Here is a 115343-nt window from a genome sequence, read left to right on the forward strand (position 1 = left end):
TTGTTGACGATCTCGCAGCTCAGCCCCTCACCGAAGCCAGCGGTTGGCAGCCGCGCGCCTGAGAACCCACTACCCTCAGCTCCCTCCAAGGACGGCTTAACGGCGCGTCCCGCAAGCTGCGAGGACACCGCGCCCTCGACCAACGCGGCCTGGATCATCCAGATGACGCCAGCTGCGGCCTACAAAAGGTAGAGAGAACGCCGAGCCCGCAGCTCAGCCAGTGACTGTCGCCGGCTCGCAATGTTCGACGATCAACTGCACCGCGGTGCCGCCGCGATAATCGTCGCTGACCAGGCGGTACGCCAGCCGCACCATGCGTGGCGGTTCGCTGCCGCGCCAGCCATTGAAGTGGATGGCGTTGAGCGGTTCGGCGCGACCGGCACAGCGCAGGGTGAGCTTGAGATGGCGCTCCTTGAGCACGCGGCACTGCAACACTTCGAATCGGCCATCGAACAGCGGCTCGGGAAAGCCCTGCCCCCACGGCCCGGCCACGCGCAGTGCCTCGGCATGCAGGTGATCGAGTTCGTGCGCGGCCAGTTCGCCGTCGCTCTGCAATTCGGCATGCAGCAACGAGGCATCCACCATCGTCTGCACCTGCGCCCGAAACGCCTGCTCGAAGGTCGGCAGTACGGCAAGCTCGATGCTCAAGCCGGCCGCCATCGCATGGCCGCCGAATTTCTGGATCAGGCCCGGGTGGCGCGCGTCCACCGCCGCCAGCACATCGCGGATATGCAGGCCGGGAATCGAACGCGCCGAGCCACGCAACTGGCTGCTGCCCGGCTCGGCCGGCGCCAATGCAATCACCGGGCGATGCAGCCGGTCCTTGAGCTTGGAGGCGACCAGGCCGATGACACCGGGGTGCCAGTCGGCGTCGAACAGGCACGCGGCGATCGGCAATTCGCCATCGGCATCCAGCACCACCTTGGTGACCGCCTGCTCGGCATCGTCGGTCATCAACTGCTGTACCGCGCGACGCTCGGCGTTGATCTCTTCCAGGGTGCCGGCAATCTCGCGCGCCCGACTCCAGTCCTCGCTGAGCAGCAGTTCGATGCCCAGCGCCATGTCTTCCAGCCGGCCGGCGGCGTTGAGCCGTGGCCCCAATGCAAAGCCGATATCGCTGGCGCTCAGGCGCGCCACGTCGCGGCCGCTGGCATCGATCAGCGCGCGCAGACCGATGCAGCCCTTGCCCTCGCGCAGGCGGCGCAGGCCGGCCGACACCAGCGCACGGTTGTTGGTGTCCAGCGGCACCAGATCGGCGACCGTGCCGACTGCCACCAGGTCCAGCAATACCGACAGATCCGGCTCGGCGCGTTCGGCGAAGGCGCCGCGCGCGCGCAGCACACCGCGCAAGGCCATCAGCACATAGAAGATCACCCCGACCCCGGCCAGGGATTTGCTCGGGAAGCGGTCGTTGGCCAGATTCGGATCGACGATCGCATCGGCCGGCGGCAATACCTCGCCAGGCAGGTGATGGTCGGTGACCAGCACCGTCCAGCCACGCGCCTTGGCCGCGGCCACGCCGGCGTGGCAGGCGATGCCGTGATCGACCGTGACCAGCAGATCCGGCTGCAATGCGGCCAGTTCCTCCACCAGTGCCGGCGACAGGCCGTAGCCATGCACCATGCGGTTGGGCACGGCGTGGTGCACATCCAGTGCGCCGAGCATGCGCAAGCCACGCACGCCAACCGCACACGCAGTGGCGCCATCGCAGTCGAAATCGCCCACCACCAGGATGCGCCGCTGCTGTGCGATCGCATCGGCCAGCAGCTCGGCCGCGACGTCGCTGTTGTGCAGCAACTGCGGCGACAGCAACTGCCCCAGACGCGGCTGCGCGCCCTGCGGATCGGTCACGCCGCGCGCGGCATAGATGCGGCGCAGCAGCGGCAACATGGCATCGGGCCAACTGCCGGCCTGCCCTGGCGGGCGCCGGACGATCCGCGGGGTGGAGGTCATTGCGCCAGCTGTACGCGCGGCTTGCGCCAGAAACGCCAGCGTTGCGCATGCGTCAGCGACACGGTTTCGCCATCCTGGAAATCCAGCACCAGCCGATCCAGTTCGCCACGTGCCATCGCCGCCAGCAAGGGCGCCACCGCATCGTCGCTGAACTGCTGCAGCGAGCGCAGATGGCGCAGGTCCACCAACGCATCCACGCGTTGTTCACCCTGCGCATCGGCACCGGCCGCCAGCGCCAGCGCACGCAGCAGCGATTCGCGGCTGCGTACCTGACGGTGCGGCGAGCTCACCGCATGTGGCAGCACGCCGCCGCCCCAGAACCACAGCGAATTGATCGCCGGCTTGCCGCTGGCCACGCGGCCCTCGTTCCAGGGGTGCTGATGCAGCAGCACCTGCGCCTCGGTCAGCAAGGCGCGCCAGCGCCGGCCGATCTCGCCGGCCGGCAGATGCTCGAACAGGTCGTCGCCGATCGCCAGATCCGGTGGCGCGAAGTCCGGCAGCCTGGCATCCGGCGACAGCCGCAGATACCAGCGCGCAGGCGTGGGCGCATCCAGCAGGAAGCCGGCATCGCCGAACATCGGCTTGAGGATCGGCAACAACACCGCCAGGTCCTCGGCGGTGGGGCCGAGCGCCTCGCCGTAGCCCATCAAGCGCGCGCCCTGCATGTCCGGTACCACGTAGGCCGGATCGGCACGTACCCAGGTCGCACCGGCGGCATCGCCGGCATCGAGCTGGCGGGTCAGCGCGGCCACCGGCCAGTGCGCAGGCGTCAGCGTGAAGTGGCGCTGCAGCTGCGCCACTTCGCCGGGCTCGGCACCTTGCTGGTCGGCACGCGCCAGCGCACGCGCCACCGGCGTGTCACCCAGTTCACCGGGCAGGCGGCGTCTTTCCGGCAGCAGCAGCGTGGCAGTGGTCATCGGTCGGTGGCGTCGCTCGATCCCGGCCCGTCAGTCCAGATAGGCGACGCTGACCACTTCGTACTCGCGCTGGCCGGCCGGCGCATCGATGGTGACCGAGTCGCCTTCCAGCTTGCCGATCAGTGCGCGTGCCAGCGGCGAGGAGATCGCGATCATGCCCAGCTTGATGTCCGCCTCCAGATCGCCAACGATCTGGTAGCGCTTCTCTTCGTCGGTCTCGGTGTCGGCCAGCGTCACCGTGGCGCCGAACACGATCTTGTTGCCGGCCGACAGCTTGGTGATGTCGATGATCTCGGCATGCGAGAGCTCGCCTTCCAGCTGCTTGATGCGGCCTTCGATGAAGCTCTGCTGCTCGCGCGCGGCGTGGTATTCGGCGTTTTCCTTCAGATCGCCGTGCGCACGCGCTTCGGCGATCGCGTTGATCACCGCCGGACGCTTGACCGACTTCAGCTGCTCCAGCTCTTCGCGCAGGCGCTGCGCGCCCTTTGCGGTCATGGGTGCTCTCATGCTTCCAGTTCCTTGTGCAGTTCCTGCAGCGACCAGACAGGGCCGGTGCCGCGGAATTCCAGCGAATGCACCAGCGCCTTGGCGCCGGCGACAGTGGTCGAATAGGTCACGCGATGCTGCAACGCTTCACGCCGGATCGAAAACGAGTCGGAGATGGCGGCGCGGCCTTCGGTGGTGTTGACGATATACACGATCTCGCCGTTCTTGATCGAATCGACGATATGCGGGCGCCCTTCGGCGACCTTGTTGACGATCTCGCAGCTCAGCCCGTTCTGCTGCAGCCAGGCACCGGTGCCGCGCGTGGCGACCAGCGTATAGCCGCGCTCCACCAGCGCCTGCGCCACCGGCAACACGCGCTGCTTGTCCGGGTCGCGCACCGACACGAAGGCCTTGCCCACCGGCGGTGCCTTGATGCCGCCAGCCTCCTGCGCGCGCGCAAACGCGGCGCTGAAGCTGCGGCCCACGCCCATCACCTCGCCGGTGGAGCGCATCTCCGGCCCGAGGATCGGGTCCACGCCCTGGAACTTGGCGAACGGGAAGATCGCCTCCTTCACCGAGTAATAGCCCGGCACGATTTCCTTGGTGGCGCCCTGCTCGGCCAGCGTCTTGCCGGCCATGCAGCGCGCGGCGATCTTGGCCAGCGGCATGCCGATCGCCTTGGACACGAACGGCACGGTGCGCGAGGCGCGCGGGTTCACTTCCAGCAGGAACACCACGTCGTCGCCGGCCTCGTTCACCTGTACCGCGAACTGGGTGTTCATCAGGCCGACCACGTTCAAGCCTTCGGCCAGCATCACCACCTGGCGACGCAGCTCGGCCTGGGTCTTGGGCGAGAGCGAATACGGCGGCAGCGAGCAGGACGAATCGCCCGAATGCACGCCGGCTTCCTCGATGTGCTCCATCAACCCGCCGATCAGCACGTTGCCGTCCTTGTCGGCGATGATGTCCACGTCCACTTCCACCGCGTTATCCAGGAAGCGGTCCAGCAGCACCGGCGAATCGTTGGAGACCTTGACCGCGTCGCGCACATAGCGCGCCAGGTCGGATTCGCCGTAGACGATTTCCATCGCGCGGCCGCCGAGCACGTAGCTCGGGCGCACCACCAGCGGGTAGCCGATTTCGCGCGCCAGCACCAGGGCTTCCTCGGCATTGCGGGCAATGCGGTTCGGCGGCTGCTTCAGGCCCAGCTTGTCGACCAGCTGCTGGAAACGCTCGCGGTCTTCGGCCAGGTCGATCGAGTCGGGCGAGGTGCCGATCACCGGCACGCCATTGGCTTCCAGCGCGCGCGCCAGCTTCAGCGGGGTCTGGCCGCCGTACTGCACGATCACGCCCTTGGGTTTTTCCAGCTCGACGATTTCCAGCACGTCTTCCAGCGTCAGCGGCTCGAAGTACAGGCGGTCGGAGGTGTCGTAGTCGGTGGACACGGTCTCCGGGTTGCAGTTGACCATGATGGTTTCAAAGCCGTCATCGCGCAGCGCCAGCGCCGCGTGCACGCAGCAGTAATCGAACTCGATGCCCTGGCCGATGCGGTTGGGGCCACCGCCGAGGATCATGATCTTGTCGCGATCGGTCGGCAGCGCCTCGCACTCGTCCTCGTAGGTCGAATACAGGTACGCGGTGCTGGTGGCGAATTCGGCAGCGCAGGAATCCACGCGCTTGTAGACCGGGCGCACCTTGAGCGCGCGCCGCAGCGTGCGCACCGATTCCTCGTTGGTGCCGGTCAGCTCGGCCAGGCGCGCATCGGAGAAACCGGCGCGCTTGAGCGTGCGCAGACGCGCTGCATCCAGTGCCTGCATGCCGTCGTCGGCCAGCTGCTGTTCGTGGCTGATCAGTTCTTCGATCTGATCCAGGAACCAGGGGTCGATGAACGACAGCGCGTAGACATCGGCCACGCTCATGCCGGCGCGGAAGGCATCGGCGACATAGAACAGACGCTCCGGACCCGGCGCCTTGAGCTCGCGCTTGAGCGTGGCGATATCGTCTTCGCTGCCCAGGTCCAGGCCGGTCGGATCCAGCCCGATCTTGCCGGTTTCCAGCCCACGCAACGCCTTCTGCAGCGATTCCTGGAAGGTGCGGCCCATCGCCATCACCTCGCCCACCGACTTCATCTGGGTGGTCAGGCGCGCATCGGCCTGCGGGAACTTTTCAAACGCAAAGCGCGGGATCTTGGTGACCACGTAGTCGATCGACGGCTCGAACGAGGCCGGGGTCAGGCCACCGGTGATCTCGTTGCGCAATTCGTCCAGCGTGTAGCCCACCGCCAGCTTGGCGGCGACCTTGGCGATCGGGAAACCGGTGGCCTTGGACGCCAGCGCGGAGGACCGCGATACGCGCGGATTCATCTCGATCACCACCACCCGGCCGGTGGTCGGGCTGATGCCGAACTGCACGTTGGAGCCGCCGGTATCCACACCGATCTTGCGCAGCACCGCGATCGAGGCATCGCGCAGGCGCTGGTATTCCTTGTCGGTGAGCGTCTGCGCCGGTGCCACGGTGATCGAGTCGCCGGTATGCACGCCCATCGGGTCGAGGTTCTCGATCGCGCAGACGATGATGCAGTTGTCCGCGGTGTCGCGGACCACTTCCATCTCGAACTCCTTCCAGCCCAACACCGATTCTTCCACCAGCACTTCGGTGGTCGGCGACAGTTCCAGGCCACGGCCGACGATCTCGATCAGCTCCTCGCGGTTGTAGGCGATGCCGCCGCCGCTGCCGCCCAGGGTGAAGCTGGGGCGGATGATGGTCGGGTAGCCGACCCGGGTCTGGATATCCAGCGCCTCTTCCAGCGTGTGCGCCACTTCGGCGCGGGGGCAATCCAGGCCGATCTCGCCCATTGCCACGCGGAACAGCTCGCGGTCTTCGGCCATGCGGATGGCTTCGCGCTTGGCGCCGATCAGCTCGACGTTGTACTTCTCCAGCACGCCGTGGTCGGCCAGGTCCAGCGCGCAGTTCAGCGCGGTCTGCCCGCCCATGGTCGGCAGCAGGGCATCGGGCTGTTCCTTGGCGATGATCTTCTCGACCGTCTGCCAGTTGATCGGCTCGATGTACACCGCATCGGCCATGTCCGGGTCGGTCATGATCGTGGCCGGATTGCTGTTGACCAGCACCACGCGGTAGCCCTCGTCGCGCAGCGCCTTGCACGCCTGCGCGCCGGAGTAATCGAACTCGCAGGCCTGGCCGATGACGATCGGGCCGGCGCCGATGATCAGGATGGTTTTTAGGTCGGTGCGCTTTGGCATTTCTTTACTCGATTAGGAACATGCGGCGAGCCGCAGGTGCGGAAGAGTGGCCGCGGCGATCGCATCGCGACGCGGCATGATGTTGCATCGACTCCACGGAGCCGAAAGCCGGGTTCATCCGGCGTATCCATAGCCCAGGGCGCGCAGGGTGTTCTGCATCCACTGATGCAGCGCGAACGCAGCGGCGAAGCTGACCAGGAGCAACAGCCAGCCGGTCCCGGAGGTCTTGCCCCAGCGACGCGCCTTGTCCGGATCGGTGTTCTGCATGCGCTGATGGAAGGATCCTCCTCCAACCACATAGCCGACGCCGAAAACGACACACATCGGCACCAGCAAGGCCAGTTTGATGCCTCCGGGCAGCGTGATCGACGCCACGCCCGCCTGCGCCTGCTGCAGCGGCATCCAGACGCCCCAATAGGCCACGGCGGCGCCCACCAGCAGGATCAGCACACCCATCAACCGAGCGCTCATGCGCGCTTGGCATCCTTGGCCATCAACGCCACGAACCGGTCGAACAGCGGCCCCACGTCGCGCGGGCCCGGCGAGGCTTCCGGGTGGCCCTGGAACGAGAACGCCGGTGCGTCGGTCAGCGCGATGCCCTGGTTGGTGCCATCGAACAGCGAACGATGGGTCACCCGCACATTGGCCGGCAGCGTGCTTTCGTCCACTGCAAAGCCATGGTTCTGCGAGGTGATCATCACCCGCCCGCCGTCCAGATCCTGCACCGGATGGTTGGCACCATGGTGGCCGGTGGCCATCTTCACCGTCTTGGCGCCGGCGGCCAGCGCCAGCAGCTGATGGCCCAGGCAGATGCCGAAGGTCGGCACCTTCTGCGCGACCAGCTCCTTGATCGCGGCGATCGCGTAATCGCAAGGCTCCGGGTCGCCCGGGCCATTGGACAGGAACACACCGTCGGGCTGCATCGCCAGCACCTCGGCCACCGGCGTGCGTGCCGGCACCACGGTGACGTCGCACCCACGGTCGGCCAGCATGCGCAGGATGTTGAGCTTGATGCCGTAGTCATAGGCCACGACTTTGTGCTTCAGCTCGGTGCGCACGAACGTGTCCGAATTCAGATCCAGCGAGCCTTCCTGCCAGCTGTAGCTGGTCTCGGTGGAAACCACCTTGGCCAGGTCCATGCCCTTCAGGCCGGGGAAGCTGCGCGCGGCTTCCAGTGCCTTGTCGACATCGATCTCGCCGGCCATCAGTGCGCCGTTCTGCGCACCCTTCTCGCGCAACAGACGGGTCAGCTTGCGTGTGTCGATGCCGGAAATGGCCACCACGCCGCGCGCCTGCAGCCATTCCGGCAGGGCCATCTGGCTGCGCCAGCTGCTGGGGCGACGCGGCACATCGCGCACGATCAGGCCGGCGGCCCAGATCTTGTTGGCCTCGTCATCCTGATCGGTAAAGCCGGTGTTGCCGATATGCGGATAGGTCAGCGTGACCATCTGGCGGGCGTAGGAGGGATCGGTCAGGACTTCCTGGTAACCGGTCATGGCGGTGTTGAACACCACTTCGCCGACGGAAAGCCCGTTGGCGCCTACGGATTCGCCCTCGAACACGGTGCCGTCTTCGAGGACAAGGATTGCGGGTTGGGTCACGTGGGGGTCTCGCTCTGGCTGCCTGGGACTCCGATGCGCTTCCGGCCAAATTCCGGTTGCAGCAAAGCGCGGACGCGGTGCTGGGGACCGGTCCGACGCTGGTTCGGGCAAGCGAGAATTGTAAAGGCAAGTGCCCCGGCATGCCAGCCTGAAGAACGCCGGCTGCCGTGCCGGCATCGCAGTGGCGGGATGAATGCGCCACTGCGATCACTCGCCATTCATGCGCAGCGACGCGCCGGGTTACAGCACCAGGTCACGCACCCGATAGCTGCCGGCCGGCTTGCCGAGCAGCCGCTTGGCCGCATGCAGGGCGCCGCGCGCGAAGATGTCGCGGTTGGTCGCGCGGTGCACCAGTTCCACCCGCTCGCCCAGCCCGGTGAACTGCACCGTGTGCTCGCCGACGATGTCGCCGGCGCGCAGGCTGGCAAAGCGCGGCTGCGCGCCGCTGCCGGTGGCCGCCTCCCCCAGCGTCAGTGCAGTCCCGGAGGGTGCGTCCTGCTTGTGCACGTGGTGGGCTTCGACGATGTCGCAATCCCAGCCCGGCAGGCTGCCGGCGGCACGCTCCACCAGCTCGGTCAGCACCGCAACGCCCAGGCTGAAATTTGATGCCCACACCAGTGGAATCTGCTGCGCGGCCTCCAGCAATGCGGCGCGCTGCGCCTCATCCAGGCCGGTGGTGCCGGACACCAGCGGTTTGCCGCGCTGCGCGCACAACGCCAGGATCGGCGCGAAGCCCTGCGGCAGGCTGAAGTCGATTGCCACGTCGAAGCTCGGCGCACCGCCGAGCTCGCTGGCGGCGAAATACGGCACGCCGTCCACCACGCGCTGCGAGGGCGCACGCCCCACCACCGCACCGACGACGTGCAAGGCCTCGTCTTCGGCAGCCAGACGCAGCAATGCCTTGCCCATCCGCCCGGAGGCGCCGTGGATCAGAACTTTCACAGGAGACGTTGTCATGGCGGCAGGCTAGCTAGGCGCGGCGGGTTGTACAAGATAGCCGGGATTCGGGATTCGGGAATCGTCAAAGCTGGGAATGGGGAGTCGGGATCGGGGATTCGTCAAAGCTGGGAATGGGGAATGGGGAATGGAGATTGGGGAATCGTGAGAGCGGGTGCGGGTGTGCGCGTTTTCCGTGCTGTGCCGCGTTGGCTTGGTGGCGTCCGCGGGTGCGCGTGGTGGCTGGCACGCAACGTAGCGAGCCGTTGGGCGTTGGTGGGGCTGCGCGCTGGAGGTTGGCAAGGACATTGACGAGGACGTATGGCCTAGGCTGCACCTGGTGCGGCCGCGGGCTTTGATCGCGCGCGAAGGTGTTGGCGGCTCTCAGTCGCTTGCGCCATGCAGGCGCTTGTTCCAGCTCTCTATTTCGCGGCGTTGCAGGCGGCGCTCGAACAGCGCCCTCCATGACGGCACCAGCGGCAGCTGCAACACCTCGGCGATGGCGGCGGCATCGACATCGCGCGCGTACAACAGCTGTTGCAGGCGCGACAGCGTCCATTGCGGATGCGGCCGCTGCTGCAGCGTCAGCGTGTTGCCGGCTGCCACGTGACCGGGCTGCAGCACGCGGTAATACCAGCCGGTGCGGCCGGTGTCCTGCACGCGGCGCGCCATGTCGCGCAGGCCGAAACGGTCGGACAGCTTCCAGCATGGCTGACGCAGTTGCGACACTTCCACCACCGCCGTACCCAATGCAAAGCGATCGCCCAGACAGACCTCGGCCTCGGTAAGGCCGACGCTGCTCAGGTTCTCGCCGAAGGCGCCGGCCGTCTCCAGCAGCGCGTGCGCACCGAGCTCGGCCTGCCAGGCGGCGTAGTGATCGCGCGGATAGTGATGGATCGCCTTGTCCGGCCCGCCATGCACACGCAGGTCGCCCTGCTCGTCGCCGTGCAGCCCGTCCGGACCGACGCGCACAGGCCCGCTCACCGCACGCTTGTCGATGGCGCTGCGGCTACCGGGGCGGGTGAAATCGCGTGCGACCCCGATCGCCACGCGGTCGATGCTGACCGCCAGCGCCGGTGCCTGCGCGCCACTGGCCTGCGTGGTCACGCACCCTGCCCGGGCAACTCGGCCAGCGCCTCGCGCAACACCTCGCCCAGGACCTGGATGCCGGCATCGATCCTGTCGCCGGGCACGGTGACGAACGACAACCGCAAGGTATTGACCTGCGGCAAGGTGGCGTAGAACGGCGCGCCCGGCACGAACGCCACGTTGCGCGCGATCGCACGCGCCAGCAGCGCGGTGCCGTCCAGCCCGGGCGGCAGGCTCACCCACAGGAACATGCCGCCTTCGGGGCGATTCCAGTGCACCTGGGGCGGAAAATGCCGATCCAGTGCCTCCAGCATCAAGTTGCACTGACGCGCATACAGCGCGCGGATCTGCGGGATATGCGTGTCCAGGAAATCGTCCTGCAGCGTCTGGTGGACCACGCGCTGGGTGAACGACGGCGTATGCAGATCGGCCGCCTGTTTGGCCTGGATCAGCTTGCCCAGCACCGCCTCGGGCGCAACCACATAGCCCAGCCGCAAGCCGGGCGCGAGCACCTTGGAGAACGAGCCCATGTAGATCACGCCCTCCGGATTGAGCGACAACAGGCTCGGCAGCGGCCGGCCGCTGTAATACAGCTCGCCATACGGATCGTCTTCGACGATCGGCACGCCCGCTGCCGCTGCGCGCTCCACCAGGGCCTGGCGCCGCGCCAGCGGCAGCCGGCGACCGGTGGGGTTCTGGAAATTCGGCAGGCAGTACAGAAAGCGCGCATCGGCCAGCAATGCAGGGTCCAGCGCGTCCACCACCACCCCGTCCTCGTCCGAGGGCATGCCGACAAAGCGCGGCTGGAACAGCGAAAACGCCTGCAACGCACCCAGGTAGCTCGGCGTTTCCACCAGCACCTTGCTGCCCTCATCGATGAAGACCTTGCCGAGCAGGTCCAGCCCCTGCTGCGAGCCGGTGGTGATCAATACCTGGCTGGGCCGGATGCTGGCGCCGTCGCGGCTCAGGCGTGCGGCCACCCAGTCGCGCAGCGGCGCATAGCCTTCGGTGGGGCCGTATTGCAGTGCGGCCTGCGGCGCATCGCGCAGCACCTGATCACTGGCCGCGCGCATGCGCTCCACCGGAAAGGTGGCCGGCGACGGCAGCCCGCCGGCGAAGGAAATCACCTCCGGCCGCTCGGTCACCTTGAGGATTTCGCGAATCGCCGAACTGGTCAGCGCCTGCGCACGTCGGGAGATCTGGAAGGAGGTCGTCATGGCGCAAGCATAGCGAAGGCACGTCGCAGACGCGCTGTGCACTGCAGCGGCAAATACGCAACTCCGCCTATGCCGGTGTCGCTGCTGCAGCAGGGCCGCTGCACCAAGCATCGCCGTGCGTCACGACGCTTTCTCGCGTGGCGGCGGCACTACCGGCATCGCCCTACGGCGATGCCGATGTACTTACGTCGGCGCCGGCCAGCAGGGCCACCACCGCGCGCATCGCATCACGCAGAATGTCGCCTGTCCCGTCGACGCACGCTGCGTGCGTGAGTCGGCCGGGCAGCGAGCCAGACAGAGGAGTGCAGATGACAGGCAGCGCTTCCGCGCGACGGTGGCGCCGTCCCGACGATGGGCAGCGCTGTTGGCGGCGGCGCCTACTCGTACGCCGGGCCGACCCAGGCAGTACCTTCGCTGCGTTCGATCAAGGTCTTCCAGCGCTTGCGGACCAGCTTGTCGCGCGAGCGGAAGGTCATGCGCACCCCCGGCAAGCCGAGCGTGGCACGTGTCTCGACCATGGCCGAGGCTTCATCGGCGGCGACCTCGATCCTGGTGATCGACTGCTTGTAGTCGATCACCTCTTCCGGGTTGGCCACGTGACGCATCTGGCGCAACGCCTGCGCCCACTCGCCATTGGATTTGCAGTACTGCTCGCGGGTGGTGGTCTGCCGCTGCTGATGCGAATCCATGCGGTACAGCACCACCATTTCGAACGCCGGCGCGGTCATCGCACACAGCGCTTCGCCGTCCTGGCCACGCATCGCCTTGTCGTGCGCGGCGTAGAAATCGCGCACCTGCGCTTCGTCCAGCGCGTTGCCGCCATAGTTGTAAACACCGGCGACTGCCGCCAGGACCGCCAACAACACCAACAACCGCATCTGCACCCCCTGCTCCGCCGCGTCCTGCGGCCGCGCAAGTGTAAGGGATGCCGTGCGTCAGTGACGACGGGGCGGCGTCGGCCCGCAGCTGTCGCAACCACCGCAGGCAGAGGCGTTCTGCGCGACCGGCGGTGCCACCCGCCGCCCCAGTGAACGCATCCATGCAGGCCGTCCATCACGCAACAGGCCGATTGCCACTGCGCCGCGCACACGCCGCAGCGTGCCGGGAAATTGCTTCTTCATCACCACCCACAGGCTGAGCAACACCGCCAGCGCGATGACCAGGTATTGCAGCGTGAGCGACAGATCCACCTTAGCCGGCCCCCAGCAGCACGGCCAGCTGGTAGGTCACCAGCGAGGCCAGGTAGGCCAGTGCGAACAGGTACACCGTACTGATGGTCATCTGCTTCCACGAGTTGGTTTCGCGCTTGATCGTGGCCAGGGTGGAGATGCACATCGGCGCGTAGATGTACCAGACCAGCAGCGACAGCGCGGTGGCCAGCGACCAGCCATCGCTGATCAGCGGCGACAAGGCCTGCGCGGCGGCTTCGTCGTCGGCAGCCGACAGTGCGTATACCGTTGCCAGCGAGGCCACCGCCACCTCGCGCGCGGCCAGGCCGGGGATCAGCGCGATGCAGATCTGCCAGTTGAAGCCCAGCGGCGCGAAGAAGATCGCCATCGCATGGCCGATGCGCCCGGCGAAGCTGTAGTCGATCGCCGGCAAGGTGGCATCGGCCGGCGCGGCCGGGAACGACAGCAGGAACCACAGCAGGATGGTCAGCGCCAGGATGATGCCGCCGACACGCTTGAGGAAGATCAGCGCACGCTCCCACAGCCCCAGCGCCAGGTCGGGCAGATGCGGCAGGCGATAGGACGGCAGCTCCAGCATCAACGGATGCTCGCTCTTGTCGCGGCGCCACTTCTTCATCGTCCACGACACCAGCAGCGCGCTGACGATGGCCGCGGCATACAGCGCGAACAGGATCAGGCCCTGCTGGTTGAAGATGCCCCACACGGTCTTCTGCGGGATGAAGGCGCCGATCAGCAAGGCATACACCGGCAGGCGCGCCGAACACGTCATCAACGGCGCGACCATGATGGTGGCGAGCCGGTCGCGCGGGTCCTGGATGCTGCGGGTGGACATGATGCCGGGCACCGCGCAGGCAAAGCTCGACAGCAGCGGGATGAACGAGCGCCCGGACAAACCGGCCGCCGCCATCATGCGATCGAGCAGGAACGCCGCGCGCGGCAGGTAGCCGGATTCCTCCAGCGCCAGGATGAAGGCGAACAGGATCAGGATCTGCGGCAGGAACTTGATCACCCCGCCCAAGCCGGTGACGATACCGTCCTTGAGCAGGCTGTTGAGCGGGCCCTCCGGCAGCGTGGTGCCCACCCACTCACCCAGCATCGCGGTGCCGGCATCGATCAGGTCCATCACCGGGTTGGCCCAGGCATACACCGCCTGGAAGATCAGGAACATCACCACCGCCAGCGTCACCAGGCCCCAGACCGGGTGCAGCAGCCAGCGGTCCAGCGCATCGTCCACGCGCGAGGTCCGCGTCGGCATGGTCACAGCCGCACTCAGGATCTGTCGCACCTGCGCATGGTAGTTGCCATCGGCAGGCGGCGTGGCGCTCGGTGCCGCCAGGCTCGCGGCCTGCGCGTCGATGCGCTCGACCAGTGCCTTGGCACCACCGCGGCGCACCGCCACCGTTTCCACCACCGGCACCCCGAGCGCCTGTTCCAGCGCCGGCAGGTCGATGACGATGCCGCGCCGCTGCGCGGCGTCGACCATGTTCAGCGCCACGATCATCGGCCGGCCCAGCTCGCGCAGCTCCAGCGCAAAGCGCAGATGCAGGCGCAGGTTGGTCGCATCCATCACGCACACCAGCACGTCCGGTGCGGGTTCGCCGGGATAGAAGCCACGGCACAGGTCGCGGGTGATCGCCTCGTCCAGGCTGGCCGGCTGCAGGCTGTAGGCGCCGGGCAGATCCAGCACCGCGAAGTCGCGCCCGGATGGCGCGCGGAACTGCCCTTCCTTGCGTTCGACGGTGACGCCGGTGTAATTGGCAACCTTCTGCCGGCTGCCGGTCAGCTGGTTGAACAGGGCGGTCTTGCCGCTGTTGGGATTGCCCACCAGTGCCAGCCGCAACGGAACACTTGCCGCGCTCATGCCTGGGCTCCATCGACGCGCACCTGCACGCGTGCGGCTTCGCTGCGGCGCAGGGCAAACCGCGTGTAACCGACCTGTACCAGCAGCGGCTCGCGTCCGACCGGCCCGGTCGCCAGCACCGTCACTTCCTCGCCAGCGACAAAGCCCAGTTCGCGCAGCCGCCTGGCGATCGTGTCGTTGGGCAGACGCTCCTCCACGGAGTCCACGATGGCGGCGCGATGCAAAGGCATGTCGGACAACGTCACAAAGACGGCCTGATTGTTAGGAATGGTTCTCAATTCTAGCATCGACGCACCGCGTCATGGCCCAGCCGACCCGTACCGCTATCATGGTTCGCATCCCATTCATGGACGTTGACGCAATGCAGGACTCCGGCTTGATCGTGGAGGACCAGGGAGCGGTCCGTACGTTACGTCTGCACCGCCCGGCGGTACACAACGCCTTCGATGCGACCTTGATCAGCGCGCTCACCCACGCCCTGCAGCAGGCCGGCCAGGCAGCGCAGATCCGGGTGGTGGTGATCACCGGTGCCGGCGCCGCGTTCTCTGCGGGCGCCGACCTGAACTGGATGCGCGGCATGGCCGGCGCCAGCGAGGCCGACAACGCGGCCGATGCACTGGCCCTGGCACGCCTGATGCGCACGCTGGACGAACTGCCCAAGCCGACCATCGCGCGCGTCAACGGCGCGGCGTTCGGCGGCGGCGTGGGCCTGGTGGCGTGCTGCGATATCGCCATCGGCTGCACCGAGGCGCGCTTCGGGCTGACCGAGAGCAAGCTCGGCCTGCTGCCGGCGGTCATTTCGCCGTACGTGATCGCGGCGATCGGCGCGCGCCAGGCGCGGCGCTGGTTCGCCACTGCCGAGATCTTCGACGCGGCCACCGCGCAGTTGCTGGGCCTGTTGCATCAACTGGTGGCCGCCGACCAACTGGATATCGCGGTGGAGCGCCAGGTCCGCCTGTTGCTGGCGGCCGCCCCATTGGCCGCGGCCAGCGCCAAGGCACTGGTGCGCGCGGTGCTGCCGCCGACCGACCGCGACGCCATCGACGCCGCCAATGCCGCGTGGATCGCGCGCCTGCGCGTTTCCGCGGAGGGCCAGGAAGGCCTGGGTGCCTTCCTCGACAAGCGCAGCCCGGCCTGGCTGCCGGAGGGCGCGGCGTGAGCGACTTCGTGCGCATTGTCGAGGTCGGCCCGCGCGATGGCCTGCAGAACGAAGCCACACCGATCGCCACCGCCGACAAGATCGCGCTGATCGACCGACTTTCCGCAACCGGGCTGCGCAGCATCGAGGCGACCAGCTTCGTCAGCCCGCGCTGGGTGCCGCAACTGGCCGACGCGGCCGAGGTGTTCGCCGGCATCACCCAGGCGCCGGGCATCGCCTATCCGGTGCTGGTGCCCAACCTGCAGGGCTATGCGCGCGCGCGCGCCGCCGGTGCGCGGGAAGTGGCGGTGTTCACCGCGGCGTCGGAAGCCTTCAATCGCACCAATACCAATGCCGGCATCGACGAATCGATCGAACGCTTTCGCCCGATCCTGCAACAGGCGGCCCTCGACGGCGTGCGCGTGCGCGGTTACGTCTCCACCGTACTGGGCTGCCCGTACCAGGGCGAGGTGCTGGTGGCCGACGTGGTCGATGTCGCGCAACGGCTGTACACGCTGGGCTGCTACGAGATCTCGCTGGGCGACACCATCGGCGTGGGCACGCCGGGCAAGGCACGCCAGATGCTGGCCGCGGTGGCGCAGGCGGTGCCGATGCCGGCATTGGCGGTGCACTTCCACGACACCTATGGCCAGGCGCTGGCCAATATCGCCGCCTGCCTGGAGCAAGGCGTGCGCGTGGTCGATGCGGCGGTGTCCGGGGCCGGCGGCTGCCCCTACGCCAAGGGCGCCAGCGGCAATGTCGCCAGCGAAGACGTGGTGTACCTGCTGCACGGGCTGGGCATGCCGACCGGCATCAACCTGCCCGCCCTCGCCGGCACCGGCCGCTGGCTGGCGCAGCTGCTGGGCCGCGAGACCGGCAGCAAGGTCGGCAAGGCCCTGGCGGCCGCCGGCTGAGATTTCAGTCCCGCACGCCGCCACGCCCGCGCATCTTCCAGGGCGGGCGCACGGACGCTTCGGCTAGAATCGCCGGCTGCGTCGTCACCCGTTCGCCGGCCGGCATCACCGGCCTCCAGGATCTTTGAGGAACCACCGCATGCAGCCTTCTTCTGTTCTTGCCATCGTCACCGGCGGCGTGTCCGGCCTGGGCCTGGCCGTGGCGCAGCGCATCGTGGCCGATGGCGGCAAGGTCGCCCTGTTCGACGTCAACGCCGACAAGGCCGACGCGGCGCTGGCGCTGCTCGGTGACGGCAACGCGCAGTATTTCGCCACCGATGTCACCGACGAGGCGCAGGTCGCCGCCAACGTGGCGCAGGCCGCGCAGGCGCTGGGCGGGCTCAACCTGGTGGTGAATTGCGCCGGCATCCTGGGTTCGGGCCGGGTGCTCGGCAAGGAAGCGCCGATGCCGCTGGCGACCTTCCGCAGCACCGTGCTGGTCAACCTGGTCGGCAGCTTCAACGTGGCCAAGGCCGCGGCCGACGTGATGCAACACAACCATGCCGGCGACGACGGCGAGCGCGGCGTGATCATCAACACCGCCTCGGTGGCCGCCTACGAAGGCCAGATCGGCCAGGCCGCCTATGCCGCCAGCAAGGGCGGCGTGGTCGGCATGACCTTGCCGATGGCACGCGAACTGGCACGCTTCGGCATCCGCGTGATGACGATCGCTCCGGGCGTGTTCTGGACCCCGATGGTGGACGGCATGCCCGAGGCGGTGCAGCAATCGCTGGCCGCGGCGATCCCGTTCCCCTCGCGCCTGGGCCAACCCGACGAATACGCCGACACCGTCGCCTTCATCCTGCGCAATCGCTATCTCAATGGCGAGGTGATTCGCCTGGACGGCGGCGTGCGGCTGGCACCCAAGTAGCCGGGATTGGTGAGTCGGGATTGGGGATTCGCAACGGCAACCGCCGCCTGCAACCCAGCCGCACTTGCCAATCCCAAATCCCCAATCCCCAATCTCCGACTTACATCCATGAAAGCCAACGACATCAAGAAAGGCAACGTCGTCGAATACAACGGCGGCATTTACCAGATCCGCGACATCGAGCGCAGCTCGCCGCAGGGTCGCGGCGGCAATGTGCGCTTCCGTTTCATCATGTATAGCGTGCCGGGCGGTGTGAAGACCGACGCCAGCTTCGACGCCGACGACAACCTGCCGGACGTGGAACTGCTGCGTCGCCTGTCCACGTTCTCGTACAAGGATGGCGAGGCGTTCGTGTTCATGGACGACGAAGACTTCACGCCGTACACGCTGGATGCGGAGGTGATCGGCACCGACGCCGGCTACATCACCGACGGGCTGACCGGCATCTACGTGCAGGTGATCGACGACCAGCCGGTGGCCGTGCAACTGCCGCAGACGGTGACGCTGGAAGTGATCGAAACCCCGCCCGAACTCAAGGGCGGCACCGCCACCAAGCGGCCCAAGCCGGCCAAGCTCAACACCGGCCTGGAAATCATGGTGCCCGAATACATCACCAACGGTGAGCGGGTGCTGGTCAACACCAGCACCGGCGAATTCGCGGGCCGCGCCGACTGATGCGCACGCCGGTGCAGACGGATCTGCAACCGGCTGGATGAGGCAGGCGTAGCGCGTCGCTTCTGCGACCTGGGCACGCTGCGCCGCTATCGCACCTGCAGGGGTACGCCGTCATCCGGCTGCATGTTGTCGGCGCTTGCATCGCCGCGCGCGAGCATCCGCAGGCGCACGCGCAGGCGTTGCACGTTCGCCTCGCCCTGCTCCAGGCCGGCGCGGACCTCGGTCGGCAGCTGCTGCCGCCCCAGTGCCTGCAGCTGTTTCCAGCCGTCGACCAGTACGCCGGTTTCCTGCGCCACGCGCGCGCTCAGGCGTTGCTGCTCGCCTGTTTGCGGCAGTCCGTAGCCGGCGGTACCCAACAGTGACGCCGGGTGACTGAGGCGGGCCTGGCGGGCGAACAGCGATTGCAACTGAGCCTGCACCGAGTCGCGCCCGGCTGCGCCGGGGGTCAGCAGGCGCTTGAGCGCATCGCGTGCCAGCAACTCCTGGCGGCGCAACGCGGCCTGTTCCAGCAACAACGCTGCAGCCGTCTCGCGCAGACCGCCGCGCTCGAACCACGGCGCACGTGCGTCCGGCCGCGCGTCCAGCCATTGCTCCACGCTGGTCTGCGGCAGCGGCAGGCCGCGCCGGATCACCTCGAACATGGCCTGGTAATGCGCCGCCGCCGACTCGAAGTAATAGCCTTGGCGAGTCGCCTGCATACGGTCGTCCAGCACCTGCAGGTCGGCGATGCCGGCACGGTGCAGCCGCTGGCGCACGCCGCGCGGGGTGATCGACGACAGCCCGGCCGCGGCCAGCCGCGGCACGCCGTCGTGCAGGAGCTTGAAGGTCTCCACCGCGCAATTGTTGCCGATGAAGTAGTAGCGCCCGTCGTAACTCCAGTGCACCTGCGCGGCGCGTGCGAGCAACGCGGCGATTTCCTCGGGCGTGAGCTTCAGCGGCACCGACGACAGGGCGCGCAGTTCGACCTTGGTGTATTCGTCGACCACCTGATTCAAGGGCAGTACGAACAGCCGCGAAGGATACGCGCCGGTCAGTCCGCGCCAGCTGGAGATCTGCACATCGCCGACGAAGGCGCGGAACGACAGCACGCGGTGATACGGCAGATCCAGACGGCAATCGGGGCCGGGCGCACGACCAGGGGCGCAAATGACCAGGCGCAGCATGCTGTGGCCCCAGCGGCTCATCGGCTGCGCATTGCCCTCGGCCAGCAGGTAGTCCACCGCGTACACGCGCGCTGGATCCAGTGCCAGCACCGACATTGCGCCGGCATCGTTGTCGGCCTGCAGGTACGACAGCGCCGTCTCGCAATGCGTCGTATCGGGCATGGCGCCCACCTGCTCGGCGAACCAGGCCGCCAGCGCCGGACGCCGGCAGTGGTAGTCGGCATCGAGCACGTAGTGTTCGAGGTTCACCGCGACGAATTCGGCCGGGCTGCGCCGTTCGTAATCGTCGGGGCTGCGATCGCTGAACCGGTTTGCGCCACGCCCGATCCGCCAGGGACGCACCTGCCAGCCGGCCAGATCGCGCAAGCGCGGGTCACGCGACAGGCCACCGTGCGCACCGCGGTCCAGCACATGCGCCAGCTCGTGCACCGCCGCCGCCATCGCCGCGCGCGTGGCCGGTGCATCGAGGTCGGCCTGCGCAGCGGTCGCCTGCGCGCTCCAGGCATCCAGCAACGCACGATCAAGCAAGACGCGCCGGCCGATTGCGCGGCCATGCACGTGTGCGGGCAAATCCGTGCGCCACTGCAGCCGGACCGGTGCGTCGATACGCTGCATCCAGGCGCGCGGCAGGCGCTGCGCAACCTGCTGCACCAAGGCATGCGAGGCATCGATCTGCGCTGCAGTCAGGCCCTGCGGATCGACATCGACGCGTAATTCGGCCTGCGCCGCCGGTGCGATCGCTGCGGCCAGCCACAGCCACCAGCACCGGCGCGGCGGACTCACTGGGCCAGGATGGACTGCGCCAGTTCCAGGTCGCTGGACAGGCGCGCCGCATCGCTGCGACTGCGCAGCTGCAGCAGCGCCGCTTCCAGCCGCGCGCCGCGGATCGCGCCGTCGCTGGCGACAAAGCCGGCCGCATCCTCGCGCGCATCGGCCACCACCTTGTCGTCGCCGGAACTGCTGCCGGAGGAATTGGACGAACCGGCCGACGATGCGCCCGCCGAGGTGCCGGCCAGGCTGGATGCGAAGGCTGCCAGCGGCAGCAGCGTCAGGGCGCAAAACACGAGGGAGCGCATCATTGGCGTATCGATTCCATGTGAAGGTGCTGAAAGACTAACCGGCACGCGTGGCGGCAGATGCGTCGTCGATCTCGAACAGCTTGCCGGGATTCAGCAAAAGTTGCGGGTCGAGCACCTGCTTGATCCCGCGCATCAAGGCGATTTCCTCGGCCGAGCGCGTGCTCCACAGATAGGCCTTCTTGACCAGGCCGATGCCATGTTCGGCGGAGATGCTGCCGCCGAAACGCTGCAAGGCCTGCGCCAGCAACTTGGTCACCTGGTCGCAGGCCGCGACGAAATCGGCCTGGCTGGTGCGATCGGGCTTGAGCACGTTGATATGCAGGTTGCCATCGCCGATATGGCCGAACCACACCACATCGAAATGCGGATACGCATCGTGCAGCAGCGCCTGGGTTTCGGCCAGGAATGCCGGCATCACCGAGATGCGTACCGATACGTCGTTCTTGTACGGTGTGTAGCGCGCCAGCGCTTCGGTGATGCCTTCGCGCAGTCGCCACAGTTGCGCGGCCTGCGCATCGCTCTGGCTGATCACCCCGTCGCTGACCCAGCCCTGCTCCATGCAGGTCTCGAAGGCCGCCATCGCCGCGGCTTCCTGCGCCGCATCGCCGGCAGCGAATTCGGTGACTACGTAATACGGATGCACTTCGGCAAACGGTGCCTGCGCGCCGTGCGCCAGCACGTGCTCCAGTGCGCGGTCGGTGAAGAATTCGAACGCCTCCAGCCGCAGCTGCGCGCGGAACGCGGCAAACACCTGCATCAGCACCTCGAACGAAGGCAGCGCCAGCAGCATCACGTTGCTGGGCGGCGGCGGGTCGGTCAATCGCAGCGTGGCCTCGACCACCACGCCGAGCGTGCCTTCGGAGCCGATCAGCAGATGGCGGAAATCGTAGCCGCTGGAATTCTTCACCAGCGCATTGTTGAGCTCCAGCAGCTCGCCGGCACCGGTGACCACCTTCAGGCCGGCCACCCATTCGCGGGTGTTGCCGTAGCGGATCACACGGATGCCGCCGGCGTTGGTGGCGATGTTGCCGCCGATCGAACACGAGCCGCGTGCGGCAAAGTCCACCGGATACACCAGCCCATGCTCGCGCGCGGCGTTGTGCACCGCCTCCAGCGGCATGCCGGCCTGGACGGTGAGCGTGCGATCCACCGGATTGAACTCCAGCGGCTTGTTCAGGCGCTCCAGGCTCAGCACCAGCTCGCCGTTGGCGGCCACTGCGCCGCCGGACAAGCCGGTGCGCCCACCCGAGGGCACCACCGCCACCGCATGCGCATTGGCCCAGCGCAGCACCGCCTGCACCTCCTCCACCGAACCGGGCAGGGCAATCGCGAGCGGGTTGGGCGTCCAGCGCCGCGTCCAGTCGCGGCCGTAGTGTTCCAGGTCGGCCGGCTCGGTCTTCAAACGCAACGCGGGCACGGCCTGTTGCAACGAAAGGATGCGGGGATCGGTCATGGCACACGGCGCTGCAGTAGGAACCGCACAGCGTGCCAGTGCGCGCCAGCCTCGTCCAGTTGCACGACGCGGCGCCGCCGCGGGGTTGGATTCAGCTGAAACCGTTGCACCGCAAGGGCTTTGCCTGCACAAACACTGCGTTGCGAGCGCCCCATCGCGCAGCCCATCTGGCATAGTTGCCGACCCGATTGCTGCAATGCGCTCCCCCCATGTCGCCGAAGAGAACCTCGTTTCCCAAGCAGGACATCCGCGTGCTGTTGCTGGAAGGCATCAGCCAGACCGCGGTGGATGTGTTCCGCGCCGCCGGTTATTCGCAGATCGAGCTGCACGCCAAGTCGTTGCCGGAAGATGAGCTGATCGCCCGCATCGCCGAGGCGCATATCGTCGGCATCCGCTCGCGCACGCAGTTGAGCGCGCAGGTGCTGGCGCATGCCAAGCGGCTGATCGCAGTGGGCTGCTTCTGCATCGGCACCAACCAGGTCGATCTGGACGCGGCCGAGCTGGCCGGCATCCCGGTGTTCAACGCGCCCTACTCCAACACCCGCAGCGTGGCCGAGCTGGTCATTGCCGAGGCGATCCTGCTGTTGCGCGGCATCCCGCAGAAGAACGCGCAATGCCATCGCGGCGGCTGGTCCAAGTCGGCCACCGGCAGCCACGAAACGCGCGGCAAGGTGCTGGGCATCGTCGGTTACGGGCATATCGGCACCCAGGTTGGCGTGCTGGCCGAGTCGCTGGGCATGCAGGTGATCTTCCACGACATCGAAACCAAGCTGTCGCTGGGCAATGCGCGCGCGGCGATCGACCTGGACGACCTGCTGGCACGCGCGGACGTGGTGACCCTGCATGTGCCGGAGACTCCATCGACCAAGGACATGATCGGCGCGGCGGAAATCGCCCGCATGAAACACGGCGCGCACCTGATCAACGCCTCGCGCGGCACGGTGATCGACATCGACGCGCTGGATGCGGCACTGAACTCCGGCCAGATCGGTGGCGCGGCGGTGGACGTGTTCCCGATCGAGCCCAAGGGCAACGGCGATGCGTTCGAGTCCCCGTTGACCGCACACGACAACGTGATCCTGACCCCGCACGTGGGCGGCAGCACGCTGGAAGCGCAGGACAACATCGGTGTCGAAGTGGCCGCCAAGCTGGTGCGCTACAGCGACAACGGCAGCACCCTGTCGGCAGTGAACTTCCCCGAGGTCACCCTGCCCGAGCATCCGGACAGCCTGCGCCTGCTGCATATCCACCGCAACGTGCCGGGCGTGCTGTCCAAGATCAACGAACTGTTCTCGCGCCACAACGTCAACATCGACGGCCAGTTCCTGCGCACCGATGCCAAGGTGGGCTACGTGGTGATCGACGTCAGCGCCAGCGAGGCACAGGCCACCGCGCTGAAGGAAGGCCTGGCGTTGATCGAGGGGACCTTGCGGACGCGGATCTTGTATTGATCTGTTGCTGCAGGAGCGGCCCTCATCCGCGGCCCTCATCCGGCGCTTCGCGCCACCTTCTCCCGCAAGCGGGAGAAGCAAGTGCAGGTCATCCTTCTCCCGGGAGCTCCCTTCTCCCGGGTGCTCCCCCCTTCTCTCGCGCGCTCCCTTGTCCCGCTCGCGTCCCTCGCGCGTGCTCCCCTCTTCCGCGCGCCTTTTTCTTCCCGCGGGCGCCCTTCCCCCCGCGTACTTCTTTCTCCAGCGCGCTCCCTTCTCCCGCTTGCGGGAGAAGGTGCCCGAAGAGCGGATGAGGGCGCACACAAGGCGGATGAGGGAGCTCCCTCCCTTCTCTCGCGTGCTCCCTTGTCCCCGCTCGCGTCCCTCGCGCGCGCTCCCCTCTTCCGCGCGCCCTTTCCTTCCCGCTGACGCCCTTCCCCCCGCGTACTTCTTTCTCCAGCGCGCTCCCTTCTCCCGCTTGCGGGAGAAGGTGCCCGAAGGGCGGATGAGGGCGCACACAAAGCGGATGAGGGAGCTCCCCCCTTCTCGCGCGCGCTCCCTTGTCCCGCTCGCGTCCCTCGCGCGCGCTCCCCTCTTCCGCGCGCCCTTTCCTTCCCGCTGACGCCCTTCCCCCCGCGTACTTCTTTCTCCAGCGCGCTCCCTTCTCCCGCTTGCGGGAGAAGGTGCCCGAAGGGCGGATGAGGGCGCACGCAAGGCGGATGAGGGCGCACACCCTCGGCACCCTCACACGCCCCGCGCCACCCACTTCTCGGCCATGCGCCGCATCGACGGATCCAGCTGCGGATCGGCAAGCAGCTCGGCGATCGGCCGCCACGCCAGGGCCAGTGACTCCTCGCTGACCTTGAACGCCTCGTCCGTTCCAGCCACCACCACATAGCGCGCGTCGTAATGCCAGTGCCCGGCCACCTCGCCGCGCGCGGGAATCCAGTGACGGTCCAGGTCGAAGATGGCCACATCCGCCAGGCGCAGGCCGCTCAGTCCGGATTCCTCCTGCGCCTCGCGCAGCGCGACCTGCGCCAGGTCGCGGTCGCCGTCGGCGTGCCCGCCCAGCTGCAGCCAGCGTTGCAGCTTGCGGTGGTGGGTCAGCAGCGTGCGCGCGCCATCGGCGCTGACCACCCACGCCGAGCCGGTGAAATGACCTTCGACACGCTCGCGCAGGAACGGGTTGGTGGCATCGTCCAGCAGTTGTGCGAACTGCTCGGCCAGCCCGGCTTCGTCGGGCCAGCGTGCGCGGTAGTCGGCCAGGTGCCGTTGCAGGGCTGCATCCACCATCTGTCGTTTCCGGTCGCCCGTCGCGGGCCAGGTGGCCATTATCGCCATTCATGCTGCGTACGCGCTTGTCGTGAGCGTGTAGCTTTGGCAAGGTAGGCCGCTTGCCTGTCCGTTGGGGACGCGGCGCACACCTTCGCCCGGGCGCCAGCGCCTTAGCTTTGCCACTTAGGGATGTACCGAATGCTGAAGTCTCTGTTGAGGGTCAAACCGATCGAGCCCGCTGGACACGTCGATGCGGGCGAACCGGTCGAGGGCAGCCTGAAGGGCGAAGCCACGCTGCAACGGACCCTCACCGCCAAGCACCTGATCATGCTCGGCATCGGCGCGGTCATCGGCGCCGGCATCTTCGTGTTGACCGGCCAGGCCGCTGCCAACCATGCCGGCCCGGCGGTGATGCTGTCGTTCGTGTTCGCCGGCATCGCCTGCGCCTTCGCCGGCCTGTGCTACGCCGAGTTCGCCGCGATGATGCCGGTCTCCGGCAGCGCCTACTCGTATTCATATGCCACGCTCGGCGAAGGCATCGCCTGGTTCATCGGCTGGTGCCTGGTGCTGGAGTACCTGTTCGCCGGCTCCAGCGTCGCGGTGGGCTGGTCGGCCTACCTCATCAGCTTCCTGACCGGCACGCTCGGGCTGCCGTTTCCCGCGGAACTGGCGGGGGGGGNCTGTTCGCCGGCTCCAGCGTCGCGGTGGGCTGGTCGGCCTACCTCATCAGCTTCCTGACCGGCACGCTCGGGCTGCCGTTTCCCGCGGAACTGGCGGGTGCGCCCCTGGCCTGGGACGGCCACGGCTTTGTCAGCTCCGGCAACCTCGTCAACCTGCCGGCGGTGCTGATCGTCGCGGCAGTGAGCATGCTGTGCTACGTGGGCGTCACCCAGTCGGCATTTGCCAATGCGATCGTGGTGGCAATCAAGGTGGTGGTGATCTGCCTGTTCGTCGGCTTCGGCATCGCCTATATCGACCCGGCCAACTGGCACCCCTTCATCCCGGAAAACACCGGCCCTGGCCAGTTCGGCTGGGACGGGGTGTTCCGTGCGGCGTCGATCGTGTTCTTCTCCTACATCGGCTTCGACGCGGTCTCCACTTCCGCCGGCGAGACCAAGGATCCGCAGAAGAACATGCCGATCGGCATCCTGGTGTCGCTGGCGATCTGCACGGTGATCTACATCATCGTCTGCGCAGTGCTGACCGGCCTGCTGCCCTACACCCAGCTCGGCACCGCCAAGCCGGTGGCCACCGCGCTGGAAGCGCACCCGCAGTTGACCTGGCTCAAGACCGCGGTGGAGATCGGTGCGATCGCCGGCCTGTCCTCGGTGGTGCTGGTGATGCTGATGGCGCAGCCGCGCATCTTCTACACCATGGCCAAGGACGGGTTGATGCCCAGACTGTTCGGCAAGGTGCATCCGAAGTTCCACACGCCCTATGTCGGCACGATCTTCGTTGGCGTGGTCGCGGCGCTGCTGGCCGGAGTGATCCCGTTGAACGTGCTGGGCGAACTGGTGTCGATGGGCACCCTGCTCGCCTTCGCCACCGTGTGCGCCGGAGTCATGGTGCTGCGTTTCACCAAGCCGGACCTGCCGCGCCCGTTCCGGGTGCCGTTGGCGATGGTGATCTGCCCGCTGGGCGCGCTGGCCTGCCTGTTCCTGTTCTTCCAGGCCTTCCAGGAACACTGGAAGGTGTTCGTGGGCTGGACCGTGATCGGCCTGTTCATCTATTTCGGTTACGGCATTCGCCATAGCCGGCTGGCCCGCAGGGTTTGACTGCGAGTCCCTCGCAAGCGTCCGCACATCTCGCACACGCCCGCACCGCCATGTGCAGGGATTCAACAGGAACCGCTGCATGTTCAAGCAACTCTGGGCCACCAAACACCCGCACGCCAGCCATGAGGCGGCCGACGGGCTGGGCCTGCAACGCGCGCTCGGCCCCTGGGGGCTGACCGCCCTGGGCATCGGCGCGGTGATCGGCGGCGGCATCTTCGTCATCACCGGCCAGGCGGCGGCCGACCATGCCGGTCCGGCGATCATGCTGTCGTTCGTGCTGGCCGCGGTGTGCTGCGCGTTCTGCGCGATGGCCTACGCCGAATTCGCCGCGATGGTGCCGGTGTCCGGCAGCGCCTACACCTACACCTACGCCACCTTCGGCGAGCTGGCGGCCTGGTTCATCGGCTGGATGCTGGTACTGGAATATGGCGTCTCCGCTTCGGCGGTGGCAGTCAGCTGGACCGGCTACTTCCTCAGCCTGTTGGAACATTTCGACATCCATCTGCCGGCCGCACTGGTCAGCGCGCCGCTGGACGGCAAGCTGCAGCGCACCGGCGCGATCGCCAACCTGCCCGCCGCCGGTATCGTGCTGCTGCTGACCTGGCTGTGCTACGTGGGCATCCGCAAGTCATCGGCGATGAACATGGCGATGGTGATCCTCAAGACCGGCTTGATCCTGCTGGTGATCGCGGTGGGCTGGAAATACGTCGATACCGCCAACTGGCACCCGTTCATCCCGGCCAACGAAGGCCCGGGCAAGTACGGCATGGAAGGCGTGCTGCGCGGCGCGGCGATGGTGTTCTTCGCCTACATCGGCTTCGAGGCGGTGTCGGTGGCGGCGCAGGAATCGCACCGCCCGCAACGCGATCTGCCGATCGGCATGATCCTGTCGCTGGTCATCTGCACCGTGCTCTACATCGCGATGGCGGCAGTGATGACCGGCCTGGTGCCCTACACCCTGCTCGGTACCGACGAGCCGGTGGTGACCGCGGTGGCGGCGCATCCGCAGCTGGCCTGGCTGCGCGTGGTGGTGGAAGTGGGCGCGCTGATCGGGCTGTCGTCGGTGGTGCTGGTGATGATCATCGGCCAGCCGCGCATCTTCATGATCATCGCGCGCGACGGGCTGCTGCCGTCGATCTTCACCCGCATCCATCCCAAGTACCGCACCCCGCACGTCAATACCGTGATCACCGGCGTGGGCATTGCGCTGCTGGCGGCGGTGTTCCCACTGGATGTGCTGGGCGAACTGACCTCGATGGGCACGCTGATCGCGTTCGCCTCGGTCTGCGCCGGCGTGCTGATCCTGCGCCGTACCCATCCGGAACTGCCGCGTCCGTTCCGCATGCCGGCAGCCTGGCTGATCTGCAGCGCCGGCGTGCTGAGCTGCCTGGCGCTGCTGTCGGCGATGACCCTGCACAACTGGATGTTGATGGGCCTGTGGACGCTGGTCGGGCTGGTGGTCTACTTCGGCTACGGCTACCGCCACAGCCGCCTGCGCGACGGTCGCTGAGCGCGCGCGCCAGCAGCCACTGAAAGAACGACCGCCCGCCGATGTATGGCAGAGCGGGTGACAGTCTTCGGCTGCTGGGCGGCTGATCTGTGACCTGGTTGCAGGGCCCTGATCTGCTGATCTGCAACTTGGCTGCAGGGCCCTGATCTGCAACTTGGCTGCAGGGCCCTTGCCCGCCCACCATCGCGGGACACGCCGTGAATCCGTCCATGGAGGCTCCGGCGCGGCATCCATGCCGCTCAGGGTCCCGCGACGGTGAGCGGGCAAGGACCCGTCGAGATGGTCGGTGCGCATGGAAGAGCAGTGCTGGGTGCGCGTTGTTCGATCATGACGTATCGGCTCGATGTCTGATGCACACAGCACAACAGACAGCTTCTTAGATGAGCGCCGACCAACTCTCTGGTGCGGTGTCCTCGCCGGTTGCGGGACCGCGTGGCGGCATGGATGCCGCCACCGAGCCCCCCCAGGGACGGGTTCACGGCGTGTCCCGCAAGCGGTGAGGGCACCGCGCCCTCGACCGACCCAGCGTTTGATTTGTTAGCCATTCGCGACCCGGGCGTGGCAGCCACAAACCCTGCTGCGCTGCACCTGACCGTAATCCGGCGGGGCAGTAGAATAGGTCCATGAATGCGACCACTGCCCCCCTGCCCTATAGCGCCGCGCGTCTGCACGAGCTGGCGCACCTGCTGATCGGCAATATCCGCGAGCTGGCCCAGGCCGGCTGGACGCCGGCTACCAGCAGCAATTTCTCCCATCGCCTGGATGAGCAGCACGCCGCGATCACCGTGTCCGGCCGCGACAAGGGCCGCCTGGTCGAGGAAGACATCATGGTGGTGGACTTCGATGGCCTGGCTGTCGGCCGTCCGTTGCGCCCGTCCGCGGAAACGCTGCTGCACACCCAGCTGTATCGCCGCTTCCCGGAGATCGGCTGCGTGCTGCACACGCATTCTCCGGTGCAGACCATCGCCTCGCGGCTGTATGCCGGCGCCGGCGTGATCCGGCTGGAAGGCTATGAGCTGTTGAAAGCCTTCGAGGGCAACACCACCCATGAAACGGCAGTGGACGTGCCGGTGTTCGCCAATACCCAGGACATGCAGGTGCTGGCCGCGCAGGTGGAGGCCTTGCTGGACAAACAGAGCCTGTGGGGGTATCTCATCGAAGGACACGGTCTGTATGCCTGGGGCCGCAACATGGCCGAGGCACGCCGTCACCTGGAGGCCTTCGAATTCCTGCTGCATTGCGAACTCGAGCTGCTGAAGCTGCGCGGCCCGCGCTGAGTCCTCGCCACCTCCCCCTTCCCTTGTGAGCCAGATCGCCATGAGCCGACTGCGTATCTTCGCCGACACCAATCCCGACACCCCGGAATTCGACAGCCGCGACGGCGATGCCATCGCCGCCGAGCTGACCAAGATCGGCGTGACCTTCGAGCGCTGGCACGCCAGCCAGCCGGTCGAGCCCGGCGCAACGCCCGAGCAGGTCATGGATGCCTATCGCGTCGACATCGACCGCATCAGTGCCGAGCGCGGCTTCAAGACCGTGGACGTGGTCAGCATCGCGCCGGACAACCCCAAGCGCGAGGAGATGCGCGCCAAGTTCCTCGACGAGCACTTCCACAAGGAAGACGAGGTGCGTTTCTTCGTGGCCGGCTCGGGCCTGTTCACGCTGCACGTGGACGCCAAGGTCTACGAGATCGAATGCGTGAAGGACGACCTGATCGCCGTGCCCGACAGCACCCTGCACTGGTTCGACATGGGGCCGGAGCCGCACTTCGTGGCGATCCGCTTCTTCACCGAGCCCGATGGCTGGGTCGGCCACTTCACCGGCACCGAAATCGCCCGACAATTCCCCCGCTACGCCCCCGAGAAACCTCACAAGGCCAGCTGACGATGACACGACCGCAAGCGATCCTCACCGATATCGAAGGTACGACCAGCAGCATCTCGTTCGTCAAGGACGTGTTGTTTCCGTATGCGCGCCGCGCCATGCCGGCCTACGTGCGCGAGCACGGCGGCCATCCACAGGTGCGGCACTGGCTCAACCAGGTGGCCGACGAAATCGGCGAGGACGTGCCGGACGAGGTCCTGGTCAGCACCCTGCAGACCTGGATCGACGAGGACCGCAAGCACACCGCACTCAAGGCGCTGCAGGGGATGATCTGGGGCGACGGCTACAAGACCGCCGACTTCACTGCGCACATCTACGCCGATGCGGCAATCCAGCTGCAGGCCTGGCATGCGGCCGGCATTCCGCTGTACGTGTATTCGTCCGGCTCGGTGCCGGCGCAGAAGCTGTTCTTCGCGCATAGCGATGCCGGCGACCTGAGCGGCCTGGTCAGCGACTGGTTCGATACCGAAGTCGGCCCCAAGCGCGAGAGTGCCAGCTACCGCCGCATCGCCGAACGCATCGGCGTACCGCCGGGCGAGATCCTGTTCCTGTCGGACGTGATTGAAGAGCTGGACGCGGCCAAGCGTGCCGGCCTGCGTACCGCGCTGCTGGACCGGCTGGAGGACTATCCAGCGCCACGTTCGGCCGACGAGATCGGCAGCCACCAGCGCGTGGAGAGTTTTACCGAGCTGGCGCTGTAAGCACGCTCGATTAGTCGGCTGCGCTCTCCTTCGGGTCAGCGCAGCCGTTGTCTGGTGCTGCGCACGCTGCGGATAGGTGACGGTTCAAGCGCGCCATCCGCGCCTGCCTGATGGCAGGCGCGCGCCGCCTTTTGCCGGCTCGGGTCGGCCGGCCTCGCCGATGCGGATTGGCGAGGCCCGGCGTGAAAGGCCTGCTGCACGGAACGTAGCCTGCAAGATGTGCGTGAAGCACAGCGATGGACGTTGTGCCGCGTCACCGCCTGCGTTGCAATCATGGCGCCCAGGCGCTCCACCCGTCCCTCCCAGACCTCGGCGTTTTTCCATGTCGCTGCATTCCACCTTCGGACCGAACGCCTTGCTGCGGCGACTCTCAGTGTTGACCGTCATCGTGGCCGTGATGGCCGGCTGTCATCCCGATGCCGGTGCCGCATTGCCGAGCCAGGCGGCGGCGAGCAAGGACGAGGTCGATCCGGTCGACCACGCTGCGCTTGCGCAGGCCTTGAACGCGCTGCAGCCGCAGCGTCCCGGCGTGACCGATCTGTATGTGGTCGGCTTCGCTGGCGATGCCAGCGACGATGTGTTCCGCAACGAAACGCGCTACCTCAGGCAGCTGTTCGAACAGCGCTTCGATGCGCGCGGCCGCGTGGTCACGTTGGTCAACAACCCGGACAACCTGGGCGAGCAGCCGTACGCGCCGCTGGCGACCTACGACAACCTCTACGACACGCTTGCGGCGGTCGGCAGGCGCATGGATCGCAAGGAAGACGCGCTGCTGCTGTTCGTCACCACCCATGGCACCGAAGACCACACGCTGTACGTGCAGGTCGACCAGAACGAAGAGGATTTCATCAGCCCGCAGGACCTGCGCCAGGCGCTGGACGATGCCGGCATCGTCAATCGCATCATCGTGTTGTCGGCGTGCTATTCGGGTGGTTTCATCCCCGCACTGCGCTCGCCGGACACGCTGGTCCTCACTGCTGCGCGTGCGGACCGGCCTTCGTTCGGCTGCGGCAACACCTCCAATGCGACCTACTTCGGCCAGGCCTGGTTGATCGATGCGATGAACCGCAGCGATGACCCGTTGGCAGCGTTCGCCATCGCCAGAACGGCGATCACTGCGCGTGAGAAACAGGACGGCGAATTGTCGTCGTTGCCGCAGCAGTCGCTCGGCAGGCGCATCGCGCCGGTGCTGGCACGCTGGCGTGCGGGCCTGCATGCAGGCCCGGCGGTGGCCTATCCATATCCGCCGCTGGATGCCGTGCCGGAAGCCGGGCAAGACCGCGTTCCACAAAGCGATTCCGATATGAAACCACTACATAGCCCGACGAACGCCAAGGCGCCGGCCGCTCCCACCCGTCCGCTGCCCGTGCCCATGCCAGTGCCCATGCCAGCGCCGGCGCCGCCGACAACGACACCCCGATAACCCGATAACCCGATAACCCGATAACCCTCACGCACTGAGACTAATTCTCATTTCGTCAGCGCTTGCGCAGCCTCGCTACACTCGCCCGGCCAGCCAGCGCACGCCAGCCAGCATCGATCCCCGCCAGCGCGCCACCGCCTGCCAGCCCGGATCCCAGAACGCCTCCCTCGTGGAGGCGTTTGTGTTTCTGCCGCCATGGAGTCAGCCGCGCATCCAGCCCACAACGCTCCCGTAGGAGCGCATTCATGCGCGAAGGGCCCTACACACACACCCGCGCAGCGCTGTCCTGTTCCTCAGGGATCGGCGCGCTGCAGGCGATACACCGTGCGTGCGCTGTACTGACCGGTCGGCAGCGACGCGCGCACGTCCACCTGGTGCTCGCCCACCTCCAGCGTGGTCGGCAGCGCGCCACGCCACAGGTGCGTGGACGGCGTAGCCTCGGGTGAGCGGTCGTAGCCGCGCAACTGCTCGGCCGCATCGTCGCGCACGTTCTCGGCCAGCAGGCGCGGATCGGCGCGCTCCACCCGCTTCATCGGCTGCCATGCGCCATTGTCGATGCGCATCTCGACGAGGGTATCGTCCCGGCCCATGAACACATTGGCGTAGATGCCCCAGGCCGCATACGCACCCTGGCGCAGCACCTTGGGCGCGTGCAGCAGCAACTGCGTGTCATCGGCCGCGCGCGCGACGTGATAGGCCAGCGTGTAGTCGCCACCGGGGGCCACCTGCAGCACCGCGTAGCCGTTGGGCGTGCCGTCGCTCATCGTCGCGTCGGGAATGCCGGCGGCGTCCTTGGCACCGGACCAGAACGCACCGCAGGCCGCGCCGACGTTGTATTCGTGCAGCGGGCGGGCGCCCTGCCAACCTTCGTCGGCGCCGTGATCGACCTGTCGCTGGGTATGGCTATGCGCGCTCAGCACCAGCACATGCGGGAAATCCTTCAGCAAGGCGAACAGGCGGCGGCGATCGGCATGCCGGAAGGTCTCCTGCCCCGGCGCCGCGTCGAACAACGGAATATGCATGCCCAGCACCAGCAGCCGCTCGCGCGGCAGCTGCGCCAGATAGGCCTGCAGGAACGCGAACTGGTCCTCACGCAGGCCGCCGACATAGGCCGGTTTGCCGCCTGGCGTATAGATCACATCGTCCAGGAACACGAAGCTGGCGTTGGCCTCTTCCACCGCGTAGGTGTCCGGGCCGTAGACAGCACGCCAGCTGTCCAGCGACTGCACATCGTCGCCCGCGTCGAAGTTGAGATCGTGATTGCCCGGCACATGGAACCACGGCACGCCCAGCTGGGTGGTGACCTTGTTCAGGGCCGGGTACAGGCTCAGATCGTCGCTGACGATATCGCCCAGCGTGGTGCCCAGCCGGGCCGGGGTCTTGCCGACGATCGGCGCGACGATATCGCGCTGGTAATACCCCACGTCGGTCAGGCTGGCGGTCTGGCTGTCGGCGAACACCAGCATCTGGAACCCATCCTTGCCGGCGCTGGCGCGCGGGGTCAGCGCGAAATCCCAGTGCCGGGTGGTGCGCCCGGTGGCGGCGATGCCTGGGTACTTGCGCTTGGCCGATCCCGTGGGTGCGTAGTGCCGCCAGAAACCCGGCAGTCCGTCCGCGCTTGGCAAAAAGCTGCGCTCGCCCGGCTTGATCACGAACACCGTCTGCCCGTCGCGTACCGGCAGGCGGTAGCGGCCTTGCGCGTCGGTGCGCACCAGCTGCGCGCCGTTGGAGACGGTCACGTCGCCGATGCCCGGCTCGCCGGCGCTGCGTCCGGCACGCCCGTCGCGCTCTTCGTAGACGATGCCATCGACGATGGCGTCACGTGCGTGCGCGCTCCCCGCGAGCACACCCAAAGCCAACAGAGCGAAGCGAAGCTGCATGCGTTTTCCCGCGCAAAGACCAGCGGAAATTGTACCTGCCACGGCCAAGCACACAGCACGCCCCCCTCATCGTAGGAGCGCACCCGGGCGCGACGGGCATTACCGGTAAAGCCCGTCGCGCCCGGGTGCGCTCCTACGGGGTGATGCTATTGGTGGCGCGACTCCAGCAGCGCCACCGCATCGGCCAGGCCCAGGCCGCGCGCACGCAACAGCACGATCAGGTGGTAGAGCAGGTCGGCCGACTCACCGAGCAACTCGGCATCGCCCTGCACCACGCCGGCCAGCGCGGTTTCCACGCCCTCCTCGCCCACCTTCTGCGCGATGCGGCGGATGCCCTGCTCGAACAGCCTGGTGGTGTAGCTGCCGTGCGGGCGCTCCTGCTCGCGCGTGGCGATCAAGGCATCCAGGCTGCCGAGGAACTGGCCGGGCGCGGTGGGGAAACAGCTGGTGCGGCCAAGATGGCAGGTCGGCCCATGCGGGCGCGCCTGCACCAGCAGCGTGTCGGCATCGCAATCGGTCTGGATCGACACCACCCTCAACACATTGCCCGAGCTCTCGCCCTTGGTCCACAGGCGCTGCTTGCTGCGGCTGAAGAAGGTGACTTCGCCGCGTTGCTGCGTCACGGCCAGCGCTTCGGCATTCATGTAGCCCAGCATCAGCACGCGCAGGTTGTCGGCGTCCTGCACGACCACCGGCAACAAGCCATCGCCCTTGCTCCAGTCCAGTGTTGCGAGCGCATCGCCCGCTGCCGTCTCGTTACTGCCCATCACGTACCTCGATCTGTTGCGCGCGCAGGAATTGCTTGAGTTCCGGGATCGGAATCGCGCCGCTGTGGAACACGCTTGCCGCCAGCGCGCCATCGACATCGGCCTGGTCGAACACGTCGGCAAAATGCTGCATGTCGCCCGCACCGCCGGAGGCAATCAACGGCACGTGGCACAGCGCACGCACCTGGCGCAGCTGCGCGATGTCGTAGCCGCGCCGCACGCCGTCGTTGTCCATGCAGTTGAGCACGATCTCGCCGGCGCCCAGGCGCTGCGCCTCGGCCACCCAGTCCAGCGTGCGCATCGGCAGGGCCTGGGTCTTGCTCGGATCGCCGGTGTAGCGGCGCACACGCCACTGCCCATCGTCCTCGCGGATCGAATCGATGCCGACCACCACGCATTGCACGCCGAAGGCATCGGCCAGTTCGGAGATCAGCTGCGGCCTGCCGAGCGCCGGCGAGTTGATCGAAATCTTGTCGGCACCGGCATGCAGCACCGCGCGCGCGGTTTCCACATCGCCAATGCCGCCGGCCACGCAGAACGGGATATCGATCAGCCGCGCGACCCGCTCGACCCAGGTGTAATCGACCGAGCGCCCTTCCGGGCTGGCACCGATGTCGTAGAACACCAGTTCGTCTGCGCCCTGGTCGCGGTAGCGCAGCGCCAGTTCGACGATGTCGCCCATGTCGATGTGGTCGCGGAACTTGACGCCCTTGACCACGCGCCCGTCGCGCACGTCCAGGCAGGGAATGATGCGGCGGCTCAGCATGCCAGTGCCTCCTTCAACGCCAGATGCCCTTCCAGCAAGGCCTTGCCGAGCACGATGCCGGCGCAGCCGGCAGCCTTGGCGGCAGCGACATCGGCCAGGTTGCGCGCGCCGCCGGACACCTGCACCTGCAGCTGCGGCGCCAGCATGCGCAAGTGCGCGTACAAATCCATGTTTGGGCCGGACAGCATGCCGTCGCGGGCGATGTCGGTGCACAGCAGATGTTGCAGCCCGGCCTGCGCGTAACGTACGGCCAGCTGATCCAGCGTGGCGTCGGCCGCTTCGGTCCAGCCGTGCACCGGCAACTGCCATACGCCGTCGGCGTCCTGGCGCGTGTCCAGCGCGATGGTCAGCCGATCGGCGCCGAATTCCTGCAGCCAGCCGATGACGGTATCGGCCTGGCGCACCGCCAACGAGCCGATCACCACGCGTGCGGCGCCGGCATCGAGGATGCGTGCCACGTCCTCGCGTGAGCGCACGCCACCGCCGGTCTGCACCTGCAAGCCGGTGGCACGGGCGATCTCGCCGAGCGTGCTCGCCAGCGTATAACCGCCGGCCTTTGCCGCATCCAGATCGACCAGATGCATCCACTGCGCGCCGGCATCGGCAAATGCCTGCGCGCGTGGCAGCACATCGTCGCCGTACTGCGTCTCGCGCGCGTAGTCGCCTTGCAGCAAGCGCACCACGCGGCCATTGCGGATATCCAGCGCCGGGTAAACGGTGAAACTCATGGGAAGCTCATCTCAAGAAAATTGCGCAGGATGCGTGCACCGGTCTCGGCCGAACGCTCGGGGTGGAACTGCGCGCCGCAGCGCAGGCCTTGCTGCACCACTGCGGTGAACAGACCGCCGTGGTCGCAGGCGGCCACGGTGTCGGCCGTTACCGGCGCGGCATACCCATGCACGAAATAGGCACTGGCGCGCTCCGGCAAGCCGGCCAGCAACGCGGAGTCGCGCATCGGCACCAGCTGGTTCCAGCCCATATGCGGCACGCGAATGCCGAGCGCAGGCGTCATGTGCCGCACGATGCCCGGCAGCACGCCCAGGCAATCGACATTGCCTTCTTCGGAATGTTCGAACAGCAGTTGCATGCCCAGGCAGATGCCGATCAGCGGCACCTGCAGGTGTCGCAACGGCTCGACCAGGCCCTGTGCGCGCAGGCGCGCCATCGCTTCGGGTGCGGCGCCGACGCCAGGCAGGATCACCCGCTGCGCCCCCTGCAGCCCGTCTGCATCGCGTACCAGGCGCGCTTCCACGCCCAGCCGTTCCAATGCGTAGCGCACCGAGCCCAGATTGGCGCCGCCGGCATCGATCAACGCGACATCGGTCATAGCGCACCCTTGGTGGTGGGCAACGCAGTGCCTTCGCGACGGATCGCCTGGCGCAGCGCACGCGCCAGGGCCTTGAAGCAGGCCTCGACCTTGTGGTGGTCGTTCTCGCCACGCACGCTCAGGTGCAGGTTCAAACCGGAGGCATCGCAGATCGAGCGGAAGAAATGCGGCACCAGCTCGGTCGGCATGTCGCCGACACGTTCGCGCTTGAACTCGCCTTCGAACACGAAGTACGGCCGTCCGCTGAAATCCAGCGCGGCGCTGGCGATGGTTTCGTCCATCGGCAACGTGAAGCCATGCCGGGCGGTGTCGCCGGCCACGCGCCACGGGCTGTCGTCGGGATCGAAGCCGTAACGGCCGATGCCGCGCTTGTCGCCCAGCGCTTCGCGCAAGGCCTGGCCCAGCGCCAGACCGGTGTCTTCGATGGTGTGATGCTCGTCGATATGCAGATCGCCCTCGGCACGGATATCCAGCGCAAAGCCACCGTGCTTGCCGATCTGTTCCAGCATGTGGTCGAAGAACGGCAGGCCGGTGGCGGTCTTCGGTTCGGCCACGCGATCCAGATCCAGTTCGACGCGGATTTTGGTTTCCTTGGTGTTGCGCTGGACCACCGCACGCCGTGGCGCATCGGCCAGCTCGTGCGCAATGCCTGGCCAGTCCCACTCGCCGCCGAATTCGTCGGTGCGCAGCTGGAAACCGCGGATATTGAGGTTCTGCGCGAACTGGATGTCGGTGATGCGGTCGCCCACCATGGCCGAGCGTGCCCAGTCGATCGTGCGGTCCTGCAGGTAAGGCACCATCAGGCCGACACCGGGTTTGCGCGTGGGCGCGTTGTCGGCCGGCCAGCTGCAGTCGATCAACACCTCGCGGAACACGATGCCCTGGCTGGCGAAGATCTGCAGCATCAGGTTGTTCGGGCCATCGAAGGACGCGCGCGGATAGCTCTCGCTGCCCAGGCCATCCTGGTTGCTGACGATGACGAACTGATAGCCGGCGTCGCGCAGCTTGAGCATCGCCGGAATCACATTGTCGACCAGGCGCAGTTTTTCGTAGGCGTCGATCTGGTAATCGGCCGGCTCGGTGATCAGCGTGCCGTCGCGGTCGACGAAGAGAATCGGGGTCATGCAGCGGCCTCCTGCGTGCGTTGCAGCGCGCTCAGCACGCGCGCGTTCTGGTCGGGCGTGCCCAGGGTGATGCGCAGGGCATCGGACAGCTGCGGCACCGCGCGTTGATCGCGCACCACCACGCCGGCCTCCAGCAGCGCCTGGAATGCGGCTTCGGCATCGTCGAAACGCACCAGCAGGAAGTTGCCCTGCGAGGGATACACCTGACGCACGCCGGCCAGCTGTTCGAGCGCGGCATGTACGCGCGTGCGCTCGCTGCGCACCTCGGCGATGCGCCGGCGCGTGACCTCCAGCGCCGGCGCAGACAGGGCCTGCTCGGCCATGGTTGCACATGGCGTCGGCACCGGATACGGCGCCTGGCAGCGCCGCAGCAGCGCGATCAGCTCGGCGCTGGCGATCAGGCTGCCGATGCGTGCCGCTGCCAGCGCATGCGCCTTGGACAAGGTGCGCAACACCGCCAGATTGTCGTAGCGCACAAGCAGGCTCGCAGCCGACGGCACATCGGAGAATTCGCCATAGGCTTCGTCGACGACCACCAGCGCCTTGCCCTGCAAAGCCTGCAGGGCGGTTTCGATCTCGTCCAGGGCAATCGCCGAGCCGGCCGGGTTGGACGGCGAGCACAGGAACACCAGCTTGGCCTGCGAGCTCAGCGCTGCTTCGACGATCGCCGGGATATCCGCGTGGAAACCGTCCGGTCCATCCACCAGCGGCACCTCGACCAGGGGGGCGTTCTGCAGGCGCGCGCAGACCGCGTACATGCCGAACACCGGCGGGGTCACCACCACCGCATCGCGCCCGGGCACGCACAGGCCACGCACCAGCAGGTCGATTGCCTCGTCGCTGCCACGGCCGATCAGCAGTTGCTCTGGCGCGCAGCCATACAGCCCCGCCAATGCAGCGCGCAGACCCTTGGGCTGCGGATCCGGGTAGCGCCGCGTGCTGCCGTCGGGATCGGCCGGGTTGCCCCAGGCCGATTCGTTGGCGTTGAGCCAGACATCGCCCTGCAAGGCGCTGGTGCGTGCCGACGAATAGCCGGCAAATGCACGCAGGTCTTCGCGCACCAGTTCCAGAATCGATGGCGTACTCATGCCGCCACTCCCATGCGCAATGCCACGGCATTGGCGTGCGCATCCAGGCCTTCGGCGCGCGCCAGGATCAGCGCGCATGCGCCGATGCCGTCGATGCCGGCCTTGCTGGCGGCCTGCACGCTGACCATGTTCTGGAAGCTGGCCACGCTCACCCCGCTGTAGGCGCGCGCCGCGCCGCTGGTCGGCAACACGTGGTTGGTGCCGCTGCAGTAATCGCCCAGCGCTTCGGGCGTGTAGTCGCCGAGAAACACCGAGCCGGCCGCTTCGACCTGGCCCAGCCACGCACGCGGCTCGCGCAGCGCGAGGATCAGGTGCTCCGGTGCATAGCGATTGCTGATCGCAAACGCCTCGTCCAGCGCCTGCACCTTGATCAGCCGCGACTGCGCCAGCGCCTGACGGGCGATATCGGCACGCGACAGCTGCGCCAACTGGGTGTCGAGTTCCACCTGCACCGCCGCGATCAGCGCCTCGCTGTCGGACAGCAGCAGCACCTGCGAATCCGGGCCGTGCTCCGCCTGCGATAAAAGATCGGCTGCCACGAAAGCCGGCTGCGCACCGGCATCGGCGATCACCAGCACTTCGGACGGGCCGGCCGGCATGTCGATCGCCGCCGCCCCGGACTGCGCCACCTGCTGCTTGGCCTCGGTGACGAAGCTGTTGCCCGGGCCGAACAGCTTGTCGCAGCTCGGCACCGAATCGGTGCCATACGCCATCGCCGCAATCGCCTGCGCACCGCCGAGCTTGAACACGCGGCGCACACCGGTCAGCTGCGCGGCGACCAGCACCGCCGGATCGACGCTGCCGTCCTTGCGCGGCGGCGTGCACAGCACCACTTCGCGGCACCCGGCCAGACGCGCCGGCACGCCGAGCATCAACGCGGTCGACGGCAACGGCGCACTGCCGGCCGGCACGTACAGGCCGACCCGGCCGATCGGCCGCACGATCTTTTCGCACACCACGCCCGGCGCGGTCTCCACCGCATAGCCCTCGCTCATGCCCGCGCGGTGGAAGGTGTCGATGCGCGCCACCGCATCCTGCATGGCCTGACGCAGTTCCGGCGCCACCGCCGCTTCGGCGGCGGCGAATTCGGCCTCGCTCACGGCGAAGCTGTCCAGTGCCACGCCATCGAAACGCGCGGTGATCTCGCGCAAGGCGGCATCGCCGCGTGCGCGCACATCGGTAATCAATGCAGCCACCGCATCGCGCGTCTGCGTGGCCACGGTCTGCACCGGGCGAGTCAATGCCTGCGTGCGCGCTGCGGCGTCCAGTTGCGACCAATCGAGAATATTCATGCCAGCGAGCGCTCCACCGTCAACACCATCAGACCTTGCGCACCTGCGCGTTCGAGTTCTTCCAAGCGTTGCCAGGTCACCGCACCGTGGCACATGGTCTGCAGGCGCAACGCGCCGTTGCCGTCGTCGGGCAGCTGTACCAGCGGCTCGGCATCGGGCAGCAGGCGGCGCAGCGCATCCACGGCGTCCTGCTCGGCGCGGAACATCAGCAGCTTGCTGTCGCGCAGCTTGAGCACGCCGTCCATGCGCCGCAGCAGCATCGCCAGCAGCGCGGCGCGCGCATCGGCCGGCTCGCGCACCGCACCGGCCAGCACCGCTTCGCTCTTCATCACCAGTTCCACCGGCTTGAGCTGGTTGGCAGCCAGGGTGGCGCCGCTGGAGACCAGATCGCAGATCAGATCGGCGGTGCCCAGGCGCGGGGCGATTTCCACCGAGCCGGACAATTCCACCACTGCCGCATCGATGCCCTGGCGCTCGAGCCAGTCGGCCAGGATCGCCGGGTAGCTGGTGGCGATCCGCTTGCCGGCCAGTTGCGCCACGCCCTGCCAGTCCCACTCTTCCGGCACCGCCAGCATCAGCCGGCACTGGCCGAAACCGACCCCGCGCACCGCGTGATACGCGGCCGGCAGGCCGTTGCGGCGGCGCTCGGACGCCTGCTCCTCGAGTTCGTTCTGGCCGACGATGCCCAGGTCGCAGACGCCATCGGCGATCAGCCCGGGGATGTCGTCGTCGCGCACCAGCAGCAGGTCCACCGGCAGCGATTCGCCGTAGCAGAACAGCTTGTCGCGGCTCTGCCGCCAGCTCAGCCCGCAGGCCGCCAGCAGGCTGCGCGCCGGTTCGGCCAGGCGGCCACTCTTCTGGATGGCGATACGCAACCGGTCACGTGCCGGTGCTGCCGTGGAAGCACTCATCTTGTTCTCTCAGTGGGATTCGACAGGGCGCGCCGATTGCTCGCGCAGGGCCTCGGCATAGCCGCCGGCGCCATGTTCCAGGGTGCGCGCAACGCGCCCGATGGTGGTCACGCTGACCTGGGTCAGCTCGTGGATCTCGCGATACGGCACGCCCTTGATTAACAAGGGCACCACCCGCCAGCGGTCGGACATGGCCTCCAGCTCGGCGGGCGTGCACAGGTCGCGCAGAAAGGCCTCGACCGCACCGGGGTCCTTCAGGCACGCCAGCGCATCGGCCAGCATCTTGAGGGAGGCGGCGGCATCGGCACTTTCGCGGGGGGCAGGTCGTTGTTTCATTGCGTTAATGTAATAGCGTGTTAGCACATTAACGCAAACACGGGCCATGGGACAAGCCCGGCGAGTGGAGCGTTCAGAGAAGTTCCAAACCGTGTGGCGAGTCAGAAACGACAAACCCACCGGCACCAAGGTGCCGATGGGCCTGTTTGTGCGTTGGCATGCGCCCAGCGCTGCGGGCTGCCTTCACCGACCTGGCGACGCCCTCCCGCTGCGTCCAGCGACATCAATCGCCGCTGACGCCCCCGGCCACCAGCATCGCCCTGGCCTGCTCCAGCTCCACCAGCAAGGTGCTGGCCAGCTCGTCGCGGGCCACCTCGAACTGCTGCTCGCGCACCAGGTCCTTGACCGCCACCACCCCGCGCGCCAGCTCGTCGTCGCCGGCCAGCACCACGAAGCGGATGCCTGCGCGCGCGGCGTACTGGAACTGCTTGCCGATCTTCTTCGGCTCCATCTGCACTTCGGTATTGATGCCGCCGATGCGCAGCCGGCGCGCGATATCCAGCGCATCGCCCAGGCGTGACTCGTCCATCAGCGCCACCATCGCGTGCACGCTGCTCTCGGCGATGCCCTGGATCAGGCCGGCCTCGCGCAGCTGCCAGAACAGCCGGGTCAGGCCGATCGAAATGCCCACGCCGGGCAATTTGGACTTGGTGTAGTGGCTGGCCAGGCTTTCATAGCGGCCGCCCGAGCAGATCGAGCCGATCTGCGGGTGGTCGGTCAGCGTGGTCTCGTAGACGGTGCCGGTGTAATAGTCCAGCCCGCGCGCGATCGAGAAGTTCAGGCAGTACGCGCTCTCGGGCACGCCCAGCGCCTTGACCAGCTCCAGCACTTCGCGCAGCTCGGCGATGCCCTCGCCCAGGGTCGCGCTCGCAGCGACCGAGGCCTCCAGCGCCTGCAGCTGCGCCAGCGCATCGGCATGCCCGTTCGAGCGCACCGCCACGAAGGCCAGGATCCTGTCGACCTGCGCGGCGGCGATGCCGAAGCCTTCGCCCACCAGCGTGTCGCGCACGTAGTCGGCGCCGCGCTTGTCGATCTTGTCGACCTCGCGCAACACCGCCAGCTGCAGCTCGCCCTCGGCCACGCCCAGGCTTTCGAAGAAGCCGCGCAGCAGCTTGCGGTTGTTCAACTGCACCTTGAAATCGCCGATGCCCAGCTCGGCGAACACCGCGTGGATCACCGCCAGTACTTCGGCGTCGTAGCGGATGCTCAGCGCGTCCTTGCCGATCACGTCGATGTCGCACTGGTAGAACTCGCGGAAACGCCCGCGCTGGGCACGCTCGCCGCGATACACCCGCTGCATCTGGTAGCGGCGGAACGGGAAGCTCAGCTCGTGCTCGTGCTCGGCCACATAGCGGGCCAGCGGCACGGTCAGGTCGAAGCGCAGCGCCAGCTCCGGCAGGCCGCCACTCTCGGCACCCTCGTCGGCAGCGGCAGCGGCATTGGCCAGCGCGCCGGTGGACTGCACGAAGTACACCTGGCGCTCGGTCTCGCCACCGGACTTGGTCAGCAACACATCCGACAGCTCGAACACCGGCGTTTCGACCGGCAGGAACCCGAACCGCTCGTAGTTGCGGCGGATGACGTCCAGCATGCGCTGGAACGCGATCTGCTCGCGCGGCAGCAATTCCATGATGCCGGGCGGCGTACGGGGCTTGATCACGAGCGAAACTCCTGCAGGGCAATATGGCGAACGCGCAATTCTACCGGCTGGGCGGCCGCGCTGACCGCATGGCGTATCATTCACACGCATTCCAGCAGTGCGTGACTCATGTACCGGCAGCTTCCAGACCCCAGCACGACCTGCCCGGCGCCAAGCGCGGCCGGGAGCAGCGATGCGCGCGGTTCCGACTGCGCACAGTGCGCGGTCCGTGGCCGGGCCATCTGCGCGGCACTGTCGCCGCAGGAAATGGACGCACTCGACCAGGCCACCAGCGCCCAGTCGTATGCGCCCGGCAGCACCCTGGTGCGCGCCGGCGACACCCGCCAGCACGTCTATACGCTGACCTCCGGTGCGCTGCGCATGGTGCGCACGCTGGCCGACGGCCGCCGCCAGGTCACCGGCTTCGTGCTGCCCGGCGACTATGTCGGCCTGACCGAAACGCCGCAGCACCGCCACGATATCGAAGCCATCATCGACAGCCGGGTCTGCCGCACGCCGATGGCGCAGATGCGCCAGTTGCGTGAGCGCTACCCGCAGCTGGAACGCAAGCTGCTGCAGCGCGCCAGCATGGAACTGGCCGCCGCGCAGGACACCGGCCTGCTGCTGGCGCGCCTGCAACCGGGCGAACGGCTGGCGCATTTCCTGCTGCGCCTGGCCGCCCGCTCCACCCAGCCCGGCGCCAGCGGCGACACCGTCGCGCTGCCGATGAGCCGTAGCGATATCGCCGACCATCTCGGGCTGACCGTGGAAACGGTCAGCCGCACCTTCACCAAGCTCAAGCAACAGCAGTTGATCGCGCTACCGCAGCTCCACCTGGTGCAGATCCTCAACTACACGGCGCTGCGTCGCCTGGCAGGCGATACCGTCTGAAACCGGCCAGCCGGCGGGATCGCTGCGACGGGCAGGCAGGCACACCCACTGCTGACGCAGGCAATGCGGACGCTGGTCACCCCGTCACGCCTCAGCGCCCACCCACATCGGCACTGGCCACCGACGCACCGCATCCGCCGCCCAGCAGCCGCGATTGCCGCAGCCAGGCCCGATCCGGGTAGTAGGCGAACACGAAGGCGCCTTCACGCAAGGTATCGATCAACTGTCTGGCCACCGCCGGACGCACCGCCGGGCAGCCCAGGCTGCGGCCGAGCCGGCCCTGGGTGCGGATCACCGCCTCGCTGACGTAGGGCGCACCATGGATCACGATCGCGCGATCGCGCGCATGGTCGTTGAAGCCCGGCTCCAGGCCCTTGAGCCGTAGCGAATAACCGTTGTGGCCGGTATACGACTCCTGCGCGGTGAATGCGCCCAGGCTGGACTGGAAACTGCCGTCGTCATTGGAGAACTTGGCCGCCAGGTTGTTGCCGGTATTGCGCCCGTGCGCCACCCATTCCTGGAACAGCAGCCGCTGCCGCTCCAGGTCGAACACCCACAGCCGGCGCTCGGTCGACGGCCGGCTGTAGTCGATGACGCTGAGCACGCGCTCGGCACCCACCTGCTGGCGCTGCCGCGCGCATTGCAGGGCCTCGGCCGCCAGCGCGAGCACCTGGCGATCCAGCGACGGCGCCTGCCGCGCCAGTGCATCGACCAGCCCGATACGCGGTGCGCCCAGCCCAGGCAAGGGCGAGGCGGAAATGGCATCGGCCGCGCTGGCCGTTCCGGCCGTTGCCCATCCACACAACGCGGCGGCAACGGCGATCACTCGATAAGACATGCAACAACCCACAGCGGACGCGGCGCCACGCCGGGGCCGCACCCACTACAAATAGCCCCATGGGCGGCACTTTCCAAGCCCGATACCCTGAACACGTTCGGTCAGGCCGCATCCGCCAGCAGGCGCTGCCGGAACGCGGCGTAGTCCGGCGCCAGCGTTTCGGCATGCGCCGGACGCTGCAGCAGCGCGGCCAGCGCCGGTGGAACCTCCACTGCACGCCCGATCAGGGGCTCGACCACGCCTTCGAACTTGGCCGGATGCGCGGTGGCGGCCACCGCCCAGTCGCCGGTGCCGCCCTCGGCTCCTTCCGCGCGCAGCTGCTCCAGCACATGCACGGCGGTGGCGGTATGCGGGCAATGCACTTCGCCATAGCGGGCAAAGCGCTGCTGCACGGTGTGGCGGATCGCCGCATCGTCCACCGAAAGCGCACGGAAGGCCTCGCGCAACGCGGCATCGTCGCCGTCGTAGAGCCAGCGCAGCCGTTCGAAGTTGCTCGGCGCGCCCACGTCCATTGCATTGGCCAGCGTCGCCACGCTGGGCTGCGGCGCGTAATCGTCGCCGGCAAAATAATCCGGCAACACATGATTGGCATTGGACGCCAGCGCGATGCGGCCCAGCGGCACGCCGAGCGCGCGCGCCAGGATCGCCGCCAGCCCGTTGCCCAGGTTGCCGGTGGGCACCACCAGGTTCAGCGCGGCACCTGTGCCGGCATGGTGCTGCAGGGCGGCGTGCGCGTAGTAGCTCATCTGCGGCAGCAGGCGCCCCAGGCTGATGCTGTTGGCCGAACTCAGCGGCAGCTGCGCCTGCAGCGCGGCATCGTTCAGGGCCTGCTTGACCATCGCCTGGCAATCGTCGAACGAACCGGCCACGCGCAGGGCCTGGATGTTGTCGCCGAAGCAGCCCAGCTGATGCGCCTGGCGCGGCGACACGCGGCCATCCGGATACAGCACCACCACGCGCAGGCCCGGCTGGCGATGGAAGGCCGCCGCCACCGCAGCGCCGGTGTCGCCGGAAGTGGCGACCAGGATGGTGAGCGGCCGGCCTTCGGCACGCCGCAGGCGGGTCAGGCAGGCCGCAAGAAAGCGCGCACCGAAGTCCTTGAACGCGGCGGTCGGGCCATGGAACAGCTCCAGCGCGTAATCGCCGGGCGTGCCCAGGGCCACCAACGGCGCCGGGAAGTCGAACGCTTCGGCACAGATGGCCGGCAGCTCTGGCGCCAACGCATCGCCGTCGAAGAATGGCTGCAGCAACGTGGCGGCGGTGTCGGCCAGCGTGGCGCCTGCCGTCAGCGTGCGTGCCGATGGCAGGGACTGCGGCACGTACAGGCCGCCATCGGGCGCCAGGCCGGCGGCAATCGCCTGGCTCAGGCTTGCGGCGGGTGCGCCGCCACGGGTGGAGAGGAAGTTCATGATGACGACTCCAGACAAGACGAAGACGGGGTATTGCCCGTGAATGAAAACACCGGACACTGCGGCATAGCCGCGCCGCGCCGCGGCGGCGCCCGGCAAGCGCGGCGCGGCGCTATGCTGCGCGCACCTTCCAGTGGAGCCGGCAGATGATCAAGGTCAGCGTGATGTACCCCTACCGCGAAGGCGCCCGCTTCGACCACGCCTACTACCGCGACGCGCACATGCCGCTGGTGAGCGCGCGGATGGGCGCGGCCTGCCTGCGCTACACGGTGGACAAGGGCATCGGCGGCGGCGAGCCGGGCAGCCCGCCGGCCTACATCGGCATGTGCCACATCTTCTGCGAGTCGGTGGAGGCCTTCAACGCCGGCTTCGGGCCGCATGCGCAGGAAATCCTGGGCGACATTCCCAACTACACCGATCTGGCGCCGGTGATGCAGATCAGCGAGGTCGTGGTCGGTTGATGCGTGCCTTGCGCGCTGCACGGCCTGCCTGCCGTGTGCGGGCGATCGATCGACAGCGATAGGCGCACGACGGCTCATGCGAGCAACCGCGCGGCCGGGCTGGCGATCGGAGACACCCAGTGCTGGCTGTCCAGGCCAACCCCTGCGAAGGCGGCCTTCACCGCTGCGGCGGCAGCGTCGGCGGCCGCGCGCGATGCGAACCAGGCAAACACGCTGGGGCCGGCGCCGGAAATGCTGGCACCCAGGGCATCATGATCCAGCGCGGCCTGCTTGGCTGCGGCGAACCCGGCGATCAACGGCGCGCGGCGTGGTTCGATCAGCACATCACGCAGGCCCGCACGCACCAGACCGGCATCACCGGCATGGCAGCCGGCCAGCACCAGGGCCAGGTTGGTGCTCTGCGCGACGAACTCGCGCAGCTGATAGTCGCCGGCCAGGGCTTCGCGCGCGCGCCGCGTTTCCAGCACCGCGTCCGGATGCACCAGCAGGCTGTGCCACGCCGCCGGCACGTTGATCGGCACCAGACGCTCCAGCGTGCACAACACCAGGCCGCCTAGAAACAGCGGCCCCAGGTTGTCGCCATGGCGGCTGCCGCTGGCCACCGCCTCGCCATCGAGGGCGTGCTGATACAGCTGCTCGTTACTCAGCGGCGTATCCAGCAGCGCGTTGGCGGCAACCAGCGCCGCCACGCACGACGCCGCCGAACCGCCCATGCCCGAACTCAGCGCGATGCCTTTGTCGATTTCGATCTCGAAACCGAACGGCAGCGCCAGCGCCGCGCGCAACGACATCAAGGCCGCACCCGCGGTGTTGCGTTCGGCATCCAGCGGCAGGGCCACCGTGGTGCCGCGGATGGCGGCGATGCGCACCACGGGCGCGTCGATGCGCCGCACCGTGACGGTGTCGCCGACGCCGTCGATGGGATAGCCGAGCAGATCGAATCCCACCGCCACATTCGCCACCGAGGCCGGTGCGAAGGCACGTGCCTGGCCCAGCTCGCGCGCAGCAATCGCCACCTGCTGCATCTCCGTAGCCTGGTCTGCAACCGCCTGGTTCACAAGCGTGCCCCCTCGCCCGCGGCCACCCGCAGCAGATCGGCGAACACGCCGGCCGCGGTAACTTCCGGGCCCGCACCGGGCCCCTGCACCACCAACGGGTTTTCGCAGTAGCGACGGGTGGTGAACTGCACCACGTTATCGGTCAGGCGCAGATTGGCGAAGGCGTGATCGGCCGGCAGCTCCACCAGGCCCACGCTGGGCGCGCGATCCGGCGGCAGCTGCGCGACATAGCGCAGCACATTGCCGCGCGCACGCGCATCGGCCAGGCGCTGTGCGAAGGTCGCATCCACTTCCTGCAGGCGTGCCATGAAGTCCTCCACGCTGGCCTGGCGCAGTGCTTCGGGCACCAGGCTCTCTACGTGCACATCCTCCAGGCTGATCTCGCGCCCGGCTTCGCGCGCCAGGATCACCAGCTTGCGCGCCACGTCCACACCGGACAGATCGTCGCGCGGATCCGGTTCGGTATAGCCCATGCCGCGCGCCTGCGTCACCAGTTCGGCGAACGGCACGCTGCCGTCGTACTTGTTGAACAGCCAGGCCAGGGTGCCGGAGAAGATGCCCTCGATCGAGGTCACCGCATCGCCGGTATCGACCAGATCGCGCAGCGTGGTGATCACCGGCAAGCCGGCGCCCACGGTGGCTTCGTAACGGAAGCGCGCGCCGCTGGCGTCGGCCGCCGCACGGATCGCCTGATACCGCTGCAACGGGCCGGAGCCGGCCTGTTTGTTAGGCGTCACCACGTGGATGCCGGCAGCCAGCCAGTCCGCATAGCGATCTGCCACTTCCGCGCTGCCGCTGCAATCGATGATCACCGTATGCGGCAGATGCGCGGACAACAGATGCGTGGTGAAACGCTCCAGATCGGTCGCGGTGGCTGCGGAGGCGAAGGCATCGCGCCAGTTGCCGACCAGGCCGCGCTCGTCCAGCAGCATGCGGCCACGCGAGACCACCGCGCGCAGGCGCAGATCCAGGTTGGCCTTGCCCAGCAACTGCGGCTGCGCAATGCGCAACTGGTCCAGCAACGCCGCGCCCACGTTACCCGGGCCAATCACGCCCACCGAGAACGTCTGCGGCGACAGCCAGAAGCCGGCATGCGCCGCGCGCAAGGCCTTGGTCGCATGCGCCGCGTCGATCGCCACCGAGATGTTGCGCTCCGAGGAGCCCTGCGCAATCGCCAGGATATTGACCTGCGCACGCCCCAGCGACTCGAACAGCCGCGCCGCCACACCCGGCTGCCCGGCCATGCCATCGCCCACCGCCGCCAGCACGCTGATGCCGGTGGTCAGCTGCACGCGCTGCACCTGGCCGACCGTGAGTTCATGCGCGAAGGCCTGCAGCAAGGCATTGCGCGCGCGCTCGGATTCATGCTGCTTGACCACGCAGCAGATCGAATGCTCGGACGAGCCCTGCGAGATCATCACCACCGACACCTGCGCCGTGCGCAGCGCCGCGAACACGCGCTCGGCGGTGCCTGGCACGCCGATCAATCCAGTGCCTTCCAGATTCAGCACGGCCAGGTCGGGGCTGAGCGTCAGCCCCTTGATCGGCCCGCTCACCGCGCTGCTGGCGGTGATGCGCGTACCCGGATGTTCGGGCTGGAAGGTATTGCGGATGATGATCGGCAAGCCGCGCTCGATCGCCGGCGACATGGTCTGCGGGTGCACCACCTTGGCGCCGAAATAGGCCAGCTCGCAGGCCTCGTCGTAGCTCAGCGTTTCCAGCTGCACCGCTTCGGGCACCACGCGCGGATCGGCCGACAGTACGCCGTCAACGTCGGTCCAGATATGCAGCTCATCGGCATCGAACAAGGCCGCGAAAATTGCACCGGAATAATCGCTGCCGTTGCGCCCCAACGTGGTGATGCGGTCGGCGCGGTCGCGCGCCACGAAGCCGGTGACCACCACGCGCGTCTGCGGATGCGCCTGGCGCCAGCTCGCAAGCCGCTGCGCGCTGGTGTCCCAATCCACATCGACACCGAGTTCGCCGCGGTTGACCACCAGCACATCGCGCGCATCCAGCACCGCGCAATCCTCGCCAAGCGCGCGAAAATGATCGCCCAGCAACTGCGCCGAATACACCTCGCCCAGGCCTTGCACGCGGTCGAGCACCTCGCGCGGCAGCTCGCCGATCACCGCCAAGGCGCCGAGGATTTGCGACAGGTGCTCGAAGCGCTCGTCCAGCCACTCCACCGTCGGCCCGGAATGCTCGCCCAGCAGGGCTACCGCCGCACCGCGATGGCGCGCCCGCGTTTCATGCCAGCGCTCGCGCCATTCGGGGCGGTTCTGCGCGGCCAGTTCGGCCAGTGCGATCAACGCATCGGTCACCCCCTTCATCGCCGACACCACGGTGACCTGCACGGTCTCCTCGCGCGCCAGCAACAACTGCGCCACATGCCGGTAGCGCTCGGCATCAGCTACTGAGGTGCCGCCGAATTTGTGCACGACGGTGCGCGCAGAGGACGCGAGAACAGCAGCGGGTTCGAGTGAAACAGCAAGCGATGACATCGACAGACCTCGTTGGGGAGGCCCCGTCCGCATCAGATGAGGGAGGAAAGCCCCCGCATCCTGATCCGGGTGCGGGGCCGTTGTTTTCGGAAGTTACGCGAAGACGACGGGCCGCACCGGGCGAATGGTGACGGTGGTAATGGTGGTGCTAATGCCGGCCACGCCCGCACCCGGCCGCAGCTGCGGCTGACAGGTAAGCGAAGCGGTGGCGAAAGCATCAGGCATGGAGGCAAAAGACATCACCGGGGCGAAGGCTGTCAAGCGCCGCGTATCACGCCTGCCTCGCGCAACACCACGTCTGCACAGAAAGCCTTGCGGGACAAAGATTTAAGCAAGGCAGTCCCAAACGATTGATTGCCATGGAAACTTTTTATGCGCCGAGCCGAGCGGCGCTTGCGCAGCATCCTGTCGCGGAGACCTGGTGCCGGACGACGCCGGTTCCGGCTAACTCAGCGTAGCGACCACGCCCCTTCTCGCGCCGAACACACGGATGCATCAGCCACTTTCGACCGATGCAGGACTTAGCCAAGCACCTGCGGGTTGAGCTGCCACACCGCGTAGTTCAACGCAGCCGCGAAACTCACCCACAGCAGGTAGGGCACCAACAGCCACCCAGCAGTGCGCTGCCGCCTGGCGAACGCCGCAATCGTCAGCACCAACGTCAACCACAGCGCGACGATATCGGCAAACGCCCACGCCCCCATGTGCCAGGCAAAGAACAACCAGCTCCACAAGCCATTCAAGCCCAGCTGCAGCAGGAACAGACCCAGTGCCCCACACGCACTGCTCCACCCATCGCGGCGCCAGACCAGCCACACCGACACCGCCATCATCCCGTACAACACCGTCCACACCGGCCCGAACAACCAACCAGGCGGCGCCCAATCCGGCCGCTGCAACCCGGCGTAGAAGCTCGCCGCCTTGATCGACGCCGCCGCCCCCAGCGCCGCCACCAGATAGCACAGCACCAACCAGCCCAACAGCCCCAGCCATCGCGATTTACGCATCCGTTTCCCGTCCACTCTGATTTACCGCCTATCTTTTTTTCCTGAAAAATCGATGACCGCGGCACCGGTTCCCACACTTCCTCGGCACCAAACCGCATGACCCGGGACATCAAAGCAAGAAAGCGCCATCTCGATGGCAATGTTCACCTCACCGCATTTTCGGCGGCCTGCCCGATCCGTTTGCCTGTCTGCATGTTCAATAGTCCTGTCGACCCCAGTCCAAACCCATCACCTCACCAAACCGATTAACTCAACGCAAGATCAATCGACACTTCACGATTAAGCAGCAGTAACACCATTTCCGCGAAACCCGCCGACGGCAATGCCACGGGCAAGATCCTACCCACCCGGACGCTACGATCAGGTAGTCACGCTGGAGTCGTGCAAGTTGCAGCGTGAGATTGCCGATCACGGGCCGGCTCGTTTCGTTTCGCTTCCCCCGTCATATAAAAAACCACCTCGTTCACCGATAGGTGGCGTTCTGATCGTCGAATTGGCACATAAATGTGACTTACATCGCATTTCTAACGAACTGATCCGATGAAGGTAGCGTTAAATTGGTGATGACGTAGACTTTACATAGGCATACGCAGTATCGCCGGTCGTCATACGCCTGGATCGCTAATGCACTGCCCCTTCCCCCAGCTTTCGCAACCACGTGCGTCGCGGTTGTCCTGACCGCACGGGCGCACTCACTCCTCTGCTCAGCCTCGCCTTGATCGCCCTATGTGTGCCCCAGGCACACAGTGGCGAAGTGCGGCCGAACGGAGTGCCTGACGCCTCCATTGCCCTTACTCCCATGCAGCAGGCCGAGCACCTACGCGGCCAGCAGCGCTATGCGGATGCCTTGGCCCTTTATCAGCGGGTACTGCGTGCAGACCCACGCGATCGCGGCGCCTACACCATGCGTGCGATCACGCTGAGCGACCTCGGTAGCGCACAGCTCGCGGCAGAGGCCGTGTGGCGGCATCCGGACTGGTTTTCGCAGCAGGAGCGCGAGCGCATCGAAAACGACCGCGTCGCCCGCATGATCGGTTGGGCCAGCGCCGAGCCCATTGATGCTGCGCACCGCTACGCGGAGACCGACCAGGCCTTGGCCAACGTCGCCCGCATCGAACGCGAATCACCGCCGAAGGCAGCGTGGGAAGCCACCCGGCTGCGTGTCGACAGCCTGGTCGCGCTCAACCAGCGCCAGCGCCATCGCGACGTGCTGGCCAACTATCAGGCATTGAAGGCGGAAGGCATCGACGTCCCCGCATACGTACTGCCCACGGTCGGCGATTCGCTGATGGGCCTGCGCCGCCCGGCCGAGGCCGAGGCGGTGCTCCGGCAAGCCTTGCAGCACAGTCCCGATGACTTCAATACGCAGCTGTTGCTGGGCTATGCGTTACTGGAACAGGAGCGCTTCGATCTGGCGATGCCGCTGTTCGAAAAACTCACAACCACGCAGGCACCGTGGCCGCGTCGCAATGGGGCGAGCAGCGGTTACGAAAACTGGGATCGCTTCAGCGCAGACATCGCCCTGGCCACCGCACGCTCGGCGGCCAACGACAATCGCGGCGCGGACCGCCTGCTACGCGAGCGCGTGGCCATCGGCCCCGACAATGCGGAACTGCAGGCGGCACTGGCCTCGATCGAATTCCGCCGTGGTCACCCCGGCAAAGCGCTGCAGCGTGACGCGCTGGCATTGACGCTGGATCCGCATCAGAAGCAGGCGCGCAGTGGCATGGTCGAAGCACAGCGCGATCTGGATCGCCTGGATCTGGCCGAGGCGACCTTCGCGCCGCTGCGCAAGGAATATCCGGATGACGCCGGCCTGCAACGGCTGGGTGCTTCGCTGGAACGCCAACGTGGCTGGCAGGTGCATCTGAGCCATGCACGCGGACGCAGCGATAACGACACCCTGACCAACAGCACCTCGCCGCTGGGCAACGACTTCGGTAGTACGTTGCTGGAAGCCGAATCGCCGTTTCTCGGCCAAGGCTGGCGTGTGGGTTTGCGTGCACGCGACGATTGGGCCGATTTCCGGGACACGCGCGTGCGCTATCGCAGCTTCTGGCTGGGCACGCATTACCGCTACGACCGGCTCGATTTCAGTGCTTACGGCGGACGTGCGCTCGACGACTTCGATCGCGATGGCACCGCCTGGGCGCTGGATGCCGGCTGGCGGTTTTCCGATGCCTGGTACGGCAGCCTGGCCTGGCGCACACGCGATCCGGACGCCTCATTGCAGGCACGCCGTTTCGGCATCACTGGCGACAGCATCGGCGCCGCCCTGCGCTGGACACCAAACGACGAAAGCCGTTGGGAACTGCAGGCACGCCAGCTGCGCTACAGCGACGGCAATCGGCGCGATCAGCTGGATCTGTCCGGCAGCCAGCGCCTGTGGGCCAGCCCGCACGTGCTGCTCGATGGCCTGTTCACCGCTTCGGCCGGACGCGCCGAAGACGACCGCGCCGTCAATTACTTCAATCCGCGCCGCAACTCTGCGGTGGCCGCTGGCGTGCGCATCGATCAGATCGGCTGGCGTCGCTACGACTACGCGTTCCGGCAGCGGCTGGAGGTCACGGTCGGGCCGACCTATCAGTCCGGCTTCGGCAGCCAGTGGGTGCCCAGCGCGGCGTATCGACACCTGTGGTCGCTGGGCGACGGCAGTGCGCTGAGCTACGGCGTGAGCTGGTCGCGCCCGGTCTACGACGGTCAGCGCGAACAACAACTTGGATTCGACCTGGATTTCCGATGGGGAGGTACGCCTTGATCCGCCTGCCGCTGTTGCTGGTCGCCTTGCTGCTGATGACGTTCGCGTCGTCGGCGCAGGCGGGCCTGCTGGTGCTCAGCTACCACGATGTTCGCGACGACGTCGCCGCCAAGGGCGATCCCGATCGTTATGCGGTGTCCACCAGCAACTTCGCCGCGCATCTGGACTGGCTGCGCTCGCACGCCTATCACCCGGTGAGTGTGCAGCAGGTCCTGGATGCACGTGCCGGCAGGCGCGCCCTGCCCTCCAGGCCGGTGCTACTGACCTTCGACGATGGCTTGCGCAGCGTCTACACGCGTGTGTTCCCCTTATTGCAGGCCTATGGCTATCCCGCGCTGGTCGCACCGGTCACCAGCTGGGTCGAATTGCCGGCCGACCAGGTGGTGCCCTACGGCCATCGCGATTTCACCCACGATGATTTCGTCACCTGGGCACAACTGCGCGAAATGCAGGACAGCGGCCTGATCGAAATCGGTTCGCACAGCGACGATCTGCACAAAGGTATCCCCGGCAATCCATTCGGCAATCAGACCCCGGCAGCGGTCACCCGTCGTTGGGAAGCGGGCAAGGGCTATGAGAGCGAAGCGGATTATCGCCAGCGCATCCAGACCGATCTGCGCCATAGCCGCGACGCCATCGTGGCGCACCTGGGCAAACCGCCGCGCGCCATGGTGTGGCCGTATGCCGCCTACAACCGCGCCAGCAACGCCATTGCCGCGCAACTGGGCATGACGCTCAGCTTTGACCTGGAAGGCCGTTCGCACGAAGCCGATATCGGCCAGCAGGGCCGCGACCGCGTGGACGGGCAATCGCTGGCCAGCCTCGGCCGCCTGTTGCTGTTCAACAACCCCGATGTGCGCGACCTGGCCGGCGAACTGCGACGCGACCTGTCGCGCGATGGCCTGCGTGCGATCCAGATCGATCTGGATTACGTCTACGACCCGGACCCGGCGCAGCTGGCACGCAACCTCGACATCCTGGTCCAGCGCGTCAAGGACATCGGCCCCAGTCATGTGTTCCTGCAGGCCTTCGCCGACCCTGATGGCGATGGCGCAGCCGATGCGCTGTACTTCCCCAACCGGCATCTGCCGATGCGCGCGGATCTGTTCGGGCGTGTGGCCTGGCAGCTGCGCACCCGTGCCGGCGTGCGCGTCTTCGCCTGGTTGCCGGTGCTGGGCTTCCATCTGCCCGATGCACGGCAGCAGGCCGCGCTGCAGATTCGCGGCAAGGACCCGAAGGATGTGCCGCGCCTGGATCCGGGCAACCCGCGCACGCACCAGCTGGTCGCCGACATTTACGAAGACCTGGCTGCGAACACCTACTTCGAAGGCCTGCTGTTCCATGACGATGCCTACCTGCGCGACGACGAAGTGCCTGGCTACGGCAACGGCGATCCGGCCAGGCGCACGCAACAGCTGATCGGCTTCACCCAGGAGCTGAAAGCCGCCGCCGAACGCTGGCGCCCCAAGCTGGTGACGGTGCGCAACCTGTTCGCGCAGCCGGTGCTGGAACCGCACAGCGAAGCCTGGTTCGCGCAGCGCCTGGACGCGTTTGCTTCGGCCTACGACTACACCGCGCTGATGGCGATGCCGTACATGGAGCAGGCCAACGATCCGCAACAGTGGCTGCAGCAACTGGCACAGCGTGTCGGCCAGCAACCGCATGGTTTGGAGAACACCATTTTCGAACTGCAGACCGTGGACTGGCGCACCGGCAAGCCGCTGCCGGAAGGCGTGCTGCTCGACCACACCAAGTTGCTCCTGGCTGCGGGCGTGCGCCATCTGGCGTACTACCCCGACGACTTCATCGGCGGCCATCCGTCTCTTCCCGAAGCGCGCGAGGCCATGTCGGCTCGGCAATTCCCATATATCGAGCGGTAGCCGATGACGACCAGCCTCCTGTTGGGCGCCCTGTTCAACTTCGCGTTTTTCTATCCCATCATCATGGCGTTCTTCTGGATGATCGGAGGCACGTACTACTACCTGCGACGCGAACGCGGCACGCCCGGCCCCGGATCGCCGCCACCGCTGACCAGCGAGCCGTTCGTGTCGTTGCTGGTGCCCTGCTACAACGAGGGCAAGCATGTCGGCGAAACCATCGCCGCGATGAGCGCGCAGAACTATCCGGATTTCGAGATCATCGCCATCAACGATGGCAGCAGCGACAACACCGCCCAGGCGCTCAACGATCTCACCCATCAGCATCCGCGCCTGCGCGTGGTGCATCTGGAACAGAACCATGGCAAGGCCAACGCGCTGCGCGTTGGCACGCTGGCGTCGCGCTCGGACTATCTGGTGTGCGTGGATGCCGACGCCATCCTGGACCCGAACGCCACCCGCTGGATGGTCGGCCACCTGATCTCCGGCCCGCGCGTCGGCGGCGTCACCGGCAATCCGCGCGTGCGCAACCGCACCACGCTGATGGGCCGCATGCAGGTGGGCGAATTTTCCGCCATCGTGGGACTGATCAAGCGTGCGCAGCGTGTCTACGGACGCCTGTTCACCGTATCGGGCGTGATCTGCGCGTTCCGGCGTTCGGCGCTGCACCACGTCGGCTTCTGGTCCGACAACATGGTCACCGAAGACATCGACATCTCCTGGCGTCTGCAGCTGGACGACTGGGATATCCGCTACGAGCCCAACGCGCTGTGCTGGATCCTGATGCCGGAGACCTTCCGTGGCCTGTGGATGCAGCGCCTGCGCTGGGCACGCGGCGGCGTGGAAGTGCTGTTGAGCCATGGCCGCCGCGTGCTGTCCTGGCGCAGCCGCCGCATGTGGGGCGTACTGCTGGAATACGCACTCAGCCTGGCCTGGGCCTACACGATGCTGTTCATCATCGTGCTGTGGCTGCTCGGCAAGGCGATGACGCTGCCGCCCCTGCTGTACGTCGACACCATCCTGCCGCGCTGGCATGGGCTGGTGCTGGCGGTGGTGTGCCTGATGCAGTTCGCCACCAGCCTGGTGATCGAACGCCGCTACGAAAAAGGCCTGGCGCGCCAGTTCTTCTGGGTGATCTGGTATCCGGTCGCCTTCTGGATGATCGGCATGCTCACTGCCGTCATCGCCTTCCCACGTGCCCTGCTCGCGCGTCGCAGCAAACGCGCCCGCTGGAAAAGCCCCGACCGAGGAATCCAATGACACCGCCCATCATCAACCTGCCGCAACGCCTCGGCCGCTCGCGCCGGCTCGCCTACGGCGCCGCCACCGCCGGCGCCTGGATGGTCTACTTCTATCTGTGGGCACCACTGGCAACGCTGATCGCCTGGTTCTTCGGCCTGCGCAGCGCCTACATGGAGCTATATCTCAAGCACAACGCGCTGGACCCGTTCGCGCTGGGCGCGCTGCCGGTGATCGCACTGATGAGCGCCATCACCACCGTCGGCTGGGCCGAGTACAACCGCATCCGCTACGCCAAGGCCGACCGCCGCAAACGGCGCCCCACCGTGCCCGAACCGGAAGTCGATCAGCGCCTGGGTGTCCCCGAGCAGCTCGGCAGCCTGCTGCGCCATAGCCGCATCTCGTCGGTGGCGATGGACAAGTTTGCAAGACCGGTGGGGGTGCGGGTGGTACGGCATGGGTGAGCTGGCGGGAGAATAATGATGTAACCCTGCCGATCAAACGGGCTATGCTTGCACAGAAAAAACTTAGGCCACCCTCAGAGCAGATGGCGGGAGCAAAGCCGCTCAGGTTCTAGCGAATAGCTTATGCAATGACGTGCATTGCTTTTGGCACGTCAACCAAGGCGCGAAATTCATCCTCACGGCACGAATCGAAATCTTTTGGCCATGGGGCTACTAGCTCGCAAAGCACGCGAAAAGCAAACGGCGCACCGTCATTAACACGAATGACAGTCACTGTCACCTTGTCTTTCTGTGCTTTGAGTAAAGCACTGAACTCCATGGAAAAATAACGTGGCACGTATCCAATGAATTGACTATCACCTCCGCGATTTAGACGCAGCGCGTGGCCATCAAATTCATTTTCAGGCTCAGGTACTAATAACAACTGATCCCCGATCGCAAGCTGCAAAAATTCTTCACGGGCACTCGGGGATAAATATCGGAAGCCATGAATGAAGAATGATGCTTGATATAGACCACTCTCGTTAATTTCCGGAACTGGAATGAGCTCAATTGTGTCTGTACCTCGTAGACCACCGGTCACAGCAAGCTCATCAAAGGCAGATAGCGCTGACGCATCCTTGCCAAGCCAATCCGCGAATGCAGAGAAGTCAGCTCTATTGCGTGAGATAACCCGATTCTTCAGAAGAGGAAAAAGATCTCTTGAAAAGTAGACACAGTCCAACTTATTCATCCGACCAAAACCGGGGAACTGCGGAAACTTCTCCACACCTTTCGTATAGTGAAGTACGTAAGAATCAGGAAGCTTTTCGACACGCGCGACGGGAAACCACGAACGAGTCCTGGGCTCTTGCAAGGCCAAAAAGATCTTATTCATAAATTAACTTCTAATAGCCTTTTCCGGTTTTCAACCAAAACACATACGCCAAATTTCCTACCAACCTCGGTTATATGCGTATCAGGAACCTCCTCAAAAATACCTCGAAAATATTCTTCATCAATTCCTCGAAGTTGTTGCAGCCAATACCTACACTCGCCCTTACAGTACTGAGAGAATTCTGTGAAGGCCTGAATCGTTGTCAATCGAGACCCACTCTTACTCGCATACAGCTGACTGAGCGCCTTACAGGCATATCCATAGACTCCATGTGCAGGATTTTTTGCATCAAGCTTCATTTTTCGACGATCGTCCCTGTTCTCTCGCCCAAGGCTAGACGCGTGATCGAATGTAGGGGCCAAATAAACTGCGCCATCAGACACCAGTAAGCCCCAATTTTCCTCATGGCGATCCTGGTTTCCAATTAGCACATCTAACATCAGATATCCTGCCATGACGCCGATGGCAGTCATTGCGCTTGAGGGACGTTCCCAATTAAGTGGCGTCTTGATTTTCTTGAAACTCAATAGAGCAGCGACACGTAATGGGGTGTGAAATTGCCTGCGATCAAAGTAGGGCTTTCCGGTCTCATCAGAAGCGACTACGCCAATCAACTCGTTCCCCAAGACTAGCCGGCCACCCGGGGGGGTGAAGTTCGTACTACGCACGCCTCGCGGCTCTTTAAAATGAGCCACACCGACAGCTTCAGCCAAATCGTAGTGAGCGTGAGGTAGCCCAAGTCGTTCGGCCAACGAACAGCTCACTACTTCTGCCCAGTCCTCCCCGGATTCCGGCCGACGCGCCTTGAAGAGGTATCGACTTTCGTCGTACCAGAACTTCGGCTTCGTTCCTAGCTGCTCGAAATTCTCTAAGAATGTCGCATCGACTTGAACAACCTCTAGCATGTGAGCCTCCGAGGCCAATGCTCCTGCAAGATTACATCCAGGAACGCACGACTCAGTTGCTTACGCGCGTGCCAACTAGGCCAAGACCGCAGCCGAAACAAACTGGATTGCGCCAACTAGCGCCAGAACATTTAAGTGGCGCAAGCCATTGATTCCTTGTGACCCCGGCCCGATTCGAACGGGCGACCTTCCCCTTAGGAGGGGGACGCTCTATCCAGCTGAGCTACGGGGCCAAGGGCGGTATTGTCGCACGATCGTTGCGATTGCCAAGCCGTTGGGTAGTTGGCGGAGCCTGCTAAAATCGGCGGCTACCCGTGTCGCGGCGGCCCTGGCTGCCGCGCGACCGTCCCGACCTTTGGAGATCCCATGTCCGCTGACCTGCTCAAGGCGCTCGACCTCGCCGCGTCCAATTCCGGTACCTATCTTGGCGAGGCGACCTGGTCGCAGGCCACCGGCGCCGGGGTGCTGCAGCCGCTCAATCCGACCACCAATGCGGTGATCGCCGAGGTGCAGGCGACCACGCCGGAGGACTACGAACTGATCGTCCAGCGTGCGCAGGCCGCCTTCAAGGTCTGGCGGACCACGCCTGCGCCGCGCCGTGGTGAGGCCGTGCGCCTGTGTGGCGAGGCGCTGCGTGCGCACAAGGATGCGCTCGGTTCGCTGGTGGCGCTGGAAATGGGCAAGAGCAAGCCCGAGGGCGATGGCGAGGTGCAGGAGATGATCGACATCGCCGACTTCGCGGTCGGCCAGAGCCGCATGCTCTATGGCTACACCATGCATTCGGAGCGCCCCGGCCACCGCATGTACGAGCAGTACCAGCCGCTGGGCCTGGTCGGCATCATCAGCGCGTTCAACTTCCCGGTGGCGGTGTGGGCGTGGAATGCGTTCCTGGCCGCGATCTGCGGTGACATCTGCCTCTGGAAGCCGTCCAACAAGACCCCGCTGACCGCGATCGCGACGATGAAGATCTGCAATGCGGCGCTCAAGGACGCCGGCTTCCCGGACATCTTCTTCCTGATCAACGATGCCGGCACTTCCCTGTCGGAGAAGCTGGTCGAAGACACCCGTATCCCGCTGATCAGCTTCACCGGGTCGACCCAGATCGGCCGCGTGGTTGCGGAAAAGGTCGCGCGCCGCCTGGGCCGTTGCCTGCTGGAACTGGGCGGCAACAACGCCATCATCCTGGACGAAACCGCCGACCTGAAGCTGGCCATCCCCGGCATCGTGTTCGGCGCGGTCGGTACCGCCGGGCAGCGCTGCACCACCACGCGCCGCCTGATCGTGCATGAATCCATCTACGACAACGTGCTGGCCACGCTGGTCAAGGCGTACAGGCAGCTCGACAGCAAGATTGGCGACCCCACCGACCCGGCCAACCTGATGGGCCCGCTCAACAGCCAGGGCGCGGTGGAGCAGTTCCTGGCCTCGATCGCCAAGGCCAAGGCCGCTGGCGGCACGGTCGAAGTGGGCGGTACCGCGATCGATCGCCCTGGCAACTTCGTGTTGCCGGCGATCGTCACCGGGCTGCAGAACAGCGACGCGGTGGTGCAGCACGAGACCTTCGCACCGATCCTGTACGTGATGAAGTACCGCACGCTGGACGAGGCGATCGAGCTGCAGAACGGCGTGCCGCAGGGCCTGTCGTCGTCGATCTTCACCCAGAACCTGAAGGCGGCCGAGAAGTTCCTGTCGGCGGCCGGCAGCGACTGCGGCATCGCCAACGTCAACATCGGCACCTCCGGTGCGGAGATCGGCGGCGCGTTCGGTGGCGAGAAGGAGACCGGCGGTGGCCGCGAATCCGGCTCGGATGCGTGGAAGGTCTACATGCGCCGCCAGACCAACACCATCAACTATTCCGATTCGCTGCCGCTGGCCCAGGGCATCAAGTTCGATCTCTGATGCGCAGTCCAGGCGCCGGGCTCAGCGCCGGCGCCCGGGCTTGCCCGCGGACTGCGCAACAAGCTTGCCTTGCTGCCTCGATCCATCGTGATGCGGCCGCACCACGTTGTCGTGCTACTGGCGGACCGGCCCGGGACACGCCGCTGCAGACCGCCACGGCTCCTGCCCGGTCATGTTTCAGGCCCCGGATCACGCGCCGGCAGCGCGCCTTCGCCGCTCGCCGCGGCGTTCCAAACCGCTCGAACCCGGCCATCGGCCATGGTCCACCGCAACCGGCACGCCTTTTGGCCGGCGGCTCTGGGATAATCGGGCCACGCCAGCCGCCGGCTGCCGGCCCTTCAAGGAGTTCATGATGAACGTTGTCGTTCGACAGACCAGCGCCATGGCCATCGTCAGCCTGGTTGCCGGCATTCTCGGCTGGACGCTGATCCCCTTCCTCGGCAGCCTCTGCGCCATCATCACCGGCCACATGGCGCGCGCGGAAATCCGCCGCAATCCACAGGGACTGGACGGCGACGGGCTGGCGATCGGCGGCCTGATCCTGGGCTGGCTGGCCGTGGCGCTGTGGGTGCTGGGCGTTGCAGTCTTCATTCTTTTCTTCGGTGGCATGGCGTGGCTGGCGGCCGCCAACAGTTGAGCATGGCCGCGCCCTCCTCGGCCCAGCGCTTCAACGACCGGGTCGCGGCCTATGTGCGCTATCGGCCGGGTTACCCGCCGCAGCTGCTGCGCTGGCTGCACGACGAACTGGGCCTTACCCCGGCCACGCCGGTGGCCGATATCGGCGCCGGCACCGGCATCTCCAGCCGCCTGTTCCTGGAGGCCGGCTATGCAGTCACTGCAGTGGAACCGAACCCGGCCATGCGCGCAGCCGCGCAACAATGGCTGGCCGACTTTGCCGGCTTCCAGGCGATCGACGGCACCGCCGAGGCCACCGGGCTGGCCGATGCCAGCGTCGGCCTGGTGTCGGCAGCGCAGGCCTTCCACTGGTTCGACACCCAGGCCGTGCGCCGCGAGTGGGCACGCATCCTGCAGCCCGGCGGGCTGGCGGTGATCTACTGGAACAGCCGCGAACTGGACACCACCGACTTCCTGCGCGGCTACGAACAACTGCTGCTGGACTACGGCACCGACTATTCGGCCGTGGCCGAACGCTATCAGGACGATGCCACCATGCAGGCGTGGTTCGGCGACGGCTTCCGTGCGATGGCGCGCTTTCCCAACGTGCAGCGGCTGGATTTTGATGCCTTGCGTGGCCGACTGCTGTCTTCCTCGTATGCGCCGCTCGCGCACGACCCACGCCATGCCCCGATGCTTGCCGCGCTGCGCACGCTGTTCGATGCGCATGCACGCGACGGGCTGATCGACTTCCAATACCAGACCCGCATCTTCGCCGGGGGATTGAACTGACCTACATGTATTCGCTTGCCCGCCCCTTGCTGTTTTCCCTCGACGCCGAGCGCGCCCATGCGCTGGCATTGCGCTCCATCGATGTCGCCTACCGCACCGGCACCACGTCGCTGCTGGCCAGGCGCCCGGTGCCGCTGCCGACGCCGGCCTTCGGGCTGATGTTTCCCAATCCGGTCGGGCTCGGTGCCGGCCTGGACAAGAACGGCGAGCATATCGATGCACTGCTTGCGCTGGGCTTCGGCTTCGTCGAGATCGGTACGGTGACCCCGCGGCCGCAGGAGGGCAATCCGAGGCCGCGCATGTTCCGCTTGCCGGAGTACCAGGCGGTGATCAACCGCATGGGCTTCAACAACCTGGGCGTGGATGTGCTGGTGGCCAACGTGCAACGCGCGCGGCGGCGTGGCGGCCTGCTCGGCATCAACATCGGCAAGAACAAGGACACGCCCAACGAAGAGGCAACCAGCGATTACCGCTATTGCATGGAGCGCGTCTACGCGCTGGCCGACTACATCACCGTCAACATCTCCTCGCCCAACACCGCCGGCCTGCGCGAACTGCAGGAAGAGCAGGCGCTGCGTCGGCTGATCGCCGACCTGCGCGACACCCAGGAAGCCCTGGCCGCGCAACACGGCAAGCGCGTGCCGATGCTGGTGAAGGTGGCACCGGACCTCAACGACCGCGACATCGATGCGGCCGCGCGCGTGCTGGCCGACCTGGCAGTGGATGGCGTGATCGCCACCAACACCACGGTGACGCGCACCTTGATCGCCAACCATCCGCTGGCCGCCGAAGCCGGCGGCCTGTCGGGCGCGCCGCTGCTGGGGCAATCCACGCTGGTGCTGCGCCGCCTGCGCGCCCGCCTGCCCGAGTCGATTCCGTTGATCGGCGTGGGCGGCATCAACTCCGGTGCGGATGCGGTGGCCAAGATGGCGGCCGGCGCGACCCTGGTGCAGTGCTACAGCGGCCTGGTCTATCGCGGGCCGCCGCTGATCGGCGACTGCGTGGATGCGATCCGCCGCCGCCGCGAAGCGCCCAGCGGCGGTGCGGTATCGCCGCTATGAGCGCTGCAGCGCAGGCCGGCTGGCGCCTGAGCGAGCACGCGCCGCTGCGCGCGCTCAACACCTTTCATGTCGATGCCACGGCGCGCTGGTTGCTGGGCATCCACGTACCCGATGCATTGCCGCAGGCGCTGGCAGCGCCGGAAATCGCCGGGCAACCGCTGCTGGTGTTGGGCAGCGGCAGCAACGTGCTGCTGGCCGGCGACCCGCCGGGCTGCGTGCTGTGTTTCGAAAACCGCGACATCGCCATCATTGCGCACCACGCCGACCACGCCATCGTGCGCGCTGGTGCCGGCGTCAACTGGCATGCGCTGGTACTGTATTCGCTGCAGCAGGGGCTGTCGGGGCTGGAGAACCTGGCCTTGATTCCCGGCACGGTCGGCGCCTGCCCGATCCAGAACATCGGCGCATACGGCGCGCAGGTGGGCGACTTCATCCACGTGGTGGATGCCTTCGACCTGCAGGCCCAGCAATTCGTGCGGCTGACGGCGGCCGAGTGCGCCTTCGCCTACCGCGGCAGCGTGTTCAAGCAGCAGCCGGAGCGTTACCTGATCGTCGCGGTGGAATTCAATCTGCCGCTGCTGCACGAGTTGCGGCTGGACTATGCCGGCATCCGCGAGGAACTGGCCAGCATGGGCGCCGACCTGGCCGGTGCCGCCGATGTGGCACAGGCGGTGATCAACATCCGTCGGCGCAAACTGCCGGACCCGGATGTGCTCGGCAACGCCGGCAGCTTCTTCAAGAATCCGCTGCTGCCCAGCGAGCAGATCGCCGCGTTGCAGGCCACGTTTACCGACATGCCGGTGTATCCCGGCGAACAGCCCGGCCAGGGCAAGCTGTCGGCGGCCTGGTTGATCGAGCAGTGCGGCTGGAAAGGCCGGCGCGAGGGCGATGCCGGGGTGTCGCCGGACCATGCGCTGGTGCTGGTCAACCACGGTACTGCCAGCGGTGCGCAACTGCTGGATGTTGCGCGGCGCATCGCCGAATCGGTGCGCGAGCGTTACTCGGTGATCCTGGAGCCCGAGCCACGCATCATCGGAGCGCATTGGTGACCGCAGCGCAGGCGTCGCGACGTGCCGCGCTGTGGATGCTCACCAGTACCTTCGCCTTCGGCCTGATGGCCATCTGCATCCGGCTGGCGTCGAGCGCGATCGCCACCACCGAGATCGCGTTCTTTCGCAATGCGTTCGGACTGCTGGCCTTGTTGCCGCTGATCCTGCGCCCCGGCAAGGCGCTGCCGCGCACGCGGCAATTGCCGCAGTACCTGGCACGCACCCTGATCGGCCTGGCCTCGATGCTGTGCGGGTTCTGGGCGATCGGCCACCTGCCGTTGTCGCAGGCGATCTCGCTGTCGTATTCCACCCCGTTGTTCGTCACCGTCCTTGCCGTGGTGTGGCTGCGCGAGCAGGTGCGCCTGCGCCGCTGGCTGGCGGTGGCGGCCGGATTCATCGGCGTGCTGGTGATCCTGCGGCCGGGCTCGTCCACCTTTACGCCCGGGCTGCTGATTGCGCTGCTTGCAGCGGTGATCAGCGCCGTGGTGGCGATCCAGATCAAGCAGCTCTCGCGCAGCGACGACTCGGACACCGTGGTGTTCTACACCTATGTGTTCTGGGTGCCGATGTCGTTGATTCCGGCACTGTTCCAGTGGACCTGGCCACACGGGATCGACTGGCTCTGGCTGGCGGCCACCGGCATCTTCGGCACCGCCGGGCAGCTGTTCTGGACGCGCGCGCTCAAGCTGGGCGAAGTCTCCGCACTGCAGCCGATCAGCTTCATGCAGCTGCCGCTGGTGGCGTTGCTGGGCTGGTGGTTGTTCGGCGAGGCGATCGAACGTCACACCTTGATCGGCGCGGCCATCATCATCTGCGCCAACGTCTACATCGCCCATCGTGAAAGCGTGCTGGCACGCCGCGCCGCCACGCATGCCCCGCTGGAAGGCGCAAAACCGGGCGAGTGAGCGCACCCGGCGCACACGCGCAGGCATGTCCGGAACACCGAAGCGCCCACGCGGCCATGGCTGCGTGACGGAAACGGCATACCGGCCGGGGCCGCAGGACGCGCTAGCATTGGATGTCACGCCGCTACCGCTGTCGCGGCAAGGCGCGCCACCAACCGCAACCGGATGCAGCTGCATGAATACGCATAACGCTCCTGGCACCGTCGCAGCCCACAACCTCACGCGCCGCGACTACAGGACGCTGAGCCTGGCCGCGCTGGGCGGCGCGCTGGAGTTCTACGACTTCATCATCTTCATCTTTTTCGCGAAGGTGCTGGGCGAGTTGTTCTTTCCTCCGGGCATTCCGGAATGGACGCGGCAGTTGCAGACCTTCGGCATTTTTGCGGCCGGGTACCTGATCCGTCCGCTGGGCGGCATCGTGATGGCGCACTTCGGCGATCTGCTCGGCCGCAAGCGCATGTTCGCGTTGAGCATCGGCTTGATGGCATTGCCCACGCTCGCCATCGGTGTGCTGCCGACCTACGCGCAGATCGGCCTGGCTGCGCCGCTGTTGCTGTTGACGATGCGCCTGCTGCAGGGGGCGGCCATCGGTGGCGAGGTGCCCAGTGCCTGGGTGTTCGTGGCAGAACACGTGCCTGTGCAGCGCAGGGGTCTGGCCTGCGGCACCCTGACCGCCGGCCTGGCCGCCGGCGTGCTGCTCGGCTCGCTCAGCGCCGGGGCGCTCAATCGCGTTTACACGCCGCAGGAAATCAGCGACTACGCCTGGCGCCTGCCGTTCCTGACGGGTGGGATCTTTGGCCTGTTGTCGGTGTACCTGCGGCGCTGGCTGCACGAGACCCCGGTATTCGCCGAGATGGTGGCGATGCGCGCGTTGGCGCGCGAAACGCCGCTCAAGGTGGTGATGCGCGACCACCCGCGCAGCCTGGCGCTGTCATTATGGCTGACCTGGGTGGTGGCAGCGGCGGTGCTGGTGGTGTCATTGATGACGCCCACGCTGCTGCAAAGCACCTATGGCTATCCGGCCGCGGTCGCCCTCCAGGCCAATCTGCTGGCGGTATTGCTGCAGGCCATCGGCTCGGTCGTGGCCGGTGCGCTGTCCGATCGCTGGGGCAGCGGCCGTGTGCTGCTGGGTGGGAGCGTCGTCTTGGGCGTAAGCGCGTGGCTGTTCTATCGCCTTGCCGGCGACCCGCGACTGCTGTTTCCGCTGTACGGGCTGTTGGGCACCGCGCTCGGTGTCCTGGGCGCGATCCCGCGCGTCATGGTCGAAGCGTTTCCACCGGTGATCCGCCTGTCTGGCGTGTCGTTCGCCTACAACCTGGGCTACGCCGTGTTTGGCGGGCTGACTCCGTTGGTGGTGGTGATGCTGCTCAAGCAGCATCCGATGGGACCGGCGTACTACATGATCCTGCTGGCCGTGATCGGCGGCGTGATCGGCCTGCGGCTATGGGGCGGCGAGCGCACACGCGGCCCTTGAGTGCAGCGCCATGGCTCACCACGACGTGGGGGCCTCGAGCGCACGCCATCGTGGCCATCCGTGCAGAGCGCCGTGCAGCCTGCCGGCCTAGCCTGCATGCAGCCCATCGAGCTCTGGCAGCAGCACCACGCTTTCATGCATGTTCGGATCGGTTCGGGCCACCAGCACCACCGCCGGTTCCGTGCCATCGTTGTAGGGCTGATGCGGCGTGCCGGCCGGGATGTACAGAAAATCGCCCGGCGCCACTACGTCGTGATGCTCCAGTGCCGCGCCGTGCCAGACCTTGGACACGCCGGTCAGTGCATAGATGGCGGTTTCGTGCAGGGCATGCAGATGCGGTCTGGCACGCCCGCCTGGTGCAATCGTGACCACGTGCAGGCTGAGATGCGTCGCGCCCACGCTTTGCGCACAAATACCCATCGCGTAATGGACGCCCTGCTCCGCCAGCGTGGCCTCGCTGGCACGCAAGACCCGGCAGCGTGCCGACGGGCCAGCATTGGGTAAGACCCGGTCCATGTCCATGTCCTCACGCATCCGGGTGTGGAGGGGGCCCGAGCGATTGCCGGATCAATCGCCGGATCGGTGCGACACAGCCTTCCCACCTGATCGGCGCACCGGCACGTCGCAGTCAGTGACGATAGTCCAGGGCAACGGCGCCCTCCCGCACGGACGCGAACCCGCTATCGACAATACGAAAGACCCAGGCGCCCTCCGCAAGCGGCACCGGAGTCCCACGCACGGCGCATGACGGACTACAGCCGCCACCGGCGGTTCCGCTGGTGGCGCTCAGCGATCGAGACAACTGGCCAGCCGCGACTCAGGCAGAGGTGAGATGGCGACGCCAATGCGGTCGCCGTGCGCCGCGAAACATCACCAGGTACAGCCCCACCACCCACACCAGCGCGGCCGACCAGCCGCCCAGGATGTCGGAGGGGTAATGCACGCCCAGGTAGATCCGCGAAACGCCCACCAGCACCGCAAACAGGCTGGCAACAATGGTCGCCGGCCAGCGCCAGCGGGTATTCCAGGCCAGCGCAATGACCACCGCGGCGAGCGTCATCGAGCCCATCGCATGCCCGCTGGGAAAGCTGAAGGTGCTTTCCGGGGCGATCGATTCCCACAGGCTGGGGCGGTTGCGCTGGAAGAACTGCTTGGCGCCCATGTTCAACAAGGCCGAACCACCGAAGCCGAGTGCGGCAAAGGTCCCTTCGCGCCAGCGCCGCAGCATCAGCAACACCAGCACGATGGCGATATCGGCCGGGATCACCCCGTACTGGTAGCCGAGCTTGGAAATCACCCCGAAAAACGCATCCAGTCCCGGCGTGGCGATGCTGCGCATGCTCCACAGCAAGGGCTCGTCGAAGTAGACGTTTTCCAGCTCGTGGACTTCGTCGGCCAGGTCGACGAACAAGCCCAGCGGCAGCAGCACGCCGGCAAACAGCAGCGCCATGCGCCACGCATTACTGCGCAGCCATCCCCTGAAACCGGCCGGCGATTCAGCCGGCGCGGCGAACATAGGTGCGTTCGACGTATTGATCGATCAGATCGATGAACTCGTAGGCGATGTTTTCGCCACGCAAGGTGACGCTTTTTTCGCCATCGATGAACACCGGCGCCGATGGCGCCTCGCCGGTGCCCGGCAAGGAGATGCCGATGTTGGCATGGCGCGATTCGCCCGGCCCGTTGACCACGCAGCCCATTACCGCCAGGGTCATGTTCTCCGCGCCGGGGTTGCTGATCTTCCACTCCGGCATCTTGGCGCGCACGTGGTTCTGCACCACGCCGGCCAGTTCCTGGAAGAACTCGGAGGTGGTGCGGCCGCAACCCGGGCAGGCGGTCACCATCGGGGTGAAGGCGCGCTGGCCGGTGGTCTGCAGCAGTTCCTGCGCGACCACCACTTCCTGGGTACGCGACTGGCCTGGCTCCGGCGTCAGCGAGATGCGGATGGTGTCGCCGATGCCTTCCTGCAGCAGCACGCTCAGCGCCGCGGCCGAGGCCACGATGCCCTTGCTGCCGATACCGGCTTCGGTCAGGCCCAGATGCAGCGCGAAATCGCAGCGGCTCGCCATGTCGCGATACACCGCGATCAGCTCCTGCACGCCGGACACCTTGGCCGACAGGATGATGCGCTCGCGCGCAAGGCCCAGTTCCACCGCGCGCTCGGCCGAATCCACCGCCGAGCGGATCAGCGCCTCGCGCAGCACGCGGCCGGCGTCCCAGGGCGTGTCGCGCTGCGAGTTCTCGTCCATCAGCTGCGCGGCCAGCGACTGGTCCAGCGAGCCCCAGTTGGCGCCGATGCGCACCGGCTTGTCGTACCTGATCGCAAACTCGATCAGCTGCGCGAACTGCAGATCCTTCTTCTTGCCAAAGCCGACATTGCCCGGATTGATGCGGTACTTGGCCAGCGCTTCGGCGCAGGCCGGCTCGGCGGCAAGCAGCTGATGCCCGTTGTAGTGGAAGTCGCCGATCAACGGCACCTCGATCCCCATCATGCGCAGCTTGTCGACGATGCGCGGAATCGCCGCGGCCGACTCGGCGTTGTTGACGGTCAGGCGCACCATTTCCGAGCCGGCGCGCCACAGCTCGGCCACCTGCTTGACGCTGCCGGCGATGTCGGCGGTGTCGGTATTGGTCATCGACTGGACGACCACCGGGTGGCCGCCGCCAACAGTCACGCTGCCGATCTTGACGGCCTGGGTGATGCGGCGCGGCCAGGCGGTGGCGTCGGCGGGAGGGGTTGGGCGAGTCACGGCATCGTACATCGCGGTATTTTAGCCTGTCAGCGGTCCGCTCACAGCTGAAGCGCTGCGCGCGCCGTCTTCCAGGCCGATGCGACGGTTTGTCGCAGGCCGCCACGCCCCCGAGCGCATAGCATTGCCGTGATGAATTCCTCAGACGCCTCCTTCCTGCGAACCCTGTGCAGCCTGCGCTGGCTGGCTACTGCCGGCCAGGCCGCCACCATCCTGGTCGCCACCGGGCTGATGGGCCTGGATCTGCCGCAGCAACCCTTGTGGGCCGGCGTGGCCGCGCTGGCGGTGTTCAACCTGTACGCACAGCTGCGCGTGGCCCATCGCGGCGCGGTCAGCCCGGCCACCGAGTTCGGCCACATCCTGGTCGATGTCACGGTACTGACCTGGATGGTGGGCTGGAGCGGCGGTATCGCCAACCCGTTCGGCTCGTTGTTCCTGGTGCTGATCGCGCTGGCCGCGCTGGCCCTGCCGCTGGGCTGGGCGATGGCGGTGGCGGCGGCCTGCGTGGCCGGCTATGTGATCAGTGCAGCGTTTGGGTTGCCGCTGCCCTACGGCAGCTTCGACCCGCTCAGCCTGCACATGTGGGGCATGGCCGCCAACTTCCTGCTGTCCACGGTGGTGGTGCTGGCCTTCGCCACCCGGCTGGCCTTGTCGATGCGCGAACGCGAGCGCGAAATTTCCACGCTGCGCGAGCGCTTCGCGCGCAACGAGGGCATCGTCGCGCTGGCCACGCATGCGGCCTCGGTCGCGCATGAACTGAATACTCCGCTGGCGACGATGACCCTGCTGGTCGACGACATCGCCGACCAGTGCGACCAGAGCGAGTTGCGCGAGGATCTGGACACCTTGCGCGAGTTGCTGGTGCAGTGCCACGAGCGCGTCCTGGCACTGGCCGCGCCGGCCGACAACGGCCACCTCAGCCGCGAAGTGGCGGTCGAGGACGTGCTGGAACAATGGCGACTGGTACGCCCGACCATCGAACTGCGCCGCAACGACGATGCGCCGATGCGCCTGCTGCTGCAGCCGGGCGTCAGCCATCTGCTGATGGTGCTGCTCAACAATGCGGCCGATGCCGGCGAACGCGCCGGCCGGCCGCAGATCGACCTGAGCCTGCGCGTGGAGCAGGATCATCTCAGCGGCGAAGTCCGCGACTACGGTCCGGGCTTCGACACCTCGCAGGCCATGTTGCCCGGCACCCTGTTCAACAGCGGCAAGCATGACGGCATGGGTGTGGGACTGGCGCTGTCGCATGCCACCGTCGAACGGCTGCAGGGCGAGTTGTGGATGCTGCCCGCCGAAGGCAGCGGCGCCCGCGTCGGTTTCCGTCTGCCGCTCTCCGAACACGAGGCACTCGCATGACAAACACTCCCCTGCGCACCGGCCTGCTGGTCGACGACGACACCTTGTACCTGCGCACGCTGCAACGCAGCCTCGCCCGCCGCGGCGTGGAAACGCTGACCGCCACCGATGCGGCCAGTGCGCTGTCGACCGCACGCAGCGCCCTGCCGGATTTCGCCTTGATCGACCTCAAGCTCGGCCACGATTCCGGCCTGAACCTGATCCAGCCGTTGCGCGAGATCCGCGCCGACATGCGCATCCTGCTGGTCACCGGTTACGCGAGCATCGCCACCGCCGTGGAGGCCATCAAGCTCGGTGCCGACGACTACCTGCCCAAGCCGGCCAACATCCCCACCATCATGCGTGCGCTGGGCGAAGAGGACGACGAGCTGCCCGAGCCGGACGAAGAAGAAACCGCGCGGGAAATGATGACACCGCTCAGCCGCCTGCAATGGGAGCACATCCAGCAGGCGCTGCACGAAACCGGCGGCAATGTCTCGGCTGCCGCACGCCTGCTCGGCATGCACCGCCGCTCGCTGCAGCGCAAGTTGACCAAGCGGCCAAGCCCGGGGCCATTACGCGAGCCCGGACGTTGAGACGCGGCCAGTTGCCGTGAGGACAAATCGGTCGAGGGCGCAGCGCCCTCGCCGCTTGCGGGACACGCCTTGAGTCCAACCACAGGGACGCATTGGCGGCATCCATGCCGCCAACGTTCCGGCAACCGGCAAGGGCACGGCTCCAGCCAGTTGGTCGGTGCTCTTGTGAGAGCTGTCTGTCGTGCGGCGCCCATCAGACATGGAGCCCATGCGTCGTGAGCGAACGACGCATCCAGCACCGCTCTTACCGTGCACACCGACCATCTCAACTGGTCCTTGCCCGCTCACCGTCGCGGNCCTGAGCGGCATGGATGCCGCGCCGGAGCCTACATGGACGTACTTGCGGCGTGTCCCGCGATGGTGGGCGGGCAAGGGCCCTGCAGCCAACGCGCAGCGTCGAGGGCGCGGCGCCCTCACCGCACCAAACAGTTGGTCGGCGCTCTTGTGGGAGCTGTCTGTCGTGCGGCGCCCATCAGACATGGAGCCGATACGTCATGAGCGAACGACGCATCCAACACCGCTCTTACCATGCACACCGACCATCTCGACAGGTCCTTGCCTGCTCACCGTCGCGGGACCTTACGCGGCATGGATGCCGCGTAAGAGCCTCCATGGACAGATTCACGGCCTGTCCCGCCAACGTGGCCGGGCAAGGGCCTGCAACCAAGCGCCAGATCGACCGCTCTACCGATTGTGGAGCTTCAATCTCAACGCGGGCCGAACACACTCGCCCTGCGCGAGGTCGCGGTGATGCCGTCGGCGCCCAGGATCAAGCTGCGGCCCCAGGTGCTCAGGCGCGTGGCGTTCCAGCCGATCGCGATGTCCAGCGATTTGGTGCTGCTGTCGTTGCCCGACCATGACCAGCCAAGATAGCCGACCTTGTGCTCGCGGGCGCGGCGCATGATCGCCGCTTCGTCCACCTGCGCACCGCGATGGTCCCCACCGAACTCGCCGATCACCAGCGCCAGCTTTTTATCGCGGAAGGCACGCAGATACGTGTTGACCGTCGCATCGCTGCCGAACACTTCGTACATGTGCACGCTGAAGATCAGGTTGCGGCGGCTGTCGCGCGCCAGCAACGCGGCCGCGTTGTCGCGCATGTAGAACTTCCAGTCCTGGCCCCAGTTCGGCGCATCCACCATCAGTGCGTGGGTCAGCCCGGCCTTGCGCAGTGCGGCGATCGCGGTTGCATGGCCGTTGACCCATTCGCTGGCGCTCAACTGGTTGCCGAACGGCTCGTTGCCGACGTTGATGATGACGTAGTCTTCGTTGCCGATCAGCGCCTTGCGGATGCTGGTCCAGTAGGCCGTGGCATGCGCCAGGCCGGCAGCAGCGCCGTCTTCGCCATAGCCGGTGGTGTCGTGCACTTCCAGTACCGCGATCAAGCCCAGGCTCTTGCAGCGCGCGATGATGCGCGCCACCTCTGCTTCAGGCGTACGGTTCCAGCGGTAGCCGGAACTGAGCACCACCCGCACGCTGTTGGCGCCGGTGGCGGCAATGGCTGCCAGGGCCGCATCGGTACGGTTTGCGTACCAGGCGTGCGGCAGGTTGACGCCACGCAACACCACGGTGTTGCCATTGGACTCACGCAACTGGGTACCGGAGACCGATAGCCCCGCGTGCGCAGCGGACGACAAAGCCAGGCCTGCAACGACCAACAGCGTGCGGCGGGCAACACGGGACAGCGTTGATTTCACGAGCGGTTTCCAGGCAGAAAGGAGGATGGCGGGCGATGGCGAGATTCACAGCGCGCGTGAACACTGTGTCAATCTTCACCTCCTGCCGATGCAACTCGCGTCACACAACGGGACATCCATGAAACCAGGTCTCTGAACGACTACCTTGTCGCGGGTCGGCGCGGCAGGTGCACCATCAGGGATCGGCAAGGCGCCGCCAATATTTAGCCGCCGTGTTCCCGATGCGTCGGAGGGGCAGGCCGTATTCGCACATTGCCCATGACGCAGCAGTCGGCGCGATCGACGGCCTGGTGCTTCGCGCTTCGCGCTCCTGTCGCGGCAGTCGCGCCCCTCGCTGCGGCGCTTCAGCCGCGGCGGCCGCCGCCTGACCCGTCCAACTGAACGGCGCCCGGCGCCGTAGATCAAGGGATTGCGCTTCAGGCCGATAGGAGCACATGCATTCCGCGCTCGCTCCCGCCCAACCCTTCCCTACGCCCACGGTCGACGAGTCGACCCGGCTGGCCGTCCTGCGTGGCCTGTGCCTGCTGGACTCGCCGCCCGATCCGGTGTTCGAGACCATTGCCGCCATGGCTGCCCGCAACCTGGGCGCGGAAATCGCGCTGGTGTCGCTGGTGGACGAGCATCGTCAGTGGTTCAAGGCCCGCGTCGGCCTGGAACCGCAGCAAACCCCGCGCGACCAGGCGTTCTGCGCGCATGCAATCCGCGCACCCGAGGTGATGGTGGTGCCCGACGCACAACTGGATCCGCGCTTTTGCGACAACCCGCTGGTGCTGGGACCGCCCTTCATCCGCTTCTATGCCGGCGCACCGCTGACGCTGCGCGACGGCCACCGCATCGGCACCTTGTGCGTGATCGGGACCAGCCCGCGCCCGGGCCTGGACGCCGAAGCACTCACCCAACTGGAAGGCCTGCGCGACCTGGCGGTGCTGCGGGTGGAAAACCTGCGCAGTACCACCTACCGCGATGGTCCGACCGGGCTGCCCAATCGGTCGCGCTTTGCCGAAGACCTGGATGCCTGGCTGTCGCAACGCGACAGCGCCCCGGCCACCACCGCAATGGCGGTGGACATCTGCGGCAGCGATTACTTCCGCGAAATGGTCAAGGCGCTGGGCTGGGATTATGCCGACGGTTACGTGGCGCTCGCGCAGCGCCGTCTGGCGGCCTATCTGCCCTCCGGCACCGCGCTGTATCGGCTCGACCCGACCACCTTCGCCTTCCTGGCGCAGGTCGAGACGCAGCGGTTGTCCACGCTGTGCAGCAAGGTTTCCAAGGCCTTTGCCGAGCCGCTGGAACACCAGGGCATTCCGCATACCCCGGTGGCCTCGATCGGCGCGGTCTCGCTGCAGACCAGCTATGGCGCGGCCGACACCATCCGTTCGCTGACCACCTCGGTGGACATCTCGCGCGAGCGCGGCGCGCCCTGGAGCATGTACGAGCGCAAGCACGACGTGGCCCAGCGCAATACCTTCCGCCTGCTGGCGGCCCTGCCCGCGGCGCTGGACAGTTCCAGCCAGCTGCGTCTGCACTACCAGCCGCGCGTGGACCTGCACGATCACCGCTGCGTCGGGGTGGAAGCGCTGCTGCGCTGGCAGCATCCGATGATCGGCCCGGTGATGCCCGCCGACTTCGTGCCGATGGCCGAGAAAACCGCGTTGATCAACCGTATCACCGCCTGGGTGATCGACAACGGCATCGCCCAGGCCGCGCGCTGGCAGCAACAGGGCCTGGACTTCAATCTGGCCTTGAACGTGTCGGCCGCCGACCTGGACCGGCCCGGATTCGTCGGCTTGCTGCGGCGTGGCCTGGAGCGCCACAAGCTGGATCCGCGCCGGCTGGAGATCGAATTCACCGAAAGCGCGATGATCCGCCACCCCGAGCATCTGGCCGAGCAACTGGCGGCCATCGCGGCGCTGGGCGTGCACATCGCCATCGACGACTTCGGCACCGGCTACAGCAATTTCAGCTATCTCAAGCAGCTACCGGCCAGCTCGTTGAAGATCGATCAGTCCTTCATCCGCTCGCTGCCGGACAACCGCACCGACCGCACCCTGGTACCGGCGATGATCCAGCTCGGCCATAGCCTGGGCCAGCGCGTGGTCGCCGAGGGCATCGAATCGGCGGAGGCCTACACGCAGTTGCGCGCCTGGGGCTGCGACGAAGGCCAGGGTTACTGGATCGCCAAACCGATGCCGGCGGCCGCACTGGAAACCTGGCTGCAGACGCCGTGGCACGCGCAGCTCGAAGCACCGGTCGACCTGCTCGCTGCGAGCCTGGCCGCAGCGCGCGTGTAGGCGGCAACCGCACAACGCCCAAACGCACTGCGGCGCGACACCTGCGTGTCGCGCCGCATATGCACGGCTGATCTCAGCGTGCGGTCCGATCGATTACCAGAACACCGCGTACAGCACGACCAGGATCGCCACCACCCCGACCGCACCGATCTTGAAGCCCAGCGTGGTGCCGTAGGCCACGTCGTCGGTACGGATCAGGTCGCGTGCCTGGGTGGGTGCGGTCAGCAACGACACCAGCACCGCCAGCACCAGCGCCGCCACGAACACCACGCCGATGCGGTCCATGAACGGCAGTTCCGGCCAGGCGAACTTGAGCGCGAACGACAGCACTACCGAGCCGATCGCCGCGGTCAGCGCGCCGGCTTCGTTGGCACGCTTCCAGAACAGGCCGAGCATGAAGATCACCACCACGCCCGGAGTGAAGAAGCCGGTGAATTCCTGGATGAACTGGAAACCCTGGTCGAAGTTGCCCAGCAACGGCCGCGCGGTGAGGATGCCGATGACCACCGCCACGATGGCCACGATGCGGCCCACACGCACCAGCTGCTTCTGCTCGGTCTGCGGCCGGAACTTGGCGTAGAAGTCCAGCGTGAAGATCGTCGCCACCGAATTGATCTTGGAGGCCAGCGAGGCCACGATCGCCGCCACCAGCGCGGCGAACACCAGGCCCAGGATGCCGGTCGGCAACAGCTGCATCATGGTCGGATAGGCCTGGTCGGGCTTGGCCAGGTCCGGCGCCAGCACCACCGCGGCAATGCCCGGCACCACGATCACCAGCGGCATCAGCAGCTTCAGGAACGCGGCAAACACCATGCCCTTCTGCGCCTCGCCGATATTCTTGGCCGCCAGTGCGCGCTGGATGATGTACTGGTTGAATCCCCAGTAGCTGATGTTCATCACCCACAGGCCGCCCAGCAGCACGCTCAGGCCGGGCAGGTCCTTGTAGAACGGGTTGTCCTTGCTCAGGATCATCTGGAAGTGCTCCGGATGCGCACTCCACAGGTGCTTGAAGCCGGCCAGCACGCCGGCGCCATCGCCGATCCGTGCCAGGGTCAGCCCGGCCACCAGCAGGCCGCCCAGCACCAGCAGGGTGACCTGCACGATATCGGTCAAGGCCACCGCCTTCAGCCCGCCATACAGCTGGTAGACCAGCGCGAACACGCCGATCAGCGCCAGCGCCAGGGTCTGGTCCATGCCGGTGACCTGGCTGACCGCGATCGAGCCCAGCCACAGGATCGAGGTCAGGTTGACGAACACGTACAGCAGCAGCCAGAACACCGCCATCAGCGTGCGGATCCACTTGCCGTAGCGCTGTTCCAGGAACTGCGGCATGGTGTAGATGCCATTGCGCAGGAAGATCGGCAGGAAGAACTTGCCGACGATCAGCAGCGTCAGCGCCGCCATCCATTCGTAGGAGGCGATCGCCAGACCGATCGCATAGCCGGAACCGGCCATGCCGATGATCTGTTCGGCCGAGATGTTGGCGGCAATCAGCGAGGCGCCGATCGCCCACCACGGCAACGACTTGCTCGCCAGGAAATAATCCTCCGCGCTCTTGCTGTGGCCTGCCTTCTCGCGCGAGACCCACTGCGCAAGCACGAAGATGCCGGTCAGATAGACCAGCACGATCACGATATCCAACGTCGCCAAACCCACTGCACTCTCCTGTCTGGCTCTGGGCGGTGCGTCGTGGACCGGACAGGTCTGCAGATTGCCGCCGCCCGCACCGCGTGCATGGCGGCAGCGCGGCGAACCGCAGCTGCAGGCCTTCCCGGCCGATCGACGCGCGCGTCCCGCGGCGGCTGATGACACCACCGCTGAGGGTGGCCGCTGTAGCACGTCGCCGAGGCCGGCGACGCGTGTGTCCTGATTACCTGGGCACACCCGCAGGCGCGCCCGCGGGTGTGCTGCTTACTTGACCGGGCAGTCGAGCGTGACGTCGGCTTCGTTGAGCGCGCCCAGCGCGATCTTCGATACGGACAGATCCAGTGCCGCAGCGCTTTCGATGCTGGCGACCTGGGTCAGCCTGGTCACGTCCGCACCGGCCACGGCGAAGCACTTCAACGGCACGCCGACCACCTTCCACTGCCCCTGCGGCAGTGCGGCCAGGGTCTTGTGCGCATCGACGCGGCCGCTGCACTTGTCGCCACAGCCCACGCCCAGCCACACCGGCCCGGTCACCGCGCCGTCGCGGCGCATGGTCAGCTGCAACTGCACGTCGCCGTTGCTCTCGCGCGAGACGTCGACCGGCTTGCCGGACACCAGCAACACGCTGGAGGCCTTGGCACCCGACCACACCAGGCGCCGCGCGTCTTCCTGCGCCTTGTGATCGACTGCGGTCATCTTCAGGCTGCCATCGGACAGGCCCACCGGCAGCGTGGTGGCCGGCATGTTGGCCTGGCCGGCATTGGACAGTTGCATCGCAATACCGAGTGCCGGCTTGCCGCGCACGAAGTACACCCCGCCCACCGACTGCTCGCCGGACACGCCCGATTCCTCCGGCAACGCAGCCAGGTCGCCCTTGTCGGCGTAGGTCAGGCCGTAGCCGAACTTGAACTGCGGGTCGTAATCCTTCTGCCCGACGTTGTTGGCGAACTGCACCGCGGTCCTGGGCCAGGAGAAGCTCAGCTTGCCCTTGAAGTCGTTCTGCACCGTGCCATCGGCCTTGCGCAGCAGCACGTCGGCAATGCCCTCGCCTTCCGAACCCGGCAACCAGGCGGCGACGAAGGCATCGGCCACGTTGATGTACTGGTTCATCCACAACGGGCGCCCGCTCAGGAATACCGCCACCACCGGGATGCCCTCGGCCTTGAGCTTCTTGATCAGCGCCAGCTCGCTCTCGTCGCCCGGCTTGTACAGCAGGGTGGCGATGTCGCCCTGGAACTCGGCGTACGGGTTCTCACCGAACACCACCACCGCCACGTCGGGCTTGGTCTTGTACGCACCATCGACTGCCAGCTCGGCGGTACCGCCGGCGGCCTTGATCTGCTTGTCCAGGCCTTCCCAGATGGTGTTGCCATTGGGGTAGTCGCTGCGCTTGGTGCCGGTGCCCTGCCAGTTCAGCGTCCAGCCGCCGGACTGCTTGCCCATGTCGTTGGCGCCGTCGCCCAGCACCAGCACGCGCTTTTTCGGGTCCAGCGGCAGGATGCCGGCCTGGTTCTTCAGCAGCACCAGCGACTCGCGCACCGCCTGGCGGGCGATCGCGCGGTGTTCCGGCGCGCCGAGCAATTCGTACTTGCCGCCGAGCGGGCGCTTGGACGGCTTGCCGGCTTCGAACAGGCCCAGGCGCAGCTTGACGCGCAGGATGCGGCGCACCGCATCGTCCAGGCGCTCCATCGAAATCTGGCCAGACTTCACCGCGGCCAGCTCGGTCTCGTAGATGCCCTTCCAGCTGTCGGAGGCCATCGCCATGTCGACGCCGGCGATGAACGAGGCCGGGCAGTTCTCGTTGGTGCAGCCCTTGACCTGGCCGTGGCCATTCCAGTCGCCGACCACGAAGCCGCCGAAGTTCATGCGGCCCTTGAGCACGTCGGTCAGCATGACCTTGTTGCCGTGCATCTTCTCGCCGTTGAAGCTGTTGAACGAAGCCATCACCGTCTGCGCGCCGGCCGCGATCGCCGGCGGATAACCGGCCGCGTGGATGTCGCGCATGGTGGCTTCGGACACCTTGGTATCGCCCTGGTCCTTGCCGTCGGTGGTGCCGCCGTCGCCGACGAAATGCTTCACCGAGGAAATCACGTGGCTGCCGTCGAGGAACTGCGGGGTGCCTGGCACGCCCTGCACGCCTTCGACCATCTTGCCGGCGAAGCTGGCCACCACCTCCGGCGACTCGGAATAGCCTTCGTAGCTGCGGCCCCAGCGGTCGTCCTGCGGCACCGCCACGGTCGGCGCGAAGGTCCATTCCATGCCGGTGACGCGGGTTTCGGCGGCGGTGACTTCACCGATCTTCTTGATCAGCTCCGGGTTGCGCGTGGCGCCCAGGCCAATGTTGTGCGGGAACAGCGTGGCGCCGACGATGTTGCTCTGGCCGTGCACCGCATCGATGCCGAAGATGATCGGGATCGCATTGCCGCCCTTGGAGGTGTCCATCGACGCCTCATAGAAGGCGTCGGCCAGCTTCAGCCACTCGGCCGGCTTGGCGTCGTACTTGCCGCCCGGGTCGGAGTTGCCACCGGCCAGCACCGACCCGATGCGGTACTTGCGCACGTCGTCCGGGGTCATGCTGGCGATGTCGCCCTGGATGGTCTGCGCGACCTTCTCTTCGACGCTCATCTTTGCCATCACATCGGTGATGCGCTGCTCCAGGGCCTGGTCCTGGGCGAACGGCCACTTCGGCGACGGCCACTGGTCGGGATGGATGGCGGTGGACGCTTCAGCGGGCGCGGCGGCCGGTGCGGTCTTGCTTGCCTCGGCGGCGGTGTCCTTGCCTTGGCAGGCAGCCAGCATCAGCACCGCGGCGGCGGTAGCCAGAGAGAGGGCACGACGCGCGACAGGCGCGGCGGTACGACGAAGCAGCTTGTCCAAGATCCAGGTCTCCAGGTGGTTCTCCCCACGGCGATGCGTGACGCCGCAGGCCATTAGGCGGCGTACGCTTGCGTGATTCCCCTACCCTGTCAACCGCGCGTGCTCGTATGCCAAACGACGGGCAACTTATTGGCCCGGGCTATAGGCTTGGAATACCGGCAGCACCCGTCAAACCACGGGAAACGGCCAGATCCGGCATGGCGCCTGGGCTTGCATGGCGGCGCACTTTGCTGCGATGCACCACTTGGCCGGCTCCGCACTGCGCAGCCCGACTCCCCGCTGCAGGTCGTGCCGGGTTCGCTTGCGGCGCCCTGTCCGAATGCCTGCCAACAGGTGAGCTCGCCGTCAAACAACTGTCATACCCCGAGCCTAGCGTGACCGGCTTGCCGATGCGCCGCCGGCCATCGTTGATCGTCGTCCTTGCCTGGAGTTTCGATGTCCGCTTCCCCCGATCCCGCCCGCCGCCGCCTGATGCACCTGCTGGCGTCCGTCCCGCTGTTGCCGCTGGGCAGCGTCAGCGCCGCCGCCCTGCAACATCTCGGCGGTGCGGCATTGGCCGCACGCCCGTTGCGGCCGTCGGACACCCCCACCCAGCTGGTGTCGGCCACCTTCCATGGCATGCCGGCGCCCAGCCTGGCCAACCCGGCGGCGATGGCCACCACCACGGTGGGATCGGCGCTGACGGTGGCGCGCAGCGACGGCAGCACCCAGCGCTATGCCCTGGCCTACCATCCGTTCTTCGTCACCGGCGACCAGGTGCCCGACGGCAAGGGCGGCACCGTGCTGGCCGGTGGCTATTACGACATCCAGCACCGGCCGATCATCGACCGCTCCCAGCCCGGTGCCGAACGGCCGTTCTTTTCCGACTGCCCGGACGGCTCCTCGCTGCTGACCCTGCCCGATGCCAAGGTGCCCGGGGTCAAGGGCAATCACGTGTTCGCAGTAGTGCAGTTCGAATACACCACCCGCGACCAGGCCGGCAACGACACCAATCGCCACCTGCCCGCGCCGATCGCGGTGCTGACGCTGGATCAGGACCCGGCCACCGGCAAGCTGTCGCTGGTGAAGTACCACAACGTCGACACCGCACCGGTACACGGGCTGTGGACCACCTGCGGCGCCAGCCTGTCGCCGTGGAATACCCACCTGTCCAGCGAAGAATACGAACCCGACGCCACCGCGCTGGCCGGCAACACCCAGTTCCGCAGCTACAGCACGCATCTGTACGGCGACCCGGAGAAGGCCAATCCGTATCACTACGGCCATCTGCCGGAAATCACCGTGCACCCGGACGGCACCGGGAGCGTGCGCAAGCATTACTGCCTGGGCCGCATCTCGCACGAGCTGGTGCAGGTGATGCCCGACCAGCGCACCGTGCTCATGGGCGACGACGCCACCAATGGCGGGCTGTTCATGTTCATCGCCGACCGCAAGGCGGACCTGTCGGCCGGCACCCTGTACGTGGGCAAGTGGCAGCAGACCTCGGGCATCGGCCCGGGCGCGGCCACGTTGCGCTGGATCAGGCTCGGCCATGCCACCAGTGCCGAGATCCAGGCCATGGCCGACCGCCTCACCGCCGCCGACATCCTCGACGTGCATCTGAGCGACCCGGGCGATGCCTCGTTTACCAAGATCCCGTTCAACGGCACCTTCAACTGGATCCGCATCAAACCGGGCATGGAAAAGGCCGCCACGTATCTGGAAACCCACCGCTACGCGGCGCTGGCCGGCGGCAGCCTGGGCTTCACCAAGCTCGAAGGCACCACAGTCAATGCCAAGGACAAGGTCGCCTACATGGCGATGTCCTACATCGTCACCAGCATGCGCGACGGCTCGGGCGACGTGAAGGTGGAAGGCCCGGACGCGGGCGCGGTATACGCCTTGAACCTGCGCGGTGGCCAGCGCGACCACCACGCTGCGCCGATCCATAGCGACTGGGTGCCGATCGACATGGCCGCACCGGCCGCGCTCACCGGCCACGACCTGGCCAAGGCCGACGCGCTGGGCAACCTGGCCGACCCGGAGCGCCTGGCCAACCCGGACAACCTCAAGTTCTCCGAAGCGCTGCGCACCTTGTTCATCGGCGAAGACAGCAGCCTGCACGTCAACAATTTCCTGTGGGCCTACAACGTGGACAGCGGCGCGTTGACGCGCCTGCTGTCGGTGCCGGCCGGCGCCGAATCCACCGGTCTGCATGCGGTCGACCAGATCCACGGCTGGACCTACGTGATGAGCAATTTCCAGCACCCCGGCGACTGGGAAAGCCCGCTGCACGACACCGTCAAGGCCACCCTCGATCCCCTGGTGCGCGCCAACTACAAGAACCGCTTCGGCGCGGCGGTGGGCTACCTCACCGGCGACCCGGTGGCAGTGAAGCTGGGCCAGGCCTAGGCGCCGCCGTGTCAGTTGCAGCGCCGCGTGACGCCACAGCTGACACGTGCGGCAGGCGTTCTAGCCTCTGTCGCAAGGCCGGTAGGAGCGCACCCGGGCGCGAGGAGCTTTGCCGGTACGGCCTGTCGCGCCCAGGTGCGCTCCTACGGGTGAGGCCGACACGTGCAGCGTGGCGTTCCCGCTGCTGTCGCAAGGCCGGTAGGAGCGCACCCGGGCGCGAGGAGCCTTGCTGGTACGGCCTGTCGCGCCCGGGTGCGCTCCTACGGGTNCGCTGCTGTCGCAAGGCCGGTAGGAGCGCACCCGGGCGCGAGGAGCCTTGCTGGTACGGCCTGTCGCGCCCGGGTGCGCTCCTACGGGTGAGGCCGACACGTGCAGCGTAGCGTTCCCGCTGCTGTCGCAAGGCCGGTAGGAGCGCACCCGGGCGCGAGGAGCTTTGCTGGTACGGCCTGTCGCGCCCGGGTGCGCTCCTACGGGTGAGGNCGCTGCTGTCGCAAGGCCGGTAGGAGCGCACCCGGGCGCGAGGAGCTTTGCTGGTACGGCCTGTCGCGCCCGGGTGCGCTCCTACGGGTGAGGCCGACACGTGCAGCGTAGGGTTCTCGCTGCTGTCGCAAGGCCGGTAGGAGCGCACCCGGGCGCGAGGAGCCTTGCTGGTACGGCCTGTCGCGCCCGGGTGCGCTCCTACGGGTGAGGTCGCTGGATGTCTGGCCGCATCGGCGAGAAGCGGATCAGGCCGCAAGTGCTTGAGCGCGCGGCTCAAGACTGCCGCACCTCCAGCGCTGCCATCACGACGGGCTTGGCCCAATCGGGCACCTGCGCCAGTTCTTCGGGCGTTTGCGGGTGCTGCAGGCCGTTGCGGTCCAGTTCCAGCACCAGCAGCGGCGCGACCTGCCCCTCGGCATCGGCGGGCACACTGTTGTCGTAGACATGCAGCACCGCCAGATGCGGCAGCAGCGCGATCAGGTTGGCGCGCGAGGCATCGTAACGCTCGCGGACCTTGTGCTCGGGGCTGGCATGGCCGCCGGCGGCGACGCGCGCGGCCACCCGTTCGATATGCAGCTCGACGCTCGACAGGCCGCAGAACCAGATCGCCACGGTGTGCTGCGCGCAAGCTTCGCGGAGCAGGCGCGGGATGGTCGTCGCGCCCAGGGTGGTTTCGAATGCATAGTCGCTGCCAGTGTCCATGGCCTGGCGCAGCCGTCGCACGCCCTCCTGCCAGGCCTGCGCATTGGCGTCTCCGGATGACCAGCCCTGCTCCACAAGATCCCGGGTGAATGCGTGCGGGTTGAACCAGGTGGCGCCGTCTTCCCGCAGCAGGCTGCCCAGCAACGAACTCTTGCCGGCGCCGTTGACGCCGGCCAGCACCAGGATGTTTCCCACGATCTAGAGCGACGGGCCCAGGGTGAGCTTCCTGCCCCGGCGTGCCGGCTTGCCGATCACCTGGGCCAGGCCTGCGCCCCCGGTCATCGCCGCCAGATGCGCATCGAACTTGCTCTGCAATGCCTGCAACGATTGCGCCCGCGTCGAGGCAGCCGTTGCTGCGCTCGCCTGCCTCACCAGACGCTGGTACTCCTCCGCATCCACCACGACCGCCTCGGGATGATTATGGTTGGTGATGACCACCGCGCCATGCGAGCGCACCTTGCGCATCAGGCTGGGCCAGCCCTTCACCTTGATGTCGGCGGCAGGGGATGTTTCGAGCTCGGGCAGATCCTGGAGGCCAGGCATGGGACGGTCCTGCACGTGGTGGTGACTCACAGCCTACGCTCGACTTCCCATTTTGGGAAATTTGGCTATTTTGGCTCAATCCCATGCCGGACAGGCCGCCGCACAACGAAAACGGGGCCCGCAGGCCCCGTCGTCTTGCCGCCGATGCACCAGGCTCAGCCGCGCAGCCTGGCCAGCAGTTCGCGCGTCACCGGGTCGGCGACGTCGGCGGCCTCGCCCTTCAATGCCGGCAGCAACTGGCTGGCCAGCTGCTTGCCCAGCTCCACACCAAACTGGTCGAAGGCATTGATGCCCCACATCACCGACTGCACGTAGACGCTGTGCTCGTACATCGAGATCAGCGCGCCCAGCGCTTGCGGGGTCAGCGCGTCGAGCAGGATCACCGTGCTCGGGCGGCCACCCGGATAACTGCGGTGCGGATCGCTGCTGTCCTGGCCGTTGGCCAGCGCTTCGGTCTGCGCCAGCACGTTGGCCATCAGCGCGACATGGTTTTCCGCATACGGATCGTCGTTGTGCACGGTGCCGATGAAATCGGCCGGCACCACGCTGGTGCCCTGGTGCAACGCCTGGAAGAAGCTGTGCTGCACATCGGTACCGGCACCGCCCCACCACACCGACACGGTGTCGCTGTCCACGGCAGAACCGCCCAGCTTGACCCGCTTGCCCAGGCTTTCCATCACCAGCTGCTGCAGGTAGGCCGGCAGCAGGGCCAGGCGCTGGTCGTAGGTCATCACCGCATGGGTGGCGCTGCCGAGCAGGTTGCGGTTCCACACCGCCGTCAGGCCGTGCAGCACGGCGACGTTTTCTTCCAGCGGCGTGTTGAGGACATGCGCGTCGAACTGCGCGGCGCCTTCCAGCAACTGTTCGAAACGGTCGAAACCGATCGCCAGCGCGATCGGGAAACCCACCGCCGACCACAACGAGTAACGGCCACCGACCCAGTCCCACATCGGCAGTACGCGGCTCGGCGCGATGTCGAAGGCCTTGGCGGCGCGCTCGGGATTGGCACTCACTGCGTACAGCCGCTCGCTACCACCCAGCCAGGCGTGCAGGATGCTGCCGTTGAGCAGGGTTTCCTGGGTGCCGAAGGTCTTGGAAATCAGGATGCCGGCAGTGCGCGCCGGGTCCAGCGTGGCCAGCGTGCGCTGCATCGCCGCGCCATCCACGTTGGAGACGAAATGCACGCGAAACCGCGCACCCGACGGCGCACGCAAGGCATCGGCCACCAGCCGCGGTCCCAGGTCCGAGCCGCCGATGCCGACGCTGACGATATCGGTGACGTCGGTGGCTTCCAGCTGCTGGACCAGCGCGCCCATGCGCTGGCGCACTTCCGCAGCGGTGGCATACGCGTCGGAGGCCACCGGCGCATCGGTCAGGTCGCCGCGCAACGCGGTATGCAATGCAGCGCGCTGTTCGGTGACATTGACCTGCTCGCCGCGGAACAGGCGCTGGAACGCACCGGCCAGGTCACGCTCGCGCGCGATGACGAACAAGGCATCGAGCGCGGCGCGGTCGTACTTCTGCCGCGCGAAATTGAAATACAACGGACCGACCTGCCTGGCGTACTGCGTCGGCCGTTGCGGCTCGGCGGCAAGCAATGCGGGGATGGCAGCGCCGCGCAGGCGCTGGGCGTGGGCGTGAAGCGCGTCGAATCCGTTGGTCTGTGTCATGCGGCCTGCGTGGGAATGCTGTGGTTGGTATGGGAGATCGTGTTGCTGCCGTCCACATATACCAGATTGGGCTTGAAGGTCTCGGCTTCGGCTTCGCTCATGCTGGCAAACGCCGCAACGATGATCAGATCGCCCACCTGCACGTGGCGCGCCGCGCCGCCGTTGAGCGAGATGATGCCGCTGCCTTCCTCGGCACGGATGGCGTAGGTGCTGAAACGCGCACCGTTGGTGACGTCCCAGATATGCACCTGTTCGAACTCACGGATGCCGGTGGCTTCCAGCAGCAGGCCGTCGATGGCGATCGAACCCTCGTAATTGAGCTCGGAATGGGTGACGGTGGCGCGGTGGATCTTGGCTTTCAGCAGGGACAGGTGCATGACGGGCAACGGCAAAGGAAAGCCGGCATTTTAGCGGAAAGCGCTCGTGCGCACCGGCCTGCCCCATAACCGGAGGTGAGGGCTTCAGGACGGCGTCGGACAAACGCGCCGGTACGCCCAAGCGCAGGCGCCGCCGGTCACTGCCCGACCCGGCGCCTGCAGCGGCATTGGGACCGCTCAGAATTCCAGGTTGTCGATCAGCCGCGTGCTGCCCAGGCGGGCGGCGATCAAGGCCACGCGCGCGCCGGCGTGGGCATCGCCCGGCGCGCTCAGGTCCGGCAACCGCACCACCGCGTAATCGACGCGGAAACCGGCCTGTTCCAGCGCCTGGGTGGCAGCCTCTTCGACCTGCGCACGCGGGGTGCCGGCGGCGTAGCTGTCGCGCATCTGCAGCAGCACCTTGCGGATCTGGGTCGAACGCGGGCGTTCGTCGGCGGTCAGATACTGGTTGCGCGAACTCATCGCCAGGCCATCGGCCTCGCGCACGATGCTGCCGCCCAGGATCTCGATCGGAAACGCCAGGTCGGCCACCATCTGGCGGATCACCGCCAGCTGCTGGTAGTCCTTCTTGCCGAAGGCGGCCACGTCCGGCTGCACCTGGTTGAACAGCCGCGCCACCACCGTGCACACGCCGTCGAAATGCCCCGGCCGGCACACCCCTTCCAGCACGTCGCTGACGCCCGGCGCATGGATCGGCGTGGCCAGTGCGGTACCGAGCGGATACATGGTGTCCACGTCGGGTAGCCACAGCGCATCGCAGCCGGCGTCTTCCAGGCCGCGCAGGTCGGCCTCCGGCGTGCGCGGGTAACGGGCAAAATCTTCATTGGGGCCGAACTGGGTCGGGTTGACGAACACGCTCGATACCACCCGGTCGGCGTACTGGCGCGCCAGCATCACCAGCGAATAGTGGCCGGCGTGCAGGTTGCCCATGGTCGGCACCAGCGCAACGCGCAAGCCCTCGCGCTTCCAGCCGGTGACCAGTGCGCGCAGGGTGGGAAGATCGGTCAGGGTCTGGATCATGCGGCGTACGCATGCGCAGCGTCGGGGAAGCTGCCGTCGCGCACGGCCTGCGCGTAGGCGCGCACCGCGCCCGCCACCGAGCCGCCTTCGGCGAGGAAATCCTTGACGAACTTGGGACGGCGGTGGCCGCTGTCCAGGCCCAGCATGTCGTGCATCACCAGCACCTGGCCGTCGCAGCCGGGGCCGGCGCCGATGCCGATGGTGGGCACCTGCAGCTCGGCACTGATCTGTGCGGCGATCGGCGTAGGCACGCATTCGAGCACGATCATGCTGGCGCCGGCCTGGACCACGGCCTGCGCATCGCGGCGCAACTGCTCGCCGGCTTCGCCACGCCCCTGCACCGTGTAGCCGCCGAAACGCAGCACCGATTGCGGGGTCAGCCCCAGGTGCGAACACACCGGGATCTCGCGCTCGACCAGATAGCGGATCACCTCCAGCTTGTGCCCGGCGCCCTCGATCTTGACCATCTCCGCGCCGGCCTGCAGCAACCGGGTGGCGGCATCCAGTGCACGCTCCGGCGTGGCATCGGCCTGGAACGACAGATCGGCCACCAGCAATGCCTGCTCCAGCACCCGCGCCACCGCGGCGGTGTGGTAGACCATGTCGGCGGTGGTCACCGGCAGGGTGGAATCGTGCCCCTGCACCACCATGCCCAGCGAATCGCCGACCAGGATCAGGTCGACGCCGTTGGCATCGAAGGTGCGCGCGAAACCGGCGTCGTAGGCGGTCAACATGACCAGTTTTCGACCCTCGCGCTTGGCCTGCGCCAAGGCGGGCACGGTCCAGGGCTTGCTGTCGGTATGGCTGCTCATGAGGTCATTACGTGGGGTGATGAGCCGGCCATTATCTACCCAATCGGCGCCAGCCCGCAGGTATCGACGGCCTGCAGGGCGTGTCGCACTGTTCCATGGCCCGGAATGATCGCCTCCGGGGCGAGCTCGGACAGCGGCAGCAACGCAAAGGCGCGCGCCTGCAGATGCGGGTGCGGGACCTGCAGGCGCGGCAGGTCGATCACCTGGTCGGCGTACAACAGCAGATCCAGGTCCAGCGTGCGCGGACCCCAGCGCTCGCCGGCCTGGCGCTGCCGGCCGAAGGCCTGCTCGATGCCAAGCAACGCATCCAGCAACTGCAGTGGCGCCAGCGCGGTGCGCAACTGCGCCACCGCGTTGATGAAATCGGGCTGGTCCTCGCGGCCCCAGGCCGGCGTGCGGTACAGGCGCGAAGCGGCAACCAGGGTGGTCTGCGTCACCTCGCCCAGCGCGGCGATGGCCGCGCGCACGCTGGCCTCGGCCGGGCCCAGGTTGGCGCCCAGGCCGACAAAGGCGGTCTGCACGCCCTACTCGCCCGCGGGCGCGCCGGTGCGACGGCGGCGACGGCGACGCTTGCGCGGCGCATCCTCCTCGCCGGCGTGATCGGCCTGCGCGGTTTCGATCGCATCGACCAGCTCCTGGCCGGAGGACTTCTGCGCCTCGCGCCAGAAGTCGACGTCGGCGGCATGGTCGGCCGAGGCGAACTGGCGCAGCACCAGGAAATCGAACGCGGCGCGGAAACGCGGATGCGACAAGGTGCGGAACACGCGCTTGCGCTGGCGCGAGGAGAAGCGCGTCTGCAGCAGCCAGATTTCCTGCATCGGCAGCGAGAAACGCCGCGGCAGCGCCACGCGTTCGAGCTGATGCAGGGTGACCCGGTCGGCGGCGCGACGCTGCGCGTCCTCCGGCTGCACGCCCTGCGCCTGCAGGCCCATCAAGGTGCGGCAGAACGCCGGCCAGAGCAGCAGGGCGAACAGGAACGCCGGCGATACCGGTTCGTCGTTGGCCACGCGCGCATCGGTGTTGCGCAGGCCTTCCAGCACCATCGCGCGCAGTGCGCCACTGCGATTGGATTTCAGGGCCGCCGCACTTTCCGGAAACAGCGCACCGAGCAGGCCGTAACGCTCCAGGCCTTCGAAACTGGCCACGCCATGCCCGGACAGGAACAGCTTGAGAATTTCCTCGAACAACCGCGCCGGTGCCGCTTCGGACAACAGCCCGGCCAGGCGCGGGATGGGGTCTGCGGTGCCCGCTTCGATGTCGAAGTTCAACTTGGCCGCCAGACGCACCGCGCGCAGCATGCGCACCGGATCTTCCTGGTAGCGCAGCTCCGGGTCGCCGATCAGCTTCATCAGGCGCGCCTGCACGTCTTCGAAGCCGCCGCAGTAATCGCGTACCGAGAAATCCTCGATCGCGTAGTACAGGGCGTTGCAGGTGAAGTCGCGACGGATCGCATCGTCTTCGATGGTGCCGTAGACGTTGTCGCGCACCAGGCGGCCGTTATCCAGCTCGCGGTCGCCGCTGCCATCGTCGATGTTGGCGCGGAACGTGGCCACTTCGATGATCTCGCGACCGAACACCACATGCGCCAGGCGAAAGCGGCGGCCGATCAGGCGACAGTTGCGGAACAGCGCCTTGACTTCTTCCGGCGTGGCACTGGTGGCCACGTCGAAATCCTTGGGATGGCCGCCGACCAGCAGGTCGCGGACCGCGCCGCCGACCAGGTAGGCACCAAAGCCCGATTCGCGCAGGCGGTACAGCACGCGCAGCGCGTTGGGGCTGATGTCCTTGCGCGAGATGGTGTGCTGATCGCGCGGGATGACGCGCAGCGTGAACGGAGATGTAACTGAGGGTTCGATGATGGCGCTTCCGTCTTGTGTTGCAGGATTGCCCAACGGGTTTTAGCGCACTATACTAGCGCGCTGCACAAGACGCACCAAACGCTCCCTTCGTCTAATGGTTAGGACGTGGCCCTCTCAAGGCTAAAACAGGGGTTCGAGTCCCCTAGGGAGCACCACCGTCGTCTACCTGCAGAACACGCCAAGGCCCCGCATTGCGGGGCTTTTGCGTTATCGGGCATGGGTAACTGCCGCTTGTGGGGCGACGCGCAATGATCCGTTCCCCGCTCGGGTGAACACCTCTCCCATGGCGACTGCGTCGATCCGGTGTACCGGCGCGCCGATTGGCTGAGGTCGGTTGTGGCGCCAAACACCCGTGCACCAAGCCATGTAGCCGCCCGCGCGCTTCCCGTCTGCGCCTGCATGTGCTTCCACCTGAGGGTGGCGCATCGGCCCGGCCGATGCCGATCACCCCACGACACACATCATGCACGGCCGATCAGCACATGGACCTGCGCGACAACGCGTGCGCATCGGCGCCAGGTAGATCGGCCTCGCACTTGCGCGCAGCGATTGCAGATCGACGTGGATGTTCGCAGTGCATGGCAACGCCTCACTCGGCCAATGGATGAAAAGCGCCGGCATCGCTGTCGGTTTCGGCGACGGCGTCGTGGGCATGCAGACTTTCCAGGTGGCGCACCGCCACATGGAAGACGGCATGGTGCTCGGCCAGCGCCTTGCGCAACCGCCGCGCGGCATCTTCGACATACATCAGGTTGGCGCCATTCAAGCGGGCGAACGCCTGCTCGTCGACACGCCGGACCGCCGCCTGTACCGGCGTTGCCAGCGCGTGTTCGCACAGGCCGACCAATGCGCGGATATCGAAGCGCTGCAAGCTCGCGCCCAGCTCCACGCGTACCTGCGCCACGCTGCGCTGGCTATGCGGCGTGGCGTACGAACCGTTGTCTTGCAGCCATTGCGCAACCTCTTCGACCGGCAATGCGTCGCGCCCTGCGTGTTGCTGCAAGAACGCATCGCTCAGCAACTGGCGCGACAAGGCCGCCGAACAGGGACAGGTGGAGGCGTACAGCACCTCGATCTGCAACTGGATCTCCGTGCGACCTGCGCTGGAGTGGGCATCGATGCGCACCGGATAGGCGCGCCAACCGCTCAGTGCTTCGCTGCGCAGCGCAGGCACCCGCAGCATCAGCTCGAAGCTCAGCGTCAGCCGCGCCGCACGGCTGCCGCAATCGGCATGACTGTCGATCAGCGCCTGCAGCAGCTGCGACACCATCGCCGGCGACACCGGCTGCTGCAGATGCCGATCCAGCAGGCGATACAAGCGCGACATGTGGATGCCCTTGAGTTCCGGGCGCGGCAGATCCACCTGCACGCCGGCACGCGCGGCCACGCTGCCGCCTGGTTCGGCATCGTGCAGGCGCACCGGCACGGCGATGTCCTGCATGCCGACCCAGCGCAGCGGCGCACGCAATGTGGAGCGTTCTGTAACGGCAACATCGGGAAGCGTGGTGGACATCGAAAGCTCGTTGAAGGAGATGGGGGCAATCGCGCCTCAGGCGCGACCGGGGAACATCTGGAAGTAATCGTCGATACCGGCATGCAGCGTTTGCGCCAGTTCGTCCTGATGCGTATCGCCGCACAGCCGCCGGCAATCGTCGCGATTGCTCATGAAGCCGGTTTCCACCAGCAACGACGGGATGTCAGGCGACTTCAACACCGCAAATCCGGCCTGCCCGACCTGGTCCTGATGCAGGCGCGTCACCTGCTGCAGCCGCCCGAGCATCAACTTGCCGAACGCCACGCCGCTGGCGATGGTGCCGCTCAGCGACAGGTCGGCCAGCACCTGCGACAACACCGGGTTGCTGGGCACCCGCAAACGGCGCGCGCTGTCGCCCATCTGGTCGGCGGCGTTTTCGCTGTCGGCGATCCAGCGCGCCAATGCCGAGCTGGCGCCGTTCTGCGACAAGGCAAATACTGACGCGCCGCGTGCCTCGCTGTTGGGCGCAGCATCGGCATGGATGGACACGAACAGCTCGGCATTGCGGCGATGGGCGATCAGCACCCGCTCGTGCAGCGGCACGAAGCGGTCGTCACTGCGGATCATGGTCGGCCGGTAACGCGGATCGGCGGCCAGACGCTGGTGCAGCCGCCCCGCGACCGCCATCGCCACATGCTTTTCGTAGCGCGCATCGGCACTGACCGCGCCGGGATCCTTGCCGCCATGACCGGCATCGATGGCGACCACGTAGGGATGCAGGCGGGAGCGCGTGGGCGCAGCCGCCGCAACGGCCAGCTCGGTCGGATCGGCTGCGGACAACGACGCAGTGCCGGACACAGCAGCAAGATCGACCACCAGTGCACCATCCTCCCAGCGCGCCGTGGCTGTCAGCGGCTGCGCCAGATCGAGCACCACGCGCAGCCCATCGCCGTGCGGGCCGCTGCGGATGGCAACGACCGCGAGACCGTCAGGCAATGGATCGACCTGCGGTGGTTGCGTCGAAACGCCCGGCAGGTCGATGACCAAGCGCGCTGGATTGGACAGGCTGAAGCTGTGGTATGCGACCTGCGCGTTCAATGCGAGTCGAAGTCGCAGCCCCGCATCCTGACGCTGCAGATTGCAGCTGCGCAGCATCGGCAGCGGCTGCGCGTGGACCAGACGCGGCGACAGCAGCAAGGCTGCGCCGACGGTGTGCAACACCTGCCGCCGCCTCATCGGGCCAACCCCGCTGGATCGACGCGGCCACCGCGCCGCTTCGAGCACGGGAGGTTCGGCATGGTGACCAGGCAAACAGCACTCTGCGGTACGGGACGCGACACGGCGTTACCAGACGAACGATGAAATTAAGTGTTATAAAGTAACACTAATCGCGCAAAAGCAAGCCCGCCGCGGCCCGCCAACGCCCTCACGTTCACTCTTGCCGAAGAGCACCACGATGTCGCCCGTCATCCCCGACAGCTATACCGCCTGGCGCCACTGCATCGAGGTCGACTGCAGCCAGCCACTGACCGCCCCTTTCATCACCCGACGACTCGCCAGCCTGCGCGACCTGAGCGACCATCACACTCAGCAATTTCTGCGTCGTTGGGGCGAACTTCATCGTCGGCGGGGGATGGGATGGTTCGAGCGAGCGCTCCAGGATTTGGAACCAACGTACTAGGTGTCACCAGGGCTTGGTGCTTAAAGAAGCAGTCAGGGAGTTGTGCACGTAGCGACCTGGGCCATTTCTGAAATCGCGGGACTTACAACGTTTAGCAAAACACTATTGCTTGCGTGAGTATCAGTAAGGCTTTTTCAGAAAGACCAAGCCCTGCGCAATAAGCAATACTGTCAAACAACTGACATTGCATATTCCTGGAGGCGCACTGCAACCAGTACTAATTGGGACGAACGTGGAACGCTAACGTAGCCCAGTCCGCATATCGAAGACGCGCCAGACACAGTGGTGGTCGGCAATTTCTTTGCGAAACTCCCACACCTATCCGCTCTATGGACGTAACGTAGGCGAGCCTGAATTGCAGGCAAAATCGCCCCTAGCAGGGGAAGGCGAAACTCATGAAAGTTAAAGCAAACACGTTGAAGGTTATGTGCGTCCTGGCCTGCGCTTTGGTGACAGGCCAAGTCCCGGCTCAAACTGGCGGATGCTGCGCAGGCGGTGTAGGCGCCCAAGCGACAATGGGATTGGGGGAACGTAGCCCTGCAGCTGCCAACCTCACCTTAGATCCCGCCTGGTCAATCTACGAGTTCCAACGTGACGGCGTGACATATCTGCAAATCAATGACGTCGCCGGGGGGGTTAGAGCAGTGGTCGCACGCGTTGACAATGCGCTTTGGGTACTGCCGATGGGCAAGGATGCTGATCGCGTCACAATCCCGGCAGCTAATACAATTTGGGCAAATTCGTCGGCAACGTCTGCGACTGAGCTAGGACCTAACGCGCAAATGGTATACCAGACCGCACACTTCACCGTGCATGTCGAGCGGAAAGCCAACGTGGAACGCTGGAAGGTGTCCCCGACGCGGTAACAGCAGATGCCTCGGCCACGAGGAAGGTGAGTACCAACGCATGGCGGCGACGAAACAAGCCGCCATGCGACTTAAGCCGGGCCCGAAATTCATGTTCGTCCTCAGGGGATTCACGCCGCACGGAATCCACCAAAGAAGTATCGGCAAAAACTCTCATGACGATCCCCTGCCCACCTCTACCACGCCAGACACGCGCATGGATGAAATGCTTATTGGAAGCAGGCAGAAGTTCCAACGCGTTGAGTGTGCAGCGATAAGCCGCAAGCTGCAGTCCAAGCGAGAGCTGCTGACAATCCCCCTGTAATAGACAGTCGAGCTTGGTGGAATTCAACCTCTCAAACGCAGCCGAACGCAGCGTTCGAAACAAGCCATGCGTTTCAATTTCCAATGGATATAAAGCCGCAACATATTCATGCAGAAGTTGCGACTCCAGAACGGCCACGCGTGTTATTTCCATTGCTGCCGCATGGTGACCACGCTCCCGAAGATCTGCCACGACCGATTTGCGCATCCTATTCATCTGGACGTTGATATCGGAGTATTCAACAACCCGATCCCGCAGTGTTCGCTCAGCCGCGAGATAACTGGCTTGAATGGCCTTTTGAGCATCCGCTTTAATTCGTCCAATAGTGTCAAATCGCTTCAAAGGCCTGACGAACCGTACGCCAAAAACGAATAAAAAGGTACTGACGACTACGTGGAAAACCTGAACCTCAAACAGACTCGGATTGTAATAACCAATTTCATATGTCTTTGGCAAGGTGATTGCCAAAGCGAAGTTTGCAAGCAGCGTCCCGAGAGCAGTCCCTGTCCACCCGTGACGACGTGTCAAGACAACCGCTGGCCCTATCAGTGCAGCCATCAGCATTTTTCGCAGCAATGGCTCCTGCGTGTAGCCGAGCATATAGAAAAGAACAAGAATGACGACAACTGACAGTCCAAGATCGCGGGGCAGGTCTATGCGCGCCGGCTCTCGTTTTTGAGGCGACCACAACATGGCCGGAAGCAAGAAAATCAATATCCCCAGATAACTTCCCAACCAGTAGCGAACGAGGAACTCCAAGACCTTGTCCGTGCTCGGACCACCAAGGCTGGCATTAAGAACGATGCTCCACAGCGAATTAAAAAACCCAATGGCAATCGCCAATGGAATTAGGAAAGGAGTGCGCAGAAATAGCTTAGGGGCATGATGGCGTGCCAGCCAAATGACGAACGCAATCATGGGGGCATGAACAAGTGGACTTATGTAAGCCCACGTCAAATCGTATCCCTGATTCTGCGAGAGCGGAACACGCAACCAGAGCATTGCAGCCGCATCTCCTGCCAACAGGAATGGCCACTCTCGATAGGGCCTGAATAGCAGGGTTACAACACGCAAGCCGACAGGCAGGTACCACTGGTCGATGGAGCAATACCAGAGAGACAGGAATGCTAGGCAGTAGCAAACACTAACCAGCGCCCCCCTAAGGACTTCCCTTACTGCCGCCATACCACCGCTCCTTGGTTCCACGATTCGCCCTAGTCTGGAGGGAAACTGTCTGTTGGAGTATAGCGGTGGCGCACAATTTGCAAAAAGAGCTAATGCGCTTCCAGGCGGTTATCGCCGTTTAAGACACGCATTGCACTTTGATGGTGCGTCTGGCCCTACGCGAGTCAGGCAGCCTCACACAAGACAGTCCAGGGCCGCAGGCGATCACGAGAAGGCGCACGCACCCAATCCAGCCCAACGATGACAGCCAGCTCGATCGAGGCGCCTGAAGCGATGCAGGCATGTGGGACATCGGCAAGACGTCGGGCGAGACCATCAACAAGAAGGCCGCGCGTTGCGCGGCCTTCTTCGTTTTCCATGCCGATATCGGCACAACAGATAGAATCAGCCCTCCATCTGCTCCAGCTCCTTGCCCTTGGTCTCGTAGACGTACTTGAGCACGAAGAACACCGAGATGAAGGCGGCGACGGTGTAGATGCCGTAGGCGCCGGCCAGGCCGATGCTGCCGAGCAGGATCGGGAAGCTGACGGTGATGGCGAAGTTGGAGGTCCACTGGGCGGCGCCGGCAATGGCCAGGCCTGAGCCGCGAATCTGGTTGGGGAACATCTCGCCCAGCATCACCCACATCACCGGGCCCCACGAGGCGTTGAAGAACACCACGTAGACGTTGGCGGCCACCAGCGCGAGCATGCCCATGGCATCGGACATGGCGAGCTTGCCGTTGGGATCCAGCGAGGCGGTGGCAAAGGCATAGGTCACCAGGGCCAGCGAGACCGCCATGCCGGCCGAGCCGATCCACAGCAACGGCTTGCGCCCGATCTTGTCCACCAGCATCACAGTGACCAGGCAGGCGCCGATGCTCAGTCCGCCGGAGAGCACGTTGATCAGCAGCGCGTCCTGTTCGGAGAAACCCACCGCCTGCCACAGCACGGCGCCGTAATAGAACACCACGTTGATGCCGACCAGTTGCTGGAACACCGCCAGGCCCACGCCGATCCAGACGATCGGGCGGATCTTGCCGGTGGCCTTGTTGATGAGGTCGGAGAACTTGGGCTTGTGCTGGTCGGCCGACATCGAGGCCGAGATCTCGGCCAGCTTGGTCTGCGCGGCGGCATTGCCGTACAGGCGCTTGAGCACCACCAATGCCTGCTCGCGGCGGCCCTTGACCACCAGGTAGCGCGGGCTTTCCGGGATGACCAGCAGCAGCAACAGGAACAGCAGCGAGGGAATCGCCTGCATCCAGAACATCCAGCGCCAGGCGGCCTGCCCGGCCCAGAGCGGCTCGGTGGAAGCACCGGCGGCGTTGGCCAGCAGGTAGTTGCTCAGGAACGCGCAGAACAGCCCGCTGATGATGGCGATCTGCTGCATCGTGGCCAGCCGGCCGCGATAGCGCGCGGAGGCGACCTCGGCGATGTAGGCCGGCGAGATGACGCTGGCCGCGCCCACCGCAAAGCCGCCCATCACGCGGGCGAAGATGAAGAAGCCGGAGCTGTGCGAGGCCCCGGCGCCAATGGCCGAGAGCAGGAACAGCGCCGCAGAAATGATCAGGACCGCGCGGCGGCCCCAGCGGTCGGCCAGACGGCCGGCGAAGAAGGCGCCGATGGCGCAACCCAGCAGCATCGAGGCGACTTCGAACCCGGTCTCGGCAGCGCTGGAATTGAAGGTCTGCTTCAGGCCGTCGACAGTGCCGTTGATCACGCCGCTATCGAAACCGAACAAAAATCCGCCGATCGTGGCTACGCAACTGATCAGGACGATAAAACGGGTGTTCTCGCCGGCATCGGGGGCGCCGTTTACGGAGACACTGGACATGGATTCACCTGGAAGCATGCAAGGGAGCGGCCATGGGGGTGGCCGACATCGGCCGGCGACGCGCAGTGCGCCGCCGGCCACGGGACATCAACGCGTCAGATACTGGTTGATCAGGTTTTCGTAGGCTTCCTGGCGGCCGCTGAGTTGCTTGGGTTCGTTACCGGCCGCGTACTTGGCCACATCCACCAGCGTGCTGGTGCCGTTGGCGAAATCCGCGCCCGCACCGCTGTCGAAGCTGGCGTAACGCTCGGCGCGCCACTGTTCCAGCGGCGAGGAGGTCAGCAGCGCATTGGCCACTTCCAGGCCGCGTGCGAACGCGTCCATGCCGCCGATATGCGCCAGGAACAGGTCCTGCGGATCGGACGATTCGCGGCGCACCTTGGCATCGAAGTTCAGCCCGCCCGGTGCCAGCCCGCCCTGGCGCAGCACCACCAGCATCGCGCCGACGGTGTCGTACAGGTCGGTCNTCGAAGTTCAGCCCGCCCGGTGCCAGCCCGCCCTGGCGCAGCACCACCAGCATCGCGCCGACGGTGTCGTACAGGTCGGTCGGGAACTGGTCGGTATCCCAGCCGTTCTGAGGGTTGCCGCGATTGGCGTCGATGCTTCCGAGCAGGCCGGCATCGCTGGCAACCTGCAGATCGTGCTCGAAGCTGTGGCCCGACAACGTGGCGTGGTTGGCTTCGATATTGAGCTTGAAGTCCTGGTCCAGGCCGTGCTGGCGCAGGAAGCCGATCACCGTGGCGCTGTCGAAGTCGTACTGGTGCTTCATCGGCTCNGAGCTTGAAGTCCTGGTCCAGGCCGTGCTGGCGCAGGAAGCCGATCACCGTGGCGCTGTCGAAGTCGTACTGGTGCTTCATCGGCTCCATCGGCTTGGGTTCGATCAGGAAGTTGCCCTTGAAGCCGATGGCGCGGCCGTAGTCGCGTGCCAGGGTCAAGAAGCACGCCATGTTGTCCTGCTCGCGCTTCATCTGGGTGTTGTGCAGGCAGGCGTAGCCTTCGCGGCCGCCCCAGAACACGTAGTTCTCGCCGCCCAGCTCGACGGTGGCATCGATCGCGGCCTTGACCTGCACCGCCGCACGCGCCACCACGTTGAAGTCGGGGTTGGTCGATGCGCCGTTCATGTAGCGCGGGTGCGAGAACAGGTTGGCGGTGCCCCACAGCAGCTTGANGCCGCACGCGCCACCACGTTGAAGTCGGGGTTGGTCGATGCGCCGTTCATGTAGCGCGGGTGCGAGAACAGGTTGGCGGTGCCCCACAGCAGCTTGATACCGGTGTCGGCCTGGCGCTGCTTGGCGATGCCGACCATGTGGGTGAGATTCTTTTCGTACTCGCCGATGTCGTCGGCATCCGGCGACAGGTCCACGTCGTGGAAGCAGTAATACGGCACGCCGAGCTTGGTGAAGAATTCGAATGCGGCATCGGCCTTGGCNGAAGCTGTGCCAGTAGGCCACCGCAAAGCGCAGGTGCTCGGCCATGGTCTTGTCGCCGATCTGCTTGTTGGCGTCGTAGACCTTGAAGGCCAGCGGGTTGTCCGAGTCGCGGCCTTCGAAGCCGATCTTGCCGATACCGGGGAAATATTCTTTGGCGCCGATGTAGACGGTGTTGCTCATGGGGTGGAATGTCCTTGCTGCTGGGGGAGTTGTAGAAAGCGGGTCGATCAGCCGGCGTAGAGCGGGCTGACCACCTGCAGGTGCTTGAGGAAGGTCTGGTAATGCTGCTGATACTGGGCCACGCGTTGCGGATCCGGGCGCGCCGACAGGTCCTGGTCGATCTGCAGATGCTCCAGCACCACATCCGACAAGGCGTCCGCACCGCCGTCGTCGCGATCGCAGGCCCACAGGGCCTGCAGCGCGGCACCGAACGCGGCGCCTTCGGGCTGGGTCGGCACCACGACCTGCAGGTTGAAGATATCGGCCACCATCTGCCGCCACTGCGCGCTCTTGCTGCCGCCACCGGTGAGCAGGATGGTGTCGAACTGCAGACCCGCTGCGACGAAGGCATCGAAGCCGTTGCGCAGGCTGTAGGTCGCCCCTTCCATCGCGGCGCGATAGAAATGTGCCGCGGTGGTGTTGTGCAGGTCCATGCCGAACAGGCAGCCGAGTGCATCCGGCAGATTGGGCGTGCGCTCGCCGTTGAAGAACGGCAGCAACACCAGACCATCGGCACCGGGCGCGGTGTCGGCAATCATCGCTTCGGTCTGCTCGCGGGTGATCGAGAACATGCGCATCACCGCCTCGGTGGCGACGGTGCAGTTCATGGTGCAGATCAGCGGCAGCCAGCCGCCGCTGGACGAACAGAACGCGGCCCAGCGTGCGTCCTCGTCCACCACCGGGTGATCGGCGTAGGCGAACAAGGTGCCCGAGGTGCCCAGGCTCATGGTCAGGCGACCGGGCACCACGTTGCCGGTGCCGATCGCGGCCATCATGTTGTCGCCGCCGCCGGTGGTGACACGCACACCGGCCGGCAGGTTCAGCGCCTCTGCAGCTGCGTCGGACAAGGCATAGACCGCGCCGGTCTCCACCAGCGGAGGCAATGCCTCGCGCAGGTCGCGCTGTGCGTCCACCGCGCCGAGCATGCGTTCGGACCACTGGCGGGTGCGCACGTCCAGCCAGCCGGTGCCGGAGGCATCGCCGACTTCGGCAAAACGCTCGCCGGTGAGCCAGAAATTCACGTAATCGTGCGGCAGCATGACCGTGGTCATCGCCGCATACGCCTCGGGACGATGCTTGCGTGTCCACGGCAATTTGGAGGCGGTGTAGCCGGCCATGATCGGGTTGCCGGCAGTGGCCACGCTGCCTGCCGCGCCACCCACCGCGTCCATGATTTCGTCGCATTCCAGCGCGGTGCTGGTATCGCACCACAGCTTGACCGGCGCGGTGACGCTGCCATCGGCGGCCACCGGCACGAAGCCGTGCTGCTGGCCGGAGACCGAAATACCGCGCACCAGTGCACGCTGCTCGCCATCGAGCTGGGCGAAGCAATGCACGATGCCGTCGATCCACCACTGCGCCTGCTGCTCGCGGGTGCCATCGTCGCGGCTGATCAGTTCCATCGGCGCGGCGATCGTGGCGACCACGGCGCGCTCCTGCGGATCGTAGGCCACCAGCTTGACGCTCTGCGTGCCCACATCCAGTCCTACATACAAGCTCATTGCATCACCAATCGGTTGTTGTTGAGGCCGACCTGCTGGGTGCGACCGGCGCCCAGTTCCAGGTCCAGGGTCTGCCCTGCGTAAGACAATTGATAGCGCCCGCCGCGGTCGCTGTGCACGCGGGCCTGCTGCAGGCGACCGCCGTCCCATTGCAGGTCCACGCTGGCACCGCCGCGCACGCGCAAGCCGCGCACACTGCCGCGCGGCCAGGCCTTGGGCAAGGCCGGCAGCAGGAACACGCTGCCGCCCCAGCTTTGCAGCAGCATTTCGGTGATGCCGGCGGTGCCACCGAAGTTGCCGTCGATCTGGAACGGCGGATGCGCGTCGAACAGGTTCGGGTAGGTGCGTTCGGCCGAGATCAGCAGTTGCAGGATGCGGTAGGCATGCTCGCCATCGGCCAGCCGCGCCCACAGGTTCAGGCGCCAGCCGATGCCCCAGCCGGTGGTGTTGTCGCCACGGATTTCCAGCGTGCGCCTGGCGGCGGCGGCAAGCTCGGGCGTATCGCGCAAATTGATCTGGCTGGACGGATGCAGGGCGTACAGATGCGAAACGTGCCGGTGCTGGAGCTCCGGCGCCTGCATGTCCCAGTCCTGCTGCCATTCCTGCAACTGACCGGCCTTGCCGATGCGGTTGGGCGGCAGTTGCTCGCGCAGCGCGCTCAGTTGTTGCGCAAAGGCAGCGTCGACCTTGAGCAGCTTGCTCATGGCGATGCATTGGGCGAACAGATCGCGCAGCAGCTGCGCGTCCATGGTGGGGCCGGCACACAGCGCGGCGTTGAACGGATGCTGGTTTTCCGGCGACATCGACGGGTTGGTCACCATCGCGCCGGTCTGCGGATCCTTGACCAGCGTGGCGACGAAGAACTCCGCCGCGCCCTTGAACAAGGGATAGATCCTGCCCAGATAGGCACGGTCGCGGCCGTAATCCCAGCGGTCCCAGAGCTGCTGCAGCAGCCAGACCCCGCCCATCGGCCACAGGCTCCACTTGGCGCCATCGATCGGCCCGGCCTGGCGCCACAGATCGGTGTTGTTGTGCACCACCCAACCGGGCGCGTCGTACATCGCACGTGCGGTGTGCGCGCCGGTCCTGGCCAGATCGAACAGCATGGATTCCAGCGGTTCGACGCACTCGTGCAGCGCATTGGCCTCGCTGGGCCAGTAGTTCATCTCGGTGTTGATGTTGATGGTGTACTTGCTTTCCCACGGCGGCTGCATCAGGTCGTTCCAGATGCCCTGCAGATTGGCCGGCTGGGTGCCGGGCCGCGAGCTGCAGATCAGAAGGTAACGGCCGAACTGGTGATACAGCGCCGCCAGCGCCGGATCGCTGCCCTGCGCAAAACGCTGCACGCGTTCGTCGGTGGGCAGTGCCGCCGCCTCGCTGGTGCCGAGATCGATCGCCACCCGCCGGAACAGCCGCTGGTGATCGGCCAGATGCGCACGCAGCAATGCGGCATAGTCGAGCTTGCCCGCCTTCTGCATGCTTGCTGCGGTCAATGCCAGCGGATCGCCATCGACTGCATCGAAGCGTTGGTAGCTGGTGGCGGCGGTGAGCAGCAGCACCACTTCATCGGCGCCTTCGATGCGCAGGCGGTCGCGCAGGCCACTGAGCGTGCCGCCCTTGACCTGCGGCAGCACGCGCAAGGCAAAACGCAGCTTGCCGTCGATGCCGGCGAAACTGCCGTTGCGACCGCTGAACAACAACCCGCCCTGCTCCACCGTGACCTCGCCGGTCTGCGGGCTGTCGACGCCCACGCGCAGGGAAATCGCACGGGGCCGATCGCAGGACAGGCGCACCACGATGCATTGCGACTGCGCCGACACGAACACCTCGCGCCGATGCAGCGCCCCACCGGAGCGGAAGGTGGTGGTGGCCACGCCGGTATCCAGATCGAGCTGGCGGCGATACTCGCTGATGCCGTCGGCACGATCGAAATCCAGCAGCAGATCGCCCAGCGGTTGATACGGCATCTGCTTGAGCGGACGCGAAAGCAACTTGGTGTCGGCCAGGGTTTCGGCCTCGGCATAACGCCCGGCAAAAATCAGTGCGCGCACCTGTGGCAAGGCCGCCAGCGCGTCGGGGCTGGTGGCGTCGTACGGGCCGCCTGCGTACAGCGTGTCCTCATTGAGTTGCAGGCGCTCGTGGGCAATGCCGCCCCACACCATCGCACCCAGCCGGCCGTTGCCGACCGGCAGCGCCTGCACCCATTCGTTGGCCGGTTCGCGATACCACAGCTGCAAGGCATCGGCAGGCGCCGCGGCTGGCAATGGGGCATGTCTGGACGACGCGGCAGCCTGCACGGCAACCGGCGCAGCACCCAGGACCGCAATCGCGGCCCCGGTTGCCTTGCACAGTTCTCTGCGGGTCAGCACGGCCACCGCCATGCGGCATCACCGGAACCGCCCGCGACTGCCTTGCGGCGCTCCGGCATCTGCTCGCCCATCGACTGAAGACAGCCTGCGATCATCGACGACGCGCTTTGCCGGACGCAATCTTGCGCTGCAACACGCTGACCGGATTGCCGTCGTACTGGATGCTGGCATCGCTCTTGGGCTCCAGTGCACCGGCATCCTCGCGCGGGCCGTCGACGAAGCGCACGTTGACGGTGCGCCTGGCCTGCATGCCGGTCCAGCTGCCTTCGCGCTTGCCGATGCTCAGCTCGCCCTTGGCCTGGTTCCAGCTCAGCGGAATGCGGCTGAACTCGCCCTTCTCGTAGCCGTAGCCCTTGCCGTCGTCCTCATACAGCGAGAACTGGCCGTCGGCGCCGGTATAGACCACCACGGTGAGCGGCGCATCCGGCTTCTGATCCACGTATTCCTGCACCGGACCGGTCGGCACGATGGAGCCTGCGCGCACGAACAACGGCATGCGTTCGATCGGCGCGGCCGCTTCGATGCTCTGGCCACCCTCGTAGCGCTTGCCGGTGGCGAAATCCAGCCAGCTGCTGCCGGCCGGCAGATAGACCTGACGCGAGGTGGCGCCGAAGCGGCTCACCGGTGCGACCAGGAACGCCGGCCCGAACAGGTACTGGTCGTCGATGTCGCGGACCTTGGGGTCGTTCGGGAAGTCCATCATCATGCCGCGCATGATCACACCATCGCGCTGGTAGGTATCGCCGGCCAGGCTGTAGATGTACGGCAGCAGCGCATAACGCAGGCGGTTGTAGTAGACCATGCTGTCGTAGAACGGCGTGCCTTCGGGGGCGATGTTCCAGATTTCGCGGTACGGGAACTGGCCGTGCGAGCGGAAGATCGGCACGAACGCACCGAACTGGAACCAGCGCGTGTTGAGCTCGCGCCATTCGGGCAAGTGCGCCGGGTCCTGGTTTTCATAGCGCTTCTCCACCGAGAAACCGCCGATGTCGAAGGTCCAGTTGGGCAGGCCCGACAGCGCCATGTTGACGCCGGCGGAGACCTGCGCGTGCATGTCGTCCCAGCGCGAGACGATGTCGCCGCTCCACACCGCCACTGCATTGCGCTGGGTGCCGGCATAGCCCTTGCGCGAGAGGATGAACACGCGCTTGTTGTCGGCCGCGCGGTCGCCCACGTAGACGCCGTGGGTATGCGGCAGCGGGTAGGAATTGAAGTACTCGGTGGACGAGCCCAGCGCGTTCGGCGTGGTGCGTGCCTTGCGCTCGCCGATGTCCAGGTTGGAATGCACGTCCGGTTCGTCGGCGTCCATCCACCAGGCATCGAAGCCCTTGCTGTTGAGCTTTTCGTTGACCTGGCGCCAGAAGATCGCTTGCGCCTTCTCCGAATACGGGTCGTAGAACGAGTTCTTGTAGCCCTTGCCGATCCAGTCCAGCTCGCCCACTTCCACGTTGCGCCTGAACATGAAGCCAGCCGCATCCAGTTCCTTGTAATTGGCGGTGGTCGGATAGAACTTCGGCCAGACCGTGATCATGATCTGCGTGTGCATGTCGTGCACGGCCTTGACCATGCCGTCCGGATCCGGGAAGTTCTTCTTGTCGAAATCGTGCGAGCCCCAGGCGTCTTCGGGCCAGTACGACCAGTCGAGCACGATGTTGTCCAGCGACAGCTTGCGCTTGCGGTACTCGGCCACCGCCCCCACCAGCTCATCCTGGGTCTTGTAGCGTTCGCGGCTCTGCCAGAAGCCATAGGCCCACTTGGGCAGCATCACCGACTTGCCGGTGAGTTCGCGGTAGCCGGCCACGGCCTGGTCGTACGAGTCGGCCGAGACGAAGTAGTAGTCGATCATCTGCCCGGCTTCGGACCACAGCGACAGATCCTTCGCTTCGGCAGCCGGCAGCGGGTCGCGGTGCAGCAGCGCGATATAGCTGGGGTCGACCAAATCCCATTCGATCTTGACGGTGTGGCGCTGGCCCGGCTCCAGATCGAGGGTGAATTCGTGATTCCACGGGTTCCAGTTCTGGCGCCAGCGGTCCATCACCAGCTTGCCGTCCACATACAGCTTGGCGTACTCGCTTGAGTACAGCGAGAAGGTATGTTCGCCGCCGGTGAGCGCTTCGATCTGCCCCTCCCAGCTGACCTGCATGCGGCTGTTCTTGTCCTTGGACATCGCCTTCTTGGGGTACTTGGCAAGGTCGCTGACGTATTGATAGTTCACCTCGCTCTCGCGGCGCTCGAGCACCTGCTTGCCGTCAATGGCATAGCGTGCGGTCAGCGCACCGGCCTTGCCCTTGGCGTCGTACAGCTTCAGCGACTTGGGCAGCGGCTGCAGGCCACGCGGGTCGCCCAGGCGGGTGATGGAGTTGTTGTCCCACAGCAGGCCGTAGTTGCGGCTGGACACCAGGTACGGCACCGCCATGTCGATATTGTTCTGCTGCAATTCGACATTGCGGCCCTTCTGGTTCATCCAGCCCTGCTGGTGCTGGCCGAAGCCGTACAGGCCTTCGTCGTCGGGCGACTGGAAGCGCTGACGCACGGTCAGATACTGCTTGCCTTCCACCTTCAGCGGCGCAAAGCTGCGCCCGCCCGCCACTTCCGACAACACCGGCTTGCCGTTGGCATCGGCAAAGCTGACATGGCCGTCGATGGTGGACACGGTAGCGGTGACCTTGCCGGTCTTCAGTTGCACGCTGTCGCCCTGCTCGGCCAGCTGGAAAGCGGTGTCGCCCTGCACCGGCACGCGCATCAGGCTGGGGCTGCGTGCGAAGTCGCCGTCCGGGTCCGCGCTGACGCGGACGATGCCGGCATCGACCACCTGCAGGCGCACCGGCGCGGCGCCCTTGGCGCTCGGCACCACGGTGACGCCATCGGCGGCCTTGCGCACTTCCTGCGCATGCGCGGCATTGGCCAGAAGCGCCAGCGACAAGGCCAGGCAATGGGCGAGCGGCGTACGCCGGTTGGAAGGCGCGGGGCCGGCGGAACGGATGGTGGTTTGCATGGTCACTCCCTTTGAATGTCGAATCGATGCCGCGGGGGCGGCACCGCATGGATCTTGCCGATGAAGCCGCGCGCGTGGTGGCCGTGGTCGGGCAAGCCTCGGCGATGAAGCGGAAACGACAGGCAGCATGCAGGTCGCTTCCGTGCAGCGGCCGCGCTTGCCCGAAGGCTGCGTCGTCTCGCGTGGCGGTTACTTGTAGGTGGCGAGCTTGATCTTGAGCAGTTGCGGCACGCTGGAGAAATTGACGCCGTAGTCGGTCTGGTCGCCGTTCCAGTTGCGCTGGAACTGCCACTGCGTGCCCTCGTACACGCCTTCCTCGACGCGGTCGTAGAACATGTTCGCCGTCGCTTCGCTGGCCGGGTGCAAGGTCACGCGTGCGTGATAGGCGGTGACCAGGAATTCATCCGGGCCCAGCTCGGCGATCAACGCCGCGCCGATCGGCTCGGGGTTGCCCGGCGGATCGCCCTTGAACCAGAACTGCGGCACGCCATAGGTGATGGTGGCGCTCCAGCGGTCGTTGAGCCTGAGTTCCTGCACGGCCTGGCCGGGTTCTTCGGCGGTGCCGTGCAGCTTGCCTTCGGAAGCGGCCTTGGCGAACGGGCGCATGCCCATGCGCACGGCCTGGAAGCCGAGCGCGAACGGTGCCAGGGTTTCTTCGTCGACGTGCTTGGCGCCCAGCGGATAGTTGGAATAGCGGGTGAAGTCGATGCCGAATGCCGACCAGCCGATGCCGTCGTGGCCCAGCGTGGGATACAGGTAGCGCGCATACTCCGGGCGGTTGCCGGTTTCGGCAACGAACAAGGCATTGTCCGGCCGCGCGTAGCGTTCCAGCACCGTGGTGTACATGCGGTACTCGGGCATGTAGATGTCCGGTGCCAGCAGGTCGATATGCGGACCTGCGGCCTTCCACACGTCGAGCACGTTGTCGGTGGGACCACCGCTGGCGTACTGGCCGGGCTGGCCCGGATTGAACGGGCCACGCAGTGCGGCGTTGACGTACATCGGCAGCGGATACTGGGCCTTGCCGGCTTCGGCCACCTGGTCGATGTAGCGGCCGATCGACCACGCATGGAAGACTTCATCGGCATCGGCACCGAACACCTGCGCCCAGCTGCCCGGCTGCTTGTTCAAGCGCTTGAGCAATGCATCGGGCACCGGTCCGTCGAACAGTTTTTGCGCCATTGGCGAAAAATCGCGCACGCTGCCGTAGGTGCCCGGCTCGTTCTCCGGCTGGATCATGATCACGGTGTGCTGCGGGTCCACCTGCTTGAGGTGCTGCATGAAGGCGACGAATGCCTTGCGATCGGCATCCAGGGTGGCCTGCGCATGCGGCGACAGCGAACCGATCGCCTTGCCCTCGCGGGTGATCACGCGCGGGAAGCGCTGGTTGTCGGCCTTGACCCACAGCGGGGCGTACGCCGGGCCATTGTTCTTCCAGGTGGCGAACCACAGCAGCACCAGCCGCACCTTGTGTTCGCGCGCCTGGGCGAGCAGCGTATCGACGAAGGAGAAATCGAACTTGCCTTCTTCCGGCTCCACCTGCTCCCAGGCGATCGGCACCTGCACGGTGTTGGGGCCCATCACCTTGATCGCTGGCCAGACCTTGTCCAGCACCCCGGGATAGTTGCTGGAGTTGTTGACCTGCGCACCCAGGATCAGGAACGGTGCGCCGTCAACCATCAGTGCATGCCTGCCGTCCTTGCTGACGAACTGCGGCATCGGCGTCTGCGTGGCAGGCGCCAGTGCACCGGCCGCGGTGGCCGCAGGCGTGGTCGCCGCGGGCGTGCGCGGGTCTGGCTGCTCGCCGGACTGGCAGGCCGCCAGGGCCAGCGTCAATGCGGACAGCAGCAACGGGCGCAGGCAACGGCGGGCGTTGCAACGGGAAAGCGCAGGCATAACGGGGGCATGCATGGTCATAGGACTCCGTGTCACCAGGTGTCGGTGCGGAAGGGGGAAACGGGCAACTGCTCGCGATTGATCAGGTTGGCGTCATCGGGGTTCTCGCTCCAGCCATAGCGCACCGCGACCGGCGTGCTCACCGCGTCGCTGTGCACGATGATGCGGTCGCCGTCGATCTGCGCGGTGGCGGGATGGAAACGCTGGTCGGCGCCGGCGATCCGCAGGCCCTGCACCGCACCGCCACCACGCACCTGCAACGCACTGCCCTGCAGATCGAAGCGCAGCACCGCCTTGCCGCCTTCAAAGCTCGCGCGCGTGAACACCGGTGCGCTGTACACCAGCGTCTCGCCGTAGGCCACGTGCCGCGCGGCGAGCGCCAGGCGGTGACCGACATCGCGCTTGTTGGTGGGATGGATATCGGTGGGGTTGCCGATGTCGATGATCACCGCCTGCCCGGTCGCCGGCAGCGCCAGCGTCTTGGACTGCGACTCGCGCAACAGCGCCCACGGGCTCAGCTCGCCCTTGTCGCCACCGGCCTTGAAGTTGGCCAGCTGCACCCACAGGAACGGCAGCGTTTTCGCGCCGCGCTCGGCGCGCCATTGCCGGATCATCGCGGCAAACTGCTCGCGGTACGTCACCGCGCCGGCCTCGCTGGCATTGGTTTCGCCCTGGTACCAGATCACGCCCTTGACCGGGAACGGCTGCAGCGGATGGATCATCTGGTTGTACAGCAGCGTGGGCAGCTGGTTCTTGTTGTCGACCAGCGACACGCGCACGGCGGCGGGGCGGAACTTCCAGCCGCTCAACGCGCGCCTGGCACCGGCGCTGGTCTGCACGAAACGCTGCTCGTCCGGGCCGTGCATGCCGCCACCGCCACTGAGATCTTCCACCCGCACCGCGATGTGGTTGACGCCTGCATGCAAGGCGGAGGCAGGCACCTGGTAGACGCGCGGCAGGTTCCACTGTTTTTCGGTCGCGCCCACCTGCTGGCCATTGACGTAGGTGATGTCCGAGTCGTCGATCTGTCCCACGCCCAAGGTGATGCCGGCCTTGGCTTCGGCAGCGCTCAGGGTGACCGTGGTGCGATACCAGGCGATCCCGTCCATGCCGTCATAGCCGCTGGATTCCCATTGCTGGCTAGTGGGGATGCTGTCCCAGTCGCTGTCGTCGAACGACGCCTGGCGCCACTGCGGCATCTCGCCATCCACCTTGGGCCAGCGCGCGATGCGCTTGCCGGTGGCGGCCTGCGCGGCGGCATCGCGCTGCTTGATCGCCTCGATCGCGCCCTGGTTCTGCTCGCCATTCAGGCCCAGCGAGGCCGCGTCCATCCACGCCTCGATCGCGCTGCCGCCCCAGCTGCTGTTGACGATGCCGATCGGCACGCCGGTGCTGGCGCGCAACTCCCTGGCGAAGAAATACCCCACTGCGGTGAACTCGCCGGCGTTGTCCGGCGTGGCGGCCTTCCAGTCGCCGCCGGTCAGGCGCGCTTCCGGCTGCAGCGACCACGACTTGGGCACCTTGAAGTGCCGCAACTGCGGGTCGTTGGCCGCGGCCACCGCCTGCGCGCCATCGCTGGCCTGCGCCAGCGGCCACTCCATGTTCGATTGCCCGCTGGCCAGCCACACATCGCCGACCAGCACATCGCGCACCTGCAACGCGCCATCGTCGCCCTGCACGCTCAGCACATAGGGGCCACCGGCGGTGTGTGCCGGCAGGCTCACCTTCCATTGGCCGCTGGCATCGGTCCTGGCGGTGGCCTGCTTGCCGTCGAACCGCACGGTGATGGCAGCGCCCGGGGTTGCCCAGCCCCATACCGGCATGGCCTGGTCGCGCTGCAGCACCGCGCCATCGGTAAACAGCAACGGCAGGCTGGGTTGCGCGGCGGCGCTGCCGCTGGCCAGCACCATGCCCAGCAGGCAGGCGCGGGAGAGGTGGGACGGGGTCATGCAGTGATCTCCAGGGTCGACAGTGTCGCGGCGCTCGCAGCGGCCAGGCCGGCGGCGCCGTACACGGTAAAGCAGCGGGACGTCGCGGACAGGCATGCACTGCTCATCTCGGATCGCCGTAGAAAATGCCACGCCCACCGGTGGCGAAGTACACCCGCCCGGGAATGCGCGGATCGCCGGTGACGCTGTACGGCTTGCCGAAGCGGTGCGCGTCGTCGTTGATGCGCCGCCAGTGCGCGCCTTCGTCGTCGGAGCGGAACACGCCATCCACCCCATCGACGCGGCCGGCCAGATACAGCGCCGGCGGCGAACCCGCGTGCAGCGCCTTGCCGATGCCCAGCGAACGCGCCTGGTCCGGTCTGGACAAGGTCTGCAAACGCCCGTCCTGCCAGCGCATCACGCCCAGCGTGGGGCTGGCCAGATACACCACGCCTGCCCGCCACGGATCCGGGCGCAGCTGCGGACGTGCGCGTTCATCGCGTACCGGGCTGCCGACCTGCGCACCGGTGTCGCGAAAGGTGGCTGCGCCATCGCGGCTTTCGAACAGGCGCCCGCTGGCGGTATCCACCGCATACCAGCGCCGTGCATCGACGCGGTCGGCCACTGCCACCGCGGTGTCGGGCAGCCCCTGCACACGCTGCCAGTGCGTGCCGAAATCGGCGGTGCGCCAGTTGCCGCCGGCGTCCGGCGCCCACACCACCTGCGACGCGTCGGCGGCAATGGCGATGTTGCCGGCGCCCTGCCCGGCCGGTGGCTCGCTGGCGAATGCCGTCCACTGCGCGCCGCCATCACGCGAATACAGCGCACGAATCTCGTTGTTGCGGCGATCACGCACGGTGCCGCTGCGCACCACCCACTGCGCGGCCTGCCCGGCGGCGTCGATGCTCTCGCCATTGGTCAGGCGCGGGCCGGCGTACTGCAGCTGCGCACGTTCCAGATCGTCGTGCCGAAAACCGTCGATATCGCCGAGTGCGCTGAGCAGATGCGCGCCAGCCATCGGGCTGAGCAGATCCAGCGGCACGGTCTCTTCCAGCCCGCGATCCTGGAACCACCACTGCAACGGCCGCTGCGCTGAGAACTGCTGCAGATTGCGCGAGGCCCAGATGCCGTAGCCGGTGACGAACAGGGCGTGGTTGCCGTCGAACGGATCGATCGCCAGCGCGCCCATCCAGTGCGGCGTGGCCTGCGCGGTCCACGGCGCATCGCCGTGATCGAACTGCGCGCCGGCCAGCAACGGCGTCCAGCTGCGCCCCCCGTCCACGCTGCGGAACAGCTCATCGCGCGGGCTACGACGGCGGAAGGTGCTGGCCAGCAGCACCTGCGGCTGTTGCGGATCCACCGCCACCGCGCCCCAGCCGAAGCCATCGCCGCTGGCCGGCTGCGCGAGCGGGCTGATCTCGCTCCAGCGCGCCAGCGCCGGGGTGTACTTCCACAGCGCGCCACCGGCCATCAGGTCAGGCCCGGGCTGGTCGCCATAGCTCAGGTACCACTGTCCATCGCTGCCACCGGCCATATGGCTGGGACGCAGGCCCCTGGGTTGCCCGGCCACCGCCGACCAGCTGCGCCCGGCGTCCTCGGAGACATACAGGCTGGTCTGCGCGGTGGACACGCCGACATAGATGCGCGGGGTCGGCCGACCGGCACGGCCACTGGCGGGATCGAAGACGACAAAGGCGATGCCCACCGCCTGTTGGCGTCCGACATGATTGCGCGCGGTTGCGCCTGCCAGCGCCTCGGCAGGAAATGCATCCACCCGCGCCCAGTGCGCGCCGCGGTCGTCGCTGCGCCACAGGCCTGCATCGCGTGAGCCCAGCAACAGCACGCGGCCGTCGTGCGGGTCCACCGCCAGGCGTTCGCCATTGGCACGGCCCAGTTGATTGCCGCCGAGTTTGAACGGCAGCGCGGCACGCTCGAAACTGCGGCCGCGATCGAACGAGCGCAGCAGCGCGGCATTGCCGGCGCGTTCGTGCATGTAGGTGCCCGCAGCCAGGTACAGCGCCTGCGGGTCGGCAGGATCGACCGCAAACGCGTCGATCCCCATCAGGTTCCAGTCGTCGGCGCCCAGCCAGTCGGTCAACGCCACCCACTGCTGCGCGCGCCCATCCCAGCGGTACGCACCACCGACATCGGTACGCGCATAGGCAAGATCGCGCTCGGCGGGATGAAACAGCACTCCGGTGACAAAGCCGCCACCGCCGATGGCAACGCTGCGCCATTGGTAAGGCCCCTGCACCGCCGGATCGGCGGCCTGCAACGGCAGGATCGAAAACGACACCACCACCAGCAGTGCCAGCCACGCACGGACCGGCCGCATCGCTGCGGTAACGCGGCGCACAGTAGGCGGATCGATCACAGCGATCATTCCTCCGGCTCCCCTTGCGATCGACGGCCTACCGTCGATAGGAAAAACACCGGTCCGACGGGCTGCCTGCACAGCTCGCCGGACCGGAGACGCACTTCCTACGGCGCGTTCTACAGGCTGGCCCGCAATGTCAGGCCATACCGACGATCGTTGATCACGAAGTCGCGGTAGCGCGACTCGGTGCCCAGGTAGCTTTCGCGACGGGTATCGAGCAGGTTCACGCCATCGAGCGAAATCGACCACACATCATTGATGTTGAAACGCAGCGAGGCATCCAGCTGGCCGAAGCCCTTGTTGTAGACCGGCAGGTTGCCGGTGCCGTTGCCTGCGGTGGTCACCAGCCAGTCGCTGCGCCAGTTGTAGGCCACACGGCCCTGGAAGCGCGAGGTTTCGTAGCTGAGGATCGCGTTGTAGCTGTTCTTGGACAGGCCTTCCAGCGGCACGGTCAGCGCCTGGCCATTGGTGTCGGTGGCAGTCGGGCTGGGCGCCTCGCTGTCGACATAGGTGTAGTTGGTCTGCAGGCCGAAACCGCTCAACCAGCCCGGCAGGAAGTCGAAGAACTGCGTGTAGCCCAGTTCCGCACCGCGGATCTTGCCGGCATCGCCGTTGACCGGACGGGTGATCTGCCACACGCGGCCGTCGTAAACCTCGTTGAACACGCTGTCGGCGATGAAGCCTTCGACCTTCTTGTAGAACAGGGTGCCGTACATCATCGAACCCTGACCGAAGTACCACTCCAGCGCGGTGTCGAACTGGTCGGCCTTGACCGGCTCCAGATCAGGGTTACCTGCCCTGCCGGTAAAGGTCGAGGCCCCGTTGGACGAAGTGCCAGTGCTCAGGCTCAGGTTCGGGTTCAGGCGGTCAAAGGTCGGGCGTGAAATGCCGCGCGATGCCGCAAAACGCCACTGCAACTGGTCGCTCAGCATCCAACGCAGGTTCAGGCTCGGCAGCACGTCGGTATAGGTCTGCTGCGCATCCACCGGAATCAGGCCGCCACCTTCGCCATCAGTTCCGGTACGAACGCCCGTCGAGCCGACTTCGGTCCTCACCACACGCACGCCGATGTTGCCATCGAACGGAATCGAGTCGCTGTCCACGCCGAAGCGCAACACGCCATAGGCCGCATAGGTCTTCTCGGTCTGCGCGTTGATGTTGTTGGGCGAAAACTGCAGAGGGCTGGCACCAAAGGTGGCCAGGGTCTGCTCGTAATTGGCCACTGCCGCATCCGATGCAGTCAGAGTCGGACCGAATGCCCTGCTTTGGCCACGGAAGAAATCGGTGATGGGATTAGGCACCAGGCCGATCGTCGGGTACTGGGAGAACGGAATTTTATCTTGCTGGTCAGCCACGCATGCATTGAGGCACAAGAAGCGATAGATGTTGCCCTTGGTCTCGGCATCGCGGTCGGTGTAGCGCACACCGGCCTTGAAGCTGCGCACGAAGTCGCTGTCGAAAGCCAGGTCCATATCGGCGCGCCAGGCGAACTCGGTGCCCTTGTTGTCGTCCTTGTTGTCCAGGTGATAGCGCCAGCCGTCGTAGTTGTTGGCATCGGCCAGATAACCTTCCGCGCCGCTGGCATCGGTCACCGACAGGCGCGGCAGATCGCCACGGAAATCGACATTTAACTGGGGGCTAGTGGTCTGACCGGTAGACAAAATGTAGCGCGTGCCTGTGGTGGTGGCATCGACGTACTGGAAGTCGGTGCTCAGAGTCAGCTTCTCGTTGACCGTCCACTTGGCGCCCAGCGAGTAGTCGGTGGTCACCGAATGCCGCTCGGTCAGACTGGTGTTGGATTCGGTCGGTACGTTCTGGAACGAGCCATTGACGAATTCATTGCGATTGTTGACTTCGATGCCTGGCAAGCCCTGCATGTTGTTCTGGCCAGTCAACGCAAAGAACGAATAGTCGTGCCAGCTGAAGTCATATTCCGAACGCAGCACCTGCGTGTAGACCTCGACCGCATCGTTCGGACGCCACTGCATCGCGAACGCGCCGGTCTTGCGCTCGCGCTCGCCGATGGTGGTGTTGATGCCGGCGCCGTGCGGCACCGATATACCCTGGCCTTCATAGCCCGGCAGATCGGTCTGCGTGTACCACGGCTCGATCGAGATGGTGTCCTGGCGGAACGGGCTCTTCTGCTGCGAATAATTCACCAGCAGGCCGATCTCGCCGATGCCGGTCTGCCAGCGATCGCTGAACAGGCCCGAGAACGCCGGCTTGCCCTCGTCGGCCAGGTCGTAATGGTTGTACTGCACGCTGCCGGCGATCTTGCGGCCGTCGTAGTCGAACGGCAGGCGCGTGCGCAGGTCGACGGTGCCGCCCAGGCCACCTTCGATCATGTCGGCCGAGGGATTCTTGTAGACGTTGACGCCGCCGAGCAGTTCGGCCGAGACGTCCTCGAAGCTCAGGCCACGGCCATCGTTGGCGGTGAAAATGTCACGGCCATTGAGTTCGGTACGCACCTGGGTCAGGCCGCGAATGGCGATCGAGCTGCCTTCGCCAAAGTTGCGCGTGATCTGGATGCCGGAGATGCGCTGCAGCGCCTCGGCAACATTGTTGTCGGGCAGCTTGCCGATGTCTTCGGCAACGATGGAATCGACGATCTGCTCGGCGTTCTGCTTGACCAGCTGCGCCTTGGTGACGCTGCTGCGGGTGCCGGTGACCTGCACCGTGTCCAGCTGCTGGGTGGTCGCATCCGACGCCGGTGCGGCCGTGGTGGTTGCGTCCTGCGCGTAGGCCTGCGCGCTCAGCAGCGTGGCCACACTGAGCGCCATCGCGGAGCGGCGGAAATCACGGATCGAACGCTGACCCACAGCCCGGCCTGCCGGAATATGGCGATGTTGCACTGACATGGTGCTCCCTCCCAGGACGCATGTACTTCTAGTTTTTAGCGGGTCGGTGCGCGAACGCCCTGCCCGTCGTTGGTGCTGGCCTGCATCCGCCCACGACCGGAAGGCCGGGCGGTTGCGATGCGTGGTAATCCTGACAAGGCTTACCTAGCCGCTGCGGCCGGAGCATAGGGCGGCGCCGTCGTGCCACACCAATGAAATATTCCTGGAAAGCTATTCGTAAAAACTATAGCAACCCCGACAAACCCGCGGGGTCTGGCATCGCCGACCCGGATGGCCGGATCGGCAAAAGCGGGCTCAACTCTGCGAGCCCGCACACAGCGGTTGCGTGACCGCCTTCGCTTACCAGT

At 66.4% G+C, this 115343-nt stretch carries 90 protein-coding genes, 2 tRNA genes and 3 pseudogenes (1 of these 95 only partly in view); 31 read left to right on the forward strand and 64 right to left on the reverse strand.

All coding sequences use genetic code 11. The annotated features are described in order from the left end of the window. Nucleotides 1–213: 213 nt before the first annotated feature. From recJ to C0541_RS11820, 13 genes are all read right to left on the reverse strand, one after another. Nucleotides 214–1953 carry a single-stranded-DNA-specific exonuclease RecJ gene (gene recJ / locus C0541_RS11755; RefSeq protein ID WP_115048540.1) on the reverse strand — a complete coding sequence of 580 codons (1740 nt, stop codon included), beginning with the start codon at nt 1951–1953 and terminating at the stop codon, nt 214–216. Then, nucleotides 1950–2870 carry a phosphoglycerate mutase gene (locus C0541_RS11760; RefSeq protein ID WP_115048542.1) on the reverse strand — a complete coding sequence of 307 codons (921 nt, stop codon included), beginning with the start codon at nt 2868–2870 and terminating at the stop codon, nt 1950–1952. The genes recJ and C0541_RS11760 overlap by 4 nt, the downstream gene beginning before the upstream one ends. Before the next feature lie 30 nt (nt 2871–2900). Then, nucleotides 2901–3365, reverse strand: a complete 465-nt coding sequence (gene greA / locus C0541_RS11765; protein ID WP_193725943.1) for a transcription elongation factor GreA — start codon at nt 3363–3365, stop codon at nt 2901–2903. 8 nt (nt 3366–3373) lie between these two features. Next, nucleotides 3374–6616, reverse strand: a complete 3243-nt coding sequence (carB, locus tag C0541_RS11770) for a carbamoyl-phosphate synthase large subunit (RefSeq protein ID WP_115048545.1) — start codon at nt 6614–6616, stop codon at nt 3374–3376. 114 nt (nt 6617–6730) lie between these two features. After that, nucleotides 6731–7072, reverse strand: a complete 342-nt coding sequence (locus tag C0541_RS11775) for a hypothetical protein (RefSeq protein ID WP_238601354.1) — start codon at nt 7070–7072, stop codon at nt 6731–6733. Between the two features lie 11 nt (nt 7073–7083). Beyond that, the gene (gene carA, locus C0541_RS11780; protein WP_115048547.1) at nt 7084–8217 is read right to left on the reverse strand and encodes a glutamine-hydrolyzing carbamoyl-phosphate synthase small subunit; all 1134 of its coding nucleotides are present in this window, start codon (nt 8215–8217) and stop codon (nt 7084–7086) included. A gap of 240 nt (nt 8218–8457) precedes the next feature. Beyond that, on the reverse strand, nt 8458–9174 hold the full coding sequence (gene dapB, locus C0541_RS11785) for a 4-hydroxy-tetrahydrodipicolinate reductase (RefSeq protein WP_115048549.1): 717 nt from the start codon (nt 9172–9174) through the stop codon (nt 8458–8460). A 363-nt stretch (nt 9175–9537) separates the two neighbouring features. Then, a complete protein-coding gene (locus C0541_RS11795) occupies nt 9538–10260 on the reverse strand; it encodes an MOSC domain-containing protein (RefSeq protein WP_115048553.1) in 723 nt (240 codons plus the stop codon). Continuing rightward, the gene (locus tag C0541_RS11800; protein WP_115048555.1) at nt 10257–11459 is read right to left on the reverse strand and encodes a PLP-dependent aminotransferase family protein; all 1203 of its coding nucleotides are present in this window, start codon (nt 11457–11459) and stop codon (nt 10257–10259) included. The genes C0541_RS11795 and C0541_RS11800 overlap by 4 nt, the downstream gene beginning before the upstream one ends. Nucleotides 11460–11836: 377 nt before the next feature. After that, the gene (locus C0541_RS11805) at nt 11837–12337 is read right to left on the reverse strand and encodes a nuclear transport factor 2 family protein (protein WP_115048557.1); all 501 of its coding nucleotides are present in this window, start codon (nt 12335–12337) and stop codon (nt 11837–11839) included. Between the two features lie 57 nt (nt 12338–12394). Further along, nucleotides 12395–12649: a DUF6587 family protein gene (locus tag C0541_RS11810; RefSeq protein ID WP_161960027.1), complete on the reverse strand. Its 255-nt coding sequence runs from the start codon at nt 12647–12649 to the stop codon at nt 12395–12397. A gap of 1 nt (nt 12650) precedes the next feature. After that, nucleotides 12651–14510 carry a ferrous iron transporter B gene (gene feoB, locus C0541_RS11815; RefSeq protein ID WP_115048559.1) on the reverse strand — a complete coding sequence of 620 codons (1860 nt, stop codon included), beginning with the start codon at nt 14508–14510 and terminating at the stop codon, nt 12651–12653. Beyond that, nucleotides 14507–14755 (reverse strand): FeoA family protein, encoded by a 249-nt coding sequence (locus C0541_RS11820; RefSeq protein ID WP_115048561.1) that lies wholly within the window; start codon nt 14753–14755, stop codon nt 14507–14509. The genes feoB and C0541_RS11820 overlap by 4 nt, the downstream gene beginning before the upstream one ends. A gap of 116 nt (nt 14756–14871) precedes the next feature. Here C0541_RS11820 and C0541_RS11825 point away from each other — a divergent pair, with 116 nt between their 5' ends. From C0541_RS11825 to yeiP, 4 genes are all read left to right on the forward strand, one after another. Continuing rightward, entirely contained in the window at nt 14872–15669 is a 798-nt protein-coding gene (locus C0541_RS11825; RefSeq protein WP_115048563.1) for an enoyl-CoA hydratase-related protein, read from the forward strand. Continuing rightward, nucleotides 15666–16562, forward strand: coding sequence for a hydroxymethylglutaryl-CoA lyase (locus tag C0541_RS11830; protein ID WP_115048565.1), 897 nt, complete (start codon nt 15666–15668; stop codon nt 16560–16562). Before C0541_RS11825 ends, C0541_RS11830 begins: the two co-directional genes overlap by 4 nt. 139 nt (nt 16563–16701) lie before the next feature. Then, nucleotides 16702–17472, forward strand: coding sequence for an SDR family oxidoreductase (locus tag C0541_RS11835; protein ID WP_115048567.1), 771 nt, complete (start codon nt 16702–16704; stop codon nt 17470–17472). Nucleotides 17473–17580: 108 nt separating this feature from the next. Next, nucleotides 17581–18147, forward strand: coding sequence for an elongation factor P-like protein YeiP (yeiP, locus tag C0541_RS11840; protein WP_115048569.1), 567 nt, complete (start codon nt 17581–17583; stop codon nt 18145–18147). A gap of 86 nt (nt 18148–18233) precedes the next feature. Here the strand turns inward: yeiP and C0541_RS11845 are convergent, their stop codons facing one another. Genes C0541_RS11845 through C0541_RS11855 form a run of 3 tightly spaced genes read right to left on the reverse strand, consistent with a single transcriptional unit; the run spans nt 18234 to nt 21842 of the window. Next, nucleotides 18234–20093, reverse strand: coding sequence for a DUF4105 domain-containing protein (locus tag C0541_RS11845; RefSeq protein WP_115048571.1), 1860 nt, complete (start codon nt 20091–20093; stop codon nt 18234–18236). Beyond that, the gene (locus C0541_RS11850) at nt 20090–20389 is read right to left on the reverse strand and encodes a DUF2388 domain-containing protein (RefSeq protein ID WP_024937732.1); all 300 of its coding nucleotides are present in this window, start codon (nt 20387–20389) and stop codon (nt 20090–20092) included. Before C0541_RS11850 ends, C0541_RS11845 begins: the two co-directional genes overlap by 4 nt. A gap of 34 nt (nt 20390–20423) precedes the next feature. Next, the gene (locus C0541_RS11855) at nt 20424–21842 is read right to left on the reverse strand and encodes an FAD-binding oxidoreductase (RefSeq protein ID WP_115048574.1); all 1419 of its coding nucleotides are present in this window, start codon (nt 21840–21842) and stop codon (nt 20424–20426) included. Between the two features lie 209 nt (nt 21843–22051). Here C0541_RS11855 and serA point away from each other — a divergent pair, with 209 nt between their 5' ends. Then, entirely contained in the window at nt 22052–23293 is a 1242-nt protein-coding gene (serA, locus tag C0541_RS11860; protein ID WP_115048576.1) for a phosphoglycerate dehydrogenase, read from the forward strand. Between the two features lie 720 nt (nt 23294–24013). On the opposite strand, the gene C0541_RS11865 is transcribed toward serA, so the two are convergent. Then, complete coding sequence (locus C0541_RS11865; protein ID WP_161960028.1) at nt 24014–24601, reverse strand: NUDIX hydrolase; 588 nt, start codon at nt 24599–24601, stop codon at nt 24014–24016. Between the two features lie 141 nt (nt 24602–24742). Here C0541_RS11865 and C0541_RS21500 point away from each other — a divergent pair. The 7 genes and pseudogenes from C0541_RS21500 to C0541_RS11900 all read left to right on the forward strand — a co-directional run. Further along, nucleotides 24743–25204, forward strand: a pseudogene (locus C0541_RS21500) (amino acid permease); the annotation flags it as partial. A gap of 20 nt (nt 25205–25224) precedes the next feature. Next, nucleotides 25225–26319: pseudogene (locus C0541_RS11875) on the forward strand (amino acid permease); the annotation flags it as partial. Between the two features lie 79 nt (nt 26320–26398). Next, nucleotides 26399–27829: an amino acid permease gene (locus C0541_RS11880; protein WP_115048580.1), complete on the forward strand. Its 1431-nt coding sequence runs from the start codon at nt 26399–26401 to the stop codon at nt 27827–27829. A gap of 623 nt (nt 27830–28452) precedes the next feature. Continuing rightward, nucleotides 28453–29106 (forward strand): methylthioribulose 1-phosphate dehydratase, encoded by a 654-nt coding sequence (locus C0541_RS11885; RefSeq protein WP_115048582.1) that lies wholly within the window; start codon nt 28453–28455, stop codon nt 29104–29106. 40 nt (nt 29107–29146) lie between these two features. Continuing rightward, nucleotides 29147–29713, forward strand: a complete 567-nt coding sequence (locus tag C0541_RS11890; protein ID WP_115050280.1) for a 1,2-dihydroxy-3-keto-5-methylthiopentene dioxygenase — start codon at nt 29147–29149, stop codon at nt 29711–29713. 2 nt (nt 29714–29715) lie between these two features. Then, a complete protein-coding gene (gene mtnC / locus C0541_RS11895) occupies nt 29716–30414 on the forward strand; it encodes an acireductone synthase (protein ID WP_115048584.1) in 699 nt (232 codons plus the stop codon). 322 nt (nt 30415–30736) lie between these two features. Further along, nucleotides 30737–31837 (forward strand): C13 family peptidase, encoded by a 1101-nt coding sequence (locus C0541_RS11900; protein ID WP_161960029.1) that lies wholly within the window; start codon nt 30737–30739, stop codon nt 31835–31837. A gap of 293 nt (nt 31838–32130) precedes the next feature. Here the strand turns inward: C0541_RS11900 and C0541_RS11905 are convergent, their stop codons facing one another. The 11 genes from C0541_RS11905 to hisS form a co-directional block, all read right to left on the reverse strand. After that, nucleotides 32131–33717 carry a calcineurin-like phosphoesterase C-terminal domain-containing protein gene (locus tag C0541_RS11905; protein ID WP_115048588.1) on the reverse strand — a complete coding sequence of 529 codons (1587 nt, stop codon included), beginning with the start codon at nt 33715–33717 and terminating at the stop codon, nt 32131–32133. 146 nt (nt 33718–33863) lie between these two features. Further along, nucleotides 33864–34484 (reverse strand): bifunctional phosphoribosyl-AMP cyclohydrolase/phosphoribosyl-ATP diphosphatase HisIE, encoded by a 621-nt coding sequence (gene hisIE / locus C0541_RS11910; protein ID WP_115048590.1) that lies wholly within the window; start codon nt 34482–34484, stop codon nt 33864–33866. Beyond that, nucleotides 34474–35250: an imidazole glycerol phosphate synthase subunit HisF gene (gene hisF, locus C0541_RS11915; RefSeq protein WP_115048592.1), complete on the reverse strand. Its 777-nt coding sequence runs from the start codon at nt 35248–35250 to the stop codon at nt 34474–34476. The genes hisIE and hisF overlap by 11 nt, the downstream gene beginning before the upstream one ends. After that, on the reverse strand, nt 35244–35978 hold the full coding sequence (gene hisA, locus C0541_RS11920) for a 1-(5-phosphoribosyl)-5-[(5-phosphoribosylamino)methylideneamino]imidazole-4-carboxamide isomerase (RefSeq protein WP_115048594.1): 735 nt from the start codon (nt 35976–35978) through the stop codon (nt 35244–35246). Before hisA ends, hisF begins: the two co-directional genes overlap by 7 nt. Next, entirely contained in the window at nt 35975–36577 is a 603-nt protein-coding gene (gene hisH / locus C0541_RS11925; protein WP_115048596.1) for an imidazole glycerol phosphate synthase subunit HisH, read from the reverse strand. Before hisH ends, hisA begins: the two co-directional genes overlap by 4 nt. Beyond that, the gene (gene hisB / locus C0541_RS11930) at nt 36574–37701 is read right to left on the reverse strand and encodes a bifunctional histidinol-phosphatase/imidazoleglycerol-phosphate dehydratase HisB (RefSeq protein WP_115048598.1); all 1128 of its coding nucleotides are present in this window, start codon (nt 37699–37701) and stop codon (nt 36574–36576) included. Before hisB ends, hisH begins: the two co-directional genes overlap by 4 nt. After that, complete coding sequence (gene hisC / locus C0541_RS11935; protein ID WP_115048600.1) at nt 37698–38789, reverse strand: histidinol-phosphate transaminase; 1092 nt, start codon at nt 38787–38789, stop codon at nt 37698–37700. The genes hisB and hisC overlap by 4 nt, the downstream gene beginning before the upstream one ends. After that, nucleotides 38786–40081 (reverse strand): histidinol dehydrogenase, encoded by a 1296-nt coding sequence (gene hisD / locus C0541_RS11940; protein WP_115048603.1) that lies wholly within the window; start codon nt 40079–40081, stop codon nt 38786–38788. Before hisD ends, hisC begins: the two co-directional genes overlap by 4 nt. Then, nucleotides 40078–40992 (reverse strand): ATP phosphoribosyltransferase, encoded by a 915-nt coding sequence (gene hisG, locus C0541_RS11945; RefSeq protein WP_115048605.1) that lies wholly within the window; start codon nt 40990–40992, stop codon nt 40078–40080. The genes hisD and hisG overlap by 4 nt, the downstream gene beginning before the upstream one ends. Before the next feature lie 9 nt (nt 40993–41001). Beyond that, nucleotides 41002–41328 carry a YerC/YecD family TrpR-related protein gene (locus C0541_RS11950; RefSeq protein ID WP_115048607.1) on the reverse strand — a complete coding sequence of 109 codons (327 nt, stop codon included), beginning with the start codon at nt 41326–41328 and terminating at the stop codon, nt 41002–41004. 223 nt (nt 41329–41551) lie between these two features. Then, the gene (hisS, locus tag C0541_RS11955) at nt 41552–42988 is read right to left on the reverse strand and encodes a histidine--tRNA ligase (protein WP_115048609.1); all 1437 of its coding nucleotides are present in this window, start codon (nt 42986–42988) and stop codon (nt 41552–41554) included. 246 nt (nt 42989–43234) lie between these two features. Here hisS and C0541_RS11960 point away from each other — a divergent pair, with 246 nt between their 5' ends. Then, complete coding sequence (locus tag C0541_RS11960; protein WP_161960030.1) at nt 43235–43858, forward strand: Crp/Fnr family transcriptional regulator; 624 nt, start codon at nt 43235–43237, stop codon at nt 43856–43858. Nucleotides 43859–43949: 91 nt separating this feature from the next. On the opposite strand, the gene C0541_RS11965 is transcribed toward C0541_RS11960, so the two are convergent. Together C0541_RS11965 and thrC are read right to left on the reverse strand one after the other, a co-directional pair. Continuing rightward, nucleotides 43950–44696: a murein L,D-transpeptidase catalytic domain family protein gene (locus C0541_RS11965; RefSeq protein ID WP_115048613.1), complete on the reverse strand. Its 747-nt coding sequence runs from the start codon at nt 44694–44696 to the stop codon at nt 43950–43952. Nucleotides 44697–44797: 101 nt separating this feature from the next. Continuing rightward, nucleotides 44798–46108 (reverse strand): threonine synthase, encoded by a 1311-nt coding sequence (thrC, locus tag C0541_RS11970; RefSeq protein ID WP_193725944.1) that lies wholly within the window; start codon nt 46106–46108, stop codon nt 44798–44800. 143 nt (nt 46109–46251) lie between these two features. Between thrC and C0541_RS11975 the strand changes: the two genes are divergently transcribed. Then, nucleotides 46252–46566 (forward strand): EthD family reductase, encoded by a 315-nt coding sequence (locus tag C0541_RS11975; RefSeq protein WP_115048617.1) that lies wholly within the window; start codon nt 46252–46254, stop codon nt 46564–46566. Nucleotides 46567–46640: 74 nt separating this feature from the next. On the opposite strand, the gene C0541_RS11980 is transcribed toward C0541_RS11975, so the two are convergent. From C0541_RS11980 to C0541_RS11990, 3 genes are all read right to left on the reverse strand, one after another. Further along, nucleotides 46641–47591 carry a homoserine kinase gene (locus C0541_RS11980; protein ID WP_115048619.1) on the reverse strand — a complete coding sequence of 317 codons (951 nt, stop codon included), beginning with the start codon at nt 47589–47591 and terminating at the stop codon, nt 46641–46643. A gap of 29 nt (nt 47592–47620) precedes the next feature. Beyond that, nucleotides 47621–50128, reverse strand: coding sequence for a bifunctional aspartate kinase/homoserine dehydrogenase I (thrA, locus tag C0541_RS11985; protein ID WP_115048621.1), 2508 nt, complete (start codon nt 50126–50128; stop codon nt 47621–47623). Between the two features lie 521 nt (nt 50129–50649). Further along, nucleotides 50650–51135, reverse strand: a complete 486-nt coding sequence (locus C0541_RS11990; protein ID WP_115048623.1) for a TspO/MBR family protein — start codon at nt 51133–51135, stop codon at nt 50650–50652. Nucleotides 51136–51934: 799 nt separating this feature from the next. Between C0541_RS11990 and C0541_RS11995 the strand changes: the two genes are divergently transcribed. From C0541_RS11995 to pgaD, 4 genes are read left to right on the forward strand one after another with little or no spacing between them, the layout of a single operon-like run. Then, nucleotides 51935–53893 (forward strand): tetratricopeptide repeat protein, encoded by a 1959-nt coding sequence (locus tag C0541_RS11995; RefSeq protein ID WP_115048625.1) that lies wholly within the window; start codon nt 51935–51937, stop codon nt 53891–53893. Beyond that, nucleotides 53875–55773 carry a poly-beta-1,6-N-acetyl-D-glucosamine N-deacetylase PgaB gene (gene pgaB / locus C0541_RS12000; protein WP_115048627.1) on the forward strand — a complete coding sequence of 633 codons (1899 nt, stop codon included), beginning with the start codon at nt 53875–53877 and terminating at the stop codon, nt 55771–55773. Before C0541_RS11995 ends, pgaB begins: the two co-directional genes overlap by 19 nt. Before the next feature lie 3 nt (nt 55774–55776). After that, entirely contained in the window at nt 55777–57030 is a 1254-nt protein-coding gene (gene pgaC, locus C0541_RS12005) for a poly-beta-1,6-N-acetyl-D-glucosamine synthase (protein WP_115048629.1), read from the forward strand. Continuing rightward, nucleotides 57027–57473, forward strand: coding sequence for a poly-beta-1,6-N-acetyl-D-glucosamine biosynthesis protein PgaD (gene pgaD / locus C0541_RS12010; protein ID WP_115048630.1), 447 nt, complete (start codon nt 57027–57029; stop codon nt 57471–57473). The genes pgaC and pgaD overlap by 4 nt, the downstream gene beginning before the upstream one ends. A 121-nt stretch (nt 57474–57594) precedes the next feature. Here pgaD and C0541_RS12015 read toward each other — a convergent pair whose 3' ends face one another. The 3 genes from C0541_RS12015 to C0541_RS12025 all read right to left on the reverse strand — a co-directional run bounded on the left by C0541_RS12015 (nt 57595) and on the right by C0541_RS12025 (nt 59488). Beyond that, a complete protein-coding gene (locus C0541_RS12015) occupies nt 57595–58350 on the reverse strand; it encodes an HIRAN domain-containing protein (RefSeq protein ID WP_115048632.1) in 756 nt (251 codons plus the stop codon). Then, nucleotides 58347–59255, reverse strand: a complete 909-nt coding sequence (locus tag C0541_RS12020) for a hypothetical protein (protein WP_115048635.1) — start codon at nt 59253–59255, stop codon at nt 58347–58349. The genes C0541_RS12015 and C0541_RS12020 overlap by 4 nt, the downstream gene beginning before the upstream one ends. Nucleotides 59256–59414: 159 nt before the next feature. After that, nucleotides 59415–59488, reverse strand: a tRNA-Arg gene (locus C0541_RS12025). Between the two features lie 133 nt (nt 59489–59621). On the opposite strand from C0541_RS12025, the gene amaB reads away from it, so the two are divergent. The 7 genes from amaB (at nt 59622) to C0541_RS12060 (ending at nt 67050) form a co-directional block, all read left to right on the forward strand. Continuing rightward, nucleotides 59622–61154 carry an L-piperidine-6-carboxylate dehydrogenase gene (gene amaB, locus C0541_RS12030; protein WP_115048637.1) on the forward strand — a complete coding sequence of 511 codons (1533 nt, stop codon included), beginning with the start codon at nt 59622–59624 and terminating at the stop codon, nt 61152–61154. A 352-nt stretch (nt 61155–61506) separates the two neighbouring features. Then, nucleotides 61507–61791, forward strand: a complete 285-nt coding sequence (locus C0541_RS12035; RefSeq protein ID WP_115048639.1) for a DUF4190 domain-containing protein — start codon at nt 61507–61509, stop codon at nt 61789–61791. Nucleotides 61792–61793: 2 nt separating this feature from the next. After that, entirely contained in the window at nt 61794–62561 is a 768-nt protein-coding gene (locus C0541_RS12040; protein ID WP_193725919.1) for a class I SAM-dependent methyltransferase, read from the forward strand. 5 nt (nt 62562–62566) lie between these two features. Beyond that, complete coding sequence (locus tag C0541_RS12045) at nt 62567–63622, forward strand: quinone-dependent dihydroorotate dehydrogenase (RefSeq protein ID WP_115048643.1); 1056 nt, start codon at nt 62567–62569, stop codon at nt 63620–63622. Then, nucleotides 63619–64671 (forward strand): UDP-N-acetylmuramate dehydrogenase, encoded by a 1053-nt coding sequence (gene murB / locus C0541_RS12050; RefSeq protein ID WP_115048645.1) that lies wholly within the window; start codon nt 63619–63621, stop codon nt 64669–64671. Before C0541_RS12045 ends, murB begins: the two co-directional genes overlap by 4 nt. Next, entirely contained in the window at nt 64665–65576 is a 912-nt protein-coding gene (locus C0541_RS12055) for a DMT family transporter (RefSeq protein ID WP_115048647.1), read from the forward strand. The genes murB and C0541_RS12055 overlap by 7 nt, the downstream gene beginning before the upstream one ends. Before the next feature lie 175 nt (nt 65577–65751). After that, on the forward strand, nt 65752–67050 hold the full coding sequence (locus tag C0541_RS12060) for an MFS transporter (RefSeq protein ID WP_115048649.1): 1299 nt from the start codon (nt 65752–65754) through the stop codon (nt 67048–67050). 87 nt (nt 67051–67137) lie between these two features. Here C0541_RS12060 and C0541_RS12065 read toward each other — a convergent pair whose 3' ends face one another. The 3 genes from C0541_RS12065 to ispG form a co-directional block, all read right to left on the reverse strand. Further along, nucleotides 67138–67566 carry a cupin domain-containing protein gene (locus C0541_RS12065; protein ID WP_115050282.1) on the reverse strand — a complete coding sequence of 143 codons (429 nt, stop codon included), beginning with the start codon at nt 67564–67566 and terminating at the stop codon, nt 67138–67140. Between the two features lie 301 nt (nt 67567–67867). Beyond that, nucleotides 67868–68566, reverse strand: a complete 699-nt coding sequence (locus tag C0541_RS12070) for a phosphatase PAP2 family protein (protein ID WP_115048651.1) — start codon at nt 68564–68566, stop codon at nt 67868–67870. Continuing rightward, nucleotides 68547–69812, reverse strand: a complete 1266-nt coding sequence (gene ispG / locus C0541_RS12075; RefSeq protein WP_115048653.1) for a flavodoxin-dependent (E)-4-hydroxy-3-methylbut-2-enyl-diphosphate synthase — start codon at nt 69810–69812, stop codon at nt 68547–68549. The genes C0541_RS12070 and ispG overlap by 20 nt, the downstream gene beginning before the upstream one ends. A 120-nt stretch (nt 69813–69932) precedes the next feature. Between ispG and C0541_RS12080 the strand changes: the two genes are divergently transcribed. After that, complete coding sequence (locus tag C0541_RS12080) at nt 69933–71159, forward strand: ATP-binding protein (protein ID WP_161960031.1); 1227 nt, start codon at nt 69933–69935, stop codon at nt 71157–71159. Then, complete coding sequence (locus tag C0541_RS12085) at nt 71156–71734, forward strand: response regulator transcription factor (protein WP_115048657.1); 579 nt, start codon at nt 71156–71158, stop codon at nt 71732–71734. The genes C0541_RS12080 and C0541_RS12085 overlap by 4 nt, the downstream gene beginning before the upstream one ends. Before the next feature lie 707 nt (nt 71735–72441). Here C0541_RS12085 and C0541_RS12095 read toward each other — a convergent pair. Continuing rightward, a complete protein-coding gene (locus C0541_RS12095; protein WP_115048660.1) occupies nt 72442–73431 on the reverse strand; it encodes a glycoside hydrolase family 5 protein in 990 nt (329 codons plus the stop codon). A gap of 434 nt (nt 73432–73865) precedes the next feature. Here C0541_RS12095 and C0541_RS12100 point away from each other — a divergent pair, with 434 nt between their 5' ends. Continuing rightward, complete coding sequence (locus tag C0541_RS12100) at nt 73866–75722, forward strand: putative bifunctional diguanylate cyclase/phosphodiesterase (protein ID WP_115048662.1); 1857 nt, start codon at nt 73866–73868, stop codon at nt 75720–75722. A gap of 93 nt (nt 75723–75815) precedes the next feature. Here C0541_RS12100 and C0541_RS12105 read toward each other — a convergent pair whose 3' ends face one another. Both C0541_RS12105 and C0541_RS12115 read right to left on the reverse strand, forming a co-directional pair. Next, on the reverse strand, nt 75816–77378 hold the full coding sequence (locus tag C0541_RS12105) for a sodium/sugar symporter (protein ID WP_115048664.1): 1563 nt from the start codon (nt 77376–77378) through the stop codon (nt 75816–75818). Nucleotides 77379–77633: 255 nt separating this feature from the next. Continuing rightward, nucleotides 77634–80246: a glycoside hydrolase family 3 protein gene (locus C0541_RS12115; RefSeq protein WP_115050284.1), complete on the reverse strand. Its 2613-nt coding sequence runs from the start codon at nt 80244–80246 to the stop codon at nt 77634–77636. 435 nt (nt 80247–80681) lie between these two features. Between C0541_RS12115 and C0541_RS12120 the strand changes: the two genes are divergently transcribed. Further along, a complete protein-coding gene (locus C0541_RS12120; protein WP_115048666.1) occupies nt 80682–82637 on the forward strand; it encodes a PhoX family protein in 1956 nt (651 codons plus the stop codon). 753 nt (nt 82638–83390) lie between these two features. Here C0541_RS12120 and C0541_RS20895 read toward each other — a convergent pair. From C0541_RS20895 to pcnB, 8 genes are all read right to left on the reverse strand, one after another. After that, complete coding sequence (locus C0541_RS20895) at nt 83391–84014, reverse strand: hypothetical protein (RefSeq protein WP_161960032.1); 624 nt, start codon at nt 84012–84014, stop codon at nt 83391–83393. A 3-nt stretch (nt 84015–84017) separates the two neighbouring features. Then, complete coding sequence (locus tag C0541_RS12145) at nt 84018–84362, reverse strand: type II toxin-antitoxin system Phd/YefM family antitoxin (protein WP_115048671.1); 345 nt, start codon at nt 84360–84362, stop codon at nt 84018–84020. Between the two features lie 155 nt (nt 84363–84517). Beyond that, the gene (gene pgi, locus C0541_RS12150) at nt 84518–86032 is read right to left on the reverse strand and encodes a glucose-6-phosphate isomerase (RefSeq protein WP_115048673.1); all 1515 of its coding nucleotides are present in this window, start codon (nt 86030–86032) and stop codon (nt 84518–84520) included. Beyond that, a complete protein-coding gene (gene panD, locus C0541_RS12155) occupies nt 86029–86409 on the reverse strand; it encodes an aspartate 1-decarboxylase (protein ID WP_115048674.1) in 381 nt (126 codons plus the stop codon). The genes pgi and panD overlap by 4 nt, the downstream gene beginning before the upstream one ends. Nucleotides 86410–86586: 177 nt before the next feature. Next, nucleotides 86587–87429 carry a pantoate--beta-alanine ligase gene (gene panC / locus C0541_RS12160; RefSeq protein WP_115048676.1) on the reverse strand — a complete coding sequence of 281 codons (843 nt, stop codon included), beginning with the start codon at nt 87427–87429 and terminating at the stop codon, nt 86587–86589. Then, a complete protein-coding gene (panB, locus tag C0541_RS12165) occupies nt 87426–88241 on the reverse strand; it encodes a 3-methyl-2-oxobutanoate hydroxymethyltransferase (RefSeq protein WP_115048678.1) in 816 nt (271 codons plus the stop codon). The genes panC and panB overlap by 4 nt, the downstream gene beginning before the upstream one ends. Before the next feature lie 35 nt (nt 88242–88276). Next, nucleotides 88277–88762 (reverse strand): 2-amino-4-hydroxy-6-hydroxymethyldihydropteridine diphosphokinase, encoded by a 486-nt coding sequence (gene folK, locus C0541_RS12170; RefSeq protein WP_115048680.1) that lies wholly within the window; start codon nt 88760–88762, stop codon nt 88277–88279. Nucleotides 88763–88765: 3 nt separating this feature from the next. Continuing rightward, the gene (pcnB, locus tag C0541_RS12175; RefSeq protein WP_115048682.1) at nt 88766–90133 is read right to left on the reverse strand and encodes a polynucleotide adenylyltransferase PcnB; all 1368 of its coding nucleotides are present in this window, start codon (nt 90131–90133) and stop codon (nt 88766–88768) included. A 47-nt stretch (nt 90134–90180) separates the two neighbouring features. Here pcnB and C0541_RS12180 point away from each other — a divergent pair. Beyond that, a tRNA-Glu gene (locus C0541_RS12180) sits at nt 90181–90255 on the forward strand. A gap of 434 nt (nt 90256–90689) precedes the next feature. Here C0541_RS12180 and folE2 read toward each other — a convergent pair. Continuing rightward, on the reverse strand, nt 90690–91613 hold the full coding sequence (gene folE2, locus C0541_RS12185; protein WP_115048684.1) for a GTP cyclohydrolase FolE2: 924 nt from the start codon (nt 91611–91613) through the stop codon (nt 90690–90692). A 36-nt stretch (nt 91614–91649) separates the two neighbouring features. Further along, nucleotides 91650–92810: an N-acetylmuramoyl-L-alanine amidase gene (locus C0541_RS12190; protein ID WP_115048686.1), complete on the reverse strand. Its 1161-nt coding sequence runs from the start codon at nt 92808–92810 to the stop codon at nt 91650–91652. 220 nt (nt 92811–93030) lie between these two features. Between C0541_RS12190 and C0541_RS12195 the strand changes: the two genes are divergently transcribed. Next, entirely contained in the window at nt 93031–93255 is a 225-nt protein-coding gene (locus C0541_RS12195; RefSeq protein WP_115050286.1) for a hypothetical protein, read from the forward strand. A gap of 804 nt (nt 93256–94059) precedes the next feature. On the opposite strand, the gene C0541_RS12205 is transcribed toward C0541_RS12195, so the two are convergent. The 12 genes and pseudogenes from C0541_RS12205 to C0541_RS12255 all read right to left on the reverse strand — a co-directional run. Then, a complete protein-coding gene (locus tag C0541_RS12205) occupies nt 94060–95610 on the reverse strand; it encodes an MASE1 domain-containing protein (protein WP_115048690.1) in 1551 nt (516 codons plus the stop codon). Nucleotides 95611–95774: 164 nt separating this feature from the next. Further along, on the reverse strand, nt 95775–95969 hold the full coding sequence (locus C0541_RS20745; protein WP_153064983.1) for a hypothetical protein: 195 nt from the start codon (nt 95967–95969) through the stop codon (nt 95775–95777). A 25-nt stretch (nt 95970–95994) separates the two neighbouring features. After that, nucleotides 95995–97422 carry a sugar porter family MFS transporter gene (locus C0541_RS12210; RefSeq protein WP_161960033.1) on the reverse strand — a complete coding sequence of 476 codons (1428 nt, stop codon included), beginning with the start codon at nt 97420–97422 and terminating at the stop codon, nt 95995–95997. 87 nt (nt 97423–97509) lie between these two features. Then, nucleotides 97510–99032, reverse strand: a pseudogene (locus C0541_RS12215) (xylose isomerase). A gap of 47 nt (nt 99033–99079) precedes the next feature. Further along, nucleotides 99080–100573, reverse strand: coding sequence for a xylulokinase (xylB, locus tag C0541_RS12220; protein ID WP_115048693.1), 1494 nt, complete (start codon nt 100571–100573; stop codon nt 99080–99082). Next, entirely contained in the window at nt 100570–102954 is a 2385-nt protein-coding gene (locus C0541_RS12225; protein ID WP_115048695.1) for a glycoside hydrolase family 95 protein, read from the reverse strand. Before C0541_RS12225 ends, xylB begins: the two co-directional genes overlap by 4 nt. 79 nt (nt 102955–103033) lie before the next feature. Next, nucleotides 103034–105937: a TIM-barrel domain-containing protein gene (locus C0541_RS12230; RefSeq protein ID WP_115048697.1), complete on the reverse strand. Its 2904-nt coding sequence runs from the start codon at nt 105935–105937 to the stop codon at nt 103034–103036. A 189-nt stretch (nt 105938–106126) separates the two neighbouring features. Continuing rightward, nucleotides 106127–107782, reverse strand: coding sequence for a GH35 family beta-galactosidase GalD (gene galD / locus C0541_RS12235; RefSeq protein WP_115050288.1), 1656 nt, complete (start codon nt 107780–107782; stop codon nt 106127–106129). Nucleotides 107783–107865: 83 nt separating this feature from the next. Continuing rightward, nucleotides 107866–109782 carry a sialate O-acetylesterase gene (locus C0541_RS12240; protein WP_115048699.1) on the reverse strand — a complete coding sequence of 639 codons (1917 nt, stop codon included), beginning with the start codon at nt 109780–109782 and terminating at the stop codon, nt 107866–107868. 103 nt (nt 109783–109885) lie between these two features. Further along, entirely contained in the window at nt 109886–112144 is a 2259-nt protein-coding gene (locus tag C0541_RS12245; RefSeq protein WP_115048701.1) for a cellulase, read from the reverse strand. A gap of 110 nt (nt 112145–112254) precedes the next feature. Continuing rightward, nucleotides 112255–114996, reverse strand: a complete 2742-nt coding sequence (locus C0541_RS12250) for a TonB-dependent receptor (protein ID WP_115048703.1) — start codon at nt 114994–114996, stop codon at nt 112255–112257. A gap of 339 nt (nt 114997–115335) precedes the next feature. Continuing rightward, a protein-coding gene (locus C0541_RS12255; protein WP_115048705.1) for a TonB-dependent receptor crosses the window boundary here: on the reverse strand, nt 115336–115343 show its final stretch. Its footprint extends 2929 nt past the window's final position; 8 of the gene's 2937 nt are visible here — the last part of the coding sequence; its start codon lies off the right edge, out of view; the stop codon is at nt 115336–115338.

Source organism: Xanthomonas arboricola, assembly GCF_003353015.1.
Lineage (GTDB): Bacteria > Pseudomonadota > Gammaproteobacteria > Xanthomonadales > Xanthomonadaceae > Xanthomonas > Xanthomonas arboricola_E.

What these genes read in the sequence shown, in the direction of transcription:
- recJ (WP_115048540.1), bottom strand. Translation starts at nt 1,953, where the DNA reads ATGACCTCCACCCCGCGGATCGTCCGGCGCCCGCCAGGGCAGGCCGGC.
- C0541_RS11760 (WP_115048542.1), bottom strand. Translation starts at nt 2,870, where the DNA reads ATGACCACTGCCACGCTGCTGCTGCCGGAAAGACGCCGCCTGCCCGGT.
- greA (WP_193725943.1), bottom strand. Translation starts at nt 3,365, where the DNA reads ATGACCGCAAAGGGCGCGCAGCGCCTGCGCGAAGAGCTGGAGCAGCTG.
- carB (WP_115048545.1), bottom strand. Translation starts at nt 6,616, where the DNA reads ATGCCAAAGCGCACCGACCTAAAAACCATCCTGATCATCGGCGCCGGC.
- C0541_RS11775 (WP_238601354.1), bottom strand. Translation starts at nt 7,072, where the DNA reads ATGGGTGTGCTGATCCTGCTGGTGGGCGCCGCCGTGGCCTATTGGGGC.
- dapB (WP_115048549.1), bottom strand. Translation starts at nt 9,174, where the DNA reads ATGACAACGTCTCCTGTGAAAGTTCTGATCCACGGCGCCTCCGGGCGG.
- C0541_RS11800 (WP_115048555.1), bottom strand. Translation starts at nt 11,459, where the DNA reads ATGACGACCTCCTTCCAGATCTCCCGACGTGCGCAGGCGCTGACCAGT.
- C0541_RS11805 (WP_115048557.1), bottom strand. Translation starts at nt 12,337, where the DNA reads ATGCGGTTGTTGGTGTTGTTGGCGGTCCTGGCGGCAGTCGCCGGTGTT.
- feoB (WP_115048559.1), bottom strand. Translation starts at nt 14,510, where the DNA reads ATGAGCGCGGCAAGTGTTCCGTTGCGGCTGGCACTGGTGGGCAATCCC.
- C0541_RS11825 (WP_115048563.1), top strand. Translation starts at nt 14,872, where the DNA reads ATGCAGGACTCCGGCTTGATCGTGGAGGACCAGGGAGCGGTCCGTACG.
- C0541_RS11835 (WP_115048567.1), top strand. Translation starts at nt 16,702, where the DNA reads ATGCAGCCTTCTTCTGTTCTTGCCATCGTCACCGGCGGCGTGTCCGGC.
- yeiP (WP_115048569.1), top strand. Translation starts at nt 17,581, where the DNA reads ATGAAAGCCAACGACATCAAGAAAGGCAACGTCGTCGAATACAACGGC.
- C0541_RS11850 (WP_024937732.1), bottom strand. Translation starts at nt 20,389, where the DNA reads ATGATGCGCTCCCTCGTGTTTTGCGCCCTGACGCTGCTGCCGCTGGCA.
- C0541_RS11855 (WP_115048574.1), bottom strand. Translation starts at nt 21,842, where the DNA reads ATGACCGATCCCCGCATCCTTTCGTTGCAACAGGCCGTGCCCGCGTTG.
- serA (WP_115048576.1), top strand. Translation starts at nt 22,052, where the DNA reads ATGTCGCCGAAGAGAACCTCGTTTCCCAAGCAGGACATCCGCGTGCTG.
- C0541_RS11865 (WP_161960028.1), bottom strand. Translation starts at nt 24,601, where the DNA reads ATGGCCACCTGGCCCGCGACGGGCGACCGGAAACGACAGATGGTGGAT.
- C0541_RS11880 (WP_115048580.1), top strand. Translation starts at nt 26,399, where the DNA reads ATGTTCAAGCAACTCTGGGCCACCAAACACCCGCACGCCAGCCATGAG.
- C0541_RS11885 (WP_115048582.1), top strand. Translation starts at nt 28,453, where the DNA reads ATGAATGCGACCACTGCCCCCCTGCCCTATAGCGCCGCGCGTCTGCAC.
- C0541_RS11890 (WP_115050280.1), top strand. Translation starts at nt 29,147, where the DNA reads ATGAGCCGACTGCGTATCTTCGCCGACACCAATCCCGACACCCCGGAA.
- mtnC (WP_115048584.1), top strand. Translation starts at nt 29,716, where the DNA reads ATGACACGACCGCAAGCGATCCTCACCGATATCGAAGGTACGACCAGC.
- C0541_RS11900 (WP_161960029.1), top strand. Translation starts at nt 30,737, where the DNA reads ATGTCGCTGCATTCCACCTTCGGACCGAACGCCTTGCTGCGGCGACTC.
- C0541_RS11905 (WP_115048588.1), bottom strand. Translation starts at nt 33,717, where the DNA reads ATGCAGCTTCGCTTCGCTCTGTTGGCTTTGGGTGTGCTCGCGGGGAGC.
- hisIE (WP_115048590.1), bottom strand. Translation starts at nt 34,484, where the DNA reads ATGGGCAGTAACGAGACGGCAGCGGGCGATGCGCTCGCAACACTGGAC.
- hisF (WP_115048592.1), bottom strand. Translation starts at nt 35,250, where the DNA reads ATGCTGAGCCGCCGCATCATTCCCTGCCTGGACGTGCGCGACGGGCGC.
- hisA (WP_115048594.1), bottom strand. Translation starts at nt 35,978, where the DNA reads ATGAGTTTCACCGTTTACCCGGCGCTGGATATCCGCAATGGCCGCGTG.
- hisH (WP_115048596.1), bottom strand. Translation starts at nt 36,577, where the DNA reads ATGACCGATGTCGCGTTGATCGATGCCGGCGGCGCCAATCTGGGCTCG.
- hisB (WP_115048598.1), bottom strand. Translation starts at nt 37,701, where the DNA reads ATGACCCCGATTCTCTTCGTCGACCGCGACGGCACGCTGATCACCGAG.
- hisC (WP_115048600.1), bottom strand. Translation starts at nt 38,789, where the DNA reads ATGAGTACGCCATCGATTCTGGAACTGGTGCGCGAAGACCTGCGTGCA.
- hisD (WP_115048603.1), bottom strand. Translation starts at nt 40,081, where the DNA reads ATGAATATTCTCGATTGGTCGCAACTGGACGCCGCAGCGCGCACGCAG.
- hisG (WP_115048605.1), bottom strand. Translation starts at nt 40,992, where the DNA reads ATGAGTGCTTCCACGGCAGCACCGGCACGTGACCGGTTGCGTATCGCC.
- C0541_RS11950 (WP_115048607.1), bottom strand. Translation starts at nt 41,328, where the DNA reads ATGAAACAACGACCTGCCCCCCGCGAAAGTGCCGATGCCGCCGCCTCC.
- C0541_RS11960 (WP_161960030.1), top strand. Translation starts at nt 43,235, where the DNA reads ATGGACGCACTCGACCAGGCCACCAGCGCCCAGTCGTATGCGCCCGGC.
- C0541_RS11965 (WP_115048613.1), bottom strand. Translation starts at nt 44,696, where the DNA reads ATGTCTTATCGAGTGATCGCCGTTGCCGCCGCGTTGTGTGGATGGGCA.
- C0541_RS11975 (WP_115048617.1), top strand. Translation starts at nt 46,252, where the DNA reads ATGATCAAGGTCAGCGTGATGTACCCCTACCGCGAAGGCGCCCGCTTC.
- C0541_RS11980 (WP_115048619.1), bottom strand. Translation starts at nt 47,591, where the DNA reads ATGCAGCAGGTGGCGATTGCTGCGCGCGAGCTGGGCCAGGCACGTGCC.
- thrA (WP_115048621.1), bottom strand. Translation starts at nt 50,128, where the DNA reads ATGTCATCGCTTGCTGTTTCACTCGAACCCGCTGCTGTTCTCGCGTCC.
- C0541_RS11990 (WP_115048623.1), bottom strand. Translation starts at nt 51,135, where the DNA reads ATGCGTAAATCGCGATGGCTGGGGCTGTTGGGCTGGTTGGTGCTGTGC.
- C0541_RS11995 (WP_115048625.1), top strand. Translation starts at nt 51,935, where the DNA reads ATGCAGCAGGCCGAGCACCTACGCGGCCAGCAGCGCTATGCGGATGCC.
- pgaB (WP_115048627.1), top strand. Translation starts at nt 53,875, where the DNA reads ATGGGGAGGTACGCCTTGATCCGCCTGCCGCTGTTGCTGGTCGCCTTG.
- pgaC (WP_115048629.1), top strand. Translation starts at nt 55,777, where the DNA reads ATGACGACCAGCCTCCTGTTGGGCGCCCTGTTCAACTTCGCGTTTTTC.
- pgaD (WP_115048630.1), top strand. Translation starts at nt 57,027, where the DNA reads ATGACACCGCCCATCATCAACCTGCCGCAACGCCTCGGCCGCTCGCGC.
- C0541_RS12015 (WP_115048632.1), bottom strand. Translation starts at nt 58,350, where the DNA reads ATGAATAAGATCTTTTTGGCCTTGCAAGAGCCCAGGACTCGTTCGTGG.
- C0541_RS12020 (WP_115048635.1), bottom strand. Translation starts at nt 59,255, where the DNA reads ATGCTAGAGGTTGTTCAAGTCGATGCGACATTCTTAGAGAATTTCGAG.
- amaB (WP_115048637.1), top strand. Translation starts at nt 59,622, where the DNA reads ATGTCCGCTGACCTGCTCAAGGCGCTCGACCTCGCCGCGTCCAATTCC.
- C0541_RS12035 (WP_115048639.1), top strand. Translation starts at nt 61,507, where the DNA reads ATGAACGTTGTCGTTCGACAGACCAGCGCCATGGCCATCGTCAGCCTG.
- C0541_RS12040 (WP_193725919.1), top strand. Translation starts at nt 61,794, where the DNA reads ATGGCCGCGCCCTCCTCGGCCCAGCGCTTCAACGACCGGGTCGCGGCC.
- C0541_RS12045 (WP_115048643.1), top strand. Translation starts at nt 62,567, where the DNA reads ATGTATTCGCTTGCCCGCCCCTTGCTGTTTTCCCTCGACGCCGAGCGC.
- murB (WP_115048645.1), top strand. Translation starts at nt 63,619, where the DNA reads ATGAGCGCTGCAGCGCAGGCCGGCTGGCGCCTGAGCGAGCACGCGCCG.
- C0541_RS12060 (WP_115048649.1), top strand. Translation starts at nt 65,752, where the DNA reads ATGAATACGCATAACGCTCCTGGCACCGTCGCAGCCCACAACCTCACG.
- C0541_RS12065 (WP_115050282.1), bottom strand. Translation starts at nt 67,566, where the DNA reads ATGGACCGGGTCTTACCCAATGCTGGCCCGTCGGCACGCTGCCGGGTC.
- C0541_RS12070 (WP_115048651.1), bottom strand. Translation starts at nt 68,566, where the DNA reads ATGTTCGCCGCGCCGGCTGAATCGCCGGCCGGTTTCAGGGGATGGCTG.
- ispG (WP_115048653.1), bottom strand. Translation starts at nt 69,812, where the DNA reads ATGTACGATGCCGTGACTCGCCCAACCCCTCCCGCCGACGCCACCGCC.
- C0541_RS12080 (WP_161960031.1), top strand. Translation starts at nt 69,933, where the DNA reads ATGAATTCCTCAGACGCCTCCTTCCTGCGAACCCTGTGCAGCCTGCGC.
- C0541_RS12085 (WP_115048657.1), top strand. Translation starts at nt 71,156, where the DNA reads ATGACAAACACTCCCCTGCGCACCGGCCTGCTGGTCGACGACGACACC.
- C0541_RS12100 (WP_115048662.1), top strand. Translation starts at nt 73,866, where the DNA reads ATGCATTCCGCGCTCGCTCCCGCCCAACCCTTCCCTACGCCCACGGTC.
- C0541_RS12120 (WP_115048666.1), top strand. Translation starts at nt 80,682, where the DNA reads ATGTCCGCTTCCCCCGATCCCGCCCGCCGCCGCCTGATGCACCTGCTG.
- C0541_RS12145 (WP_115048671.1), bottom strand. Translation starts at nt 84,362, where the DNA reads ATGCCTGGCCTCCAGGATCTGCCCGAGCTCGAAACATCCCCTGCCGCC.
- pgi (WP_115048673.1), bottom strand. Translation starts at nt 86,032, where the DNA reads ATGACACAGACCAACGGATTCGACGCGCTTCACGCCCACGCCCAGCGC.
- panD (WP_115048674.1), bottom strand. Translation starts at nt 86,409, where the DNA reads ATGCACCTGTCCCTGCTGAAAGCCAAGATCCACCGCGCCACCGTCACC.
- panC (WP_115048676.1), bottom strand. Translation starts at nt 87,429, where the DNA reads ATGATCCAGACCCTGACCGATCTTCCCACCCTGCGCGCACTGGTCACC.
- panB (WP_115048678.1), bottom strand. Translation starts at nt 88,241, where the DNA reads ATGAGCAGCCATACCGACAGCAAGCCCTGGACCGTGCCCGCCTTGGCG.
- folE2 (WP_115048684.1), bottom strand. Translation starts at nt 91,613, where the DNA reads ATGTCCACCACGCTTCCCGATGTTGCCGTTACAGAACGCTCCACATTG.
- C0541_RS12190 (WP_115048686.1), bottom strand. Translation starts at nt 92,810, where the DNA reads ATGAGGCGGCGGCAGGTGTTGCACACCGTCGGCGCAGCCTTGCTGCTG.
- C0541_RS12195 (WP_115050286.1), top strand. Translation starts at nt 93,031, where the DNA reads ATGTCGCCCGTCATCCCCGACAGCTATACCGCCTGGCGCCACTGCATC.
- C0541_RS12205 (WP_115048690.1), bottom strand. Translation starts at nt 95,610, where the DNA reads ATGGCGGCAGTAAGGGAAGTCCTTAGGGGGGCGCTGGTTAGTGTTTGC.
- C0541_RS20745 (WP_153064983.1), bottom strand. Translation starts at nt 95,969, where the DNA reads ATGGAAAACGAAGAAGGCCGCGCAACGCGCGGCCTTCTTGTTGATGGT.
- C0541_RS12210 (WP_161960033.1), bottom strand. Translation starts at nt 97,422, where the DNA reads ATGTCCAGTGTCTCCGTAAACGGCGCCCCCGATGCCGGCGAGAACACC.
- xylB (WP_115048693.1), bottom strand. Translation starts at nt 100,573, where the DNA reads ATGAGCTTGTATGTAGGACTGGATGTGGGCACGCAGAGCGTCAAGCTG.
- C0541_RS12225 (WP_115048695.1), bottom strand. Translation starts at nt 102,954, where the DNA reads ATGGCGGTGGCCGTGCTGACCCGCAGAGAACTGTGCAAGGCAACCGGG.
- C0541_RS12230 (WP_115048697.1), bottom strand. Translation starts at nt 105,937, where the DNA reads ATGCAAACCACCATCCGTTCCGCCGGCCCCGCGCCTTCCAACCGGCGT.
- C0541_RS12240 (WP_115048699.1), bottom strand. Translation starts at nt 109,782, where the DNA reads ATGACCCCGTCCCACCTCTCCCGCGCCTGCCTGCTGGGCATGGTGCTG.
- C0541_RS12245 (WP_115048701.1), bottom strand. Translation starts at nt 112,144, where the DNA reads ATGATCGCTGTGATCGATCCGCCTACTGTGCGCCGCGTTACCGCAGCG.
- C0541_RS12250 (WP_115048703.1), bottom strand. Translation starts at nt 114,996, where the DNA reads ATGTCAGTGCAACATCGCCATATTCCGGCAGGCCGGGCTGTGGGTCAG.